Below are 115343 nucleotides of genomic sequence, written 5' to 3'. Positions count from 1 at the left end.
AAAGAATTGGAAGCCGTGAAATTATCCAACGGAGAAAACTTTCCTACTTTAAAAGATTATTTGAAACAGGGAAAAAAAGACAAATCTCTGAAACTGATCGTTGAAATCAAACCTGCTAAAACTCCTGAAATTGAAAATGAGATCACCCAAAAGACGATCAAAATGATCAAAGACATGAAGCTGGAGTCTCAAAGTGAGTTTATTTCATTCAGTCTTAATATCTGTAAAGAGATCAAAAAACTGGCTCCTGCCTTTAAAGTACAGTATCTGAACGGTGAGCTGTCTCCAGAACAGATCAAAAAAGAAGGATTAGACGGGATGGATTACCACTACAGCGTTTTCCAGAAAAATCCTACCTGGATTGCTGAAGCTAAAGCATTAGGACTAATCACCAATGCATGGACAGTAAATGATGTTGGCGTATACGATGAACTGAAAAAGCAGGGAATCGGGTTTGTAACCACGAATATTCCTGATCAGTTAAAAAATAAATAACGATTCAATATCCTTCACCAATATAATAACCGAAGGACGAAATATTCCCCTCCCAATAATAAACAATTTACAAAGTCTGCCCAATTTAAAGGGCAGACTTTTCATTTTTAAGAGTTTACCCATTCGCTCTTTTAAATATCGAAAAAATATTGAAATTTTAAATCTTTTATACTGTTGTAAATCAATTGAATATGTGTTTTGTGTGGTATTATCCCAAGGCAAGACAATAAAGATACATAAATACGACTGTGAAACGGTATTAATAATACTTAATTACTCAAGTGTTTGTTAATTAATTATTTATGCAATGTTATTAAGGATAGATTAATATACCGTTTAATAAATTTTTAAGAAACGTTAAAATTGTGTTAAGGAGATCCTTGTTATGTCGGTCTAATTTTGCGCAAACAAAAAGGAATGCGTAAAGAGACACAGAAACTGTTGGTTTTGTCGCTGTTAGGATTCGTCAGCGTCAATCTGGCAGCTCAGCAGAAAGTTAAAAAAGACACCATTAAAGGAATTGATGAAGTAGTGGTTACTGCTTTGGGAATCAAGAGGCATGACAGGGCTTTGGGGTATGTAGCAGAAAAAGTAGATGCCAAAACATTTGAAGAAACCCAAAACAACAACTGGGCACAATCAATGGAAGGGAAAGTAGCAGGTCTTAAAATTCAGACGGCAGGAGCAGGACCGCTTGGAACTTCCAGAATTACTTTAAGAGGAGAAAAATCCATCATGATGGATCATAACTACGCCCTGATTGTGGTAGATGGGGTGCCATTGGGAAATTCTACCACAGGTTCCGGTACTGCAGCTTATGGAGCAGGTTCCGGAGGTGATGTTCCCATTGACCTTGGAAATGGACTAAACAGCATCAACCCGGATGATATTGAATCTGTAACTGTATTAAAAGGAGCTTCTGCTGCAGCATTATATGGTTCCCGCGCTGCTAACGGTGCCTTAATGATCACAACAAAATCCGGTAAAACAAAAAACGGAAAACTGAGAGTAACGTTTAATTCTTCCTCAAGTTTTGATTCCGTCTTGAAATGGCCGGACTGGCAATATGAGTACGGGCAGGGAACGCAGGCAAAAAATACTGCCGGAGACTTTTATTACTCTTATGGGCTTTCCGTAGATGGACCGAGCACGGGAGGTACAAGCAGTGCTTTCGGACCTAAATTTGCCGGACAGTATTACTTCCAATATGATCCTAACTTACAGGGACAAAGTAAAGACAGACAGTTGTGGAGACCTTACGAAAATAATATCAAAGGTTTCTGGAGAACGGGTTCTACCTATTCCAACAGCATTTCCGTAGAAAGTTCCAACGAGAAAACAAGTTTCAGATCATCGCTTACTTACCTTAATAATGAGTGGATGATGCCTAATACGGGTTTTGACAGGTTCAATTTCGCCTTATCATTTGCTCATCAGCTTACTAAAAAATTAAAAATTTCAACCAAATTTGCTTATAACACTACTACCAGTGATAATCTTCCTGCAACGGGATACAATAATCAATCAATCTCGTATTTCATGATTTTTCAAAATCCCAATGTGGATCTTGAATGGTATAAACCGATCTGGAAGCCGGGCCAGGAACAGGTAGATCAGATCCATCCGTTCAGTTCCTTTATCGACAATCCTTATATGATTGCTTATGAAATGCTAAACGGGGTCCGAAAGAAAACCATTACAGGAAATATCACGGCAGATTATCAATTTAATAAAAGTTTCAGTTTAATGCTGAGGTCAGGAATTGAAATTCTGAACGAAAAAAGAACAACCAAAAGACCGTGGAGTTCTGCCAACTACCTGAAAGGTTTCTACAGAGAACAGTTCATCAAAAATCAGGAGTACAACAATGATGTTTTATTCTCTTACAAAGCAGATTGGAATAAATTCAGTATTTCTGCATCAGCTGGAGGAAGTATCCGTTATAACGAATACCTGATGACTGATTATCAGGCTATCGGATTGAAAACCGCCGGTGAATATAGTTTAACTAATGCTCTTTCTATTCCGGTTAAATATCCCGCGCCACGAGATAAACATGTAGACAGTGTCTACGGATTGCTTACATTAGGATATGACAATAAAATATTCGTAGACGTTACCGGGAGAAATGACTGGAGTTCTACATTGCCAAAACAGAACAGATCCTTCTTTTATCCTTCAGTGAGTACCAGTTTTATTCTTTCGGATATTTTTAATCTGAAAAGTAATAATCTGAATCTATGGAAACTGAGAGCCTCATGGGCTAAAGTAGGAATCGATAGTGATCCTTATCTTTTGGATAACTACTATACAGCAAGTAATATTACAGGAAGCGTTATAGCACCTACTACTTTTAATAATCCTACCCTTAAACCTGAAAACAATACCAATATCGAAGCCGGTATGGATTTCAGCCTTTTTAAAAACAGATTAAACCTTAATCTTACCGCGTACCAGAATGTCAGTGAAAACCAGATTATTCCTGTTTCATTGCCTACCGAAAGCGGATATTCTAAAAGGGTAATCAATGCAGGGAAAATCCGAAACAGAGGTCTTGAACTTTCAGCAGATATCTTAGCCGTAAAAGGTAAAAACTTCTCATGGAAAGTAGGCGGAAACTGGTCTACCAACGAAAACAGAGTGATGACGTTGCCTGAAGGATTTGACGGAATTGTTTCCAATGTAGGAGATGTGGTATTCTATAAAATGGAAGTAGGAGGTTCTCTGGGAGATATGTATGGATTTAAATTATTGAGAACACCAGATGGAAGAGTAATTTACGGAGATAACGGACTTCCCGGAAGACCCGCAGACATTGAAAAAGTAGGAAATGCATTCCCAAAATGGAGAGCAGGTCTTCAGAATGACTTCAGAATTAAAAACTTTACAATAAGCTTTTCATTTGATGGTCAGTATGGTGGCATTGCTTACTCACAGTCCCATCATAAGATGTCTGAACAGGGCAAGCTAAAATCTACCCTTCCGGGAAGAGATAATCCTGGCGGAATGATTATAGGAGATGGTGTTATTCAAAACCCTGACGGATCTTACAGCCCGAATACAAAAGGAGTAACCGCTTCATCTTATTATGGAGATTATTACAGGAGAGCCAACGTAGAAACCAACAGTTTCAGCACAGATTTTATTAAGCTGAGAGATGCCAGAATTGCCTATTCTTTCCCGAAAGAAACCATTCAGTCTTTAGGGCTGGATGATCTTACGATTGCTATTTTCGGAAAGAACCTGTGGATGTGGACGAAGTTTCCAATGTTTGATCCTGAAGTAGCTACTTTGGATAATGCGACCATCACTCCGGGAGTGGAGATGGGGCAGCTGCCTACAGCAAGAACAGTTGGTTTTCAGTTAAATCTTAAATTCTAAAATCTTTAAAAATGAAAAAAATAATCATACATCTTGCATTGGCTGTTTCTGTTTTCATGCTTCAGTCCTGCGACAGAACATTCGAGGAAATCAATACAGATACCAGCAAGATCAAAGACCCATCAGTAGGAAGCCTTCTTGCTCCAATTCAATATGAAATGGGAAGTTACGGATATAACAGAGCGGATGACTTTACTTTCGATATTATGCAGATTGCTTTAGACTTTCCGAGTGAAGGAAATACCTACAGCAGATATTATATGGACGAAAAAAGCGGTAACGGCTACTGGAATACTTCCTATAAATGGCTTAAACAGGTAAGTGACCTTAAAAAATATGCCACAAAAGAACAGAATAATAATTATCTGGCCATATCATTAGTTTTAAATGCATGGATTGCCTCCAATCTTACCGATGCATTCGGAGACGTTCCTTTATCTGAAGCGGTGAAGATTGAAGAAAATATTCTGAGACCGAAATATGATAAACAGAAAGATATTTACATCCAACTTTTGAATGACCTGAAAACAGCCAATTCACTATTCAACACCAATCAGGCATTAACAGAAACAGATTTGTTTTACAATGCCAATACTAATAGTCAGACTGGGATTTTAGGATGGAAAAAATTCTGTAATTCCCTTTCATTAAGATTGCTGACCAGAATTCTAAGCAGAAACGGAGAAGTAAATGTATATGAAAGAATTCAGGAAATTGTCAACAATCCGGCTCAATATCCCATTTTCCAGAATAATACGGATAGTGCTGTATTGCCGCTTTCGGGAGTATCTCCATACTTACCACCAATTGCCCGTCCACAGGATTTTACGGCTTACAGAGCAGCAGGGGAGTTCTTTGTTAATGCCATGAAAGATAATAATGATCCAAGGATGAGCATGTTCTTTACTAAAGCTAAAGCCACCACAGGAGAAGACCTTGGTTATAAAGGTGCTCCTTCGGGATATGCGTTGGGAACAGCTTTCAACTATCAGCCTTCCAATTTTAATCAGAACCTTGCCAAAGCACCTTTAAAAATATTAATCATGACCTATTCTGAAGTTCAGTTTATTCTGGCAGAATTGGTCAACAGGGGAATTGTAGCAGGAAATCAGCAGGTTTATTACGAAACAGGCGTGAAATCTATCATTGAACAATGGGGAGCAACGGTTCCTGCTAATTATTTCAGCAATACAAAAGTTGCGTATGACGGTTCTCTTGAAAAAATTATGCTTCAAAAATACATTTCCCTGTTTTTTGTAGATCATCAGCAGTGGTATGAATTCAGACGTACAAAACTTCCGGTACTGCCTAATAATGGCGGACTTCAGAATGGCGGACAGATGCCTGTAAGATTTATGTATCCTACCACAACAAAAGTGATGAATGCTGATAATTACAACGCAGCTGTACAATTCATGGGAGGAGATAATATCAACGTCAAAATGTGGTGGAATAAATAATAACCTCAATTGAAAAATTTAAAAATAATTTAAAGATTTAAAAATGATGAGTATCAATATAAAATTTTTAATGCCTTGTGTGCTGGTTTCAGCAATGGCATTCTCGCAAACGTCAGTTTCAGGATATGTCTACGAAGACAACAACAAAAATCAAAAGAAAGAAAACCGTGAAAAAGGAGTAGAAGGGGTATCTGTTTCCAATGGTGTTCAGGTAGTTCTCACCGATAAAAACGGAAGATACAGCCTGCCGGTTCAGGAAGACCAGACTATTTTTGTGATTAAACCTTCAGGTTATCAAACGGCTTTAAACGCAAATAACCTTCCACAATTCTATTATCATCACAAACCAAAAGGTTCTCCGGTAGATTTTAAATACAAAGGAGTTGTACCCACAGGAGACCTTCCCAAAGAGCTGAACTTCCCACTTTATCCACAAAAAGAAGACAAAAACTTTGATATCCTTGTTTTTGGAGATCCACAGCCCTACACAGAAAAAGAGCTGGATTATTTCAAAAGAGGAATTGTAAATGAAGTGAAAAATACCAAAAAAAATGCAGTCTTGGGAATCAGTTTAGGAGATTTGGTGGGAGATAATTTAAGCCTTCAGAAACCTTATGCAGATGTCATGAAAGATGTTGGGCTGCCTTGGTACAATGTAATGGGAAATCACGACATGAACTATGATGCAAAAGAAGACAAGCTTTCCGATGAAACATTTGAATCCAATTTCGGCCCTGCCAATTACTCTTTCAATTATGGGAACGTACACTTCATCATTTTGGACGATATTCTTTATCCCGATCCGAGAGATGGTAAAGGATATTGGGGAGGTTTCCGTGAAGATCAGCTTCAGTTTATCGAAAACGATCTGAAACTGGTTGATAAAAATAAACTGATCGTTATTTCTTTCCATATCCCATTAGAACATAAAAACGAAGACAACTTTAGAAATGCAGACCGTCAGAAATTATTTGATTTCTTAAATCCATTTCAGAATGTATTGCTTTTATCGGCACATACACATATCCAACAGCAGATTTTCTATGGCAAAAAAGCAGGTTGGAATGGAATTAAAGAACTACACGAATATAACGTAGGAACTACGTGTGGCGACTGGTATTCAGGGACTCCTGATGATGCCGGGCTTCCTACTTCCACCATGAGAGATGGAACCGCAAAAGGATATTCTTTCATCAGTTTTGCAGACAATCAGTATAAAGTAAAATACAGAACGGCCGGAAAACCGGAAGACTATCAGATCAAATTATATGTTCCGAAAGTAATCCCATCCTCAAGAACTTCTGCAAAAGTATTGGCCAACTTCTTCATGGGAAGCAAAAAAGACAAAGTAGAATACAGAATAGACGGAGGAAAATGGGAAGAAATGGAATACGATGAAACCATAGATCCGAATTTTGCTCTTTCCGTTTTCAAATGGGACACCACAGAGAAAATTCTTCCGGGGAGAAGGCCTTCCAACCCCGAAATGTCAAAACACATCTGGGAAGCAGATTTTCCTAAGAAATTATCATTAGGAAAACATAAAGTTGAGGTGAAAGCGATCGACATGTATGGCAATGAATTTTCTGCTTCAGAAGAATTTGAAGTTCAAAATTCTATCCAGATTCCTTAAGCATTTTATTTTTTTACTATACCTTTTTTTAGATTTTGAAACCGGTTCTTATGAGCCGGTTTTAATTTTTATTATTCACCCAGATCATGGTTCATGAAAACCATTAAAAAACTATTAAATCCATGTTTTCACCCCCTCATAAAAATGTTCTTTCGTAACTTTGTAGTAAGAAAAGTATCATTACTATGAATATAAACGGAAAAAATGCCATCATAACAGGTGGTGGAAGAGGATTAGGAAAAGCTGTGGCATTAGCTTTAGCCAATGAAGGAGTAAACGTTGCCATTACAGGAAGAAACGAGGAAAACCTTAAAATGACGGTTGAAGAAATTAAAAAACTGGGCGTGAACTCAGCCTACGCAGTTTTTTCTGTAGACAATGAAATTCAGGTAAAAGCTGGAATAGAATCTTTAGCAGAGCAACTGGGAGGAATTGACATTCTGATCAACAATGCAGGAATCGGAGATTTTGGTTCCATTGAAGAAATGCCTTCTGAAACTTGGGAGCAGGTGATTAAAACCAATTTATTCGGAGTATATTATGCAGCGAAAGCAGCCCATCCATTCATGAAAGCTAAAGGTGAAGGTGATATCGTAAATGTAGCATCCACAGCAGGTCTTAAAGGTGGTCCGAATATGTCAGCATATGCCGCTTCAAAAGCAGCAGTAGTATCTTTATCTCAATCTATGATGGCAGAATGGAGAAAACAAAATATCCGTGTGATTACACTGACTCCTAGTACCATTGCTTCCGATATGAGTATTCAGGGAGGACTTACAGACGGAAATCCTGACAAAGTATTACAGCCGGAAGACTTCGCAGAATGGGTAAGAGATATCCTGAAAATGAACAGAAGAGCATTAATTGCAAACGGTTCTATCTTCTCTACAAATCCATAATAAGGTTTACAATTTAAAGTTCAAGGTTTAGAGTTTAATGTTTAGAGTTTTTGGCAAAGGACATTTTAATCTAGCTTGAATGATAAAAATTTAATAGGAGCGGGCTTTAGCCCGCTTTCTCTTTTAACGTGTTTCTGGGGCTTTAGCCAAAACTTACAGTTCCTTGTATTTCAATAGAATAACCAGAGGTTGTAATAAGTTTTGGCTAAAGCCAATGGAATTTGTCTTAATTTTGAAGATGGGCTAAAGCCCATCCCTATTGAATATAGTATACGCAATCATCTGTGATATCCGTGCAATCTGTGGGAAAAAACACACAAATAAACTTTTCCATAGCATCCATTCAAAAAAAATCAAAAAAATCCCCGGTTTCAGCCAAAAATCTCTTCATCATTTTTTTAACCGTAATAACATTAGTATTTTTGCAGCAAATTAGTCACATGCAAAATTATTTAGAATTCAATTTTAAGATTTCTCCATTGCAGCCTTGGAATGAGATATTAATGGCAGAGCTTATAGAAATAGGTTTTGACAGCTTTACAGAAGAAATTGACGGAATTTTAGGATATATCCAGACAGAATTGTTTCACGAAGATCAGTTGAAAGCACTTCCGATCTTTGAAAACGAAAATGTAAAAATTGAATATTCTTTCGAAGAAATGCCGAACATCAACTGGAATGAGGAATGGGAAAAGAATTTCTCTCCCATCAATATTGATGATAAAGTATTGATCAGAGCAGAGTTCCACGAATCTGTACCAGGAATGCATGAAATTATCATTCAGCCTAAAATGTCTTTCGGAACAGGACATCACCCAACTACCCATTTGATGATTCAGCAGATGATGGATATTGATTTCAATGGTAAAAAAGTCCTTGATATGGGATGCGGAACTTCTGTATTGGCCATTTATGCAAAACAGCAGGGTGCAGGAGATACCAAAGCGATCGATATTGATGAATGGTCAGTAGAAAATTCAAAAGAAAATGCAGTAAGAAATAGTGTAGAACTTGATATTGAACAGGGAACTGCTGAAAACTTAGGAAAAGAAAATTATGATATCATTTTAGCTAATATCAACAGAAATATCCTGATTTCAGATATCCCCACTTATGTTTCAGTACTGAATAAAGGTGGAAAACTGTTGCTTTCCGGATTATGTTTCTTTGATGTGGATGATATTCTGGAAGTATGCAAAGAAAGTGGACTGGAGCTGAAAAAACAGTTACAGCGTGAAGAATGGGTAAGCCTTCTTCTTGAAAAATAACACACAAAAAACAAAATATAACTATGAAAACTTTATGGACAGCTTTATTTTTACTAATGCTGCAGTTTTTTACAGCACAGGAAAATGAAGTATATGCAGACGGAGTCTTTGGTTTTGAAGAGAATAAAGCTCAGAAGATTTTTACCGACTGGACTCGTGTGAGACAGGAACCCGGAGTGAATGCTCAGATTACGGATTCACTGCAAACCAATCAACAGGTCATGATTCTTAAAAAAGAAAATACAGTCCTGAAGCTGGGGGAAAGAAATGCCAACTGGTATAAAATCTCTTATCAGAAAGGAGAAAATACATTGGAAGGCTATATCTGGGGTGGTAATCTTTGTGTAGGATATCGTAACAAAAGCGGGTATGATTTCCTTTTTGGACTATCTAAAACTATTGACAGGAAGAATAAAGAATTCAATGAGATCGAAAAACAGAACATTGCAGGAATAAAGGTAATGGAAGGAAATACACTCATTGATGAGGTGTATTTTGATACAGGAAGAGGAGAAGAACTGAGTTCTGCATCTTTCAATATTGAAAGTGGCCATAAGCTGCAAAATGTGGAATTTACTCTCAAAGCAATGGTTTCCGGAGAAGCCTGTGGAATAGCAAGCTATGATCAGTATGTTCTTTTCAAGGATAAAAAACTGGTTGCCCTTCCGCAATTAACAAATGTAGGAGATGCCGGAGCTTATTATCACAGCGAAGAATACGTTTTTCCTAATGATAAAGGAGGTGTTCCCAATGCATTTATCCTGAAAGTAGAAGATATGGAAGTGGATGAAAAAGACAGGGAGAAGAAGAAAAACTCTTCCAAAACCTATCTTTGGAACGGAAGTTCTTACAAACTGAAATAATAAGTATTCTCAATATATTAAACCGCTGTATTTACAGCGGTTTTTTTATATAAAGATCTTTTACAGTTGAAAAAAATCAAATACATTTAGAAGATAAAAAAACAAATGGATATACTTGAAGATTTACTTCCCATTCTATTCTCAGTATTTGTAGGCGGCATCATCGGAATTGAAAGAGAATACCAGCTGAAGTCAGCAGGATTAAGAACCATGATTCTTGTGACACTCGGAGCCTGTATTTTTACCATGCTTTCTATGAGTCTGGGCGGACCGGGAAGTCCTGACCGTATTGCAGCCAATATTATTACAGGAATTGGATTTGTAGGAGCTGGAGTAATTTTTAAAGAAGAAAACAGGGTTTCAGGTCTTACAACAGCTGTCACAATCTGGATTTGTGCTTCTCTTGGCATGACTATAGGAGCCGGATATTATCAGGAAGCAATTATAGGCTCGCTGGTGGTATTTCTGTTGCTTATCATGTTCAAATATGTCCAGGATATTATTGATAAAATAAGTGTGCGTTACACCTATCAGATCACACTTCCTTATGAAGATGGAGTAGTGGAGAAATACGAGACCCTTTTCACAGAGCATGGTTTAAAATCAATCAGAGGAAAGCAACTCAGAATCGGAGAAAAATACACCATTATCTGGCGCGTTCAGGGAGCTGCAAAAAAACATGAAATCTGCACGAAAACCCTGCTTAATGATCTGTCCATCGAAGAATTCCGATTTTAATTAAAACTTAAATAAATCTCATCCTATCTACAAACATCTGCGTAAATCTGTGGGAAAAATAAATGACTGTTATGATTTAAAAACAAAAAATAAGACTGGAAAAACCAATCCTACCCAAACATGATTAAGTGTATAGTTCAGCCATTAATGGCTGCAAGGAATTAAAGCACAAAAAGATTTTTATTGATTCTTAATCAATGTTTCCTTAATACTAATTAAAACTAACTAAGTGACCTTTCGGTTGCATTTACCATGTAAAAGTAATACGTCCTCCTATCTCCCGGAAAAAAGATAAGCTGATTCAGCAAAAAAGATAAGTGAAACGGAATTTTCATCCAGTGAAACGAATTGCTGAAGATTCGTATTGTTTCCTGTTCTGTTATATCCAGTCATTTATTTTAATAACATCAGCCTGTCTTGGGAAAACCTTTCTCATCAGTACATTATGTACTTCTTCATCTCCATCTTTACAACAGTCTTCTATCACAGTAAGATTATAATCCTTATCTGCAGCCTCTCTCACTGTAGATAAAACAACTCCGCTGGTAGATACTCCTGTCAGTACCAAATGCTGAATGTCCAGTCCGCGGAGAACAACTTCCAGATCACTTCCCGTAAAAGCACTGATTCTTCTTTTGGTAATCACGATATCCTGTTCTTCTGGGATGAGTTCAGGATGGATAGCAACCCATTCTTTCATATCTAGATTTACCATATGCTGCTTAAGTCCTGAAAATATTTTGTTTTTAGGACTTATTTCCGGCATTCCCTGTCTGAACCCTACTGTAATATAAATAACCGGAATTTGGCGGTTTCTGGCAGTTTTAATAGCCTCCTTGACATTAGATACCAGTTCTTGTGTATCAGGCAAGTTACTTAGTATTGATGACTGCATATCCATCACCAGTAATGCTGTTTTTTTGTTTTCCATTTTTAATTATACTTTATTTATGAATTGTTCTTCTGATTCTTCTAAAAGTTGATTATTGACAGCTTTGGTCTTATTCTTTTTGAATAATAAGCGTCTGAAAACAACAGCAATTAAAATACCTGCAATTCCTTCTATCAAAAGGGTTTTTGGTGCTCCTATTTTCTCCGAAATAAATCCGATAAGTACACTTCCCAAAGGCAGCATTCCAAATATGGCGGTCAGCAAAATACTTATTGCTCTTGAACGCATTTCGGGAATCACTTCAGACTGTACAATAATATTGCAGGTCGTAAACTGTGCAACACCACCCAATCCCGTTAATGCAGCGAAGAACATAGACCAGTAGAAATTAGTTGCATAGGAAAAACAGATGAGCCCAATACTCAGAATGGCTGTACTCAGGATAAGAATATTCCTCATAGAAGCTCCTTTCTTCATCGAAGCCAGAAATACCGTTCCGAGAACCGCTCCAATTCCAATAAAACTTGAAATATAGCCGAATGTTTTAGCATCTCCTTTAAAAATTTCCTTCGCATAGACTGGAATTAAAGTATCGTACGGTAAAATCAGCAGACCTGTAATACTCAGCATAATGATGACCAGACTAATGGAAGGTTCTTTTCTCAGATACCTAAAGCCTTCAGCCAATTCTGTAAAAGTTCCCTTTTTGGGTGGCTTTTTGGTTGTGATCTTTATTTTCATCAGGGAAATGGAAACCATCACCGCTGCAAAGCTGGCTGCATTGATCAGGAAACAGGTTCCCGCTCCGAATTTTTGAAGGATAATTCCGGAAAGGGCAGGGCCTGCTAATTTTGCAATACTTGCCATTGCCGCACTCAGAGAAAGAGCACTTGGAAGGTCTTCATCATCGGTTACCACTTCATTAATCATAGCCTGTCGGGCCGGAATATCATAAGCATTGATAATCCCGAGAAAAATACTGAGTACAATGAAGCTCCATATATTCTGATGCCCTGTCATGACCAGAAAAGCTAATAGAGATGCCTGTATTAATGATAAAATTTGAGTGATCTGTATAATTTTATACCGGTTATACCGATCTGCAGCAACCCCGCCAAATGCTGAAAATAAAAAAGAGGGGAATTGTTCTGCAAAAATGGTGAGTCCCAGCATAAATGCAGACTGGGTCATGCTGTATACAACCCATACTACCGCTGTACGCTGCATCCATGTTCCAAATTGAGAGACAGAACGCCCGAAAAAATACAACGTGTAATTGGTGCTTCTGAAAGCCCGGAATGTACTGATATTACTTAATTTGTTCATCTTTTTTGAAATGACTTTTTGACAAATAATGTAAAAATGTCAAAATTTGAATAAAAAATTTTTACCCGATATGTTTGATAACCATAGAGGTCAGTGTGTTCACTGTATTGTTTAAATTTTTAAAATTGTTTTTTAAACCCATCTCGCGCCTTATTCCCCTGATACTGCTCTGGAGAATAAAGATGATCGTTTCCTGTTCTTTAATGGTAACTTTAGGAATTGCACCATTGCTAATACTCGTTGAGAATAAATTGAGCAGAAGGTTTCTCTCCGCTTCCATCATTCGGTTGTGGGCATCAGTAATATGTTTTGATTTTTCTTCATTATCCATCCCAGCCTCTATCGCTCTGAAAAATGAAGATCTCTCTTCCGATGTTTTTACTTTAGCCAAACAAAACTCCTGGATTTTTCCTTCAAAAGTATTTTTCTTCTTCATCTTGGAATCAATCTCAGTAATAACTTCTTTGATCAGATTCTCCAAAACTGCCTGAAAAACTTCCTCCCGATTTTTATAGTAATAATAAATGGATGTTCTGCTTTTGCCAACTGCTTTTGAAATGTCATCCATGGTTACCTTCTTCAAACCATATTTTAAATACAGTCCTGAAGCGGTCTCAAGGATTTGTTGTGAAAGCTGATCTTGTTCTGTATGAGATGACATTGTCTGAAAATTGTCTGAAAACTGAATGCAAAAATAAAACTTTTTTGACAAAAAAACAAATTTTGTCAAATTGTACAAAACAGATAATTTATTCTTCAGATCCATAAAATAAAACTTCCACCTATGGCATGTTTAGAAAAATCAATGGAATTGATTATATCTTCACCCCCTTTAGATAGATTAGCGCAAAAGGATTCGAACCTTTTTCGTCCCGATTGAAATCGGGATGCTCTATTTCATCATACAAAGTTTTAGATAGGTATAAAAACAAAAAAGACTTACTAAAAATAGTAAGTCTTTAAGTGAGCGCGAAAGGATTCGAACCTTTGACCGTCTGCTTAGAAGGCAGATGCTCTATCCAGCTGAGCTACGCACCCATTAAATAGTTTTGAGAAAACTATTAAAACAGTCGGGGCGGCAGGATTCGAACCTGCGACCTCCTGGTCCCAAACCAGGCGCGATGACCGGACTACGCTACGCCCCGAGGGTGTCATCAGTAACGATATTTACTTCGTTTTTGCGGTTGCAAAGGTACAATACTTTTTCAAATAAAAAAATAAAATGAAGAATAATTTTTAATTAATTTTTCGTGAAAACTTTTTTAATACCTTTACCCTATTAATAACCATTGATTTAGCCTATTGAAAAAATGATGAAAAAATTTTCAGTTTTTTTGCTCACATTACGCATTATTATTCCAAAAAATAAAAAAATAGCCTTGAGGAGGGGAGGGCATTTTCTTTTGTTCAGCTGTTTTTTGATGCTGCTAAATTCCTGTTGTAAGGATGAAAAATTGGTAACACATAAAATATCCAACATATCCTTCAGCTTACCGAACTCTTTTATAGTTAAAAAAGAACCTGCTGAAGTTTAGTATCAATACCGGAAATAAGCGTATCGGATACATTTTATGGTGATTATAAACCTTTTGAAGAAGAGCATTATATGGTGGCTTCAGAACCTGAAATTTTTGAGAAATTGAAGAGTAATATTGAGCTAAATATTTACCTGTTCAATAATTAATGTTGATAAGAAAAAGTAAAAAAAAATGAAAGACATATTAGAATTTAAGATGGTAAGTAATGAAAAAATAGAAGCTTTTACAATCGATAGTTTTATTTTTTTTATTGAAAATCATTCGATGTATTGGGGAGGTGGTTTCTCAAATCATGATATCAAAGGAAGTATATACTCTGAAGATGATTTGATCATTAATATCAATAGTTTTATGAAAGAATTGGCTGCTTTTTTTATCAATCTTAAAATTGAAATACATAAAATTGAAATAAAGATTGAAAGTTTTTATTTCAATTCTTTTGAATATGATAATTTTATAGAAAAGTTTTCTTCATTGCCAATAAGTATTGGTTGCTGGGAAATTAACTTGTGAAATTAAATTCAGGTTAGCGTAAAAATTTGTTTCTGATGATTAAGGTTTTACCTGTTGAACACAATGTTTGATGCATTTTTATGTTTTATAAGTACTATCTTTACTCCATGAAACGATTAATGCTGCTGTACGTACTTCTCCCTGTATTTCTATTCTCACAGACTACCGGAAAAGTGATCAAAATTTCAGACGGAGATACCATTACTTTACTGTTAAAAGGAAATCAGCAAAAGAAACTCAGACTTGCTGAAGTTGATTGTCCGGAAAGCGGGCAGGCATTCGGTAAAAATGCAAAACAGTTCACTTCTTCTCAGATATTTGGGAAAACGGTAAGCTTTGTAGAAACCACTACAGACCGCTATGGAAGATCTATTGCGAAAGTGTATTATGATGATGGAAAATACCTCTCCAGAGAGCTTATCAAAGCAGGAATGGGCTGGTGGTATTTTTCTTATTCGAAAGATGCTTCTTTGGGTAAAATTCAGGAAAATGCCAAAAGTAAAAAAGTGGGTTTATGGCAGGATATTAATGCTATGGCTCCCTGGGATTACCGTAAAATGAAACGTGAGCTTAGAAATAATAAGAAAATAGAAGCGGCTAAGAACGGTACAAAAGTAAAAGAAGTAGCTTAAATACTTTGGTAAGGAAGCCTGAAGATGGGAAACGAAAGTTAATTGAAATCATTTATTGATATAATACTTTCATCATCCACCTTCCAGCATTTTTCTAACCTCCTTTCTTTTTTATAAAAATATAAAAGCTTGTGGCCATAAAAATAAATATAGCTGCAATGTTACAGTAATCAAGTCTTTCAAAAACGATATTTTCATTCATAAAATTCAACATGGATTTGTAGCCTCCTGTATAAATCAGGAAATCAGAAAATTCTCTTTCATTAACGATCGTGGAAAATAGCAGCATAAATACCCCAAAGCCAATAGGGTAAATGAAATTTTTGAAGAAAAGACTCAACGTCATCTGTACCATAGCAATCGCAGAAAGTGTAATAAAAAACTTTAAAAAGGTATAAAATATTACTTCTCTGAAATCATAATTCTGGAAACCCAGCTGCGGGAATGCAATGCTTAGTAAATAGCCGCTTAACAGTAATGCCAGGTATGAAAGAAGAACAGAAAGGAAAACCGTAATTTGAATAAACAGAGCCTTCGAGAAAAATATTTTAGTCTTCGAAACTGGAAGTGTAAACAGAATTTTATAATTATTATTCCGATATTCTACATCACAGCAGGCCTGTACAAAAAGTGAAACAAGGATAGGAAACAGCAGATAAAAGAACATAAATACGGTTCTTCCCAATGAAGCTTTCCATGGATTCACAGTTCCTTCTGACGCCTCTATTCCGGAACGGATTACATCATAAGAAATATAAAGATCAACAGCGAAAATAATCAAAACAGGAATCAGCAAAATTCCGAAAATCTCTTTGTTTTTGGACAGCTTGTACTGCTCCGATGAAAATGCCTTAAAAAAAGTATTGGTATTAGTCATGGTTTTTAGCAATTAAATTAATGAAGATCTGTTCAAGATTAGTACTTTCAGACTCTATGTCATAGATCTCAATTCCGTTTTGGATCAGCGTTGTGAGTAGTTCGTTGAATTCCTTGTCATCATTGATTTTCACAGAAATTTTGTTGGGACTGTTCAAGGTTGCTGTATAGCTTTCCTGTAGGAGAGATAAAGCTTTCTCAGGATTATTAATTTTTAAGACAATATCTTTTTCTACTTTGCTTAAAAGTTCATTTTTAGTTCCCTGGAAAATCATTTGTCCGCCCTCAATAATTCCGATATGAGTGGCGGTTTTCTCCAGCTCACTCAAAATATGACTCGAAAGGAAAATAGTTTTTCCCTGTTCATTCAAATGTTGGAAAAGTTTTCTCATCTCAAAAATCCCCTGAGGATCAAGTCCGTTGAGAGGTTCATCCAGTATCAGAAGTTTCGGATCATGGAAAATGGCCATGGCGATTCCTAAACGTTGTTTCATTCCCATAGACAGGGCGCTTGCCTTCTTTTTCTTCTCATTATGCAGATCTACAAGTTCCAGAACCTCATCAATCCTTTTATTTCCTTTGCCATAAATGATATCCAGATATTTTAAATTCTCATAAACGGTAAGTTTGGTATAAAAACAAGGGGATTCAATCAGGTTTCCGGTGTTGGCAAGAATCTCTGTCCGGTTTTGTTTTAAACTTTTATTCTGAATAAAAATGTTGTCATCTGATGATTCCAAAAGACCCAAAAGAAGTTTTATGGTAGTAGATTTTCCTGCTCCGTTTCTTCCCAGATAGCCATATATGCTGCCTTCAGGAATATTGAGGTTGATGTTGTCCAGAATAGTTTTAGAACCTATTGTATAGCTGAGATTTTGTGTCTTAATGCTTTCCATTATTCGATGGGTGTTAAAAAAGTATTGGTGTCTATATAAAATATTCCGTCAAAAAACGCACTCCAGTTTTTTTTCTGATCTACTCCCTGGTTGATGGTAGAAACAAACTCTTTCTTTAAAACAGAGCTTTGCGGAATGTTTCTCAGATTGATAAAAAAGTAAGGTGTTTTCGTTGCATGAAACCTATTCTCAATGGCAAGTTTTCCGGGTTTATCCATTAATGTTCCGGTTTTATTGTATTTGGCGTAGGATGAAAAATCAATCATATAAGAAGCTTTTCCATACTTGTTTTTGATAGGGGCTCCCAGAGGCAGATAATCTTTGTTGTAACGACTTGCGAAAGTATGAATGTTCGCACACCATACAATAATTTTTTGTCCCTGATAAATGGAATCAATCTGATGAATAAGGTTTTTCGCCATCAGAGAATCTCTGAATTGCATACTCTGCATAGATCCGGGTTTGTATTTCCATATTTTATCAAAATTGTTTCTCATATCATGTAAATACCGTGCATACATGATGTTTTCAGGATTTTTTTTCAACTTTAAAACGGTTTGTTCCAGTCGGCTGATTTCATTGAGAATGTCTTTTTGCTGATTTCCGGGTAAGCTTTTACTGGCAAACCCTTTGTAGATAAAATTAGAAATCCGGTCAATATGTTTATTTAAAAGAGGAAAAGGTTTGAGATCAATCTTATTTTTGCTTAAAAAATCTTTCAGAAATTTACTACGTTTGTCATACAGCTCAGCCCCGGAAAATTGAATATCAAAACCTCCCAATTCAATCGGATGAACCGAAGTTTTAGTTTTTTGATAGTAGTTGATCAGAGGCTGGGTTTCCTTATTATTCCACCAAAAATCGAAAAGTCCAGTTCCTCCTATAGAATCGGAAGAAATTTTCAGGTTATGGTTTTTCATTTCCTCATTCATCATCCAGGTATCATATTGTCCGGCTTCATACAGAACTACATTGTATCCCAGGTTTTCGTGTAGATATTTAATCAGTCTGCTTTTGGCCTGCATTGTAGCTCCGTCGTAATGGGTATTTTCCCCCAACATTACAATTCTGTTGTCTTTAAGCGCAGCATCCAGTACCTTCAGGTCACTGTTGTCCTTAGAATCCATTGAAATACTTTTTATAGGATGCTTGTACCGCTTAATATCGTTCATGAATTCCTGTTTTTCTTTTTCCGGAATATCTTTAAAAACAATTGTATTCAGAAGTAAAACTGCAATAACTGAAGCTATAAAAGTGTAAAGTATTTTTTTCATCCATTCAAATTTATACAGTTGTTAAATGTATATTCAATTTCTTATTTAGCTTTAAATTTAATAAAAAATAAAGGGTTTGTGTTGAAACTAATTATATTTAAGTCGAAAATAATACCATAAGAGAAATGGTGTCAATTCGTCATGTTTTTCCTGTTGTTGGGAAATATTGGAGTATATTATTCCTCTGAAAATAAAAAATGTCTCAAAAAAATGAGACAATTCATGAGAGTAGAGAAACGTTTTGTAAAAACAACTTAAAACCTCTCAACAAAATTGAGAGGTTTTAAGTTGGTATCTAAAGTTTAGACTTTATTTAAGGATTAGATTTCACAGCATCATACATCATTGAGTTTTTCTGCTGATCGGTGTAATCGTATTTGTAGTTATAAAATGAAGATTCCCAGTCTCCATACCCTACATTCGGAATGATAATGAATTTCTTACCAAAATCATCGGCGGAATTTTTCACGGCTGAAGAACGTTCTGTCTCTGATTTTTTATCAAACAGATCGGAGAAGTCGGCAAGATTATCACCCAAAAGTAAAACGATATTATAATTTTTAGCAATATCTTTTCTACGGGTTTCTTTACTGCTTTCTTTTGATCTTAAAATAAGGTTGGCGTCGCTTTGAACAGGGAAATTATATTTTTTTAAATTCTTTAAAGTTCCCTCACGTTCCTGCTCAACACGGTTGGTCACATAGAAAACCTGGATTCCTTTGCTTGCAGCATACTGATAGAATTTTTGAGAACCCGTAAGTGGAGTAGCAACGCCTTTCGCAGTCCATTCTTCCCATGTTTTCTGATCGTAATTTTTTCCCATTTTTGAGCGTTCCACAGCGTAATAGGAATTATCTAAAAAAGTTTCATCAATATCTGAAACGATGGCTAAAGGTTTTTCAGACTTCTGAGCTAAAGCCTGATCAAGGCGGAGTGTTGCAATATTGTAAGCCTGAAGGCACAGTGCTTCATATTCTGCTGCTCTTTGCTGATAAAACGCGGCGTATATTTTTCCGTCACGTCCAAGGTTTTGATAAGGAGTATCCTCAGTGGAAGTCTTTGCAACCGGAGCTGCTGTTGTGCACGATATAACCGAAACGAAAAAGCAACTTGCGATAATGAGATTAAAATTTTTCATTGAATTTGAATAGGAAAGACAAAATTATGACAATTTGATTGTATGGCAAATATTTTATGGAAGTAAAAAAAGGAGACTGGCCATAAGAATATGCCAGCCTCCTAAAAATCAAATATTTCTTTAAAAACTATTTTCTCTTTTATTCTCCTTTAAAATCCGGATTTCTTTTTTCTATAAAGGCACCGATGCCTTCATTGTGATCTTTCGTATCAAATAATTCCCCGAATAAAACAGCTTCCTGTTGTAAACCATCAGTAATATGTAATTCGACACCTGTGTTCAATGACTGCTTTGCCTTCGATATGGCTACGGGGCCTCTTGATGCTATTGTTGATGCCAATTTCTGGGCTTCATTCAATAATTCTTCAGGAGCAATCACCCGATTTACAAAACCTAATTCTTTACAAACTTCTGCTGAGTAAAATTCACCAGAGAATACCATCTCTCTTGCTTTGTATAATCCGATTGCTCTTGGTAAACGCTGTGTTCCTCCAAAGCAAGGCAATAATCCAAGGGTTACTTCTGGTAATCCAAATTTCGCTTTTTCACTGGCCAGAATAATATCACAGGACAAAGCCAGCTCGCATCCTCCACCTAACGCAAAACCGTTGACTGCCGCTATCACGGCAAATGGTAATGCTTCAATGGAATTGAAAGCGGTTTGAGCCATGATAGAAAAATTTGTCGCTTCCTTTGGTGTCATACTCTGCATTGCTTTGATATCAGCACCTGCAACGAAGGCTTTTTCCCCAGATCCGGTAATGATTAAAACCCGGATGTTTTTATTGGATTGGATTTGATCAGCAAATGATTTCAGCTCTTTTAAAACTGTTTCATTCAAAGCATTTAAAGCCTGCGGGCGGTTAATGGTCAAGGTACCGATATGTCCTTCCTGGTGGTATAGTAATGTTTCAAAATTCATGATTACTGATGTTTGTTTAAGAATTGAATAATGCTTGAAAAATCGCTCGTGCCATTTCCGGCTTCACTCCAGATTCTGTAAAGGTTTAAAGCTGCATTTCCCAATGGGGTAGAGGTTCTGGTTTCCAATCCTGCTTCCGCTGCCAATCCTAAATCTTTTGTCATCAGATCCACTGCGAATCCTCCTGAATATGCTCTTGATGAAGGTGCATTTTCCATTACTCCGGGATATGGATTATAGACTTCCAATGACCAGTTTCTACCGGAACTTTTCTGCATAATTTCACTTAATATTTTAGGCTCCAATCCGTGACGGACTCCTAAATTGATCGCTTCAGATGTCCCGATCATGTGTATGGCTAAAAGCATATTGTTACAGATTTTTGCTACCTGTCCCGCCCCGGAATCTCCGGCATGGAAGATATTCTGTCCCATACATTTTAGTATCGGTCTTGCCTTTTCATAGTCTTTGGTTTTACCGCCAACAATAAAGGTTAATGTTCCTGCCTGTGCGCCTGCAGTACCGCCAGAAACGGGAGCATCAATCATTTTACACCCCTTTGAAGCGGCCAGTTCAGCAACAGAACGGGCGGTTACGGCATCAATGGTACTGCTGTCAATGATGAGTGTATCTGGTTTCAGCTGACTGATAAATTCGTCAGAATAGAGTTCCGCAACGTGTTTGCCGGATGGAAGCATTGATATGATCACATCAGCGTCCTTTGCAGCTGCTATAGCTGAATCCGAAATTTGTCCGCCTGCAGAAACCAGTGCTTCTAAAGCTGACTTGGAAAGATCAAACCCAATAACGTTATGACCTTTGTTTACAAGGTTGATGGCCATCGGACCACCCATATTTCCTAATCCTATAAATGCTATATTTGACATAATTAATCTTTTTTACCTAAGTTTTTTAATGGATGTTCTTCATGCGACCAAAGCGGAGTAAAATAGCTGTCTACCCATTCTTTGGTTATATCATTTAATGTTGCAGGCTGCCATTTTGGAGACTGGTCTTTATCTACCAATAAAGCTCTTACACCTTCTGCAAAATCTGGGTGAATGCAGCATTGGCAGGATAAGTTTAATTCGGATTGAAAGACTTCTTCCATGCTTAAGTTTTCACCCTCTTTCAATTGCCTGAAGATGATATGTGCTGAGCTTGGTGAGCCTGCTTCAAAGCTTTTGATTCCTGTATTAATCCATTCATCTTTATCAGGATATTGCAGTAAAATTTCTTTAAACTGTTCTAAAGAATCTATTCCTTCAAATTTTTTAATAAATGTATGATGGCTCTGTGCCTGTGATTCGGGAGTATCTGTTTCTTTGGAGATATTTTCCAGAATTGCGGAAACGGTTTGATGGTTATTTCCATTCCATTGAGTCTTGTCAAGAGCATTTAACAGAGCTTCTTTTGAAGTAGATGAAACATAGTAATCTGCTAATCCTAAGAATTTGCAGTCGGCTCCATCTAATCTTGCCCCTGTTAATCCCAGATAAATTCCGTAAGCGGAAGGCATTTTATTCAAAAACCAGGTACCGCCAACATCAGGATATAAACCGATGGTGATTTCCGGCATTGCCAGTTTACTTCTTTCTGTAACAATACGATGAGAAGCTCCTACCATAATTCCGATGCCGCCGCCCATCACAATTCCGTGTCCCCAGACGATAATAGGTTTCGGATATGTGTGAATAGCATAATCTACCTGATATTCCTTTAAAAAGAAATCGAAACAGGGCTGAGGTATTTGTGTTCCATCGATGCTTTGTTGTTCAATAATAGCATCGTGCAGTTTTCTCACATCTCCTCCGGCACAGAGGGCTTTTTCACCTGCTCCCTGAATGAATAAACAAACTATTTCATCAACTGTTTTCCAACCTTCCAAAACAGCTTTCAATTCTTCAATCATTTCAAGTGAAAGAGAATTGAGTGTCTTTTCGGAATTCAGGGTGATGATCCCGACTTTATTTTTTATTTCTGTTAGTACTAAACTCATTTTTAATCTTTTGAATTAACGGATTTGTATCATGGCTCCTTCCTCTAAAATCTTTCTTGAGATCACCAGTTTCATAATTTCATTGGTTCCTTCTACCACTTGGTGTACCCTGGCATCACGCATAAGACGTTCCACTGGAAAATCCTGTGTACATCCATATCCACCCAATATTTGTAATGCTTCATTACAGATGTTGAAGCACATATCGGTAGCCAGACGTTTTGCCATGGCACAGTAAGTAGTAGCATTCGTGTCTTTAGAATCTAATTTAAAAGCAGCTAAATGTACCATCTGGCGGGCTGCTACAAGCTCTGTAGCCATATCAGCAATTTTAAACTGCAAAGATTGAAACTGAGCTAGTGATTTTCCGAACTGTAGTCTTTCATGCATATATTTTCTGGCCTGGTTAATGGCTCCCTGTGCTGCTCCTACAGAACACGTTCCGATATTGATGCGGCCACCATCCAGACCTTTTAATGCTATTTTAAAGCCTTGTCCCAATTCACCTAAGAGGTATTTTTCATCTACTTCTACCTGATCAAAGAAAACAAAGCGTGTCGGCTGGGTATTCCAACCTAATTTTTTCTCTTTTTCCCCGAAACTGATTCCTTTCGAATTTGCGGGTACCACAAAAGCACTGATTCCTTTGGGACCGGAATCTCCTGTACGGGCCATTACAATGAGTATATCACTTTCGCCTGCCCCGGAGATGAATGCTTTTGTTCCGTTAATGATGTATTTGTTCCCATTTTTTACTGCCGTTGTTTTTAAAGCTGCTGCATCTGAACCGGAGCCCGGTTCAGTAAGACAATAGGATCCTAATAATATTCCTGATGACAAATCCGGACATAATTGTTTTCTGATCTCTTCATTCCCAAATTCATCAATCATCCATGAAACCATATTGTGTATGGTAATGTAGGCGGTAGTGGAAGGACAGGCTGCAGCGAGTTCTTCAAATATAATGGTGGCATCTAATCGCGATAATCCCAGACCTCCGGCATCTTCACTGGTATATACTCCGCAAAAACCCAGTTCTCCGGCTTTCGCGATAGCTTCTCTCGGAAATATCTTCTGAGCATCCCATTCCGAAGCATAAGGTGCCAGTTCTTTATGTGTGAATCTTCTTGCGGCATCCTGAAACGCCAGCTGATCTTGATTTAGGTTGAATTCCATAGAAAACTTATTTTAAACTGATGGTCATATTCAGATCACCTGCAGGGATATCTTCTTCAAACCAACGGGCTGTAATCGTTTTGGTTTCTGTATAAAAACGAACACCTTGTTTTCCGTAAGAATGCAGGTCGCCAAAGAATGATTTTCTCCATCCTGTAAAAGAGAAAAACGGTAATGGAACAGGAATCGGAAGGTTTACCCCAATTTGTCCCACTTCAATTTCGTGCTGAAATTTTCTTGCTGCTGCTCCTGAATTGGTAAAGATTGAAGTTCCGTTTCCATAAGGGTTTTCATTGATGATTTTAATAGCTTCATCCAGTGTTTCTGCTTTCAGCAATAATAGAGCTGGCCCAAAAATTTCTTCTTTATAAATATCCATATCCGTAGATACGTTATTGAATAACGTGGCACCTACAAAATATCCGTTTTCATAACCTTCTACTTTACAGTGGCTGCCATCCAGCAATACTTCGGCTCCCTGGTCATAAGCGCTTTTAATCAATCTTAAAACCTTGTCTTTTGATTGTTTGTTGATCAGAGGACCAAATGCTGCTGAATTATCAGACCAAACTCCAGGTTTAATGGTACTTAAAGCTTTTTTGATATCATCTGCCCAATTTTGAGCTTCACCTACCAAAACAGCTACACTGATTGCCATACAACGTTGTCCGGCTGCTCCGCAGGAAGCTCCTACAAGATTGTTAATGACCTGTTCTTTATTGGCATCCGGCATTACTACCATATGGTTTTTTGCACCGCCAAAAGCCTGAACTCTTTTTAAATTATCAGTTCCTGTGCGGTAAACATGTTCCGCAACGGGAACTGAGCCTACAAATGAAATGGCTTTTATTTCCGGATGGTTCAGAATGTGATTGACCTGATCTTTGGAACCATGAACAATATTCAGAACTCCTTTAGGAAAACCTGCTTCTAAAAATAGTTCAGCCATTTTCATAGAAGTCATAGGGGTTTGTTCAGAAGGTTTTAAAATAAAGGTATTTCCACAGGCAATCGCCATTGGGAACATCCATAGAGGAATCATTGCGGGAAAATTGAAAGGAGTAATTCCTGCACAGACTCCAAGGGGCTGAATATAGCTGTAGGTATCAACACCTCTTGCTACGTTTTCTACCGTTTCTCCCATCATGAGTGTCGGAATGTTGCAGGCGTGCTCTACTACTTCAATTCCACGCCATACATCTCCCATGGCATCAGGAAATGTTTTTCCGTTTTCTTTGGAAAGGATTTCGGCAATTTCTTTTTGATTTTCTTTTAAAAGCTGCTGGTATTTTAGAAAAAATCTTGCTCTTTCCGGGGTGGCTACTTCTTTCCAGGCTTTGAAGGCTTCTTTAGCAGCTTCTATGGCTTGATCTATTTCAGACAATTCGGTTAAAGGAACTTCTGCAAGAATTTCTTGTGTGGCAGGATTTTCTACGGGAAGATGCTCTGTAGCTTTACTTTCTATAAAATTTCCGTTGATTAATATTTTTATTTTTTGTGACATGATTTTTAGATTGAGAGTGAAAAGCTGAGAGTGAATTTCCACTCTCAACTTTTTAATTACATTATATTACCAGAAGATCAACAAACTTGTTGACATCCAGATTGATAAGAGTGTCGTATTCTAAAGAATTTTCTAATACAATTCTCTGTTGTTTTTCCGGGAATATTCTGGCAAGGTTTACTTTGTATTTTTTGATCAGTTCAGGAATTCCTTCGTCTCTTCTGCGTTTGTGCCCGATTGGATATTCTACAACGATTTCTTCCAAAACAGTTCCATCGTTTAATTCTACCGTTAAAGCATTGGCAATGGAACGTTTTTCAGGATCATGATAATCTGTGGTGAACTGTACATCTTCCACACATTCAATTTTATCACGAAGAATGTCGATTCTTGGATCTGATGCCACATTATCTTCATAATCTGCAGCAGTCAGCCTTCCGAAGATCAAAGGAACTGCTACCATGTACTGAATGGCGTGGTCACGATCGGCAGGGTTGTTCAGTGGGCCTTTTTTATCAATGATACGGATACAAGCTTCGTGGGTACGGATGGTTATTTTCTTGATATCTTCAGCAGATTTTCCTGATGCTTTTAGCTGATGGTGTAAAGTCATGGCTGCTTCTACAGCGGTCTGGGAATGGAACTCTGCAGGGAAAGAAATTTTGAAGAGTACATTTTCCATGACATAAGAACCATACTCTCTCTGGAATTTGAATTCATTTCCTTTGAAAGATACGTCATAGAATCCCCATGTTTTTGCCGTTAGTACAGATGGATAACCCATTTCGCCTGTTTGCGCAATTAATGCAAGACGCACAGCTCTTGAAGTAGCATCTCCTGCAGCCCATGATTTGCGGCTTCCTGCATTGGGAGCATGACGGTAGGTTCTTAAAGACTGTCCGTCAACAAATGCTAATGAAACGGCATTGATTAATTCATCACGGGTCAAACCGATCAGTTTTCCTACAACGGCTGTGGAGGCTAGTTTCACCAATAAAACATGGTCTAGGCCTACTTTGTTGAATGAATTTTCCAAAGCGATAACTCCCTGGATTTCATGTGCTATGATCATTGCTTCCAGAACCTGTTTCATTTTTAGCGGAGCTTTTCCTTCTGCAATATTTGTTCTTGAAAGCCAGTCTGCTGTTGCTAAAATTCCTCCCAGATTGTCTGAAGGATGTCCCCATTCAGCGGCTAACCAGGTGTCATTGAAATCCAGCCAACGAATAATTGCTCCAATGTTGAAAGCAGCCTGCACCGGATCTAACTGAAATTGCGTCCCCGGAACTTTAGCCCCGTTCGGAACTACAGTACCTTTTACGATAGGTCCTAGAAGTTTGGTACATGCAGGGTAAGTCAGTGCTTCTAATCCGCATCCGATAGTGTCTAATAAACAGTAGTGTGCTGTTTTCCAGGCTAAATCGTTTTTGATTTCATAGTTTAATACATAATCTGCAATATCTGTTAATACCTGATCTGGTTGTGGTCTTTCGTTTGAAATGTGTGATGACATCTTTATTTTTTAATTTAATTATGAATTGATTTTTTATTTTCTATTTTCGATGGATACAAAGTCTTTATTTTCAGGACCTGTATAATTGGCACTCGGGCGGATAATTTTTCCATCCTGTCTTTGTTCGATAATGTGCGCGCTCCATCCTGTGACTCTTGAGATAACAAATAATGGGGTGAACATTAAAGTAGGAACTCCCATCAGGTGGTAAGATACTGCGGAGAACCAGTCCAGATTAGGGAACATCTTCTTTTCTTCCCACATTACAGTTTCCAGTCTTTCGGCAATATTATACAGCAGCATATCTCCTGCTTCTTCGGAAAGTTCTTTGGCTACTTTTTTTATCACCACGTTTCGTGGATCCGATATGGTGTAAACAGGATGCCCAAATCCGATGATTACTTCTTTGTTAGCAATACGTTTTCTAATGTCCTCTTCTGCTTCATCAGGCGAATTGTAACGGCTTTGTATTTCAAAAGCCACTTCATTGGCTCCTCCATGTTTTGGACCTCTCAAAGCACCGATAGCTCCTGTGATGCAGGAATAAAAGTCTGATGAGGTTCCGGCAATAACACGCGCGGTGAACGTAGAAGCATTAAACTCATGTTCAGCATACAGATTAAGGGATATTTCCATTGCTTTTACCCATGAATCGGGTGCTTTTTTACCATGTAAAAGACGAAGGAAATGCCCGCCGATAGTATCATCATCCGTTTCTACGTTGATTTCTTTGCCATTATGCGTATAGTGATACCAGTATAAAAGCCCGGAACTGAATGATGCCAGTAATTTGTCTGCAATATCTCTTGCCCCAGCCACATTGTGATCGTCTTTTTCAGGCTGGATACTTCCAATTGCTGAAACCATAGAACGCATAACATCCATTGGATGCGCCGCTGCCGGAATACTTTTTAAAATATTTCTTACAGAGTGGGGAAGTCCTCTCAGGGATTTTAATTTTGCTTTATAATTTTTTAATTGAGCTTCAGTAGGCAGCTGACCATAGATAAGCAGGTAAGCTACTTCTTCGAATTGTGCTCTCTCTGCAAGATCCAAAATATCATAACCTCTGTAATGAAGATCATTTCCACTTTTTCCTACACTGCAAAGAGCGGTATTACCTGCTGTTACTCCGGAAAGAGCTACACTTTTTTTAGGTTTAAATGTTGGTTCGCTATTCGTTGACATGAGTATTTTGTTTAAAAAGGTTATCTAATTTTTGTTCATAATCGTGGTATCCAATACTTTGATAGAGTTCTTCTCTTGTCTGCATTGTATCCAGCACATTAGCTTGCGTCCCGTCTTTACGGATATGCTGGTATACATTCTGTGCTGCTTTATTGGCTGCTCTGAAGGCAGAAAGAGGGTAGAGGACGAGCCCTACGCCAGCATTTTTTAATTCTTCTACAGTGTACATTTTGATCATCCCAAATTCTGTGATATTAGCCAGTACAGGGATCCCAGTAGCATCAACAAATTTTTGATAAAAGCTTAAATCAGGCACGGCTTCGGCAAAAATGAAATCTGCACCAGCTTCTTTATAAGCAATGGCTCTTTCTAATGTTTTTTCCAGACCTTCATTCGCAAAAGCATCTGTTCTTGCTCCAATCACAAAATTTTCATCGGTGCGGGCATCTGCAGCGGCTTTAAGTCGGTCTACCATCTCTTCTTTGCTTACGATTTCTTTGCCGGGACGGTGTCCGCAGCGTTTTGCACCCACCTGATCTTCAATGTGAATGGCTGCTGCTCCTGCTTTAATTAATGATTTTATAGTTCGGGCAACATTAAAGGCAGAAGGCCCAAATCCTGTATCAATATCTACCAAAAGGGGTAGATCACAAATATTAGTAATACGCTGAACATCGATGAGTACATCATCCAGAGTAGTGATTCCTAAATCAGGAATTCCTAAAGACCCTGCAGCAACACCTCCTCCTGAAAGATAAATAGCATTAAAACCAGCCTGCTGCGCCAATAATGCATGGTTTGCATTGATGGCTCCTACAATCTGGAGGGGATTTTCTTTTTCCATGGCCTCCCGGAATTTTAAGCCGGGGGACTTCCAGTTTTCATTTTTGATCATTTTAATATGTATTGTTGAGTTGAAATTTGTTTGTTAGTGAAGAAACAGAAAATCTGTTAAGACTTAGCTTTTGAGTAAAAAAGAAAAGGAGGTAAATGAATTGAGAAAGCATACAGTCGTGCAGATGTTGAGAATTTTGAAAAATTCTGATTGTCCGGGTCTGTAAAATAAACCTGTTGTGACTCCACGAATAATTAAGATTGCTTTGGTACACCATCACTTTTTACATTGATTAAATTCAATAAAAAGTTCTCTGTAAACTTCGCGGTGCTTTATGAAAAAAGAAAAATTACGGAAAGGGGGATACGAATGAGCTAAAAAATCATGAGAAGCACCTAATGTACACTCATATTCATCTCAAAAAAATAACACAGTTTGATAAAAAAGTTATCGCACTATATCCATATCGCATCATACCTGACTGTAAGCTTCAAATCGCGAAAGCATCGTCAATACGAAATAGGCAGGTCTCCTGACTTGTAACGGTTTTTATCATCCTTCCCGTATGAAAGATATACAGTGGATATCAATGGATAAAAACTTTTTGTTTGTTACTTACAGTTGCGCGACAGTTCGTGATTTGCACACGATTCCCTTTTAATACACAGCTAAGTGTAACCAGTTTCGGTTGATAAAGAAGGTTTTAAGAACTCCTTGGTGGTAAATATAAGTATTTTATAATAACGGAAAAGATATTTTATGTAATCAATAGTTTTTTTTAATGTAATCTATTGAAAATGCGTAAGTTGTGATGTGTATTTTAGAAGAGAAAGGGATGAATTGTGTTGTTAAATTAATATAAAAGATAACCGGAAAATTAAAGATAGTTAATAAATTTACTGTTCTTCTTTCATTTTATAAATTTTATTAATCATATATAATTGATCATGGTAGACATTGTAGAATTTAAACAAAACTTGGGTTTGAGTGACATTCCGGTAGAGCTGGAAAAACTGATCTATTTCCAGAATACTGTTTCCTCGTTTGAAAACTATTCACAAGGTTTTGGTGTTTTAATCGATAGTAAGTCTGGATTGAAAAGCTGGAGTGATGACGAAAATTTTTTGAATAGCATGCTGCCTTTTGCTCAGGCCAATGGTTCCGGTTCATTCTATGCCATCTGGAATAATGGAACGGATCAGCCTTTACATAAAATGCCTGTTGTAGTTTTTGGAGATGAAGGAGGTGTTCATATTGTTGCTGAAAATATTGTACAGCTTTTACATTTACTCACTTTTGACACTGAAATTTCAGTAGATTTCGATGAGGCTTATTTTTATAAAGAGGAAGACGATTATGAAGAGAGTGAAGATTTAAACAAATACTTGACGTGGATGAAAGGAGATTATGGTTTAAATCAAATTGAAGAACCTGACTTACTGATTAAAAATGCTCAGGCTCAATATAAAGAAAGTTTTGATCAATGGTTTGGGCAATACTTTACAGATAATTAATCTTGTATTAATAGTTTCTCTGTTTAAGATTTTTATTTTTGATCAATGAAAACCATGAAAAACAAAAAAGACTTACTAAAAATAGTAAGTCTTTAAGTGAGCGCGAAAGGATTCGAACCTTTGACCGTCTGCTTAGAAGGCAGATGCTCTATCCAGCTGAGCTACGCACCCATTGAGTAGTTTTGAGAAAACTACTAAAACAGTCGGGGCGGCAGGATTCGAACCTGCGACCTCCTGGTCCCAAACCAGGCGCGATGACCGGACTACGCTACGCCCCGAGTATATAAATGAGCGGAGGGTAAGGGATTCGAACCCTTGCGACACTTTCGCGTCGACAGTTTAGCAAACTGCTCCATTAACCACTCTGGCAACCCTCCTTTTTGTTTATTTTTTAATGATCGTTGTTCCGTTATTGCGAGTGCAAATATAGAATAGATTTCTTTATTTACCAAATAAAATTCAAGAAAATTTTGTGTATTTTTGAGGTAATAAATCATCCAAAAACCAAACTGATGCGTAAGACATTATATATCATCGGATTAAGCACATTCGTTTTTTCCTGTACTTCCCAACAAAATGTAAAAAAAAATATTTACAAACCGAAAACCCCGGTAACACAGGCTAAACCGACCGTTCAACCAACAACTCCGGTGGCTCCAAAACCAAAAGTAGTATCTGATCATGGAGTAGACTTTTTTACTACTAATATAGCAGACCCTACAAAAAATGATAATACGGCAAGTTATGGTTCTATTGTATCTGCAAAACCAGCCGGATATAAAGTAGTGAAGACTTATTTCCCTGCTGTTGCCCAAAATTTCAGACAGCGTTATCTTATATTACATTATACAGCTATTCCGGACGATAAATCAATTACTGTTCTTACCCAGCAGGCGGTGAGTGCCCATTATCTTGTAAATAATACTGGAGATAATGAGATCTATCAATTGGTGGACGAAAATAAACGTGCCTACCACGCAGGAGTAAGCGCCTGGAGAAATGATAAGAATCTTAATGATAATTCTATCGGTATTGAAATTGTAAATATGGGTTATACCACAGATGCCACGGGTAAAAGAACATTTGCTCCTTTTAGTGATGATCAGGTGAAAAAAGTAGCCGCTTTGGTTAAAGATATTGTGACAAGATATCAGATTCAGGCTACCAATGTCTTGGCTCACTCAGATATTGCTCCTACAAGAAAGCAGGATCCGGGACCTATGTTCCCATGGAAAAAGCTTTATGACGAATATCAGGTTGGAATGTGGTATGATGAAACTGCTAAGCAAACGTATCTTGAACCGGCACAAGCTGACATTACTGCAAGATACAATGATGCGAGTTTTATCTTCCTTATACAGACAGGATTGCAGAAATTCGGATATGCATTAGACTTGAGCGGAAAATGGGATGATGCTACCAAGAAAACAATCGAAGCATTTCAGTACCATTTCCGTCCACAGAATTATGACGGAATTATGGATGCCGAAACATGGGCAATACTTCAAGCTTTAAATCAAAAATATCCAACAAAATAATTCAAATTAAAACGCATCGGTTAGATGCGTTTTTGCTATCTTTAAACGATCAAAAACAGTAAAATATCTGTAATGGAAAATTTCAGGAAAGAAAGTGATCTATTAGGCGAACTGAATGTGCCTTTAGATGCTTATTATGGGGTTCAGACACAAAGAGCTATCGACAATTTTAAAATTTCAGGACAGCTTTTGTCTTCATATCCGGATTTCATAAAAGGATTGGCTTTTGTAAAAAAAGCAGCAGCCAAAACCAATTATGAACTAGGACTTCTAGACGAAAATCTGTATTTTAAAATAGCAGAAGCGTGTGATGAAATTGTAGAAGGGAAATATCATGACCAGTTTCCGGTAGATATGATTCAGGGAGGAGCAGGAACTTCCATCAACATGAATGCGAATGAAGTGATCGCCAATATCGTGTTAGAGAAATTAGGAAAAAATAAAGGAGAATATGAATTCTGTTCACCTAATGATCATATCAACCTTTCACAGTCTACCAATGATGCTTATCCTACAGCGATCAAAATGGGATTGCTTCAGATGAATATCGGACTGGTTGAAAAATTAGAAAGAATTATCACTGCTTTCCGTGCAAAAGGACAGGAATTTCATGATGTGATCAAAATGGGACGTACACAGCTTCAGGATGCCGTTCCAATGACTTTGGGTCAGGAATTTGAAGCTTATGCCGCTACGTTGGAAGAAGATATTTCTAAGTTGAATAACAATGCCAACCTTTTTGTAGAAGTGAATATGGGAGCAACAGCTATCGGAACAGGATTAAATGCTCCGGTTGGGTATGCTACGCTTTGTGCTAAAAACTTAGCTCAGATTACAGGATTTCCGATTGTTTCGGCACCAGATTTAGTAGAAGCAACGCCTGATACAGGTTCTTATGTAATTTACTCTTCAGCTACAAAACGTCTTGCAGTGAAGTTATCCAAAATCTGTAACGATTTAAGATTGCTTTCATCAGGTCCAAGAGCGGGTCTTTTTGAAATCAACCTTCCACCAATGCAGCCGGGATCTTCTATCATGCCAGGGAAAGTAAATCCGGTAATTCCGGAAGTGGTCAACCAGGTTTGTTTCAAAGTGTTCGGAAATGATCTTACCGTAACTTTTGCCGCAGAAGCAGGTCAATTACAGCTGAATGTAATGGAGCCGGTACTTTCTCATGCCATCATGGAAAATATCAACTTTCTTTGCAATGCATTAGATACTCTTCGTGACAAATGTGTAGTTGGAATTACTGCCAATAAAGAAATTTGCCTGAATATGGTAAAACACAGCATCGGTATTGTAACAGCATTGAACCCTTATATCGGTTACAAACAATCTACACAGATTGCTAAAGAAGCATTGGAAACAGGAAAAAGTGTTTATAACCTTGTTCTTGAAAAAGGTATTCTTTCTCAGGAGAAACTGGACGAAATCCTTGATCCGAAAAACATGCTGAAACCGCATAACAAATAAATTCTATCAACGATGAATGATCAATGATAATTGAAATTATAAAAGTTTCTTATCATTGATCGCTCATCATTAATCACTTATAATTCGTGAGGTTTTTAATCATAATTCCTGCCCATAACGAAGAAGACAATCTCCCCTTTACCCTTGATTCTTTACAAAAACAAAGCAGTAAAGATTTTAAGGTAGTGGTAGTGAATGACGGTTCTACAGACAGAACACCTGAAGTTATCAAAAAATATACTGAAACTGATTCCCGTTTCGAAACAATCAACCTTCAGAAATCTGAACATCAGCCAGGATCTAAAGTGGTTCATGCTTTTAAAAACGGACTTCAGACTCAATCTATGGATGAATTTGATAGCATCTGTAAATTTGATGCCGATATTATCCTTCCGGAAAACTATCTGACAACAGTAGAGGCAGCATTTTATAATAATCCTAGATTTGGACTTGTAGGAGGTCTTCTGTATATAGAAAAAGACGGAAATTGGGTGTATGAAGGAAATTCTAACAAACATCATGTAAGAGGTCCTATGAAGGCTTACCGTAAAGAATGTTTTGTTCAGATCGGAGGCCTAAGGGAAACGCTGGGCTGGGATAATATTGATTCCATATTACTGGAAAATCTGGGCTGGAAAGAAGTGGTACTTCCTGAACTTCACGTGAAACTGATCAAAGTAAAAGGAGCTGATTACACCATTCGCCCCGCTGATTATTACGGGAGGTATTTTTATTTCTTAGGACTGAACAGATTTCTGGCTTATATTGCCTCTTCAAAAGAAGCGATGAAAAGCAAGTCTGCTGGTTTTTTCTTTGATATTATTAAATCTTATGAAAGCTGCAGATCACAGAAATTAGAACTGAAAATTACTAAAGAGGAACAGAAAGCCGTCAATAATCAACGTTGGAGAATGTTGAAAAAGAAATGGTTGAAAATGTAATTTTTTTATACGCTGTAAATGTTCATCAATAGAAACGGGTTTTAACCCATTTGAATAAAAACAAAAAATCAATTGGCTTTAGCCAAAACTTAAGATATAACTCCCGCTAACCTGTGAAAAAAATAGCTTACATAGAAATAGATACTCACGCAGAAGTTGCTCAGGCTTTCATAGATATTATGGAAGACTCTCAGGATTTTTCGGTAGACTATTATTTTTCAAAAAGAGTCAAAGATCAGGTAAATCATAGCGATGAAGCTGTGTTTTTGTCGGATAGTTCTATGATTCTGGATCAGTTAAAAGGAAAAGGATATGATCTGGTTGTTATAGGGACTGTGCATCGTTATTTTAATACATTTTTAGCGATAACAAAAAAATATAATACAGCAATCATTACCCATAATCTTAATTTCATAAAAGCTTCAAAGCTGGATCTGATGAAAAGTATTTTCAAAGGAGATATTATTTTCAGATTAAAGCTATGGCTGAAAGAAGGATTATTCTACAAATCCAAAGTTTATCAGTCCTCCAGGTCTCTTTTTGTGCTGGATGAGGCATTGATGTCAGAGAGATATCAGTTTTTGCCATTATTTTATACAAGAGATTTTGACAGAGCAAAAAATGAAGATTTTGTAGTGGTGATTCCCGGTGGCGTTTCGCAGAAAAGAAGAGATTATACCTATATTTTTGAAACCATTCAGGATCTAAAGATTGATAAGTCATATAAATTTATTTTCCTTGGAAAAGCAAGCGGATATGAGTTAAAACAAATTGAAAACCTGTCTGAAAAACTCCCTGAAAATATTAAAATCATCTATTTTTCTGAAAGAGTTTCTTCCGAAGAATTTGAAAAATGGATGCAGAAAGCAGATGTTTTATGGTGTCCGATTCAGCAGGATACAGAATTTTTCAGTATGAAAGAAACCTATGGAGTGACTAAAATGACAGGAAACCTGGGTGATGCCATTAAGTACGGAAAACTGGCTGTTTTTCCAACGAATTATCCTTCCGGACTGGATTTCATTATTCCTGAAAGAGAAAATATTCTTGAGCAGCTAAAAATCATTTCGGAAACTCTATTTGACTTTTATGCAACATACAATAAAAAAGATGTTCAGAAAAAACTGGAGCAGTTTTTAATGAGCTTAATTTAAAACTTATCTATTCAAGATGACTATTCTCTTAGTCTTAAAAATACCTATTTAATCTTAAAAACGCTTTTAAGGAACCTTATATTGAGATATTCTTCAACCGGGAAAATCTTGGTGAAGTAATTTCCGATGTAGATTAGGATCAAAACAACTGCCGGTTTGTAAATAAGGTTAAGCAGATTGCTGTTGAAGTTCGGAAGAACAATAGCAACTGTAATAGCCAGAGTACAGATGATAGAGACAAAAATCATTTCAATAGTCAAAGGCGAAACTTTAAAGACAATATAATTGAAAACGATTTTCACAACATTGTAAATGGTAAGGGAAATAGCTGTAGATAAAGCAATTCCGATCAGTTTAAGGTCTGTATTTTTAATGAAATAATAGTTGAGCCCAATAGTAAGCCCTGCCAGTAAAAGCATGACCAGAATATTGAATCTGTAATATTTTGAAAGCGAAATAATATTCCCATTAAATCCGGTGGCAAGATCTATCAATACTGCAGAACCCCAGATCCAGACTACCGGCTCATATTCTCTGAGCATGGTTCCATTCTTTGGCATAAACTGCGTAAGGTATGGGAATCCGACCATAATACATGAGAATAAAACAGCTCCAAGGAAATACAACGTCAAAGAGGTTTTCTTGTGGAATCTGTCAAGCTCTTCCATATCTCCGTCTGCCAGCGTTTTGTTGATGATAGGGGCGGAAATATTAAATAATCCAAGCTGTGGAATAGAAATCAATGAGATTAAGGCATACAGAACAGAGTAGATTCCTACTTCTTCCATTCCCATAAATTCCCCAATCATAAAGCTGTTGATCGCCAGATAATTTCCAAAGGTCCCCAAAAATCCGAAGAAACTGTAATTGAAAAACTCTTTCCAGAAATTGTTCTTTTTAAAATAATCCGTATTAAAATCCAGCTGAATTTTTTCCAGTTTATTTGTATAATAGATGTAGCCCAAAAGCATTAAAAAGAAGATTCCAAAAAAGAAAGCAAATGCTATGTTCTGTGATGCAGCTGTTGTAATATTTTGTGATAAAGCAAAGAAAAAGAGACAGAATGCCCCCAGATTGGCTATTTTCGGAAATAAATTATCGAAAATATTGGAAACCACAATCCTTTTATAATTGGACGTATATTTATTGAAAATAGCACACAGTGAGAGAATTAGAATCAGTGGAAGAATCATCTCCTTAATTTTCCATGCTTCTGAATGCCTGAACTTCGGATAAAAATAGGGAAGTATAAAGAATACAACCGTGAAAATAAGAAAGTTGATAAAAACAGTCAGTAATGATAAGGACAGCATATTCTGCTTTTTACCGTCCCTTTCTACCCTGTGAAAAAACTTTACATTCGAATAGGAGATACCTAAAACGACGAAAGGAACCAGCATTTCCGCTGTTGGAAGAACGTAACGCAGTTTTCCGTAAAATTCAAAATCATTCGGAAATATGAATATTGCGGAAACGGTGCCCAGCAAAAAACCAATATAACCGATAATGGAATATTTGAAGCCTTGTCTCGCTACTACACTCATAAGTCGTTTTAAATGTTTTTAGGTATAAAAATAATATTGTTGATGTACTGAGTTTTATTTTTTTCGTCGTTTGTATTTTGTGTTATAATATCTTCTGTAAGGTTTTCCAGCGTAAAGCTGTTTCTGTTCAGATATTTGGCGTCATATCCCCAGTTTATCACTTCGGATATTTCATTCCATATTGGTGTTTGGTGGTGTCTTTGTTCCATTTCGACCATTAAAGTCGGCTTGAATTGTCTGATGGTTTCTCGGGCTCCGGAAAGAGTTTTTATTTCATTTCCTTCCACGTCTATTTTGATGAAATCAAGTCTGTTGAAATGTTCCAGTGCAGCCCATTCATCAAGCTTGATAACCTTCACTTGTTCCGTGTAGCTTTTCTCTTCTCCCTTCTCCTTATAAGAAGTGTTTAGAGTACCTCGGGAAGCTATTGTTTTTCCATTAATCACAGGTACTTTAAACTCAGCAATTCTGTTTTCGTCAGAAAGTGCCAGAGGAAAGATACGCATAGCAGGAAACAGTCTCTTCAATCGTCGGTATAGCTTTTTATTGGGTTCGAAGCCATAAATATGTTCGTGATCCAATGCATTTTCCAGCTGGTATAGGAAAGTTCCTACATTCGCACCAATGTCCAGTATTACAGCATTTTTCGGAAGGTATTCTTTGATCCATACCAGTTCCGGTTCTACATTACGTTCCGAAAAATTGTTTTTATTAAGATTATTTAAAGTTTTAAAATATCTTTTTTTGTAGAAATTCGGGGTTATGTATTGTAGTTTCTCTGCGATTTTTTGGTATAAAGACATCGTAAGCTTTTTGGCGAACAGCAAAGATAAGGAAAAATGTAAAACTTTTCTTAAAAAATGTTAATTATAATGTATTGGTTTTCAGGATGAATCTTTAAAGTTTGTTTTTGTAACCCACTGAATATTACTCTATTTTGAATTTGTCACAGAGACATCTGTATACCACAAGCATCTCTGTTAAAAGTAGATAAAGTATTATTCTACCCAAATAACTCCAATCATCTGTGGTGAAAAAATCAGTAGACCCTAAAAATAAAGGTATTAAAGGAAAGGGGTATTCAGAAAATCATTGAAAGGCTTTATCAGCTTGAAAACTTTGGTCATATTTTTCACTGCATTTTTATCCAGCACTTCTTCGTCTTTCAGAGAATATACCACAATGAAGTTCTTTAATTTCAGATATTCTCCCATAGGATCTTCTTTTTCAAAACCTTGAGGGATTTTTTTCAGCTTGTCATCCTGATCAAGTTCAGGGAAATGTTTTTTGAAATCTTTATTATTGAGAATTTTAAGAAAATCGTCTCCGTACAAGGAAATTTCTTTACGTACTTCTTTCAGAACAGAAGATTCAGGCATGTAGATTCCTCCGGCTAGAAAAGATTTTCCAGGTTCCATATGAAGATAGTAACCTCCTTTCTGGTTTCCTTTTCCCATTCCAAGAGAAGCTCCGAAATTGGTTTTATAAGGAACTTTATCTTTTGAAAAACGGGTATCTCTGTAAATTCTGAACAATGCTTTTTTACTGTCAATTTTCGCAAGTTCTTCATCAAAACCGGACATTTCTTTAATCAGCTCATCCAGAAATGAAACCACATTTTGCTGAGATTCTGTGTAAAGATCTTTGTTTTCATTAAACCAGTCGCGGTTATTATTTTTATTTAATTTTTTTAAAAAATCGAATGTATTGGAAGAAATGCTTGCAGACATATTGTGTTGGGTATTTGTTGTTAAGTAAGATTTATAAAGGCATCTCAACCCCGAATCCCGAAACCTCGCAACCCGAATCTCACAACTCAAATGTACAAAAACTATTCATATCTCAATGCCTCAATAGGATCAAGTTTTGAAGCTTTCAATGCAGGATAATATCCGAAAAATACTCCAGTGACAGCACAGACGATGAATGAAATGATAATGGAAGATTCCGTTATAAACGTAGGCCACGAAAGGAAAAAAGTAACGAGTTCCGAAGACAGAACCCCTAAAAGTACCCCAAGAATTCCACCCGTGATACTGATCAGTACGGCTTCAATCAGAAACTGATAAAGGATATCTTTTCCTCTGGCCCCGATAGACATTCTCAGTCCGATTTCCTTGGTTCTTTCTGTTACAGAGACGTACATGATATTCATGATTCCAATTCCTCCTACAATAAGAGAAATACCAGCAATAGCTGATAAAAGTACAGTTAGAAGCTGGCTGGTAGAGCTCATGGTAGAGATAAGTTCTGCCTGGGTTCTCACACTGAAGTCATCATTGCTTCCGTCAACAGGTAGTTTATGTTGCTTTCTCAAAATTTCTGAAACCTGATCAGTAGCCTGTTGTGAAGTGTTTTCATTCGAAGAAGCGGCATAAATGGTCTGAACATAAGTAATTCCTAAAAACCTTCTCTGAACCGTATTGAATGGTGCAATAATCACATCATCCTGATCCTGTCCAAATGCATTGGAGCCTTTTGGAGCCAGAATTCCGATAACTTTCATGGGAACTTTATTGAATCTGATGATACTTCCTACAGCATCTTCACCATTTGGAAATAGATTTGTATAAACTGTTTGCCCTAAAAGACATACTTTATTGGACGAAGTGACATCTTTTTTGGTGAAAAGATTACCCTCTGCGATACTCCAGTCTCTGATGCTGAAATACTCTTCATTCACACCTTGTAGTTGAGTAGGCCAGTTATTGGGTCCGTTGATAGACTGTCCATTGGTTTGTACAGCAGGGGAGACATACGAAACATCAGGTGCTCCCTTTGAAATAGCATCTGCATCCTGAGGTCTCAGCGTTTGTAATCCCGAAGCTCCGATTCTTGCCCCTCCGGAAACATTCACATTACTTGAAGGACGTATGGTGATCATATTGGAACCCATGGAAGAAAGCTGGTCGCTGATGCTTTTTTTTGAACCTTCTCCAATAGCGGTCATTGCAATCACTGAAGCCACCCCAATAATAATACCGAGCATGGTTAAAAATGCACGAAGCTTGTTTCGTAACAGGGCTTTCCAGGCAATTCTGAAGAGGTTTGAGAGGTTCATTGCAATAGATTTTTAGTTGAAACTAGTTATAATCATCATTTACAGGAAGATTTTCCAGGGCTTCTTTGGCTGATTTTATATTGTCATTTTTTATATCTTTAATGACTTTTCCATCCCGAAGGGTTACTGTTCTGCTGCTGAAAGTAGCGATATCTGGCTCATGGGTCACGAAGACAATAGTTCGTCCCTGTTTATGCAGATCCTGCATTAAAGCCATAATCTCGTAAGATGTTCTGGTATCCAGGTTTCCCGTGGCTTCGTCTGCGAGAATCATGACAGGTTCATTCACTAAAGCTCTGGCAATTGCTACTCTTTGCTGTTGTCCTCCGGACATCTGGTTGGGAAGGTGATCAATTCTGCTTTCGAGTTTTACAGCTGTTAAAGCTTGTATAGCTCTTTTGTGGCGTTCTTCTGTAGATACTTTTGCGTTGTAGAGAAGAGGTAATTCTACATTTTCTTTTGCGGTAGTTCTGGGAAGAAGATTATAAGCCTGAAATACGAAACCTATTTTTTGATTTCTGAGAACAGCAAGCTCATCACGATCAAGGTTTTTGATGTTAACTCCGTCCAGAATGTAATCCCCGCCAGATGGCTTATCCAGACAGCCAATTATATTCAGTAACGTAGATTTTCCTGAGCCACTGCTTCCCATGATGGTCACAAATTCACCTCTCTCCACCGTAAATGTTACGCCTTTCAGTGCATGGACAATTTCTTCGCCCATTTTGAATTCTCTTTTCAGATCCATGATCTCCAGAATTTTTTCTGCCATGACATTTGTTTTAGGTTTGCTAGTTGTTTTGTAGATGGAAACTGTAAGATTAATATTTAGACCTCTGTTATCTTGGCCCACTGCCACCGCCGCCACTACCTCTATTGTTTCCGCCGCCTCTTCTTTGAGGCATGAATGGGCTTTTAGCTTGGCCGCCGGACGATTTTTTCGATAGAACTTTATAGCCTGTGATGATGTTATCATTTTTATTTAATCCTGAAACAACCTGTATTTCGGTGTCATTATCCATTCCTGTTTTTATTTTTTTGCGAGAAATGGTGCTGTCCTTTGCAATGACCCAGACTGCGGATTCATCTTTATTTTCAGTGCCTTTATTTTGTTTTTTCCATTGCCCTTTTTCATGTTTTTTACCATTGGCAAACGGAGAATTTACTTTATATTTTTTGATCACCAGGCTGTCTGGTCTGAAACTGGTAGCAGCCACAGGAATTTTCATGATATTGTTTAAAACCTGCGTGTAAATTGTGATATTGGCCGTCATTCCCGGTTTCAGTTTTAAACTGGAATTATCTGCATTGATGATAGTAGTATAGTTTACCACATTCGATGAAACGGTAGGATGAAGACGAACTTCCGAAACTTCGCCGTCAAAAGTCTCATCCGGAAAAGCATCCACGGTAAAAGTGGCTTTCTGTCCTACCTTTACGTTTCCGATATCTGCTTCATCTACGGAGGCACGTACCCGCATTTTGGTAAGATCCTTAGCAATACTGAAAAGAGTAGGAGTACTGAAGCTTGAAGCCACTGTTTGTCCTTCACTTACATTCCTGTTGAGCACCGTTCCGTCAATCGGAGAATAAATATTGGTTAGGGACAGGTTTTTGTTGGCTGTGGAAAGCTGAGCTGTTACAGAACCTACCTGTGCTTTTGCAGCATTGTATTGATTCGTAGCAATGTCATAATCAGCTTTACTGATAGCGCCCACTTTGTACAGCTGCGACTGTCTGTTGATATTAATTTCGTTGTAAGCCAGATTGCTTTTTGCATTCTGTAGGTTGGCTTTGATCTGCTGTGACTGGTATTGAAGCAGATCCGGATCCAAAGTAGCCAGCAATTCTCCTTTTTTTACGGTAGAATTGAAATCCACATAAATATTTTTAATGATTCCTGATACCTGGGTACCCACTGCAACGGTATCCACAGGCTGAATGGTTCCGGTAGCGGTAATGGAATTTGAAATTTCTCCCATTTCAGGCTTTACGGTTTCCAGCTGGATTTTTATTTCTTTTTCTCTGATGAAGAAAAACCAAGCTGCACCTATTGCAATGATGCCGCCCACAACCCAGTACAACCATTTTTTATTCTTTGTTTTCATAACTTACTTTAGATTTATAGGGTTACCTGCGTAAAATTCGTAGATCTGTTTATTGAGAACTGCAGTGTATTTGGCCTGAAGATAATTCTGAACAGACTGTATATAAAGCAATCGCTGTTGTTGAAGCTGTACAAAATCAATACTTCCGAGTTTCATCTGAGCATTTACGATATCATAACTCTGCTTGCTGATATTCATTTGCTGGGAAGCTGAATCGTATTGGGACAACGCATTCTGAAGGTTAATGTAAGACTGCTCTACCTGTTGATTCAAAACTGTTTTGGTGTTTTGTAAATCGAGATTGGCTTGTTCTATGGCAATTTTTGATTTCTCAATTTGTGTTTTATAGATTCTGTTGTTGTAAATCGGAATTCCAAGGCTTAATCCGATAGGCATATAGAAATTGTTTCCCAGCTGATTAAAATAATTTCCATTTCCGTTGGAATAATTGGTGGAGATATTTCCTACCACGCTTAATGTGGGTTGAATGGATGCTTTCGCCATTTTCAGATTTGTGTTGGAGTTTTCTACATTCAGTTCACTGTATTTTACTTCCGGACGTTGATTTTGTGCCAGATTTTGAACATCCTGTAAAGGTTTCAACTGGTCATCTACAGTAATGCTGTCAGGCTTTACAATTTGAAAATCGTAACCGGTAGGAAGCTGCAGGATTTGTTTTAAATTCACCGTATTGGTTCGAAGATTGTTCTGAGCAGCAACCAGATTGTACTGATCCTGGGCAACCTGCGACTGAATCTGAAGATAGTTTAATTTGGAAAGGCTTCCCGCTTTGTATAGCTGATCTCCCTGTTTTAATTGAGTTTGGGTTGTTTTCAAAACATTTTCAAGGGAAATGATATTTTCCTGATTCATCAGAATATTCAGATAAGCCTGGGTGATATTCAGCGTGATATTGTTTTCGGATTCCTGTACAGACAGATCGGCCATCTGTACGAGAAGATTCTTTGAAGCCTCATTATTTTTAATATAGTTGGCATGATAAAGCGTCATGGAGGAATTGGCTCCTATACTTTGAGATTGTGCGCCGGTCATATGAAGCCCGTCATTGCCATTAAGTGCAAAAAGACCTTGTGAAACGGTTCCACTTAAGTTGGGGTATTTTGCATCTTTTGCTTGAAGAAGATCCTGTTGGGCAGAATTTTTTGAAAGCCGGAGAGAATTAATAGAAATATTATTCTCTTTTGCATATTCGATACAATTTTCCAGAGTCCAAACAGACGGATAATTCGGAGTTTGGGCAAATATTTCAACGACGATGCATGAGAATATCAAAAAGAAAAATTTGCTTTTCATGGCTTTATTTTTGAAAATTCATAAATAACACAGAAAAAATCAATCCAATTTAATAAAAAAAAACAATGTTTAACAACTTTTTAACCTAAGGTCCGTTTTTTTGGATTTAATTTTCCAAAAATTAAAAAAATATTAAAGGATTGTGAATTTAAGTTTGGATATTTAAAAATTTATTCAAAAACAAATCAAATATTTATTGTATCTTTGCAGAAATTTTAAAATAGTTAATGAATTTATTTACGGAAACCAATTTAAGTCCTGATATCCTTAAGGCAATTGGCGAACTGGGCTACGAAAGCCCAACAGAAATCCAAAAACAGACTATCCCTTTTATTCTTTCAGATATTCGCGACTTGATCGCACTTGCGCAGACAGGGACAGGCAAAACAGCAGCGTTTTCGCTTCCGATTTTGGATATGATTGACGATACGAGTCGCAAAATCCAATTATTGGTGCTTTGTCCGACACGGGAATTATGTCTTCAGATTTCGAAGGACATAAAGAATTACTCTAAGTACATGAAAGACATCAAAACTACTGCGGTTTATGGTGGAAGTAGTATTGTAGAGCAGATGAGATCTTTGAAGGATAAACCACAGATTATTGTGGGAACTCCAGGTAGAGTAATTGATCTTATCAACAGAAAAGCATTAGATTTTTCTGCTATTCATTGGTTAGTATTAGACGAAGCTGATGAAATGCTTTCAATGGGATTCAAAGATGAATTAGAAACCATTCTAAGCGAAACACCGGAAACTAAACAAACTTTCTTATTCTCTGCAACGATGAATAAAGAAGTGGAAAGAATTTCCAAAAATTACCTTACAAAGCCACACCGTATTTCAGTAGGTTCTATCAACGAAGTGAAGAAGAACATTGCTCACGAATACTATGTAGTTGGGTACCGCCAGAAAAAAGAGGCGTTGAAGAGATTAATCGATGCAAATCCTAATCAGTATTCTATTATCTTCTGTAGAACGAGAATGGAAACTCAGGAAGTTGCTGATTTCCTGATGCAGAACGGATATGCTGCTGATGCTCTTCACGGTGATCTTTCTCAGGCGCAGAGAGATACGGTAATGAAGAAGTTCAGATTGAAAAATATTGATATTCTTGTAGCAACAGACGTTGCAGCAAGAGGATTGGATGTAAACTCTCTGACTCACGTTATTCACTTCTCTTTACCAGATGATCCTGAAGTATTTGTTCACAGAAGTGGAAGAACAGGTAGAGCTGGAAAAGATGGTATTTCTATGGCTTTGATTAAGCCTGAAGAAAGCAGAAAGCTGAAGCAGATTAAATCTACAACAAAAATTGAAATTAACGAAAAATTCATTCCTACAGGTGAAGATATTATCAAAGCTCAGGTAGGAGGTGTATTCGAAAAATTATTGACGGAGCACGAAGATCTTTTCGAGTTTGATGATAGCTTAATTCCTGATCTAAGCAAATTTACCAAAGAAGAATTGGTACATCAGTTGCTTCAGTTCCAATTGAAAGACCTTGCTCTTTATTATAAAGATAAGCATGATCTTACTGACATGAAACTGAGCAATAGAGATGATGATTACTCCAGAAGAGATCGTGGACGTGATAGAGATAGCAGAGACCGCGGACGTGACAGAGACAGAGGAGATCGTGGAAGAGACAGAGATCGTGGAGGAAAACCAAGAAGAAAAGATGAAAACATGGTAAGATTCTTCTTTAATCTTGGAAAAAAAGACCAATTGAAGAAGCTTGATGTTTTGGATATTATCAATAAAGCAACTGCTGGCGGAAAAAGCAAGAAAAGAGCTGAAATTGGTGATATTGAAATTCTAGAGAAATTCTCTTTCTTCGAAGTTGAAAAATCTTTTAAAGACAATGTCTTAAGCAGTATTCAATCAATGAAATTTAAAGGAAAAGATATGAGGGCTGAAGTAGCTAACTAATCTCTTCTTATACCATACAAAACCGGCATTAATGCCGGTTTTTTTATTTGATAATCAGTAGTTAAGCTAATGTTAACAAAACTTAATGTCATATAGTTTCACGTGCGATCCTTTTTTAGGAAATTTGCACTCGAATTATAAATACTAAATAATGGGAATTGGTAATATTTTCCACGCTTTTCAACCAAAAGATAAAATCTTCTTTGTACTTTTCGAGAAAGTAACTGAAAATCTAGTTGCAATGTCAGAAGAATTCAACACAGGAATCAAGGATTTCGATCTTAATGACGATTCAATGTTGAAGAAAATGAGCGACTTCGAACACAAGAATGATGAACTTACTCACGAAATTTTCGTAGAATTAGGAAAAAACTTCATTACACCTTTTGACCGTGAGGATATCCACACATTGGCAACAGGATTGGATGATATCGCTGATTATATCTACGCTTCCACAAAATATATTTTCCTGTACAAATCACCTGAGATGAAGGCTTATTCAGACTTCTCTTTATTAATCCACAAAGCATGTCTTGAAATTCAGAATGCCATGAAAAACCTTAAGGGGTTCAAAAATATGGAACAGGTGAAAGAAGCTTGTATTAAGGTGAACTCTATTGAAAATATTGCTGACGATTTGCTTTCCAATTCAATGGTAGAATTATTTGAAACCAATGATGCTATTAACATTATTAAAGTTTCATCTGTATTGAACTACCTTGAAATTGTAACGGACAAAGCAGAAGACGTTGCCAATACAATTGAGAACATCATGATTAAATACGCCTAATACATAGCAAAAAATGGAATTTCCTATTTTACTTGTAGTTATTATTGCGCTGGCCCTGATCTTCGATTATATCAATGGTTTCCATGATGCAGCCAACTCAATTGCAACTATAGTTTCTACAAAAGTTTTAACTCCATTCCAGGCTGTACTTTGGGCGGCGCTTTGGAACTTTGCAGCTTTCTTTATTGCTGCTTACATCATTGGAGAATTCAAAATTGGTAATACAATTGCCAAAACAGTTAATGAGAATTTTATTACTCTTGAAGTTATATTTTCCGGCCTTATTGCTGCTATTGCCTGGAACCTTTTGACATGGTGGTTCGGGATCCCTTCATCATCTTCACATACGCTGATCGGAGGTTTCTTAGGAGCAGCTCTTATGCATGCTTTCATGATGGATTATAATGCTGTAGCTGCAGCACAGCCAGAGCTTGGGATGTGGGAAACCATTAAAGAAGCTTTCAGTCAGGTAACACATCAGGGTGTAGTAAAGTTTGATAAAGTAATTCCTATCTTCCTGTTCATTTTCATGGCACCGATCATAGGGATGATTATTTCGATCATCATTACACTGATTATTGTACACCTTTATAAAAAATCAAATCCTCATAAAGCAGACCAGTCTTTCAAAAGATTACAGCTGGCATCTTCAGCCTTATTCAGTTTAGGGCATGGTTTGAATGATGCACAGAAAGTAATGGGGATCATTGGTGCAGCAGTAATTTATTATCACGTTAATATGCTTCAGGATGTACAGTATCTGAATATTCCTTCTGCAGAACGTTTTGATTATTTTGCACAGCATTATATCTGGGTTCCTTTGGTTTCTTTCCTTGCCATTGGTTTAGGTACCATGAGTGGTGGTTGGAAGATCATCAAAACAATGGGAACCAAAATTACGAAAGTAACTTCATTAGAAGGAGTAAGTGCAGAAACAGCAGGAGCTATTACGTTATTCATCACAGACCACTTTGGTATTCCTGTATCTACTACACATACCATTACAGGTTCTATTATCGGGGTAGGATTAACGAAAAGAATTTCAGCGGTAAGATGGGGGATCACGGTAAGCTTACTTTGGGCTTGGGTTCTAACCATTCCAATCTCTGCAATAGTAGCAGCAATTACCTATCTTCTGGTAACCTTCGTTTTCTAAAAAACAAATCATATAATTATATAAACTTTGTCCGTTTGGGCAAAGTTTTTTGTTTTATAAAGCCTTGAAAAATCGTATTTTTGTTCAAATTATAAGATTTTATGGAATTTTTAGACAGATACCAGCAGATTGTTGCAGATGCCATCACTAAATATACTTTTAAAGATAAACCTTCGGAGCTGTATGACCCGATGAATTATATTATTTCCCATGGTGGAAAACGTCTTCGTCCTATCATGGTACTTATGGCATGTGAGATGTTCGGGGGGGATCTTAAGCAGGCAATCAAACCGGCATTGGCTATCGAGTTTTTCCATAATTTTACGCTGATCCATGATGATATTATGGATGAAGCTCCATTGAGAAGAAACAAACCTACGATTCATACTTTACACGGTCTAAACGTAGGTATTCTTTCCGGAGATGGACTGATGCTGAAGGCCTATAAGTTTTTTGAAGATCTTGAACCCGAAATCTTCAAAGCATGTATCAGAATATTTACTCATACAGGGCTTTTGCTTTGTGAAGGACAGCAGTATGATATCAATTTTGAAACTCAGAAGGACGTTACTTTTGATGATTATATCAGAATGATTACTTATAAAACCGGAGTTTTAAGTGCTTCCTCTTTTGAAATCGGGGCTTTGATTGCAAGAGCTGATTTTAAAGATGCAAAAGCTATTTTCAATTTCGGAAAACATATTGGAATTGCATTCCAGATTATGGATGATTATCTTGATGTTTTCGGAGATCAGGCGCAGTTTGGAAAAAAGCATGCCGGAGATATTTACGAAAACAAGAAAACCGTTCTGTATCTGTTAGCAAGAGAACATGCAACAGATGAAGAAAGAAAAGAGCTGGATTACTGGTATTCTAAGAAGACTGAAAATGTTGACAAAGTATACGGCGTAGAAAAGATTTTCAGAAGAACAAAAGTGGATGAAAAAGCATTACGTTTGATTGAAAAACATAATGAAATTGGACAAAGCTATCTTCAGAAAATAGACGTTCCGGAAGAAAAGAAAAAACCTTTTATCGAACTGGCAAATTATTTGTTGAGAAGAGAAAGTTAATATAGGTAGCAGAGGGTAGGTGGCAGGCAGCAATTTACCTGCAACCTATTTCCTGCAACCTAACCCCTATACAATGAAATTCAGAACAGAAGTTGATATTCCTGCATCAGAAAAGAAGATTGAAATTGAAGATAAAATATTTTCAATAGGTTCATGTTTTGCTTCTGAGATGACGGATTTACTGCAAGACGGACAACTTCAGACCCTTAATAATCCTTTTGGAACTATTTTTAACCCTTTTTCCATCAATCATGCGATAAACAGATTGCATGATTCTGCATTTTATGAGGAAGAGGAGTTGATCACTTACAACGAAGAATATATTTCTCTGGATCACCACACAAGTTTTGATACCCGATATATTCACCAGACCTTAGATAAGATTAATGGAGCTATTGAAGCCGGAAATGCCTTTCTTCAGGAAGCTGACTGGATCATTATTACTTACGGATCTTCATTTATCTATGAATTCCTTCCCAAGAAAAAGTTGGTGGCCAACTGTCATAAAATTCCGCAGAAATTTTTTGAAAAAAGATTGCTTTCCCATCAGGAATTAACGAGCTCAATTTATCAGACTATTCTGGATCTTAAAGATATTTGTAAAGAAGGAGTACAAATCCTGTTTACCGTTTCACCTGTTAGACACACAAAAGATGGGATGGTGGAAAATCAGTTAAGCAAATCCAAACTGATCACAGCTATTCATGAATCTATCTCCATGTTTGAAGACTGTCATTATCTGCCTGTTTATGAGATATTAATGGATGATCTTCGGGATTACCGTTTTTACAAAGAAGATATGATTCATCCTAGCACGCAGGCGGTTAATTATATTTTTGAGAAGTTTGGAAAATCTTATTTTTCAGAAGAGACCCAGAATTTTATCAAAGAAAATTTTAAGATCGTTAAAGCTCTGGAACATAAGACCAGTGATAAGAAAGATCCGAAATTTATAGAATTTAGAGAAAAACTGGATCAAAAAATTGAAATGCAGCGAAAAAAAGTAAAACATAAAATATTTTAAATGTTCGATTTTACCGGGATTGATTATCTGAAGGATGGAAATGAAAGGCAGAAAAAGGCCTACGAAATTTTGACAAAGTATCACGTTTTTGAGAAAATGAAGGACTATTCTCCCATTTTAGCAGGAACTGTTCCTATAGAAATTGACATCAAAGGAAGCGATCTGGATATTATTTTCGAAGTGGATTTAAAATATGAACAAGACTTTCTGGATGATTTACTATTTTGTCAGCTCATTTCTCACGATGTAGAAGCAGAGTATCCCATTGTAAACGGAGAGAAATGTATTACATTAAATTTTATGCTTGAAGGTTTTCCCATCGAGATTTTCGGACAGAATAAACCTACAACACAGCAGAATGCATACCTTCATATGGTTGCCGAATACAAAATATTACAGGAAAAAGGAGAAAAATTTAAACAGGAAATAATAGAACTTAAAAAACAGGGAATAAAGACAGAACCCGCTTTCGGAATGTTGCTGGGACTTGAAAATCCCTATGAAGATCTATTGAAATTTTAAATAAAATGATTGATACACATACACATCTGTACGCAGAAGAATTTGATGAAGACAGAAAAGAAGCTATTCAGAGAGCTTTAGATAAAGGAATTACTGAATTTTATCTTCCTGCCATTGATTCAGAATCTCATGAGAAAATGCTGCAGCTGGAAACAGAATATCCGGGACAGATTTTTTCAATGATGGGGCTGCATCCTTGTTATGTAAAACCAGAATCCTGGGAAAAAGAGCTTGAAATTGTAAAAAATTACCTTGATCAAAGACACTTTCCTGCAATAGGGGAGATCGGAATAGACCTATATTGGGATAAAACGACACTTGATATTCAGGTGAAAGCTTTTGAACAACAGATTGACTGGGCGATAGAAAAAGACCTTCCCATTGTAATTCATACAAGAGAAAGCTTTGATGAGACATTCGAGGTGCTGGAAAGAAAAAAACATCCGAAACTAAGAGGAATTTTCCATTGTTTTTCAGGAAATCTGGAACAGGCACAGCATGCTATCGACCTTAATTTTATTTTAGGAATCGGTGGAGTAGTAACCTTTAAAAATGGGAAAATAGATCAGTTTCTGAACGAAATTCCTTTGGATAAAATTGTTCTGGAAACAGATTCTCCTTATTTAGCTCCGGTTCCCCACAGAGGAAAAAGAAATGAAAGCTCGTATCTTGATCTGGTAGGCGGAAAGCTTGTGAATATCTACGGAAAAGATTTTTCTGAGATAGACCGCATTACAACAGAAAATGCAAAGAATCTTTTTAGGTAATAAAACTTTAATTTTAAAATAAATAAAAACCCCTTTCCAAATTTTGAAAAGGGGTTTGTTTTTTATTTCTTTCTTGTGAAGTTCTTATTTTTAGGCTTTTTAAATCCTACCGAAGCTCCTGCAGAAGGCTTTTTACGGTTGTTATTTGGCCTTGAATTATTACTGTTGCCAGTTTTAGGCTTCTCACCACCTGCATTAAAAGGTTTGTTATTAGAATCCCTTTTCTGGGCAACAAGATCATCAGTATGGAACGGATGGTCTTTGATTACCGGGATTTTCTTCCCAATAAGCTTTTCTGTATTCTTTAAGTTCAAAAGATCAAGTCCATCTACAAAAGAGATAGAATTACCTTCAGCTCCCGCTCTTCCTGTTCTTCCAATTCTGTGTACATACGTTTCAGAAACATCGGAAAGCTCAAAATTGATCACAAATTTCAATTCATCAATGTCAATTCCTCTGGCTGCAATATCAGTAGCTACAAGAACTCTTGTTTTCCCGGATTTAAAGTTATTCAGAGCATTTTGTCTTGCATTCTGAGACTTATTACCATGAATGGCCTCAGCAGAGATACTATCCTTCTGAAGTTTTCTGGAAATTTTATCCGCACCATGTTTTGTTCTTGCAAAAACCAATACAGAATCTGAAATATCATTCTGAAGAATATGAGAAAGCAAATTCAGCTTGTTATCTTTTTCTACAAAATAGACAGATTGTTTGATGGTATCTGCGGTAGAAGAAACAGGAGTTACCTCTACTTTTACAGGATTATTAAGGATAGAATTAGCCAGCTTCTGAATCTCAGTCGGCATTGTTGCTGAGAAAAATAAAGTCTGTCTTCTCTGAGGTAAAAGTTTAATGATTCTTTTTACATCATGCACAAAACCCATATCCAGCATTCTGTCTGCTTCATCAAGAACAAAAATCTCAAGGTTTTTCAGGCTGATGATTCCCTGAGCAATAAAGTCCAGAAGTCTTCCAGGTGTTGCTACCAGAATATCAACTCCTTTTCTCAAAGCAGCCTCTTGGTTTCCTTGTTTTACCCCTCCGAAAATAACAAGTTGTTTTAATGGAAGATATTTACCGTATGCATTAATGTTTTCCTCAATCTGGATAGCCAGCTCTCTGGTTGGAGTAAGGATTAATGCTTTTATATGTTTATTGGGAATTTTATTTTTGGATAAATTCTGTAGAATAGGGATGGAAAAAGCTGCTGTTTTCCCAGTTCCTGTCTGCGCACAACCTAAAAAGTCTCTGCCTTCCAGAATATCAGGAATAGATCTTTCCTGGATAGGAGTAGGAGTCGTGTATCCCTGCTCCTGGATTGCTTTTGCAATAGGTTCTATTAAGTTTAAGTCTGTAAAATTCAAATGAATTATTTTAAAATTTAAATAAAAATTCCTTCGGTCTGAAAGAATTACATTTTGCAAAGGTAGTTTAAAAAAAATTAAGAATTTTTTATCTCTTTTTCAGGTATGTTTGTCACCAAAAATAAATAGCTGTCCAAATATGAGCAGCCATCTTTTATTGTAAAAATTTATTCGAATGAAAAGCTAATTAACAGCTATTTCACTTTAGTCCACTGTTGATTCTTTCTTAAATTCTCAAAAAACTGATACACTTCAGAAAGCTTTTCGCTTCCATGTTTTCCGTAGTCTTCCACATTTTTTGAAGTTCCGTCAGCTAATTTTATTCTTAGATAAGAGGTAGGAAGATCCGTGATATTATGTTCTCCATATTTATCATGTAAGCTTTTTACATTTAACCCATCAAGCAAACTGATCAGTTTATTATAATCCTCTTCTTTAATCGTTCCTTTGAAAGTTCCTTCACGAGGCTTTGAAAACTCATCTTTAGAAGGTTTATCATTAAAATTAAAGTGCTCTGCTTCAAAAACGGCTGTTCTGTCCGGATTGATTGTCATTTTAAATACAGGGCAGAATCCAAAACACGGAGTCGCTTCATACTCAATTTTAGTATATTTTGAATTTACCTTTTGAGAAGTTGTACAGGAAGTTAAAAATACAAATGCACAAATGGCTAGCAAATATTTCATAGTTTTTTTCAATTTCGGAGAGTCTCCCAATAATTGTTCCAAAAGATAAAACCTTTCTTTGTTTTTATGTTAAATATAAAATGGCAAACCTATTTAAACCTTTATTTTTTGAACCATTAAGATTTAATAAGAGTTTAAGAGTATTAAGGTAAGCTTTATCTCTTAAATCTTAAGCGTTTAAATATTATGTAGAAAAATAGGAGAATTGTATAAAGAAAAACAGCCTCAGAAAAAATCTAAGGCTGTTTTTTATGATGCAGTTCTATTTCTAAAATAAAACTGATGAATCAATGTTTTCTATCCATGCAATTGTTTCCAGATAGCATCTTTCAGTTCCATAAGGCCCTCTCCGGTAACACCTGAGAAGAACAGAGGCTGTTTGTTTTCCGGAAATTCTGCTGCGATTTCCTTTTTCAGTTCATCATCCAAAAGATCAGATTTTGAAACGGAAACAATGAAATCTTTATCCAACAATTCAGGATTGTATTCTTTTAATTCATTCTCAAGAATTTTAAACTCCTGGAAATGATTTTCAGAATCAGCAGGAATTAAAAATAAAAGGATAGAGTTTCTTTCAATATGTCTAAGGAATCTGTGTCCTAAGCCTTTTCCTTCTGCGGCTCCTTCAATAATCCCAGGAATATCAGCCATTACGAAAGATTTGTAATTTCTGTAATCCACGATTCCAAGGTTAGGAGTCAAAGTGGTAAAAGCGTAATTGGCAATTTTTGGTTTTGCCGCGGAAACAGACGCTAAAAGTGTAGATTTTCCAGCATTTGGAAACCCAACAAGTCCTACATCCGCCAAAATTTTAAGTTCGAAGACCACATAGCCTTCCTCACCATCCATTCCGGGTTGTGCATATCTTGGAGTCTGGTTAGTAGAGGATTTGAAATGTTCGTTTCCTTTTCCACCTTTTCCTCCCTGCATCAAAATGATTTCCTGTTTGTCTTCAAGGATTTCTCCGATAATTTCACCATCTTCATTTTTAGCGATAGTCCCAATAGGAACATCGATATAAATATCAGAACCGTCAGCTCCGGTCAGCTGGTTTTTCGCTCCGTTTTCACCTCGTTCTGCTTTTATGTGACGGGTGTATCGAAGGGGAAGCAAAGTCCATTCGTTAGCATTTCCTCTCATAATGACGTGTCCGCCACGACCTCCGTCACCTCCGTCAGGACCGCCTTTAGGAATATACTTTTCACGGCGAAGGTGGGCAGAACCAGCACCTCCGTGTCCGCTTTTACAATGGATCTTTACGTAATCTACAAAGTTAGACATATAGTTTGTGTTGCAAGTTACAGGCTACGGGACGAAATTTTATCCCGTGCCCATATCCCGATTATTTAATTTTCTCTACCTCAGCGAAAAGTTTTTGGGAAATCTCATCAATTTCTCCAACACCGTTTACCTCTACATATTTACCCTGCTGCTTATAAAGCTCGGCAACTTCTGCTGTTTTAGTATAATATTCTTTAATTCTGTTTTCGATGATCTCTACATTGCTGTCGTCTGATCTTCCGCTGGTTTCTCCTCTTTTCAGAAGTCTTTCAACCAAAATTTTGTCCTCTACTACCAATGAAAGACAGATATCAATATCGTCATTCAATACTTCTTTAACGATCGTTTCCAAAGCTTCTGTCTGAGCAGTTGTTCTTGGATATCCGTCAAAAATAAAACCGTTGGTATCAGTAGGTTTTTTGATCTCATCGATCAGCATATCTGTTGTTACCTGATCCGGAACCAATTCTCCCTTATCGATGTATGACTTAGCCAGTTTTCCAAGTTCAGTGTCATTTTTCATATTGTATCTGAAAAGATCACCTGTTGAAACCTGTTTTAAATTGAATTTCTCGATTAGATTCTGAGCTTGTGTTCCTTTTCCACTTCCTGGAGGGCCGAACAGAACAATGTTTATCATAATGTTGATACGCTTCCAGCAATGGGCATTTTTGCTTCTGGCTCGTGGCTTTTGGCGGCTTGCTTTTTTGCTTTCAGCTTTTTTAAGTTATTATTAAATTTATTTCTTTATATAATTTTTAAGCTAAAAGCTATCAGCTAATAGCCAACAGCGTTTAATGGTTGATTTGTCCGTCTTCCAACTGGTATAAATTCGGTAGGTTTCTTCCTAATTCATCATAATCCAGTCCGTATCCAAGTACAAATTTGTTTGGAATTTCTTTTCCAATGTAATCCAGTTTAAAATCTTTCTTGTAAATCTCAGGTTTCAATAAGAAACTTGCCAGTTTTACAGATTTAGGACGTTGTGTTTCTTTAAAATATTTGAAAAGACTTTCAACAGTATTTCCTGTATCTACAATATCTTCTACAAGAATAATGTGACGGTCTTTCACTTCTTTAGTAAGCTCCATTTTCTGATAAACAATCCCTGTAGATTCTGTCCCTACATAAGAACTCATTTGAATGAAGGCAATTTCGCATTCCCCCGGGTAATATTTTAAAAGATCTGAGAAGAACATCACCACTCCATTTAATACACCAATGAAAACAGGAACCTCATCCTTGTAATCTTCATAAATTCTTAACGCTGTCTCTTTTACAATTTCCTGAATTTCGGCATCCTTTAAATAAGGAACGAAAGTTTTGTCGTGAACTTTAATGCTTTCCATAAAATTTTTAGTAGTTGGCAAAGTTACGGATTTTTGATTAAAATACTTTCCTGTTTTTATCAGTTTGAAAGTTTATTGGTTTTGTAGCGGTAGAATTGAATAGGATGATGAAGCCTGTTTAAATAATAATAAGTAGAGGCTCTTTACCAGATAGAATGATATAGCCTCAAAATAGAATTCCGAAAATGATTAAAAATAAACAGGTGTTTGAAATGGGACTGAAGAAAAGGATGATAAATGTCTTGATCATTGATGAAAAATGAATATTCCGAAAAATGAGTATCTTTGTTCCTTCAAAACCCAACAATACAGATATGTAGAATATAATTTCTTTCAGATTCAATAAAACGGTAACAAAGATGTTGCTGGTGTTCAACTATTATTAAGAAAGAAATCATGATTTTACTGCAAAATATATCCTTTGGGTTTCCGGGAGGAAATCTTCTATTTAATTATATCAATTTAACAATACAGCCTTCCATCAAATCTGCTTTGGTGGGATGCAACGGCATGGGAAAATCTACCCTGCTGAAAATGATCGCTGGCGAAATACAGCCTCTCAACGGCAATATTACGATCCATGATGATATTTTTTATGTGCCTCAAATGTTCGGAAATTATAATCACCTTACCATCGCAGAATGTCTGGAAATAGATAAGAAACTACTTTCTCTTCAAAAAATAACGAATGGAGAGGTGGATGAAATTTATTTTGAAACGCTTAATGACGACTGGGATATTGAAGAGCGATGCCAGCAAGCGCTGGAACATTGGGGACTCGAGAATTTTGAATTAACCCAAAAACTGGAAGGCTTGAGCGGCGGTCAAAAGACTAAAGTTTTTCTTGCCGGAATTCAGATTAACCAGCCTGATATTATCATCCTGGATGAACCTACCAATCATCTGGATCTTGATGGAAGGAAGCTGCTGTATGATCTTATTGATAAAACAAATGCAACAGTGGTTATCGTAAGTCATGACCGTGCTTTGCTCAATCTTGTGGATACAATATTCGAGTTAAGTAATCAGGGAATTGCAGCCTATGGTGGAAATTACGATTTCTATGCAGCACAGAAGGAAGTGGAAGAGGAAGCCTTACAGAATGACATTCATTCAAAAGAACGTACCCTGAAAAAAGCAAAAGAAAAGGAAAGGGAAACACTGGAAAGAAAGCAAAAGCTGGATTCAAGAGGAAAAGGAAAGCAGGAAAAATCCGGTGTAGCGAGAATTATGATGAATACCCTTCGGAATAATGCTGAGAAAAATACTTCAAAACTGAAAAGTGTACACGCTGAGAAAATCAGTGGAATTTCAGACGATTTAAGAGATTTGCGTTCCTCTTTAAAGAATTCTGATCAGATGAAAGTCAATTTTAATGATTCCAATCTGCATTCAGGGAAAATTCTTGTTGCTGCAGAGAATATTAACTTCAATTATGGAAAGGGAAGTCTCTGGAAAGAAAATCTTAATCTTGAGTTGCGGAGCGGAGATAGAATTTGTATTAAGGGGTCAAATGGTTCCGGAAAAACTACGTTGATAAAGCTTCTGCTGGGAAATATTGAATCTTCAGAAGGAGAAATAAACAGGGCAGAATTCAACAGTATCTATATTGATCAGGAATATTCTTTGATTGATCATGAATCAACGCTTTATGATTTTGTACAGACCTTCAATGACAGTGCATTACAGGAATCCGAAGTGAAAACATTACTATCCAGATTTCTGTTTGGAAAAGATACATGGGACAAGAAATGTGGTATGCTGAGTGGTGGTGAACGTTTGCGCTTACTTCTCTGCGGACTTTCCGTCAGCAATAAAGCTCCGGATATAATCATTCTCGATGAACCAACTAATAACTTAGATCTTCAGAATGTAGAAATTCTCACCAATTCTATCAAAGATTATCAGGGAACTCTTTTAGTTATTTCCCATGATGAAGTTTTCCTGAACGAGATTGGGGTGAGCAGTGAGGTTTTGTTGGATTAAGAACGATATTCATACTTTGTTATTCAGTAGAAATCTAAATATGATGAGGTTTCTGCGAATGTATAATGTGGGTGTATTCAATAGGGGTGGGCTTTAGCCCGCCTTCAATATCAAAACAGTTCCATTGGCTTTAGCCAAAACTTATCATAAAAAAACCTGGAAATCAATTTCCAGGTTTTTATTTTCTATGAATTAAAAAACATTATTTTTTCGTTTTCTTAATTGCATCCAGATAAATCTTTTTGATACTGTTTTTCTCTTCCTTCTCACAAATGTCTTCAACAGTAGGAAACAGAGAAGAATTATGACTGGTTTTCAATTTTAAAATTTCACCCAATGCAAATGCTGCACTCCATCGTACTACAGTTCCTTCATGATCTGTATTGCCAAGAAGGTTGGTAATAGCCTGATCCAGATTTTCAGTGAATAAATGAGCTGTATTGCCTATTACTTTGGCGCTTTCCCATTTTATTCTGGGTGCTTTTTCAGTAAGGGTTTGGATAACAAATGAAAATACGGTTTCATCTGCAAGACTGGGATTCTGTTTTGTAGTATATTCCAGGGCTTCAATGCAGGTTGCTTTTACAGGATCTTTTGATTTTTCAGCGAAAGCAATCAGCTCATCGGTAGGTAAGGATTTGTCAATAATCCATTTACTGATGATGTCTACCTTTTCCTTTGATTTTACAGCCTTGTCTTTTATAAGTTCTTCTATAGTCACAGTGATTGATTTTGTTTTTTCAGTGTTCTAAAATAGTAATTCCTTTTGAAAGTACTAATCATTGCGAGCAAAGCGAAGCAATCTCTATTGAATCTGCAGATTTGCCTGTTTTATTCTATCCAAAATGATGTCCATCTTTTGAGATAGCTCATAATTACCCGAAAGCTCAATCAGAGGGGTGTCTATATCACATAGCCATTCAAGGTGGGCTTTTAAAGTTCTGTTGGCAATGCCTGTATTATGGTCATAATCTTTAGCCCAATCCATAAACTCCTGAAACTTTTTGGCTCTTTCCGGATTGGTGATAATTTCGTCACCATATCTTTCATATTCCCTTTTTCTCAATCTTTCCATTCTAAGTTCAGAAGGCAGATAGAGAAATATAATCAGGTCAAATGTCGGAAACACATTTTCACCCCAATGAATAACCGAACCTCCAAAAATCCAGTTTTTAGTAGCATGAAGCTGTTCTGAAATACGCGCATTTCTGATGTCAGGATTTTGTCTTTCTGTAAAGGGATTTTGGGTTGTAAGTCAGAAAAAATCATCACTGTCGAGGTACTCAATATTAAGTTTTTCAGACAGTGCTTTTCCTAAAGTGGTAACCCCGGAACCGGAAGCTCCGAAAATATGTATTCTCATGATTTTTAAGTGTATTAAATCAACGAAATCTGTATAATCTGAAAGATTTTTTATTTTAAAATCCAATTATAGATTCCATTCAAAACCTCTTCTCTTATTTCCTCATTCAAAATCTCATGGCGCATATTAGGATAGATCTTTACGTCTACATTTTGAAAACCGTCAGCTTTTAAATGTTCAACAGTATGCATCACCCCTTTTCCAAAATCGCCAATCGGATCATTTTGTCCACTTACGAACAAAAACGGAAATGATTGGGGAATTGAGGAAGCCCAGTTTCTTGCTGTCGCTTTTTTATAAATAGTAAATAAAGTATAAAAAGCATTATGAGTAAAAGGAATTCCACAAAGTTCATCCTGCTCAAAAGCCTTTCTGTTGTTAGGGTTTACACTCAGCCAGCTGGTATCACTGAAATCTTTATCCTTTTTAAAATGTTTGTTATTAACGCTTGTGAAAACAGAATTCAAAAAAGTACGGTGACGAGGCGCAATGGCAGTAGCTAATGACAAATAACCTCTTAACAAGTCTATTCCCGGTAAAGGTCCGCCGGTTCCTGTAATAATAGCTCCTGCAAACTTACTGCTTGCCTTTTGAAGAAGACAACGGGTAATAAAAGATCCCATCGAATGCCCCAAAATAAAATGCGGAACATCCGGAAACTGCTCTGCAAGATAATCAGCCATCATTTCTGCATCGGCAACAAGCCTTTCATCCGGTTTTTTAAGCTGGAAGAAACCAATATCTTTTTTCTCTTCTACAGATTTTCCGTGTCCCAAATGATCATACGTCAATACAGCTATTCCATGAACTGCAAAATATTCTGCAATTTCTGCATATCTTCCGCTATGTTCCTGCATGCCATGAACAATGAGTAGCGTAGCTTTTGCTGTTTCCGGAGAAAATAAGGTGTAGAAAAGCTGGGACTCATTGTTTATTTTTGATGGGAGGTATGATGTTTGGTATACTGGCATAATAAGTGGGATTTTGCTTTATTTTATCTTAATGTCAGGGATCTTGTAATTTCCGACAGTTTCAATTAATTGAGAAGAATTGTTTTTTAAATTAGTAAAGAATGCATCAATATTTTTATCATATCCTCTTTCACTTACAGCAAAAAGAAGAATACCTTTATTTTTACCATCATTAATAAGCTTATAACGGTAAACATTTCTTTCTGCAATCAATATCTCCTTACCATCCTTTGAATTTTTGCTGATAAGAAAATCTAAGATATATTCTTCATCTTTTTCAAGAATTTTATAATTAATAACCGGATTCGTTTTTTTCATCTGCTGAAGTTCTCCTACTTTTTGATCAATAACGTCTTTCAAAGTAAAATCTCCTTTTACAAACTCAATTAAAATCATACTGTTGTATTGGTTGATGTCTTCTTTTGGAGTTAGATATTCCTGCTTGAAATAATTTTCATTGGGATGAGAGCTCCAGGCTAAATTATATTCTTTTTGGTTTAAATTAATAGGTTCCGGAACATTCAGATAATCATTTACTTTATCCTGAGCTTTTAGATAAAACAAAGGAACAATTAAAAATAGAAATAGAATTTTAAATTTCATTTTGCGTAATTTTTAGAGTAAATATAATCCATTTTATATAGGTATAAAAGTAAAAATATCAGAAATAAGATGATATTCAGCCTCATGATTTTCATTCCAACTAAAAATAAATATCCTCTATAATTTGGTCGTCAGTTTTTTTAAAAGTAATTTTGCACGAATCTAAAAACAAAAGTAAAATATGTCAACTTATGTAGTTGTAGGTCTTCAGTACGGAGATGAAGGCAAAGGAAAAATAACGGATGTTTTATCAGCAAAATCAGACTATGTAGTACGTTTCCAAGGGGGAGACAACGCTGGTCACACGGTTTATGTAGGTGAAGAAAAATTCGTTTTGCACCTTCTTCCTTCAGGAGTTCTTCAATGCAAAGGGAAATGTATCATTGCGAACGGAGTAGTGGTAAACCCTAAGTCTTTTATTAGAGAAGTTGGTCAGATCGAAAGCAAAGGCTTAAGAACAGATCATATCTTTATCAGCAGAAGAGCGCATGTAATCATGCCTTACCACATCCTTTTGGATACTTACCGTGAAGAGGAACACGGAGGGACTCAGATTGGAACTACCAAAAAAGGAATCGGACCTTGTTATGAAGATAAAATTGCAAGAGTTGGAATCAGAATGGTAGATCTTTTAAATCCTGAGATTTTAAGAGACAAAATTGAGAAAAACTTAAAAGTTAAGAACTCTCTTTTTGAAAAATATTACGGAAAGCCAACTTTAGACGTTGAAGAAATCTACAACGAATATTTAGCAATCGGAAAACAGCTTCAGGACAGAATCGTTGATACTGAATTAGAGCTGAACGAGGCGATCAGAGACGGTAAAAATGTATTGTTCGAAGGTGCTCAGGCATTAATGCTTGACATCGACTTCGGAACATATCCATACGTAACTTCATCTTCTCCATCTACAGGAGGTGTTTGTTCAGGAGCTGGTGTGCCGCCAACTTCGCTTCAAAACCTTATCGGAGTAGCAAAAGCTTACTGTACAAGAGTAGGAAACGGACCTTTCCCTTCTGAATTAGATAACGAACTGGGTGAAAAAATCAGACAGATCGGTGGTGAGTTCGGAGCAACTACAGGAAGACCAAGAAGAACAGGTTGGTTAGACCTTGTTTCTTTAAAGCATGCTTGTATGATCAACGGAATCAATAACCTTGTGATCACTAAGCTTGACGTTCTTACAGGAATTGAAAACCTTAAAGTAGTAACACATTACAAAACTGAAGACGGAAAAGTTATTGATTATTTCACTTCTTCAACAGAAAAATTGTACAACTACGAACCAATCTATCAGGATTTACCAGGTTGGAGCGAAGATATTACAAAAGCAAGAAGCTATGATGAACTTCCTGACACTGCTCAGAAATACATCGAGTTTATTGAGAAATACTTAGGAATCAACGTATACTTAGTTTCTGTAGGTCCTGAAAGAAGTCAGAACATCATCAGAAAAGAATTATTCTAATATTCTTAAACATAAAATAACAGAGAGGCTATCATTGGATAGTCTCTTTTTTTGTTTAAAAATTTTCTTCTACAGACTTGTCAAGGAGGTTAGGGAGCTCATCAATTAAGAGGTGATTCCAGTTTTGAATTTTTGTATACTTTTGTTTTGGTAGAAAAATATAAATAAGAAAAATAATGGAAGAGAATAAAATACCCCAGCGTTTTCTGAACAATATAGTGATCAGTTTATATCTTACAATGGCATATTCTGTTTTAATTATTGTTTATTTAGGATTACCATTCAATGTGAGTTCGAATTTTTTGCTGATCCTTTTTATTGTCTGCAGTTTGATTTTTAGTACAGGTGCGATTTATTTTGCTGCTAAAAGCTATTCGAAAACAAAGATCAGTTCTATTATTTTGATTATTATTAATACACTCGGATTACTAATACCGCTTGCTCTTCTTTTGATGCTTATATAACCTTTGTATTCAGCTAAGGTTCTTCTATTTATGTTTATTTGTTTTTATGAAAAATAGTGTTGTTTTTCTATATAAACTTTCTATTTATAAATGTTAAAATTTAAACATTATCATAAAATTTTCTAATATTATGTTGTTTTGCTAAAATTTTGGCAGATGTTTTGATATTACAACATTGCTTATCGATAAGAGCTAACAAAACTAATAATCACAATTTTTAACAGTTTAAATAGTAGTAGTGATGAAACAACATAACCAAAACCAGGAATTTCGTTTTAACGAAGTCCTGTTCGAGCACCGCAATAAAGAATATGGTGCCTATGCATTAAGAAACGAATCAGATAGAATATTAACCAAAGCACTTTTTATCGGAGCAAGTTTAATGGCTGCAGTATCTCTTACACCATTTGTAATTTCTGCATTCAAAACTCCGGAAGTGATTACTGATGGTGGATTTGTACTTCCTCCTCAGATGATCATTCCAGAGGAGAATAAACCGAAAGATCCTCCTGCGCAGATTGTAAAACCCACTCCGCCAGCTCCTGCTGTAAAAGCATATGACGACAGATTGCCGGAGCCTAAAGCAATTGTTACTAATGAAAAACAAGTGGAGGATAAAACAAATGCGATAGCAAGTACACAAACATCGGAGGGTAAAGAAATACCAAATACAACCTATATTCCGATTGTTCCACGTGTTATCGGAGGGGATGGTCCGCCTGCTGTAAAGGCTGATCCCGTAGTTGAAAAAGCTGATCCTAAAAAGATTGAAACAGAATTAAGTGTAGAAGCTAATTTCACGGGAGGAATAGACTCCTTCAGAAATAAAGTAATGAACAACTTCGATGGTTCAGGATTTGAATCAGAAGATGTTGTAAAAACGACAGTTACCTTTATTGTAGAAATGGACGGAACGATCTCAGGGGTAAAAGCTAATGGAACCAACGCCGATTTTAATAGTGAGGCAATGAGAACAATCAAAAACATCTCAAGCAAAGGGAAATGGATTCCTGCCAAAAACAAAAAAGGAGAATTCGTAAGAAGTTATTTCAAATTTCCAATCTCAATGAAATTTGATAATTAACACGAAAAGACAAATTTTAAATAGTTATCCACAAAGATTTTTTTTTGTGGATAATTTTTTTTATCGTTAAATTGCTTATTAACAATATTTTAACTCAATTTTGGTTTTCCCCACTCACCGAGAGCAAAGAAAAAAGTGTATTTTTGAAACTTAAAGTTCTAATAATGGCAAAAATCATAGGTATTGCTAATCAAAAAGGAGGCGTTGGTAAAACTACCACCGCTGTTAACCTGGCGGCAGCATTAGGAGTATTGGAAAAGAAAATATTAATCATTGATGCTGATCCTCAGGCGAATGCTACATCCGGTCTGGGGGTGGAAGATGTTCAGTATTCTACATATAATCTACTGGAGCATAGTGCAGAAACAAGAGTTTGTATCAAAAGAACTGCGACTCCAAACCTTGATATCATTCCGTCACATATCGACCTGGTAGCTGCGGAAATTGAATTGGTAGACAAGGAAGATCGTGAATATATGCTGAAAAAAGCATTAGCCAGTGTAAGAGATGATTATGACTATATTATCATTGATTGTGCACCGAGTTTAGGTCTTATTACCGTAAATGCTCTTACAGCAGCAGACTCTGTAATCATTCCAATCCAGTGTGAGTACTTTGCATTAGAAGGACTTGGAAAACTTTTGAATACCGTTAAAAATGTTCAGAAGATCCACAACAAAGATCTTGGAATTGAAGGACTTCTTCTTACCATGTATGACAGCAGATTGAGATTATCCAATCAGGTAGTGGAAGAAGTGAATCTACACTTCCCGGAAATGGTCTTTGAAACCATTATCAGCAGAAACGTAAGACTAAGTGAAGCACCAAGTTTTGGAGAAAGTATCCTGAACTATGATGCAGAAAGTAAAGGAGCTGTTCAGTATATTCAGTTAGCTGAAGAAGTTCTTTTAAAGAATGAAAACTTAATAAAGAATTAAATTAATAATAAATGGCCATGAAGTGAATGCCAGCCATCACTTATCAAACATCATTTATCAATTATATCTATGAAGGACAAAAAAAGAGCTATGGGACGTGGTTTGGGCGCCATTTTAAGCGCAGAATCTAAAGCAACTATCAATTCAGCTACTGATGAAGGAGCAGATAAGTTTGTGGGAAATATTGTAGAAGTTTCGCTTGAAGATATCTATCCGAACCCGACGCAGCCGAGAACTTATTTTGATGAAAAAGCATTAAACGAACTTGCACAGTCAATCAAAAACTTAGGCGTAATCCAGCCGATTACCCTTAGAAAAGACGGTGAGAAGTTTGAAATCATTTCCGGGGAAAGACGTTACAGAGCAACTAAAATTGCAGGGTTAACAACAATTCCTGCCTATATCCGTTTAGTGAATGATCAGGAACTTCTTGAGATGGCTCTTGTTGAAAACATCCAGAGAGAAGACCTTGATGCTATCGAAATTGCATTAACTTATCATAGGCTTTTAGAGGAAATCGGTCTTACTCAGGAAAATCTGAGCCAGAGAATTGGAAAGGATAGAAGTACCATTACCAATTCTATCAGACTCTTAAGATTGAATCCGGATATTCAGAATGCTATCAGAAGTGGTGAGATTTCTGCAGGACACGGAAGAGCGATTATCAGTCTTGAAAGTGAAGAAGATCAGCAGGTTTTGTTTGATCTTATCATCAAAGAAAAATTAAACGTTCGTCAGGCAGAGCAAGCTGCTGCTGCACTAAAGAACCCGAAGTCTCCTGCTGCCAAAAAAGCAAAAGTGGAGCTTTCTAATAATTATAAAAAAGCCCAGAAGACAATTGCTGATATCTTAGACGTAAAAGTAGAGATCAAATCTTCTGGAAATGGTAAAAAAGGTAAAATTGTTCTGGACTTCAAAAATGAAGAAGAGCTGGAATACATTTTGTCTCATATTAAATAATGAAGAAAATATTTTTCACATTTTTCTTGTGTTTTGCCGCACTGGCCTACTCACAAGTAAAACCCATTGATACTGTTCGGGTGCAGACACTTCCGAAACAAGAATCTCGTGTAATAAAGCCGGGCAAAACAGAAGCAAAGATTATCGAAGATCTTGAAAAAGCTAATGGCCCTACAGTAAAAACCATAAAGCTGAATCCTACCAGAGCAGGTTTATATTCTGCAGTTTTACCCGGATTAGGACAGTTTTACAACAAAAAATACTGGAAGATTCCCATTGTTTGGGGAGCGGTAGGAGCCGGAGTAGGTATTGCTGTGTGGAACGACAACCAGTACAAAAAGTACCGTGAATATTATGTAGCAAAGCTGAATGGTACCCCTAATGAATTTGTAGACAGCCACCCGTGGCTGGACAAAAGAGCTTTAGGAAATGCCCAGGACAGAGCCAAAAGACAAAGGGATTATGCCATTGCCATTACAGGATTAATCTATATTCTGAATATTGTAGATGCCGTAGTAGATGCACACCTTTACGAAAGCCGCCATGATCCGGATCTGGTTTTTAAACCATCGGTTATTCAAGATCAGTATGGATACAGCGCTCCGAAAACAGGCTTTAGTTTAAGTTACAGATTTTAAAAGACAATAAATCTGCAGAAAGATCTGAAGATTACATGCAGTATTAAAAAATAAAAAGATTATATGAAAATAGCATTAGTTGGTTACGGAAAAATGGGTAAGATCATTGATGAGATCGCACAGAAGAGAGGTCATGAAGTAGTTGCCCGTCTGAAGGAAACCCCCACTGCTGAGAATCTTAATAATCCGGACGTTGTGATTGAATTCTCATTACCGGAAGTTGCATTTGAAAACATCAAAGCTTGTCTTGAAAATAAAATTCCGGTGATCTGCGGAACAACTGGCTGGCTGGATCAAAAATCTGAAATAGAAAAATTAGCTGTAGACAACGAAACAGCATTCCTATATGGTTCCAACTTTAGTTTAGGAGTCAATTTATTCTTTGCTTTAAACGAAAAACTGGCGGATCTGATGAAGAATGTTGATGAATACTCTTGTCAACTGGAAGAAATTCACCACATCCATAAAAAGGATGCTCCAAGTGGAACTGCTATTTCCATTGCAGAAGGGATTATTCAAAATAACCCGAAATTCGATGCATGGAAGCTGGAAGAAACAGAAGGTAAGCAGCTTGGTATTTTTGCAGTGCGTGAAGATGAAGTACCGGGAACTCACAGCGTGTATTATAGAAGTGAAGTAGACGAAATCGAAATCAAACATACCGCTTTCAACAGAAACGGTTTTGCACTGGGAGCTGTAGTAGCTGCAGAATGGATTAAAGATAAAAAAGGAAACTTCGCAATGAAAGACGTTTTGGGACTTTAATTTGTAACAAATTCTGTAAATTGCAGACCAATAAGCAGAGAATGATGAATAGTGAATTGTAAACAGCAGAGTGCTTTTATCATTTATTACTCATCATTTTATCATTTATATCATAAGAATAGGCACAAAAATTTATGAATTATTTTTTAACTTATACAGTATATGTCCTCGTACTATCCGTATTGATGGGGATTTCATCTTGGAAACTGTTCAAGAAAATGGGCTATAGCCCCTTATTTGCTTTTATCCCTTTTTACAACTATTTCATCATTCTTAAAGAAACAAAACATCCGAAATGGTGGGCAATCCTTTCTTATCTTCCGATTGTAGGGCCAATCATGATGTCTGTTTTTCATCTTTATTTAGTGAAAAAGTTCGGGAAAACACTTTTCAAAGATCAGATTCTTACAGTGATTCTGCCGTTTATTTATATGGCAGTAATCAACTATTCTAAAGATGTAGAGTTAGAAGATGAGAATGCAAACGACCTGTTCCTTACAGACGAAGAGAAAAATGATAAGAAGAAAGATACATTCGTTGGTTCCATTACCTTCGCGGTAGTTTTTGCTACCATTATTCACGTTTTTGTAACGCAGCCTTTCGGGATTCCTACAGGATCCATGGAAAGAACATTATTGGTGGGTGACTTCCTTTTTGTAAACAAATGGAGCTATGGATACAGACTTCCAATGCGTCCGGTAGCAATACCTTTCCTTCAGGGAACGATTATGGATACAGGACAGAAAGGTAACCCTAAAGATGATCCAAAATCTTATGTAGATGCTGTAAAATTACCTTATACAAGAATTTTACAATTCAACAAACCACAGAAAAATGATGTAGTTGTTTTCAACTATCCTCAGGATTCTGTACATACAGCCATCGACAGAAAAGATCCTTACGTAAAAAGATGTGTAGCTACAGCAGGTGATACTTTTGAAATGAGAGCCGGAAGACTTTTCGTTAACGGAAAGCCGGAAATCGTTTTAGGAGATCAGGAAGTACAACACGGATATATGGTAACCACAGATGCTCAATTGGATATTCCAACTTTATATAAAGTGTACGGATTTTTACCGGTTCGTGAATTTCAACAGGATAGTGGAGGGTATGTTTATGCTTTTCAGGGTTTAACAGATAAGGTTGCTAAAGAAATTAAAGAACTTCCTCATGTTACAGACATAAAAGAACAAGTTTTTGCAAAAGAAGAATCAGCAGTTGCTTATAAAGATGAGGCGAGAACGAAAATTGATACGACTCAATCCATCTTCCCAATTAATAAACCTTGGAATGCTGATTGGTATGGACCATTAAGAATTCCTAAAAAAGGAGATGTAGTGGCTATCAACCAGGAAACACTTCCAACCTATCAGTGGGTTATTTCTGAGTATGAGCACAATAGTTTAGAAAAGAAAAACGGAAAAATCTTAATTAACGGAAAAGAAGCTACTCAGTATACTATTCAGCAGGATTATTATATGATGGTGGGGGACAACAGAGATGCTTCATTAGATGCAAGATTCTTTGGTTTCGTTCCGGAAGAGAATATTGTCGGAAAACCGATGTTCACATGGATGAGCCTTCAGGGAGCATTTGCGGACAGCAGCTCTACTTACCAGGCACCATTCAAAATCCGTTGGGAAAGAATGTTCAAAGCAACCAATACAGGAGAAGCTAATAAAACCTCTTACTGGTGGATTGCGGCAATGATCCTTATATTGTTCTTCGGATGGGAGTATTTTGTGAAACTGTTCAGAAAGAAAAAAACTGAAGACGATTAATAGAAAAATTAAACTTAAAATAGAATGAAGTATTTGAAAAAATACTTCATTTTTGCATTATGAATATGACGAATGTATTATTACCAGCATTTTATATGCCCCCAATTTCATGGTTTTCAGTGTTTTTGAACCCTGAGAATGAAATTGTATTGGAACAATTTGAAAACTTTCCAAAGCAGACCTATAGAAACAGAACAAACATCTATGGTGCCAACGGAAAACTGTCGTTAATAATTCCTATCAATCATAACGGAAAAAGAGAATTTAAAGATATAGAAATCTCTTACCGTGAGGATTGGAGAACCCTTCATTGGAAATCAATCAAGACAGCATACCAAAGCTCTCCTTATTTTGAATATTATGAAGATAAGTTCAGAAAGATTTTTGACCTTAAAGAAAAATTTCTTTTGGATTTTAACCTTAAAGGGATAGAAGTGATCCAACAGATATTGAAAACAGAAAAGGCACACTCTTTGAATGAAGAATATATCAAAAACCCTGAAAGTATCAACTTCAGAGAAAAATTTTCGGCAAAGCTTCCTTCAGAATTTCAAATGGAAGAATATTACCAGACTTTTTCTGACAAGTTCGGATTTTTGGAAGACCTGTCGGTTCTTGACCTTATTTGTAATAAAGGCCCGGAATCTATGGTATATATAAAAAATATAAAACAACCGTATTAGCATACAGTCGCTATTCATAGAATTCTCAATATAAAAACAGATAAAAGTAGCGATTGGCATATGTCTTAAAATAAAATTAAATATCAACATATGAAAAAGGTATTATTAGCTGCAGTTTTTCTAGCAGGTTTTAGTTTCTCTTTTGCACAGGAATCTAAAGCTAAAAGTAAAAACCCCAACGAAGATAAAGATCTGATGACATGGTATCATAAAGATTTTGCTACTTCAAAGGTATATGGGGTAAATACGGCAAATGCTTATAAATACTTAGAATCTAAAGGACTGAAGCCTAAAACAGTTGTGGTGGGAGTTTTGGATAGTGGAGTACAGGTAGATCACCCGGGATTGGTAAAAAATCTTTGGTCAAACCCTAACGAAGTTCCTGGAAATGGTAAAGATGATGACGGAAACGGATACATTGATGATGTACACGGGTGGAACTTCATAGGAGGTAAAAACGGTGATGTTGATATCGATAATATGGAAGTGACAAGAGTAGTTGCCAAATACAAACCTATTTTTGAAGGTGACAATTCTACAAAGAACAAAGCTAATCAGGCTCAGATGAAGGACGAGTTTGATATGTATATGAAAGCCAAAGATATGTTTAATTCAAAAAGTATCGAGGCTATACAGAATTTCAAGACCTATTCTATGCTCTATGAGTTGGTTCCTAATATGGTAAAATTATTGGGAGGTAAGCCGTTGACAACAGAAACTATTTCAGTGATCAAAGCTCCAACAGATCAGGAAAATGCAATCGCATTGGATTTCTTAAGCCAAATTTCACAAAGTCCCGTTTTTAAAGGAAAATCAGGCACTGATTTCGAAGAGAGTGTGAAGAAGGAATTGAAAGAGGCTATCGATCACTTTGCTCCTGCAGCAAAACAATATGATCTTTCATATGATACAAGAAAAGAAATTGTAGGAGATAATTATGATGACTATTCTGAAAAAAATTATGGGAACAACCATTATGAAGGGCCCGATGCAGAGCACGGAACCCATGTAGCAGGAATTATTGCCGGACTTCCTCAAGGAAAAGAAGTTCAGTACGGAGTAGCCTCAAAAGTTGCTAAAATCATGTCTGTAAGAACAGTTCCAAACGGGGATGAAAGAGATAAAGATGTTGCTAACGCAATCAGATATGCAGTAGATAACGGGGCAAAAGTATTGAACATGAGCTTCGGAAAACCTGTTTCTCCGGGTAAGAACGTAGTTTGGGATGCTTTTAAATATGCTGAAGATAAAGGTGTTCTTTTAGTAAAAGCTGCCGGAAATGAAAATGAAGATGTAGCCGAGCATTTGGCTTATCCTACCAATTTTAAAAATATTACAGATGAAAAACCATTTGTAAGCAATGTTCTTGTGGTAGGAGCAAGTACTAATAAAAATGATGCTTTGAGAGCAGATTTTTCTAATTACAATAAAAAAATGGTGAACGTTTTCGCACCGGGAGAAGAAATTTATTCTACCGTTCCTAAAAACGAATACAAATACCTTCAGGGAACTTCTATGGCTTCTCCTGTGGTAGCCGGAGGAGCCGCTGTTTTATTAGCTTATATGCCGGATCTGAAGCCTTATCAGATCATTGAAGCACTTGTGAAAAGCAGCAATCCAAGCACTGCAAACGGCTTTACAGACCAGTCGCAGGCAGGTGGAGTTATAGACCTGAAAAAAGCAGCAGAATATGCCTATACGAATTTCTATAAAGGAAAGGTATCAACACCTTCTAAGCCTTCGAAATCCGTAAAAAAGGCTGTTAAAAAATAATATATCTCCCTGTATTTAAGGAGAAACGATAAAGAGTCCGAATTTTTTTCGGACTTTTTATTTTTATTTTAAATTTTGGCACGGTTTTTTGTAACTTTATAGTAACAAAATAATAAACAACAAAATGAAAAAGTTACTACTTGCAGGGATGTTGGGAACATCACTTTTTGCAGTGTCGTGTTCCTCTGTTAACAAAGCAGCTACGTCTCAAAATCAAAGAGCAGACTTTCTGAAAATGAAAGGAGATTGGCAAATCGTAAGTATAGATTACGAAAAAGGATATAAAATCAAGCCTTTTGATGAAGGTGCAGACGCACAATGTTTTGTAGGAAGCCACTGGAGATTAATTCCTAACAACTGGACAGGAGCATATACTTTAAATGGCGGTGGAGATTGCCCTGCAATTACACAACCTATCAAATTTGAAGTAAAAGACGGTAACACGTTTATGTTTAAAAAAATTGCTGCAGGTACAAAAGCAAAACAAAACTCTGTAGGGTATAGCCTTACCCTGATCAATCAGACAACAGATCAGTTTTCACTTCAGCAAGATGTTCCTTTTGAAGGAGGTAATGTAAAAGTAGTTTACAACTTCCAGAGAGCAGGAATGAAATAATTTATCAACATAAAAGATCAAAAAAAAATGAAATTTACAAAAACATACGTAGGAGCTCTTTTCTTGTCATCAGCATTATTATTGACAAGCTGTGAAGCGGTTCAAAATTCAAATCACCAACAAAGAGGTACAGCAGTAGGTGTTGCTTCAGGAGCAGTACTTGGAGGTATCCTTGGGAACAATGTAGGAAAAGGAGGAAACGGAGCTATCGGTGCTGTATTAGGAGGTATTATCGGAGGTGTTGCTGGTAACGTTATCGGTAACAAAATGGATAAGCAGGCTAGAGATATCAAAGAAACATTACCTGGAGCTCAGGTAGAAAGAGTAGGAGACGGTATTAAAGTTACAATGAATGAAAGTATTGTTAACTTTGCATTCGACTCTTCAAACCTTACTTCTGTTGCACAGGCTAACCTGGATAAACTAGGTGACGTATTGGTTAAAAACCCAGATACAAATATTAATATCTATGGGTATACAGACAGTGTAGGTAAAGATGCTTACAACTTAGCACTTTCTCAAAGAAGAGCAGACGCTGTAAAAGCTTATTTAGTAGGAAAAGGAATTGCATCAAGCAGAATGTTCACAAAAGGTGAAGGTAAAAATATGCCGGTTGCAAGCAATGATACTGATGAAGGAAGAGCTAAAAACAGAAGAGTAGAGTTTGCTATTACTGCAAATGAAAAAATGATTAACGATGCCAAACAAGGGCAATAGTTAATTTATTATATAAATATTTTCGTAAAAGACCGCCCCGGCGGTTTTTTTTGTATTTTTAGGCTAAGAATTTTAATTTTATTATTTTTGCATTCGAAACAACATAAATGAAGAAATATTTAAAACTACTCCGTGTGGAGCAATGGGTTAAAAACCTGTTTGTATTTGTCCCATTGTTTTTTTCAGGTAATATTACAAATGTAGAATTACTTGTCAAAAGCATTTTTGCGTTCATTATATTCTCACTTGCTGCAAGTGTAGTTTATATTTTGAATGATTATAATGATATTGAGGCAGATAGGAAACATCCTGAAAAAAGAAGAAGACCTCTGGCTAGTGGAGCCATTTCAAAGTCAACAGCTATAGGAATTCTTATCGGCTTGGTCATTACAGATATTACTCTTGTATTTTTCTCACAACTTTATTTCCACGAGTATCTTTGGAAATTTGCAACCATTATAGGTTTCTATGTGGTGATGAATCTTGCTTATACCTTTAGGCTTAAACATGTTCCCATCATCGATATTTTCATTATCGCTATAGGATTTGTTCTTCGAGTACTGGCGGGAGGTTATATTACCGGAATCAGTATTTCACAATGGGCTATTCTGTTAACTTTTGTACTGGCACTTGTACTGGCAATCGGAAAAAGAAGAGGAGAGCTTATTAATGCGCAGGTTTCTGGAAAGACAAGAAAGGCTTTGGATGGATATAACGTTCAGTTTGCAGACATTGCATTGTCTATTTCTATTACGTTAGCCATCATTTGCTATCTGATGTTTACGCTTTCTCCGGAAGTTCAGGAAAGATTCCACGCAAGAGTATTCTACACCGTTATTTTTGTAGTGTTTGCCTTGTTGAGGTATCTTCAGCAGACATTAGTGTACAACAGAACAGAGTCTCCCACTAAAATTGTTTACAGAGATCGCTATATTCAGGTTACCCTTTTACTTTGGGTAGTTGCATTTTTAATTCAAATTTATTTTAAGAAATGAAACCTAATTTCACGCAGAAAGTTACCAACTGGGGCAATTTCCCGGTAGTGGAGAAAGAAATGAGATCTGAGGACAATTTCAAAAAAATAAAAGAATTTGTACTCAATCACAACGAAGTTATAGCAAGAGGAAATGGAAGATGCTATGGTGATGCTTCGTTGGGAGAATCTATATTTTCAACAAAGAAATTAAATAAGTTCATCAATTTTGACCGTTTAAACGGAATAATGGAATGTGAATCCGGAGTTCTTCTTTCCGAAGTTCTGGAGATTTCCGTTCCGCAGGGATATTTCCTATATGTTACTCCCGGAACAAAATTTGTATCCATAGGAGGGGCTATCGCTTCCGATGTTCACGGTAAAAATCATCATGCAGAAGGATGTTTTTCGGAATATGTGATTGAATTTAAGCTAATGACTGAAAACGGGGAAATTATTACCTGTTCAAGAGAAGAAAATCCAGAGAAATTCTGGGCTACTATTGGAGGAATGGGCCTTACAGGAATTATTCTTACTGCAAAGTTTAAGCTTAAAAATATTGAATCCGCCTACATCCGTCAGGAAAGCATCAAAGCAGAAAATCTGGATGAAATTTTTAAACTGTTTGACGAAAGTGAAAGCTGGACGTACACTGTTGCCTGGATAGACTGTCTTCAAAAAGGAAAAGACATTGGAAGAAGTATTCTGATGAGAGGCGAGCATGCTTTTCAACATGAGCTTCCTCAGAATTTTTTGAAAACTCCTTTAAGATTAAAGAAAAAATTATCTCCTACAGTTCCGTTTTATTTTCCCGGATTTGTATTGAATGCACTTACGGTAAAAATATTCAACTGGCTGTATTATAAAAAGCAGGCTAAAAAAGAAGTGAAAAACTTTATCGACTACGAGACGTTTTTCTATCCTTTGGATGCTGTTAATGACTGGAATAAAATCTACGGCAAATCCGGATTTATACAGTATCAAATGGTAATTCCTAAAGAAACAGGAAAAGAAGGAATGAGAAGAATCCTTGAAACGATCGCGAATAGCGGAAACGGGTCATTCCTGGCTGTTCTTAAACTTTTTGGAAAGAACAATACTGCTGCTTACAACTCTTTCCCTGTGGAAGGGTATACGCTGGCATTGGATTTTAAAGTGAATTCAAAACTGAAAAGTCTGGTAGATCAGCTTGATGCCATTGTTCAGGAATTCGGAGGAAGAATTTATCTTACCAAAGACAGCATGAGCAGATCATCGCTTACCAATTACCTTAAAAATATTCAAAATCCTAAATTTGTGTCTTTACAGCACAAAAGAATCATAAATAATAACTCATAATGATAGTTCTGGGAAGCACATCTGAAGTGGCACAGGCTTTTGTGGAAAAGGCACTTCAGGAAGGAGAAAAATTTGAAAAAATATATCTTTTTACCTCAAATAAAGAAACTACAGAGCGGTTTGCAAGACATATTGATGTGAAATTTCTGCAGCAGGCGGAAGTCATCGAACTGGATCTGACAAAAGAAATTGATTACAACAGATTTGAAAATATCAATTCAGATGTATTATTTTGCGCCGTAGGATATTTAGGAGAAGGAACCGAAGAAGGATTATATGACAACAGGAATACAGAACGTATCATAGATATCAACTATTCAAAACTGGTTCCTGTGATGAACTATTTTGCTCAGAAATTTGAAAGCAGAAGATCGGGAACAATTATTGGACTTTCATCAGTAGCAGGAGACAGAGGAAGACAGAGTAACTTTATTTATGGAAGTGCAAAAGCTGCATTTACAGCCTATTTGAGTGGTCTTCGAAACTATCTTTTTGATAAAAAAGTACATGTTCTTACAATAAAACCAGGGTTTATGGCAACTAAAATGACAGAAGGTCTGCCTTTAAACCCAAAACTGACGGCCACTCCGAAACAAGCCGCAGACTGTATTTATAAAACCTTCAAAAAGGAGAAAAATGTGGCATATGTTTTGCCGGTTTGGAGTATTATTATGATGATTATCAGGAATATCCCTGAATTTATATTTAAAAAATTAAAGCTTTAAGAGAAATGAAAAAATTGTATTGTTTTGATTTTGACGGGACCCTGACGTATAAAGATACCATGTTTATGTATCTCAAATTCTACGATTCTACAAAATACCGTATACAATTTTTAAGACACGTTCCTCTCTTTATTCTGCTGAAATTAAAGCTGGCTGAAACCGAAAAGGTGAAAAAAAGCTTTATTGGTTCTATTTTAAAAGGGCAGACTCAGGAAAAGATAGAACAGAAGTCCAAATTGTTTTTTGAACAGCATTATCCTAAAATTGTTCGTGAAAATGCACTTGACTTTATTAATAATATAGATCATAACAATACACAAAGTTTATTGGTTACTGCTTCATTGGATATCTGGGTAAAGCCATTCGCTCAGGCACTTAAAATGGAGCTTGTTTCTACGCGTGCAGAGTTTAAGAACGGGGTTTTCACAGGAAATTTTGTGGGGAAAAACTGCAACGGGAAAGAAAAACTGGTAAGAATAAAAGAAGAAATAAACGATTCTAAATACGATAAAATTATTGCATTTGGCGATACTTCCGGAGATCGACCAATGTTGAAATGGGCAAATGAAGGACATTATCAATTTTTTCACTAATTTTGGGAGATAAAATTGTAAAAAATGAAAAGTCTGTTAATTGCATGTACGGTAATCTTCATGAGCTGTGCAAGCACTTCATCCCAGAAGTCTTCTGCTGTGCAGGAAAATGCTGAACTTCTTGTCTCTGAATCCCAGGGAGGAGCAGATAGACCCGGCTTTACAATCATTAAAGACGAAAAAGATTTTCGAAACAGAATCAGAGGAAGTTTTGGTGTTGTAGATCTTGATAAAGAATCTTATATCAAATATCCTTCATTTCCGAAAAATAAAAAAGTCGTTTTATACAATTTGGGAACTTTCAGATCCGGAAGTCACAAAATTGATGAAATTAAGAGTGCATCTGTAAAAAATCAGATTCTTTATGTAGAAGTTCCGGCCGGAGAGCCTTCCGGTGGAATGGAAATTCAGGTGATCTCCAGTCCCTGGATTATTTTCACTGTTCCCGCCAATTACCAGTTTACCTCTGTAGAATTAAAATATTCAAAATAATAATGGATAAAGTATATTTAGATAATGCCGCAACCACTCCGCTTGCAGAAGAAGTTATAGATGCAATGGTGGGCACTATGAAGATGAATTTCGGAAACCCGTCTTCAACGCACAGCTTTGGTCAGGAAGCAAAAATCCTTATTGAAAATGTAAGAAGACAGGTTGCAGACTATCTTCATGTAACTCCTGCTGAAATTATTTTCACTTCCTGTGGTACCGAATCAAATAATATGATCATCAAATCCTCGGTAGAACACCTGGGAGTAGAAAGAATCATCAGCTCTCCTCTGGAACACAAATGTGTTTCTGAAAGCATTCTGGATATGAAAAGCAGAAAAGGAGTAGAAGTAAACTACATCCGCCCGAATGAAAAAGGAGATATTGATCTTGTAAAATTAAAAGAGCTGTTAAAAGCTTCAGATAAAAAAACATTAGTAAGCTTAATGCATGCTAACAACGAAATCGGAAACATAATTGACCTTAAAAAAGTTGCCCAGCTATGCAAAGAGCATAATGCGCTTTTCCATTCGGACACTGTACAGACCATGGCTCATATGAACCTTGATTTCTCCGATATTCCTGTAGACTTTGCTTCATGCAGTGCCCACAAGTTTCATGGACCAAAAGGAGCAGGATTTGCATTTATCAGAAAGGCAACAGGCTTAAAAGGGATTATCACCGGAGGACCTCAGGAAAGAAGTCTTAGAGCCGGAACAGAAAATGTTTGTGGTATCGTAGGATTAGGTAAAGCCTTAGAACTTTCTTTAAATCATATGGATGAATATACCAACCATATGCAGGATATCAAAAATTATGCAATTGAAAGACTTTCTGCCGAAATTGAAGGAATTAAATTCAACGGAAGAAGTGCTGAAAAGGAAAACAGTCTTTATACGGTTTTAAGTGCATTATTACCTTATAAAAACCCATTGATAGGACTTCAGCTGGATATGAAAGGAATTGCAATCTCTCAGGGAAGTGCATGCTCATCAGGAGCTTCAAAACCTTCAATGGTAATGATGATGGTACTTTCTGAGGACGAAATGGATCATTGTACCCCATTACGTATCTCTTTCAGCCATATGACGACTAAAGCAGAAATTGACACATTAGTAAGTGCCTTGAAGGAAATTTCAAGTGATTATACTATAGAAAAAACTAATGTTGAGCATAGATAGGCTTATGCTTTAAAAATCGTAATTTTGAACATCCAATAAAGGATTAAAAAGAAAATAATATTAATTAAAATAAAAGAAACAAAATGGCTTTAGAAATTACAGACAGCTCATTTCAGGATACGGTTTTAAAATCAGACAAACCGGTATTAGTAGACTTCTGGGCAGTATGGTGTGGACCTTGCAGAACGTTAGGACCAATCATCGAAGAAGTAGCATCAGATTTTGAAGGTAAAGCAGTAGTTGGGAAAGTAGATGTAGACAACAACCAGGAAATCTCTATGCAGTATGGTATCAGAAATATCCCTACAGTTCTTATTTTTAAGAATGGAGAAGTGGTAGACAAATTAGTAGGTGTAGCTCCAAAAGAGGTAATCGCTGAAAAATTAAGCGCTCACTTATAAAAAAACAACTTTGGTAATGAATGCCTTCCATGATTGGGAGGCATTTTTTTTGAAAATAATTTGCAGGTAACGAAAAAAGGTGTAATTTTGCAACCACGAAAAAGAAACGAAGTTCTTTAATAATTTGATCCGGTAGTTCAGTTGGTTAGAATGCCGCCCTGTCACGGCGGAGGTCGCGGGTTCGAGTCCCGTCCGGATCGCAGAAGTTTTCTCAATTTCTTTTTAAAAAAATTGATCCGGTAGTTCAGCTGGTTAGAATGCCGCCCTGTCACGGCGGAGGTCGCGGGTTCGAGTCCCGTCCGGATCGCAGAAGTTTTCTCAATTTCTTTTAAAAAAATTGATCCGGTAGTTCAGCTGGTTAGAATGCCGCCCTGTCACGGCGGAGGTCGCGGGTTCGAGTCCCGTCCGGATCGCAAAAAGTCTTCTAGAAATAGAAGACTTTTTTTGTTTATAGACTTTGATAAAGTCTGGATGCTCAATCACAAGGATGGAGCATATATATTTTAATTTAATGCAAAGATTGAGTTTCTGATGTTAAAAATTATTAAGAAAGCAAAGGTGGAATTAATGAGATTGATCCTTTCTAAGCGTACTTAGATCTATATATTTCGATGAGTGGTTGTATCGCTTTTACATAAGATGACTTGATGAGATATTTAAAATAAAAATGGCCGGAAGAAATTCCGGCCATCATTGCTTTTAAGATGTGTTATTGTAATTTACTTTTTAATGATTTTTACAATAGTCTCAGAGTTGTTGATTCTTACCAGATAAGCTCCGGTTAACAATGAAGTAACATCTGTTTGTTTGTTGTTAAACTTGCCTTCTTTCATCAGCTGTCCAGACATGTTATAAATCTGATAATAATAATCTTTATCATCTTTTGCATCAATATACAGGATATCTTTTACCGGATTAGGATAAAGAACCAGTTTATCATCTTGTACCTTTTCCTCGATAACCGTTTTGCTTAAAGCAGTTCTAGCCTGAGTTCCTGAGTTTGGTGTTACAGGAATACCTGGCAGTGGACCTCTTGGAGTACCGTTGTCTTCCTGTTTTACACATCTGCAGCTTAGAGAAGCAAAAGGATCTATATCTACATTTTTCACATTATTTCTGCTGTAAATATCGAAATACATATAAGTAGCTCTTCCTGTCATTTCCCCATTTAGATTAGCATACCATACTCCTCCTGATGCACCAACAGCAGTGCTTATCGCACCTGCATACATTACGCTTCTACTTCCTCTGCTAACCGCCTTTGGATAATTTCCTACGTTATACAAACTGTTTGTGAATGCATATCCTACTGTTTTGCCCCAGAAACTAGGTGCAGTTACGCTATAGATAGGAGCTCCATAATAACCGGCTTCTGTACCGTCAATGGTTCTGAGTGCTTCAGGATTACCCTTAAGACTCCATGGAGAAGTTTTATTGGTACCTTTACCAAGAACTTCAGGAATTCTCCATCCATTCGGACAAGGGTCAAATACAGATTTTTTACCTCCTAAGCCCCATCTTTCATCATATAATCCCTGATATTGGGTGTCAAACAACCAGTCTGAAGCAAGAGTATAATGAGGGGTATTGTCTCCACGATATGGGTATGCAGTTACCGGCATCATTAGTTTTAATGGGTTGGCCACAGAATATCCCAGAATCTTTTCTATTCTCACATCTATTTTATCAGCGGCAGTTATGCTGCTTTTATAGGTATTATAATTCACAATATTGCTTGAGTTATAATTCGCTTCTGTGAATGTAGAATAGGCTACAGCGCCACTGCTATTGGTAGTACCAAGGAAAATATTGTACTTAGATCCGTTGATATTATTGAATATTGGCAGAGGATCTTTTCTTCCCCATTGGTAATGTAATCCCTGTGAGCTGTTCAGTTGGGTTACCTGAGCAGCAACCGTTGGGTTGTAAGCACTTGGCATTGCTTCCGTAGCTCCCAGGTTTCTATCCATGGTAGCTGTTTTCATTAGGGTTCCATATTGGGTATAATTCACGTAATTATCTGTGGTAATAGGGGTGTCGTTTACATGAGTAAAAGAATTTACAGATGTATTGGTTACCCAGATGTGCCAGCTCCAATAGATAGGGTTAGTGATTGAACCATTGTGTAAAGTAACAACAGCATTACCGGATTGGTTAGCATTTACTTTTACGTTGATGTTTCCATCTTTGGAAGAGGTATTATCTATGGTTAATTGTGTCACTAAAGCAGGGTTATCCGTCCAAAGTACATTCGCTTTTAAATCATTAAAGCTTGTTGTATTCAGAATTTGGGTATTTCCTAAATAATTACTCTGTACAGAGAAGGCTTTACTTACAGGTACTGAGATAATTTGATCTGCAGTAGATCTTGTAACCATATAAGTATTAGGATTATCTAATCCTGTTTTATAGGTTTCAGTTTCAGTGAAGTAAGTGGTGTCAAAATTATAGTTATTTTTTACAAATAACGGATCTTTGATACATCTGCATGCTTGTGCATTATTGGTTGGATAATCTTCAGCTGGTTTATAATTGTATAGACCATATACATTAGGATAATTGGCAGCATCCGGTCTGTAATTATTGACAATCTGGTCAGCAGACGGAATTAATCTTAATGCACTTGCTATTGATGAATATCCACCAAAATTGGTCATAGTAGATGTCCATAGGTAGGTTTCAAGCTGATCTGTAAAGGTTGCTTTCGTGTGATATCTTCCATCACTGGTAGCACCTCTCCCAATCCATCCTGTTCCTGGAAATATTCCGATATTGTTACCTCCAACATTGGTCATATCAAAACCGTATTGAGGATATATTTTTATACCAGCCAGATACGGTTTTAAGTTTGATAATCCCGGAGGAATATTAGACTGAACACCATTCAGTGCAGATAACGGACTGTTTACTTTAGCTCCAAAAGGAGTAAAATCCATTCTCATATTTTTTGTGGATGATGCTACCAATAAGGAAGGTAATCTCCATCCATTCGGACAAGGGTCATAAGAGGACTTATCTCTGTATGGTTGCGGAACAGAAATATCTGTTGCCTGTACTCCCTGAGAGTTATCTGACCATAAATTAACTTTACTTAACTCACTGGTCTGTAATCCTGGTACCTGCCCAAACCAATTGTAGTAGTAGGGAACACCACTCACAGTACCATAGGTAGATGGAGTAGCAGTGCCATCATCGTTCACATACATCAGGCTTAAAGGATTTTTAACCGATGCTCTGATGTTATCCGTAATATTTGCTGCTGATTTATTGACAAACAGTCTTAGATCATTAAAGTTTTTATAATCGTTGAAAGGACTATTGGTAAATTTCAATCTCGGTATTGCATCATCATAGATCACTTTTCCTACACTTCCGGTTACCTGATAAAAAGTAGCATCACTATACGTTAAAGATGGAAAAGGATCTTTTCTTCCCCACTGGTATAAAAGACCTCCGTTTCTGTGCCATCCATCTCCATTAAGAGAGTTCCCCAGTGCACCAAGGTTTCTGTCCATCCATCCCCATTCGGAGTTAGGAATAGTTTCTACAGTACCGTCACTTAGCTGTCTTTTTACATCGTCATAGCTTTTATAGGTAGAACCATTTCTAGGATCATCTGTTACCCAAACATGCCATGACCAGAAAACCTGTCCATCTACTTTATAAGCAACAACTGCATTTCCTTTTTTTACCTTGTTTACAGGTACTTTTATTTTTGCTGTTTCACCAGAACCTATAATATCCAAAGTATAATTTTCCTTAGATTTTATCAATCCCATCGTATCTTCCCATAATACATCAGCGGTAATTACTCCGGAAGGAACGTCAACTCCTTTCATATAATTTCCGTTTCGCCACATTTCGTAGGCTTTTTTTACAGGAATATACAACCCGTCTGCATTATTCCCGTTGTTATCTTTCCCTGTGAAAATATAACTGTTAGGAGCTTTTGTCCAGTCTGATATTGTATTATCCGGCAGTGCTCCGGAATTAATTGTAAAACAGTTATTGGCACAATCTGCAGAATCAAATGCTGTTGAATTTCCAAAAATACCTACATATTTGATAAATTTTTTGATTTCAGCTTCCACCTCAGAAAGAGGTCTCATTGGTCCATTCCAGTTAGCTATTACTTTTCTGTTTCTGATGGCTCCGATACCATATAAAGAAGCTTTAGGAGTATTGCTCAGAAAGAAATTTTCAGATCCGGGACCTCTTTGTTTGTCATATAATGGAGGGTAACCGAAATCATTCACTGTATTATAATTGCTTAATGCATTGACAGTGATATACTGTCCGGTAGATTTGTATACCCTGAAACCGGTTATTTTGCTTACAACAATAACTACAGGTTCCTGATCCGAAATAATGTCGGTCAGTTTCTCGTTGATGTAATTGTAAAGGTTGTAATACCTGTTCACTAAAGCATTAGGGTTTGTAAAATCTAAATATCCTCTACCCCAAGGTTCTCCACCCTCCTCAGGAGGTAAAAACCAGTTACTGAAGTTAATAAAGAAACCCGAACTTGAAAACTTACCGGCAAATACATAAACAGGATCATGATAAGAAAACTCAAAAGGGCTTGTGTCACTGCCTTGGTAGATGTATTTTTGTGAGCTGGCAATCGTAGCGATATTATTAGGATTGTCAATATTGATCACAGGTGCATTTGGGTTGCTGCTATCCAGAGTACCACTGGCGTTAACGGATAATACAATATCATCCAGTTTCTTAGTCAGATGCTGTGATTTTACCCTGTCTTTCACACCGGAAACACTTCCGTTAGGATTAAATAATACTGTACCGTTTTTTTTCGGAGTGAAAAGTATCGTGTACTCATTTTCATCCAATTCACACGTGGCCGCAGTATAATCTCCGAATTTGTAATGGCTTACCGCTTTATTCCATGTAATTCCGGAGAAGTTATCTGTTTCTGAACTCAGCACAACTTTTAAATTATACGTACCGCTGCTTGCAGAAGCTGGTAATTCAAAGGTAGCATTAAGGTTTTCATTATACAGATTGCTGGCATATAATGTTTTGCACCACGCAGTAACCCATTCTCCCAAGGTATTCTGATATTTAACGGAAATCAGAACATCGCTGGTGGTAACAGGTTTGTTGAGTTGTCCACTCATAACTACCGCTCCTTTTTCATTAAGGTTTTGTGAAATAGACATCACAGGCCCCAAATCATAAGTGAGAGTGGTTACTGGAAGGCGACTTTCCAATATAAACCGATCATTAGAAAAGCGCCGGTCCGTATCGCCTCGTGACGAAGCATAAACGGATGCAACTGAGCAGAATACAGCCCAGACTGATAGCATTGATTTTTTTCTCATACGCATGTTTTTTTAGGTTATTAGATTCTATTTGAATACCTTTTATTCAAATTTTATAGCTTATCAACAACAGTATAGGAAGGAATAGAATACAATAAAGCAGATGTACTTTTTGTAGAGTAACCGCTAGACAGAAATCCGATATTATCAGTTGTGGCAGATTTTTGAAAACCAACTGTTTCTTACAATCGTTCATTTTCTATTACTAACCATGATAAATAATCCGAATTGTGCTTGTATTAAAGCCTTCCAATATAATTATTGCAGGTTTTCGGGCTTCATGTTGTGTTGTGAAGAAAAATAGGCAGGTAAATAATAGGGTATATTATAGCCTAAATCGAGAGTAAAGTTCTTTTTTTTCATGTTTGTGTTTCAGGTTTTAGTTTTTATAAAAAATAATTGATAATCAATTATACAATTATGCAAATTTACAATCAGAACAAATTAGAGAGAAATATCATAAAAAGATGTGTTTTTTAATGAAAATTTTCTACTGAGTTTTTTGTGCTTTTTGTAACTTTTTTTGTTAAATGTGTGGATAATATTATGTTAATTTATTATTAACCACTATGTTTGCAAAGTTACGATATTAAAAAAAACACACAATGAGTCAAAAAAATCTGACTAATAACAGCTCTGCTGAAGGGGCAGAAATATGCCCTGTACAGAAGCTTTTAAAAACACTTTCAGGTAAATTAAAATTAGAAATTTTTATTCTTGCCTCCAAATCTACTTTACGTTTCAGCAGCTTGCTGCGCGACATAGAAGGATCTAATAAACAGACATTATCAACAGCTCTTAGAGAACTGGAAGAAATGGATTTGTTGGAGAGGGTGGTCATCAGGCAAAAGCCTCTGCACATAGAATATAATCTTACTCAAAAAGGAAAATCCCTGATTCCTATTTTACAGCAATTAGAGGGATTGGTATAGCAATAGAATGATGAGGTTTGAGGAGAGATTATGAATTATGAATTTCAGATTTTCGAGATCCGGGTTTTTGGGTATAAGTTTAGATATTCAATTGGGTCGGGCTTTAACCCGGTTTCCGTTTAATAAAAATGTTTTTCATCTGGCTTTAGCTAAGAATTTGAGGTTTGATTAGTCATAAAAAAACCGGTTCTGTTCAGAACCGGCTTAGTAGTTATTTGCACGAAGAATTTAAAGGATTATTAAGATAGTCTTTCCCCTGCGGTGGCTGCACAAAGTAAGGTGTTCCATAAGTATTCCCGGAACGGAAAAAGTCGGTGGAAACAACCTGGGCACCACTGCTGAAAGCGGCTTTAGATCTTGTAAAATCATTGGTTTTAGCTTCATAGGTTTCAATATCAGATCTGGTTCTGACCATAAATCCCTGCTTTACCAGATCCTGTATCTCTTTCTGTCTTACTATAGCGTTGTCTCTTAGGATAAATCCAGCAAAAGAATCATCTGGTTCACTATTCAGAAACATGATTCTTTCTTTTAGTGATCCATTTACAAGATAAGGATTGTCTTTGGACGAAAGGGTTCCGGCACTTCCGGGAAGAAGCATAAAGATAAATTTGCCTTTACTGTCACTAATTTTTGGCCAGTTATTGTGTGTTACAGCCTCTTTGAGTGTTTTATATTTACCCTGAACATCTTTTGGAGTGATAATTTTATCTTTTCCAAGATATTTTATAATCTCTCCGTCCAGTTCATCATAGGCTTTTTTATCAAAGGAAAGAACTTTCGTACTGTTTTCAAGAATTGGGAAACCGGAATCTTTAGCTTCAATCATCATGAAGATAGGAGTGTGTCCGGGATGTTGATCAGACCATAATTTAAGAGCAGTCAGCGCATCTTTTAAAGTAGGATAATGAGTTCTGAAATCTATATCTGCCATATGCAGGACTTTAAAACCTGGCTGATCCAGCCCTTTTGTATTAAAAGGTGCCAGATCAGTGACTCCCTTTGCCTTTAGCACCTCATAGGTAGCAGGATGGCTGAATCTACCGCCTTCAGGATCGTAGTAAACATCTATTTCCAGCCCTCTGAGATTGGCGTTGAGCTGTTCTGTGAAATCAGGGTGGTTATAATTCAGGCCTTCTTTCAGATCCATGCCGTAAGGATGATATTCTTTAAATTTAGCCTTTTGCTCTTCAGACATCATACTGCTGTATTTCTGCATCATTCCGTTGATGATCGGGGTTACCAGATCCAGTACTTTGGGATCTACAGGTTGAGCGTAAGAATTATGAGTTCCCACAATCTGCAGCTGATTGATTCTTATATTCTGGCATTTATCCTGTGCCTGTATCAGTGCTGTCATACACAATGCAGCTCCATATATATACTTTTTCATATGAATAAAATTTTTGATTAAAAATTGAAAGTGAATCCGAGTTGTCCACGTATTCCTGAATAAGAAATATTTTCTACGCGGTCCTTGGTTCCCATGTAATACCGGTTCGGTTCATTAAAAATATTGTTCAGTTCTACAAACAGACGAACTTTCTTTGTGAGACTGTAAGAAGTGGAAAGGTCTACGGTAAAGTTTTTATCAAAATACTGATAATGATCTGCTCCGGCCGCTGCTCTGATCTCGCTTACATAATTTCCTTTATAATTTCCTGCAAGACGGATCATGAGCTTGCTGGTTTCATAGAACAGGATGGTATTGAAAATATGTTTGGCCTGGTTCGGAATTGTGGTGGACATTGTTCCTGTTTGTTGACCGTTTTCGTAGACAGGCATATTCATTTTGGAAGAAATATAGGTGTAGTTTCCTTCAAAACCGATGTTTTTCAAAAATCCGGGTAGGTTTTCAAAACGTTTTGATATCCCGAATTCAAAACCGAAAAGTTGAGCTCCTTCCAAATTTTTAGGAGCTGTGAAAGTATAGGTTCTGCCTGCTAAATCTATCACAGACTGATCTTTGTAAATAAGATTGCTAATGTCTTTATAGAACACTCCGGCAGTGATCAAATCCAGCTTTCCGAAGTAGTTCTCAAACATAAGGTCAAAATTGTTTGAAAATGTAGGATTCAGCTTGGTATTTCCCTGAGTGATGGTATTGGTAATGTCATTAACGATGGTTCCGGGATTCAGATCATTGAAATCCGGTCTGGCAAAAGAACGGGTATAGGCCAATCTCAGGATACGGTCACTGGTGATATTCCATTTCATATTGACCATCGGAAGGACTACATTGTATGTTTTATTGTCCTTAATATCTTCCGTTATATTGCTTTTATCTGATACTACTTTTTTGCCCCAGAAGGTAACATCATTGTATTCATTTCTGAAACCTCCCAATACCTGCAGCTGATCTGAAATCTTCCACGTACCCATTACATAAGCTGCCCATACGTTTTCAGTACCACGGTACGAACTTGTAATGTTCGAATTGCTGTCCTTGCCGCTTACCTGCATCAATCCTAAGCTGTTTTGTGTAGCAGGATTGTACATCTGATCAATTTGCGCATTGGTAATTTGGTTGATGATAACGGGATTATAAGGATTAACCAAAGGATTCATGAAACCTCCTTTATAGGGAAAGCCTTCTTGCTCAAGCTGACTTAAATAGGTTACCGGAGATCCAGGAATTCCCAATGATGACTTAGGCATCCAAACCAACACAGAGCTGTCTACAATTTTGTTTTTATTGTTGTATTTGGTTCCGAATTTAATTTCAAAATTATCGGCCGCTTTATATTTAATATCAATCTGTCCTCTTAGATCCGTCTCACTGTTGTGGTTCTGACTCAGAATAATTTGATTGAGCTTAAGTTTGTCTGCTGCTATTGCCTGCTGGTTGTATGGCAAAGTGTATTTTTCGGTATCTCCAATGCCGTCCGGAGCATCCATTGCCATATATTTTCTTCCATCTGCAGACAGATTTCCATAGGTCATAGGTTGCATGAAATTAATAATAGGATAGCCTCTTTGATCTTTTTCAAGCTGATCTGGTGAATTGAACTTAAATTCGGAACGTGCTTTGGATGCAGACCAATTTACTTCCATACGCTGTCCTACCTGATGATTACCACCTATCTGCATAGAGTACAGATCCGTAAGATAATCCGCATGACGAGCCTGCAGCATAACATTTTTGCTGTCAAAATTAAAATAGGTTTCCCTTACAGACTGCCCGTCTTTGTATTGGCTGTATAGGGCTTTTGCATATAATTTATTCCTGCTGTCTATTTCATAATCCAATCCCAGGTTGAATCCCAAAGTTCTGCGGTTCGCCAGATAATCCCGAAGCTGAAGCTGGTTGATTGAATAAGAAGCTGTTTTATCTTTCAGTCCGTAATTATAAATATTTCTCATCTGATCTATAGCGGTAGAGCGCTCCCAGATCACAGCAGAGGTAATGAATTTAAGCTTATCCGTAATTTTATTTCCATAGACGATGGATGTGTTGTAAGAAGGGGATTTGGACATGTTAACATACCCCGAAGCCATACTTATCGCTAATGTTTCTTTATTGGGAGAGGTTTTCGTAATAAAATCTACATTTCCACCAATAGCATCACCATCCAGATCCGGAGTAAGAGCTTTAGACAAACGTACATTCTGAATAAGCTCCGAAGGGAAGATATCCATCTGAACCCCCCGATTGGCATTGTCGCCACTGGCACTTGGCATTCTGTTGCCATTCAGGGTAGAAGCAGTCCATTGTATAGGCGTTCCTCTTACTGCTACAAAACGTCCTTCCCCCATATCCCTTTCAATAGAAACTCCCTGCATACGTTGTACGGCATCGGCAGCATTACGGTCCGGCAGTTTCCCAATGGCATCGGCAGAAAGTACTTCAGTGATTGTATTGGAGTTTTTTTTCATGGTAATCGCTCTGGCCTGTGATGCTTTATACACGCTGGTAACGACTACTTCCTGAAGATTGTTTTCTTTAAATTTAGTTCCAAATTTAATTAATCCAAGATCTATTTCCTTTTTATCTTCAACAGTGAAGGGAATATAAACACTGTCATATCCTTTATATTCTACAACAAGCTTATAACTTCCGTCATAAACATTATTAAGAACAAAAGAACCATCAGTATCAGAAGTTACCTTCTGCCCGCTGTTTTCGATATATACCAATGCATTGGGAAGATTTCCCTGACTGTCTACTACAGTTCCGTGAACGGTGGTTTGAGCAAAGGCCAAAGGCCCAAGAAGAAAAAATGCTGCTTTTGTTAAAAAAAGTCTTTCTCGTGACATCCTTATAAAGTTTGGTGCAAAGATGTCAGCTCATTCAAAAGTTTTAGTTCATTTAAATTTTATACAACTTCTTATCTTGAGTTCGAGGTGAACTGTATTGTAAATCAATAAGTTGCTAATATTAAATAATTGTAACTAATGAACAAGCTGAGAGGGAAGGCAGTGGAATTCTTTTTTAAAATATTTATAAAAAGTAGATTTGGATTTAAAACCGCATTGAAATGCAAGATCTGTAACACTGGCTGACGGATCTTCCTGCAAGATCTGTTTAAAGTGCTGAATACGGCTCCTGTTGGTATATTCGTGAAAATTGGAATGAAGATGCTTATTAAAAGTGATACTTAAGTCGGCTTTGCTTATTTTCAGATGACTGGAAAGCTGGTCTAAAGTAAATTCTTCATCCAGATAATCATGGCTTTCCTTATAGAAAGAGGTAATGGCATTTTGTACAGCCTCAAAATCTATTTTTGAAAGGTCTTTATACTGATACGTTTCTTTAGGAATAGAAAACGATGATGTATTCTGAAGTTTGTGCTGGTACGTTAAAATATAAACGTACAAAATCCACCCGAACTGGAACAGAAATAAGAGACTGTAGATCTTCTGATAGACCAAAGTATCCCAACCCAATTGATAGACTGCCCAGAAAAGTAATACCCCCGTCAATACATAATAAACCAGATAACGGAAATTACCGGCTACAGGATGTGTAATCTTTTTTCTGTATTTTGTCAGTAAATAAATACACAAAACAAGACAGGCGATCCAATAATAACTGTAATAAACGAAATAGGACTTATAAGAGGTAATCGCCAGATCTGCCCATGGAAGATCAAGCATTTTGGCGGACGTTGCAATCGCATGGTGAACGACCACCAGAGTCAACGGAGCAATAAGGTATTTAAGCTTGTCCCGCCATTTTGCATGGATTAAATACGTAGTGATATATAAGAAAATAAGTCCTTTGAATACACGAAGACTCCCCGGAATTTCATATAGAACAGATTCATAACCAGACCTTTGGATGATGAAATATTCATAGCCCATATCCAGAGCAACCACTCCAATGTACAGGAGCAGCATATTCAGTACAGATTCCCTGTTTTTGATCAGGGATATCAGAAGAGTAAGGGTGATAAGTGCCTGTAGTACAACTACCATAATGATATATAACATGATAACTGATATTTTGCCAAAATTATAGATAATATGTGCACAGCTTCTTTAACAAATTATTAAATATTAACCCAGTAATATAATGATGAGTAAGAGGTTAATTCTGAACGGGTTTTCGTGGGTTTTCCGGTTTTGTATATTAAGTAGTTATTGTTATTTTAGCTAATAAGTATAAGTCGGATGGCTGTCTTTTGGGATATTTTGTAGTTACAGATTAATAGCCGTTTCATTATAACTCATCAATGATATTTGATATTCATGAAAAAACAATTTCAAAACTGGACCCTCTTTTTTATTGCAGGAATCATCGCCATGATTGTCGGATCGATTGCTGCTGTTGTTCTGATGACAGGCTCGTCAGCACCTGATGCTCTATTCGGCATGTATATTCTGTTCGGTTTAGTTCCTTTATTGCTGGTGATTATCATAGACCGGATTCTGGTATGGAAATTCGGGAGCAAAAATGTTAATAAAGTTCAGATTTTTATACTTCTGTTGATTATATTTTTATGGATTGTAAGATTTATGTTGGATCTTTTTATATAAACTGCTGATGATGAAAAACTTGTTTTTATTCTATTTAATTATGATTTCTGCGCTGGTCTCAGCACAGCCTTTTACCCTAAAATCTGTGGGAGAGGTAAAAGAATTCAGACTGAAAATATATTACGGAGCGCAGGGTAAAGGAGCATTTGTGCAATATTCCGGGAAGAAAGAAATCATCCCTTTACAGATAAAAAGTTTTAAAGTAGATACAGACAGGAGAAGAGACGGGGAGCCGGACATTAATTATTATGTCTGGAATGAAATGATCGGAGGGAAAATCAACGGGGTATATACATTAGAAATGATAGATGATAGTGCTTCAAACATTACCTATACCAGAGCAAAAGATGGCAGAAAGTTTACACTGGAAATGGTAGAGGGCGAAAAGTATGACGGAAGCGATAAATATCTTCTGCATGATGCTGTATTGGCGTTTAATCATTCTTATAATAATCATTTTACCATTGCTTATCCTGATGGTAAGAAAACTGCAATAGAACTTCCGTCTCCGGATAAACCTTCTTTTGCCAGGCAAAGCATCATTGAGGATTACAATTTTGATGGTTACGATGACATTGCATTCTCTGTTCCTGATGAGGGAATGGGTGTTTACAGAACGTTTGATATATATCTGTATAATCCGCAAAGTAAACACTTTGAAAAGCTTAAGGAACCGGATTACTCCCACTCAAGTTGTTCGTGTCTATGCGATGTAACTGTTGACAAAAAGAAAAAACTTTTAACAATGGGATGCAGAGGGGGAGCTCGTTGGCATCTGGACATCTACCGTTATGGTAAAAACGGGAATTTAGAATGGATTTCTACAAAAGAACAGACCGAAGAATAATGTTTCTGTTGGCATCTGAAAACACCTTTAAAATCTATGAAATTTTAAATATTGTATACTATAACTCCTCATTTACAGTGATAAAGCCTCCGTTTTTTTACGGTATTTTTAACAATCTCTTTTATGATTCGATTTTAGGTCTGATATTTGTACTGGGTAGCCAAACTAAACGGCCAATTTATTTATGAAAAACATATCTGTGAAAAAATCCTTTATTTATGTCTGTTTATGCGCTTTGTTCCCTGTTTCCTGTAAAAAGGAAATAGAGAAAATAAGTGATACTTTTAAAGATACTGTTTCTTCTTCCGAAGTTCAGGAGGCAGAAAAGGATTCTATAAAGAAAGATTCTGTTCCTGTGGTAAAAAAAGAATCTGTTCCGCCTGTGATGCAGGAAAATGGTTTTTATAATGCTTTTGTTCTTCCAAAGGATAAAAAGATGAGAGATTCTATCTACGCAGAATACAGTAAAAAATACAGTGTAGGAGAGCGTACCGCTATTTTAGCATTGAACAGATTGGATTCTAAAAGTAAATGGAATGCCGATACATTGGTCGTTCCGGCCAAAATAGATACAACATTAATGGCATATTCACCATTTCCGATGCAGCTGGATGTATTGAGCGGGGTGAAAAAATTTGTTATATTCTCATATCCTATTCAGGCTTTTGGAGTTTATTCCAATGGTAGCCTTGTGAAATGGGGACCAACCAGTATGGGTAAAAAAGCAGCTCAGACAACAAGAGGACTTACTTTTGCCAACTGGAAAAAAGAGCTGGCTATTTCTACGGTGAGCAGCGAATGGAAACTTCCTTATAACTTTAATATTCATAATTTAGGAGGTATCGGATGGCATGAATATACGCTTCCCGGATATCCTGCTTCACACTCTTGTCTGCGATTGCTGAGAAAAGATGCGAAATGGCTGTATTCTTATGCAGATACCTGGATCCTGAATCCCGGAGGTGCTACTACAAAAGCCAGAGGTACGGCAGTAATGGTATTCGGAGATTATAAATGGGGTGGAAGAAAACCATGGAGAAAGCTTCTGGATGATCCTAATGCCAATAATATTTCTGTTGAAGAATTAACTAAGCTTCTTGAACCTGAGGTTCCGAAAATGCTGAAAGAACAAAGCAATAGAGAAAAAGTAGCAGATTCTATCAAAGCGGCTAGAGCAGCAGCAACACCTATTCAGAATGAAAAGCCGGTAGAACCTCAGTCTAACTAATTTTCTTTTCAAACTGAAGAGTAGATTCTTCAGCAAACTGTCTCAATTTAAGCATTTCTTCTTTTCCTTTATGCTGCCCGAATCTGGCGGCGATATAAGTAAGAAGAATAAAAAATAACATGATAAAAGAAGCGCTTAGTGCCCACGGGTATTCGGCGCTTTTTATTTGTTTTTCCACATAATACATGGTGAAGAAAGTCATCCAGAGAATAGAAAAGGAAAAATACAGGAACATAAAGAATGTCCACACCGCTGAACTTGGTCCAAATACTCCGCGTATTGCTGTATGTTCATCTTCCATCTCAACCCGTAAAGCAAGGCGGGGCTTCCAGTAATTGTCATATGCTGTTTTCACCCAGATGGTAGCAACTTCTTTATTGATATTGCCTGAAAATTCGCCTTTATGCTCTTCCATATATTTTTTCAAACTTTCAGCATACTCTTCTTTGGTAAGATGAGTAAACATTTTAAATCTGGGTCTGGTTCTTATTCTGTCTAAGGTGCTTTCTTCAGTATTCATATTTTTATTCTTGATAAGGAATGGGATCTTCCAAAGCGAAACTCAGAGTAAGTTTTTGAGTTTTTCTTTGAATGACCATGTTGATATTTCTACCTTCATTGGATTTCATAAGTTCTACTATTTTTTCCAGAGTCATATCCGAGGTTTGCTCTCCATTGATGGTTAGAATTCTGTCATCTTTTTGGAGACCTGCTTGATAAGCGGGAGAATCTTTTCTTACCCCGGCAATGGAAAAAATTGGTTTTAATTTAAATTTATATTGAAAAGCATCTTTATATACTTCAGTGGTAGACATATTAGATTTTTGGGTTTCAATTTTTACCCTGTCCTCCTGCCATTCCAGTCCGTCCTGCTTGAAATCGAGTCCGCTCATGTTAAAATGAAAAGGATCATCGAAATATCTGTTTTTCTTTAAATAAAGCTTCTTATTAGCATAATCAAAAACTACGGTAAACCTCCGCATAAGCTCACTGCCTATTGAGCCTTTTCTGTTTTCTACCATATTAACATGCTGAATAGAAAATTCATCCGGCATAGCGGTAAGAGGTTTTTCAAACTTGAATTTTCCAAGATAGAAATTATGAATCCGGCTTCTTTTGCCATAAATATCTCCATTGAAACCACGGCCTAGAAAATCATCAATATTAGGTCTGTTGTAAACAAAATTCTTGATAAGGGTAGGAAAGAGCCATATAGCATCACTGTTTCCGAGATCAACCAGCAGTTTTGAGTCTTTCTTCTCATTTGTCATTTCTACACCGCCGTACAGATAAGGCTTATCTTTCTCAATGGTGATCGGAAATTCTTCAAACCTTTTGATTTTCTTTTGCAGAGCATCTGCATTTTCATACACGGTAATTTTCTTAGCGCTGTAATCTATATAAATAGGGTGGTCTTTGAAAAAATGATACCCGATAACTCCATTTACAGGAATTCCTACGTGGGGAGAAATATTAAATTCTTCATCAATAATAATATAAAGAGACATGGAGGTATTTACAATTCCGTCTCCTATTTTGCCAATATTGCGGTCAGATTTTAAACCATCAATACTTATACTGCCTCCAAGACCGGAAAATTTTACTTTTTCCACATTGCTCAGTTTGAGTTCCTTATTTTCCAGACTGAAAAGGATCGTTTCCGAAACGCCGGTATCCAGCAAAAAGGTAAGCTCCGCACCATTGACATTGATGGGAATAAAGATAAGATTATTGATAAACTGAAAAGGGATAACCGCTTTTTTAGTATTAATCAACTCAAAAGAATTCTGGGCATTTATAAAAATGCTTAGAAATAATCCTAGTAAAAGCAATTTAAATTTCATTTACTGAATTTACTGAAATTATCTTTATGATAAAAAAAAACATTCCAAAAGCTGGAATGTTTATATAAACTACAATGAAGTAGTGTCTTTTATTGAATTTGTTTTAAATTGGTATCTGTTTATTTGGAAAAGAATTCCATCAGATCCATATAATTCTTCTGATTGACGCCATGTCCGCTCATATATTCTCTGAAAGTGAAGTAACAACTAAGATCGTAAAGAAGATCCGCAGCTTTTCTTCCCCATTCAAGTGGAATCACAGCATCATCAGTACCATGCGAAATGAAGAAGCGAAGTCCCTCCAGTTTCTTTTTATCTTTTACAATACCATCCAGAATTTTCTCTTCAGGATAGCTGCTTAGGCAGGCAATACGATTAAAAAGTTCAGGATGTTTTAACGCTAAAGCATAACACAGTATTCCTCCCTGGCTGAAGCCGCAAAGGTGAGCTTTGCTTTCCATAAGACCATAGTGGTTGACGATTTTTAATATATTTTCCAGAACTGAATCTAAAGATTCCTTTGCCTGGGGAACATCAATAAAGTTTTCAGGATCATTGAAATTAATATCATACCAGGAGTATCCTTCAAATTGAGTATCACGTGGAGCTCTGAAACTTACGATAATCCAGTCATCGGGAAGAGTTTCCCTAAAACTGAAAAGATCCTGCTCGTTACTGCCATAGCCATGAAGCATAAAAAGAATGGGAGTTTGGGAAGTAATATTTTCCGGTTCTCTTACTAGATAATCTAAATTCATACAGCAAAGATAATTAAATTACCTGCAGAATCTTACTTTTTATTATTCATACAATGAACTTCGGGACAAGGTACCGTATGTTTAAAGATTGATTCTTCGGAGTGTATTTTTGGATTTTTGAGATGTGTTTTTATTTTTATTGATTTGATATTATTTGGAAATCTTTATTGGAAAATTTTCATAAAAGTTATTTTTATATTAATAAAAAACTTATATTTGAAACATTAAAAAATCTATTTGGAGAAATGAAGCAATTTTACAATTCAAAAAGTTTACTTAGACTTTCTTTTTTATTCGTTTTATTATTTTCTGTAATTACCGTTGTTAATTCTTGTAAAAAAGATGACGATGAAGAATTCAAGGATCATGTTGTTCAATTCGAAGTGAAGACAACAGCCGGAGGAAATATTATAAGTGTTGTAACACAAGTAGGTACAGCTCAGAATACTATCTACAATACTCCACAATCACCTGTAACTTCACCATGGACAAGTGGGGAATTCTTTGTAAATTCCAGCCAGGCACAGTTGAATCTTGATGCTAATGCATCAATGCCGGATGATAATTCTGAATTGACAATCAATCTTTACATAGATGGAGAAATTGCCAGAACAGTTAAGAAAAAAGGTAAAGGGGTATTAGTAGCCTCTATCGATTACAGTTTCTTAGAGCCATAAAATTATTTTAATTATTGATAAAAAAAAACCGCTTCGAAAGCGGTTTTTTTATTCATCAATCATGCGTTGCTGTACTGCTCTGTTGATCAATTCTGTTGAATTTTTTGCCTGAAATTTCTGTAAAAGATTCTTGCGGTGAGTATCTACAGTAAGAGGACTCAGAAACAACTCTTCAGCAATCACATTACTTGTTTTTCCCTGTGCTACCATCTGCAGGATCTGTTTTTCTCTTTTTGTGAGCCGGGGAATCGGCATGTCATTTTGAGAAGGACGGCTGATGATTTGCTTGGTTTCATTACAGAAAACAATATTTCCGGAAAGAGCTCCCCGGATACAGATAACAAGTTCATCAATAGAAGTATTCTTTAGAAGATAGCCACTCGCTCCATTTTGTATAGATTGCATGATAATGCTTCTTTCCGAGCGGTTACTGAACATAATCACGGAGGTATTAGGCGATATTTTTTTTATTTCTCTGCAGAGTTCTGTACCATTAGCATCGGGCAGCGTAATATCAAGGAGAATAATATCCACCATTTGAGTCCGGATATAGCTGAGTGTTTCCTCACCGGATGCAAAACTTCCGGCCAAATGAAAGAAAGGCTGGCTTTTTAGCATCATTCTTAGCCCTTCGATCACAATAGGATGATCATCAACGATGACTATATTTATTTTTTCATTCTCCATGGATGTTGAGTTCTATATTAATTGTTGTTCCTTGATGATCAGAATTGATTTCCATTTTTCCTTTCAGATAATTGACCCTGTTTTTAAGGTTATGAAGTCCCATACTTTTGGCGGTTTTTTCTATATTTTTATCAAAGCCTTTTCCGTTATCTTCAATTGTTATCAGAAAACTTTCACCGGATTGTGAGCATTGAAGTAAGATGCTGCTAGCCTCGGCATGTTTTATAGCATTGGCCAATAGTTCCTGTACGATTCTGTAGATATTAAGCTGAATATTTAAAGGTAATGTCTTGTCAATATCAATGGCCTGAAAATCAATTTCGAGGTTTTTTCTGTTGTAAAATTCACACAGGTCATGTAAAGCGGTTTCCAGACCAAAATTAAGAAGTGATTCAGGCATTAAGTTCCTGGCTACATGCCGGAGTTCACTCACAGAATTGTCCAGTTGTCCTAAAATCTTATAAAATTCCTGTTCTTTTTCTGGATTAAGGTGGCTGGAAGACCAGACGGAGAAATTAATCTTAACTCCGGCAAGCATACCGCCAAGACCATCATGAAGATCTCTGGCAATACGCTCTCTTTCTCTTTCTTCACCATCAAGAATGGCTTTGGTAAGTGATAATTCTTCTTTTTGTTTAATATCTTCTATTTTTTGCTGAAGATTGATTTCCTTTTGTTCAGATAGTTTTTTATTTTTTCTGTAAATAATATATAGAAAAATAAGAAGACCGATGAAAGATAATAAGGCAAGGCTTAATAACCATAAATACGAGTTTTTTTTGCTTACTTCCATCTGTTTCTTTGCTTTCTCGGTATACAGCCACGCAATTTTTTTCTCATCTTCAGCTTTTCTGTATTTGGCTTCCAGAAGTGCAATGTTTTTATGAATGCTGATACCATTAATGCTATCCAGGGAATTAATATATTCTGTAGCATAGAGATTGGCTTTGGCAGTGTCCTTTAATGCGGTATAATTTTTAAAAAACTCCCTCATAACCTCCTGTTTTGTTCTTTTGTATGAGGTTTTTTGATAGACTTCTTTTAAAATGGTATTAGATTGTTTGAAATTTTTAAGCTCTTGATAGATTTGGTGTTTAAACAGTTTTATCCTCTCCGTAATATTGGTGTTTTTATATTTTTCTGCATTTTGTAGACCCAAATCAAATGTTTTAAGAGCTTCAGGATAATTTTTTTGCTTCATCTGATAATAGCCCAAATTGCTTAAATACAATGAGTTAAAGTTAGATTCAGGATAGTTTTTAATGATTGAGTAGGTTTTATTCAATTCTATTTTTGCCTCCGGTAGTTTATCCTTTCTCATCAGACATTCTGCTTTCAGTAAAAGAACTTCTCCCATTATACCATTAGATTGGGGAGTTTGCTTTTTTAATTTATTTAAAAATAATTCTGCCAGATTACAGTATTCTATTGCTTTTGAAAAGTCACGGGAGTTATAAAACAGAAGGGCAACATTTTTATACAAACCACCTATAAGTTCATTATCTCCAATGGATATTGCAATAGGAATTGCCTTGTTGATAATAAGATTCATGGCTTCCGTTTCTTTGGTCTGCATTACTTTTAGCAGAGACAAATTTTGAAACATGATGATTCTTATTCTTCTAGCTTCAGTACTTCTATATTTTTTTAGTGCAGCTTCAGCGGTGACAAAATCTTTTTCAAGAAGAGTAGCAAAATCAGGTTTTGTAAAGTGGATGAGAGCCTGGTAATATAATCCAATATCTTTGTATATCTGACTTTTGGAGGAACTTTCTAAACCTTGTTTTACATATTTATTATAATTCTCTAAATCCTGCCTTGTAAAATAAGTAGCAGCTATCTGGTAGGATTTTAGAGCTTTTACGGTATCTATAGTTTCGTGATTAGCAGCTGTAACCAGACTATCGAAGTTACTGTTCTTTTTTTCAAGATAATAAAAATATGAGCTTTGAGCATATACATACGGTGCTCCCAAAGTAAATAGAAGTAAAAGCAAATATTTATTTATCATGTTTTTTTTACAATATAATTGTTGATAATTCAAAAATAAAAAAGCCACATAAAATTATAAAATTAAAATTATCAATTATATTATAAACCTGGAAATTATGATTTTAGGTCTGTATTTTCAAATATACAGGGTATGAGATCCCTAAAAATCAGTAGAAAAAAATACACCTTTTTAAGGGTTGTGTTCTATGGAATTCACTGATAGTTTTGCAGAACAGACAATAACAAAAAAAACTATTAAGAATGAAAAAGAGAATCTTTATCCTGGGAATGATTTCCCTGTTCGGGAGTATGCATGCACAGAGAATACAGAAAGGAGAAGCTCAGATCAATGTGGATATAGGAGTAGCAAACGGATGGGGACTTCCTATATCAGTAGGAGTAGACTACGCTATACATAATGATATCACAGTGGGAATAGAAGGAAGTTATGCTACTGAAAAGTATTCAGAAGACATTAAAGGAAGCTGGTTTGGAGTAGGAGCTAACGGAAATTATCACTTCAATACTTTGCTTAAAATTCCAAATAAATGGGACGTATATGCAGGAGCTACCTTAGCCTACAATTCTTTTTCCTATAAATATAACGGATCAGATTTCGATTATTTTGACGGGAAGTCTTCAGGAGTTGGTTTTGCAGGACAAATCGGGGGTAGATATTTTTTCACCAAAAATCTTGCAGCTCATATAGAATTGGGTGGAGGATCTGTAGCTTCAGGAGGGAAAGCCGGGCTTACTTATAAATTTTAAACTCCATATTATTTTCAATACAAATCAGTTTTTTCATAGCCTATATGATGTCAGCAGTGACAGCAAGTTTTTAAAAAATGGTAACTTTCTCAACAGAGCCGTGGATCTATTTCACGGCTTTAGTTTTATAAAATATGATTATAATCATGTTTAATGTTTTTTTAATATTCTATAAAATTTTATAATAATATGTATGTTTTTTAATAAAATATGTTTTTAATGATTTTTATAAATAACACAAAGTTTATTTCAGGTTTCTAATCTATAATTATGTATTTTTCAAAAAAGGTCGTCTGTAATAAAATTATAAAAAGGCTGTTTTGTAGGTACCAACTTAAATATAATTAAAAAAATGACAAAACAGAAAAAAGTATTTCAGAGATTCACAACCGTATGTTTGGCATTAGTAGGCTTGTTAGCTGTACTAACATCTTGTAAGGGTAATGATGATGATGTTCAACGGGAAATCACACATAAGTGGTATTATAAAGTAGAAGCATCTTCAGGCTCTACTATCAATAATATTATTTATCCTAATCATTATGAACCTATGAGTCCGAATGTCTCTCTTACATCAATTAATGGTACAACCTGGAAGAGTCCTGAATTTGAGAGAAAAACATGGATATGGTCTTCAGGAAAAGGTGGAGAAGGCCTTTTTACTGCGATTAAAGCAAAAGCAACAGGTGTTGATGCTTCTTCAACTTTAAAGGTGCAAATTTATGTAAATGATATCTTGGTAAAAGAAATGAAAGATGTTGGACAAACTCTTACTGCTGAGGCTAATTATCAACGTTAGTTTAAAAAACAAAACAAAAAGTATTTCAAAATATCATAGCAGTATTTCTTCCTTTATTACTAGGAAGTTTATTTGTTTCAGTAACTTCTTGTAAGAATAACGAAGATGAAATTGAACAGAAAAGTATTATAATGTAGAAGCATCTGAGGGAGCTACCATAACTAATATTAGCCATGCAAATCATATTTGGGAGAAACAAAGAATATATCAATTGGAATTAGTGGCTCTATGTGGACGAGTGGTGAATTCTCTGAAACAAGTATAACGGTTCCGAGTAAGCATAAATGGGTTGTGCCTATGTATAATTAAGGCAAAAGCAAATGATACAAATATTTCTTCTACATTAAAAGTGCAAATTTATGTAGATGGCGCTTTGAAAAAAGAAGTAAAAGATGTAGGGCTGGTTCCTAGCGCTGAAGCTCGTTATGGGTTTATTACTAATTCTAAAAAAAGAAAGGAATAAATTCTTTTTCCTATAAATATAACGGATTAGATTTCGATTATTTTGATGGGAAGTCTTCAGGAGTTGGTTTTGCAGGACAAATCGGGGGTAGATATTTTTTCACCAAAAATCTTGCAGTTCATATAGAATTGGGTGGAGGATCTGTAGTTTCAGGAGGGAAAGCCGGACTTATTTATAAATTTTAAACTCCATATTATTTTCAATACAAATCAGTTTTTTCATAGCCTATACGATGTCAGAAGTGATAGCAAGTTTTAAAAAAATGGTAACTTTCTCAACGGAGCCGTGAATCTATTTCACGGCTTTAGTTTTACAAAACATGATTATAATCATGTTTTATGTTTTTAATATTATTTTAATTTTCTATAAAATTTCATAATAATATGTGTGTTTTTTTTAATAAAATATGTTTTTGATGAATTTTATAAATAATGCGGAGTTTATTTTAGATTTCTAACCTATAATTATAAGTGTTTTTCAAAAAAGGTCGTCTGTAATAAAATTATAAAAAGGCTGTTTTGTAGGTACCAACTTAAATATAATTAAAAAATGACAAAACAGAGAAATGTATTTCAAAGGTTCACAACGGTATGTTTAACACTCATAGGTTTGTTAACTGTACTAACATCTTGTAATAATGATGATGAAAAGTTTTATGATGTAACACATAAAGTAGTTTATAAAGCAGAAGGGTCTGCAGGAGTTAATATTACAAGTGTTAAGTATAATAGTTCGCCACCAGGGGTAATAATTAAGTCTGCTACAAATGTTAGTGGTACTACCTGGGTGAGCCCAGAATTGGGAGGTATAGAAAGACTACCTGTGGGAAGAGTTTCATCGTCTCGAGCATTAGCTATAGTAGAGGCAACTGGAGCTAATGCATCTTCTACCTTGAAAGTTCAGATTTATGTAGACGGAGTTTTGAAAAAAGAAGAAATGGCTACAGGCCAAAACCTTAAAGTTGACTTAGGATACGATGTTGAGTACAAGGTAAACTAATCACAATTCAATATTTTTAATATGAAAACTTAAGGTGTCTAATAACACCTGCATACTTTTAATTAAAATCTACACCACTAATTTAAAATATAAATGACAAAACAAAAAGTATTTCAAAAAATCGCAGCAATATTTCTTCCTTTATTATTGATAGGTTTATTTACTGTAGTAACTTCTTGCCATGGCGAAGAAGAAAAATATGAAGTAACACATAAAATAGTGTTTAAAGCAGAAGCATCTGCAGGAGCTAATATTACACATATAACTCACAATGGAGAAGGGTTTCATGAAATAAATGTCAGTGGTACTACATGGACAAGTTCTGAAATTACGGAAAAAGATCGATTACGTGTAGGAGATGCTGTTAATCGGACCAAAACTGTTGTTGCAAAAGCAACCGGTGCAAATGCTTCATCTACACTTAAAGTCCAGATTTATGTAGATGGTGTTTTGAAAAAGGAAGTGATAACAACCGGACAAGATCTTAAATCTAGGGCAGATTATGATGTTGAGTTTAAGGTTAATTAAACTATATTCCTATTAAAATAATTTAACATAAGAGTCTTATTTATAGGGCTCTTATGCTATAAAAATAAAATGTGATAGTATATAATGTACTTATTGAATAGTATTACATTGTTTTTGATTAATACCATAAACTACATAAAAATGAAATGATAACACAGAAAAAAGTATTTCAAAATATCATAACAGTATTTCTTCCTTTATTACTAGGAAGTTTATTTGTTTTAGTAACTTCTTGTAAGCATGATGAAGATGAAGATGAAATTGAGCAGAAAATAACACATAAATGGTATTATAAAGTAGAAGCATCTGAGGGAGCTACCATAACTAATATTAGCCATGCAAATCATATTTCGGGAGAAACAAAGAATATATCAATTAATGGAATTACTGGCACAATGTGGATGAGTAGTGAATTCTCTGAAACAAGTATAGCGGTTCCGAGAAAGCATAAATGGATTATACCTATGTATATTAAGGCAAAAGCAAATGGTACAAACATTTCCTCTGCATTAAAAGTGCAAATTTATGTAGATGGTGTTTTGATAAAAGAAGTAAAAGATGTAGGGCTGACTCCTAACGCTGAAGCTCGTTATGAATTTAATACTAATTTAAAAAAAATGAAAGGAATTCAAACCTTAGGAAAACGATTGAAGAAAATTAAATTAAATAATACATCTATAATAAAAAAATAATCCTGATTCCAGGATTATTTTTTTGCTTTCTTATATATTTTAAGATGTTAATTTACCTTCACAATGAAGTAGCTTTTCTTGCCCTTTTGTAACAATAGGAATTTACCATCAATAAGGTCTGTTTCATTGGCTGTAAAAGTATCATTTACTTTTTGCTTGTTTATAGAGATAGAGTTTCCTTTGATCTCTCTTTGGGCCTCACTCTTAGATTTTAAAAATCCTGATTTTTCAGAAAGAAGATCAACAATATTCACTCCCAAAACATCATCTTTTGCAATTTCTTTCTGAGGAACTCCGTCAAACACTTCAAGGAATGTTTCTTCATCAAGACTTACCAAATCTTCAGCTGTAGAACGTCCGAAAAGGATTTCAGAAGCTTTCAGTGCTTTTTCATATTCTTCTCTTCCATGTACCCAAACTGTTACTTCTTCTGCCAGTCTCTTTTGCAGTTTTCTTTCGTGTGCGGCTGTTTTGTGCTCTTCAATTAAAGCCTCAATTTCTTCTTTTCCTAAGAAAGTATAGAACTTGATGAATCTTTCAGCATCTTCATCAGTAGCATTCAGCCAGAACTGATAGAATTTGTATGGTGATGTTTTCTTTTTATCTAACCAATAATTTTCTCCGCTTTCAGACTTTCCGAATTTGGAACCGTCAGCTTTCGTAATTAAAGGAACTGTTAAAGCAAAAGCTTCACCCTGTGCTTTTCTACGGATCAATTCTGTTCCTGTAGTGATATTTCCCCACTGGTCAGAACCTCCCATCTGCAGCTTTACATTGTTGTTCTGGTATAAGTGAAGGAAATCATATCCCTGAATTAACTGGTAAGTGAATTCTGTAAAACTCATTCCATCTGCACCTGATTCTCCAGAGAATCTTTTCTTCACAGAATCTTTAGCCATCATATAGTTGACCGTGATATTCTTCCCTACATTTTTAGCAAAATCAAGGAAAGAAATATTTTTCATCCAGTCGTAGTTGTTCACTAATTCAGCTTTGTTAGGCTCATTTCCTTCAAAGTTTAAGAATTTTGAAAGCTGATTTTTTAAACAGTCAACATAATGTAAAAGAGTTTCCTCATCCAAAAGGTTTCTTTCAGCCGATTTTCCGGACGGGTCTCCGATCATTCCTGTAGCACCTCCTACCAAAGCAATTGGCTTGTGGCCATGCAGCTGGAAGTGCGCTAAAATTTTTATCTGGATAAGACTTCCGATATGTAAAGAATCGGCAGTAGGATCAAAACCAATATATGCAGTAGTTACCTCTTTATTCAGTTGTTCATCGGTTCCAGGCATCATATCGGCAAATAGACCACGCCATTTCAGTTCTTCTATAAAGGAATTCATTGATTTTTAACTTTAAAATTTTAAGATGCAAAGATAGTAAATTCAGAAGTATTAAGCGTAAAAAAGCAAAAGGACGAAAGGGTAGGAATACAAAATAAGAATATCTCAAAAACTTTTATCCGGTCACTTTACCAATAGAACAGATTAACCTTTTTACCCCTTTGTTTTTTCACCTCAAATAATCTATATTTGTTATTAATGAACGACGAACAGCTATTCCTGCTCATACAGAAGGCCAAGGATAAAGATCAGAAGGCCCAGACTAAACTCATTAATGTTTTTTGGGTGGACGTTTTCTCTTTTGTCATGAAAAAGGTAAGGGATGAAAATGATGCAGATGAAATCACCGTGAATGTTTTTTCAAAAGTATTGTCGAAGCTGGATATGTTCGATCCTCATTTTCAGTTCAAGACCTGGATTCTTACCATTGCTCAAAATACGGTTATTGATTTTTGGCGAAAAAAGAACCGCGAGAATGAAGACACTGTTGAAAATCTGGATGAAGTCAAAAATCAATATGCCAAATCTCCGGAGGAACTTCTGATTTCCGAAGAAGAGCAAAAGAAAATCATCAAAGCCATAGAATCTCTGGATGCCAACTATCAGGATATTATCAAGCTGAGATTTTTTGAAGAAAAAAGCATCAAAGAAATTGCCGATGAACTGGGGATTTCAGTTGCCAACACCAAAGTACGGGTAATGCGTGCCAAAAAAGTCTTAGCCGAACTGTTGAAAAATAATGAGTTTGATGATAATTAAGCTCAATAATTCAATACATACTATTCAATAGAAACGGGTTTTAACCCGTTTACTAAAAATGCAAATTCAAAATTGGCTTTAGCCAAAACTTAAAAATAAACCTCTTCTTTTGTTTTTGGAAGAATTATTTTTTGCTGTTTTTCCTGATTTCTGTTTTGCAGAGTAATCTTTAATCCTTTTTTAATGTAGCTTTCCTTTAAAGATTTACCATATTCAGCTGTATTTTCCACCTCTTTTGAATAGTTTAATTGCCCTGTTGAAAGATTGAAGTCTACTTCTTTCCAGTAATCACCGGGTCTTCCTGAAGTGGAGGAGGTTCCTATAAGTTCAAAATGTCCGTTCTGAAATCTATACTTATCTGTAACATCCCATTTCCAGCTGCTTCCGCCGTTTTGTGAAATGATCAGAATACCTTTTTCTATTTTTGTTTCTCCATAAGGATCACCCATCATGCCTCCACCATTGCTTTCCATAACTGCATTTCTGGATTTTTCAAGAATTGTCCATGCTCCGCTAACTTTTTTCAAAATCTGAATTTCACGGATGTTTCCCATATCAGTAGTATCCTTTGTATTGTAAATAATTATTTTTTCAGGAATTTTATCACCATCAAGATCTCCGTCTACCGTTTCAATGATCGAAGAACCTGCAGGCTGAAATTGTTTTTGGGCAAAGCAAAATGTTCCGTATATAACAGATAAAAGCAAGAATATTTTTCTCATAAGAATATTTTGAAGAGATAAATATACAAATGAAATTTGAATGATAAGTTTCATCAATATATCCGGTTGATGGTTTCCATTAAAAAATCCTTAACTTTGAACTTCAATTTTAGAAATGGAAAATTCAGTTCAAGACACTACCGTTCAAAAACCAAAATGGATCCGCGTAAAACTTCCTACCGGAAAGAATTACAGAGAGCTGAGAACATTGGTTGATAAATATAAATTAAATACAATTTGCCAAAGCGGAAGCTGCCCGAACATGGGAGAATGTTGGGGTGAAGGTACAGCTACTTTCATGATTTTAGGAAATATCTGTACTAGAAGCTGTGGATTCTGTGGCGTAAAAACAGGAAAACCACTGGACGTAAACTGGGACGAACCTGAAAAAGTGGCAAGATCCATCAAATTAATGAAGATCAAACATGCCGTTCTTACTTCTGTAGACCGTGATGATCTGAAAGATATGGGATCTATCCTTTGGGGAGAAACAGTGAATGCTGTAAGAAGAATTTCTCCGGGAACTACGATGGAAACTCTGATACCAGATTTTCAAGGGCTTACAAAACACCTTGACAGATTGGTAGATGTGGCTCCTGAAGTGATCTCTCACAATATGGAAACGGTAAAACGTTTGACCAGGGAAGTGAGAATCCAGGCAAAATATGAAAGAAGCCTTGAAGTATTAAGATATTTGAAAGAAGCCGGACAAAGAAGAACCAAAACAGGTGTTATGCTTGGATTAGGGGAAACGAGAGATGAGGTTTTCCAGACTATCGAAGATATCAGAAATGCCAACGTAGATGTGATCACACTTGGGCAATATCTGCAACCGACTAAAAAACATCTTCCGGTAAAGAAATTTATCACTCCTGAAGAATTTGATGAATTCGGAGATTTTGCAAGAAGTTTAGGTTTTAGACACGTTGAGAGTTCTCCACTCGTAAGAAGTTCTTACCATGCAGAAAAACATATTCACTAAAAATACAGACCGTTCAGCAATGAACGGTTTTTTTGTTTTTAGGTGACAGGTGAAAGATGACAGGTTGCAGGTTATAGGGATTAGGGACTGAAGGGAATAGCTTTATAATAGCGGCTGCCATCATTCCCATCCTTTGGAGGGGTGGCAAAAATTCTTTGAATTTTTGACGGGGTGGTTAATAAAACACTCACCAAAGTCTACTTAGCAAGTCGTATCCTTCGTAATCACCCCAATTCTTCCATTAATTTCAATCGGTCTGAAATGTTTCTTCTTGAATTCAGAAGGCGTTTCTCCCGTATGCTGCTTGAATAATTTATTAAAATAAGAAAGACTTTCAAAACCTACCTGAAAACATACTTCTGTCACAGACTGATCTTTCAGCAGGAATATTTTAGCCTGATTGATTCTGTAATTGTTGACAAAATCTGTAAAGGTCATATTCGTCTGCTTTTTAAAATACCGGCAGAAAGCAGGTGTACTAAGGCTCACCACTTTAGCCACTTCATTTACATTGGGTTTTCTGTCATAATTTTCGTGAATATAATCGTAGATGGTTCCCATTCTGATTTTATCATTCAGAAACCATTTAATTCGGGTATCTTCCTTGTTGAGTTCTTTTACTTCCGTAGAATCGGCGAGGATTTGCAGAATTTCAATCAATCCCATCAAAGATTCAAAGGAATTTTTATCTTTAACGGCCTGCAACTTTTTTACCACTATATTTTTGGTCTCTCCGGAAAATGAAAGCCCAAGATAGGAACGTTCCAGAAGATATTTAATATTTTCAAATTCAGGAACGGGAAGAATGATATCCTGAAGGAAACTTTCCCGCATCTGCAATACAAGTTGTTTGCATTCAGTCTGAATCCTATAATCAAAATTAAGATGAGGTACATTGGAACCAATCAGTAAAAGATCACTGTCTGTAAACCCTGAAATATTTTTTCCAACATGCCGGATTCCATTCACCGCTTCTACATATACAAGTTCAATTTCCGGATGATAATGCCAGAAAAAACAGTTTTTCAGAGAAGGGGCAAACAGCTTAAATGATTTCCCTTTTTCAAATTCAATAATTTCTTTCTGGATTTTCATTTTGTTCTGATTTGATTGTTTCTGAATTTAAAATTAAATAAAAAGGTTAATACGGAGCAAATTTTTATCATTCAAAGAGGTGTGAAATTCAAACTTTCTTTCGATTTTTGCACTTTCAAATTAAAGATACTCAGTGAGTCCTTTAATTTGAACGAAATTAATTCAGAAAAAAGATTTAGATACAATGAAGATTGATAAAAGAATAATACCACTGGCTATCGGTGGTTTAGGAATAGGAACTACGGAATTTACCGTTATGGGACTGTTGCCGGATATTGCCAAAACACTACAGATTACCATTCCGCAAGCCGGACATTTGATTTCTGCTTATGCAATGGGAGTAGTTATCGGAGCTCCAATTTTGATTGGATATTCCGTAAAATTTCCGCCGAAAAAAGTCCTGATGGCTTTTATGATCCTTTTTACGTTATTTAATGGCCTTTCTGCTATTGCTCCCGGGTACAACAGTATGCTGGCTATCCGTTTTATGTCCGGGCTTCCTCATGGAGCGTTCTTCGGAGTAGGAACGGTGGTAGCTTCAAGAATGGCTGGAAAAGGAAAAGAAGCCTTTTATATATCCATGATGTTTACAGGGCTCACGGTTGCCAACCTTGCAATGGTACCTCTGGTCACCTACATTGGGCATACCTTCCATTGGAGATTTTACTTCGCTATTGTAGCCGTTATTGGGCTTTTTGCTATCTTATTTTTAAAACTGTGGCTTCCACCGATGGAATCTAATCAGAATACCCATTTCATGGAAGAACTGAAATTCCTTAAAAATAAACAGTCGTGGCTGGTATTGGCTATAACTGCAATTGGATTTGGAGGATTGTTCACTTGGTTAAGCTATATTACACCTTTAATGACCGTTGTTGCAGGAATTAAAAGCAGTCAAATGGCTTATGTGATGGTTCTTGCGGGAGCCGGAATGGTAGTTGGAAATTTGGTTGGAGGAATTGTTTCAGATAAATTAGGTCCTGAAAAAACCTGCGCACTTTTGATTTTTCTGATGATGATTTCTCTTGGAGGTGTTTTTTTCCTTGCCGAACACCAGAATATGGCACTTATCCTGACTTTTATGTGTGGCGCTTTATCAATGTCTATCGCTTCACCCATCAATATCATGATGATGAAAGCTGCCCCGAAAAGCGAAATGATGGCTGCTGCTTTTATGCAGGCTGGTTTTAATATTGCTAATGCAATGGGAGCTTTCTTGGGCGGAATTCCTTTAGAATATGGTTACTCGTTCAATTATCCTTCACTGGTAGGGGTTGGGATGACCTTTATTGGAGTGATTATAAGTGTAAGATACATGTATCTGTACGGCTCTAAAACTCAAAATGAAGAAGAAGTGGCTGCAGAATGTGTTTCATGTGATAAATAAAAATGGGATTGATTCTATTTTAAACATAAAAAAGAGCCTGTTTCGGTAAGAAACAGGCTCTTTTTTTATAAAATAAGTTTTTTATGCTTCTACTTCGTCTCCATTTTTGCACCAGTAGAGCGCATTGTATAAATTTTCTTTAGGAAAAGACTTAAATTCTCCCGGCATCAGAACACTAAAAATACTGGTGAAATCACGTATGCCCTCCCTGTCTGTAACAATGGCTGAACGATTCCAGTTGGTAAGATTTTTTAATCCTAACAGCAAATCTTCAAGCCATGCTCCCACGGTAAAATTATCCAGATCGGTATCCAAATACAATAAATAATTCAGTTCACCGAATTGCTCTACCTTCTCTTTCACACGCGGAATGACCAATCTTTCAAAATCCTCTTTCGTTACCTCTCCCGTTGCATTAAATGCTGCAACATTCTCCGGAGCTTCTGGAATAATTGTTATCATAATAAATTTTTTTGGTGGTTTGAATTTAATATAACAACAATAATTACACCACAATTTGGGGAATAATTGTTAAAAAAGGTATAAATATTGTTATTTTGAATGTAAAATATTAATATGAATCTTAAATCTAATGAACCTTTTTGGCTTTTGAAAAACGGATTAATGGCATCGTATCCCTCTTTGAAATCAAATGAAGAATGTGATGTTCTCATCATAGGTGGCGGTATTACAGGAAGCCTGATTGCCCATCAGATGATAGAAGACGGACACAAAACAATTATTATTGATAAAAGAGAACTTTGTAATGGAAGTACTTCTGCAACTACCTCAATGCTCCAATACGAAATAGATGTTCCTTTATATAAACTGAAAGAAAAGATAGGTGAAAAAGGAGCTGTTCTGAGCTATAAAGCCTGCAGCGAAGCAATTGATACACTGGAAAAACTTTCACAACTGACTAAGTCCAGAGCAGGTTTCAAACGGAAAAAATCACTGTATTTTGCTTCAAAAAAGAAAGATGCAGAATGGCTGAAGAAAGAATACGAAGCCAGAAAGCAAAACGGATTCAATGTAGAATGGCTGGAAGCAAAGGATATTTTGGAAAAGTTTGAATTTGAGAATACCCATGGCGGAATTTTATCAAAACAGGGTGCCAGTATTGATGCCTTTCAGTTTGCCCATGAGCTGTTCATGCATAATGTAAAAAAAGGATTGAAAATATTTGATAAGACTGAAATGATAAAAGTTGAAGAACGTAAAGGTTTTAATCTGGTTACTGTAGACAATGGGTTTGAGATTAAGGCAAAAAAAATCATCTACTGTATTGGGTACGAAAGTAAAAACTTACTGAAAGAAAATTTTGTGAATCTGAAAAGCACTTATGCGGTTGTTTCTGAAATAGATAATGACAAGTTTAAAAATATCAGCAGTACATTAGTCTGGAATACTGATGATCCTTACCTCTACATGCGCACTACGGATGATGGAAGGCTTCTTATCGGAGGAGGAGATGAAGATTTTTATGATGCAGAAAAGCGGGATGCTATTTTGCATAAAAAAGAAAAAGAGATTCTGAAAAACCTTAACAAAATTAAACCTGATTATCATTTTTACACAGATTTTATCTGGGCAGGAACTTTCGGTGAAACTAAAGACGGACTTCCTTATATTGGCGAACATCAAAAATTTAAAAATTCTTTTTTTGTGCTGGGCTTTGGAGGCAATGGGATCACCTTTTCAGCAATTGGAATGGAAATGGCTTCCTTGTTTATGAAGAATAAAAAACATCCATTATCAAGGTATTTTAAATTTGGAAGATAAGTAATTGAATCTCTTTTTCTTTTGTATAAATACTATTTGTTTTGGATAAAATATCTTTTTTTCAATCTGCTCAATGATACCGGATGCATTCCCAGATAAGTTGCCAGATCTTTGGATTTTACCCGTAAAATTAATTTAGCGTCCTGATCAAGCAATTGTAAATATCTTTCTTCGGGAGTTAAGCTTACAAAAGAATAAAAGTTCTTGTACATGTCCATTGCTGTACTTTTCCAATACATTAAAAGAAGTCTTCCTATATTAGGATAGTCTTTAATTGCCTGCTCTAGCTTAAAATAATCAAGTAAAAACATGGTAGTTTCTTCTAATGTTTCATGGGTTAGTGTAGCAGGAGCCTGATGAGCCAGCACATCTATTGAACCATAAGGTTGGTTTTCATAAATAAACCAAACAGTTTTATCATTTTTATCATAAACCCGTATCAAACCAGTGATCACAATTCCCACATGGCCTATCTGTTCTCCCCGATGCAATACAATTTTATTTATTGGGAAGGTTACAAATTGAACCATTTCAAGTAACTTTTCTCGATCTCTGTCATCGAGAAAATCATTTTGCTCGAAATAGGCTGTAGTAAATTCATTAGATTTTATCATTTGTTGTTTTTTTGTAGAGCTAATATAAAATAGAAAAATGGATAGTGCCTCATTTAGGTAAGGGAAAATATAAATTTCCTAGTATATTAAACTTATTGAATGTATTTCTATTTACCTTAAATCAATTAAAAAACAGATTGTTTGAAAGAGCTTTTCTTTAAAGAGGAAGTAAGCTTGATTGCTTCTTAGAAAACTAAAAGTTTAAGCAGGTTTTATATAAATTATAGCTTTTAGCTCCAAATTTTATTCCTCTTCTTATCCGAATTCAGAATGAAGGATCAATTATCTGCAAACTGTTTTTGCACACAGATGGACTCAAGACAAAACGTCTTACAAAGCACATAAAACAAACATTCCCGATATAGAAACACTATTTTTTTCATAATTTAAGAAAACGGCTTGTGGATGAGAAACCGGATTTACTCTGTTATATTCAAAAAAAAAAACAATAACTGTTTGAAAATAAGATGGTAAAAAAATAAATTCTCAAAATAAAGTAAACAAATAACTGTCCTTTTGAAACGTATTTTGTTTGCCACTAGTTAAAAGTGGTTAAAAAAAAATATTATATTATTTTGTATATTATCTTTGAAAAATCAAAAAAAAAAATGAAAAAAATATTCGCTGCAGTCTTTCTTAGCTTAACATGTGCTTCATTTGCACAAACGGTGAATGATGTACCAATTAAAAATATTGATGTAGAATATATACAAATTGTTGGTATAGATCGCTTGTTTAGTAACAAAAAAACGGTAGACATAGATTTTGGACAAAATTCAAGATTCCTTTCCACTAAAGATGTAAGAATACTTGATGAAAAAGGGGAGACCGTAAAATTTAATTCGATGATTGATGCGCTTAATTTCATGTCTGCAAACGGATATGCTTTTCAGTTTGCCTATACTTCTTTTAAAAAAGACATTGAAGAAACACATTACATTTTAAAGAAAAAATAAGTAAAAAATTCCCAATGAAATTTCATTGGGAATTTTTAATATAATTAGAATTTATCTTGGAATTCCAGAAAACAATATTATCTAAAGTTTGAGGATTCTCCCTTCTGGAGAAATGATTATTATGGTTATTTTACTGCTGTCTCAAAATTTATATTAAATTCATAATTTCCAAAAACATTTCCTATAAGAATGACTAAAGACCCTTACTGTTCGTTTACAGAAGGATGTCTGTCATATATCAATTTCATCTATGATAGCTAAATCTGTAGAAATCTTCTGTATAGTAGATTTGGTCTGACCCTAAAGTGGAACTTCATTTTCCAAACTGTGTGATCCTGTATGCCAAAGTATGAGAAAAATGTCATGCTTTTATACTAAGGAATGTATTGCTCCAGAATCGAATCTATAATTTTTTTTTGCAGGAGCACACTGGATAGTGTTGCTAAGATTGATATTGTTGCATTATAATCAATCCTTTTTCTTCAGCCTCAGTGCTAGTAAATGTTGTTTCGCGATTACTAAATAAAGGATAAATGTGAAGGATGATATTAAAATCTTTCTTCATATCATGTATAAGAAATCCAGCTATTAATAGACTTATCATAAAAAAATATCATAATCTTTGAAATACTTTATTTATTAACACGTGTTAAAAATTAATTATCCTTTGTTAATAAATGCTTGATATTTCATTTTATGTGTTTTTTTATTGATAGGTTTAAATATATTTGGTAACGTATTTGACAAAAATATAATTGATAAGTTATTAAAAATTAAATATTTTTTTTCATTAGTTGTCTGGCGTTTTCATCATAGTCAGATATAATAAATGTGTTTGACCGCTTCGTAAGAGGCGGTTTTTAATACGTGTGATATGATTTTAGAGAGAGTATATTATTTCGCGAATAATCCGGCAAATAGCCGGATTATTCGTTGTTAAAAATTAATTTCTAATGAAATGTTCTTTTGCATTATCTGCTGTAATATTGAATCTGCATATCTTTTGGATATTTCACTTCGTAAGAGAAAATAATCTTCTCTGAACTTCCTGATCCAATGTTTTTATTCCATAAAATACTTCCGGTTTTTTCATCGGGAATTCCACCGGAAAGGTTGATTGTTTTTACCAAAATCTTAGAGTTTTCACTAATTGGAAGCTGATCAAGAACTTCAAGCTCAACATTTTCCTTCGTATTATTTCTGATGCTGATCTGGTAAGATTCTGTTTCCCATTTGTTAGAATTCATTGCTTTTTGAGAAGTTTTATCTTCAAGCTTGATTCTTTTTACCGTGATTCTTTCATCCACTCCAAGAGAAATCGGAAACTCATCTTTTACATAATTGCTTGTAATATTGGTTTTTCCGATATAATTATCTTCAAAATAGATATTGGCTTCTCCATTGATAAGGTTGAGATTCTGCCAGTTTTTCACAAAAGCCATCAGGAATACCTGATTATTAAGTTTCGGAACCGTATGGTATTTATAGGTAGCATCAACCTGTTTTTTATCCAGGATTACATATTGTTCCTTTTCCTGGCTTACAATGGTCTGATTGTAATTCAATTCATAAATCACATTCATCTGGCTGTCAGAAACTGTAGCTACCGGAATCTGGCTTGGTTTTGCAGCAACATCTTCTCTCATCTGATACGCATTAGCTGCTGAAATTTCCTTTTTAGATTTATAACCTGCAATTTCCATCTGAGAGTTATATGGCGTGTATTCTGCTACATAAAGCGGAGACAAAATCGGTCTGTCCTGATTGTATGAAGGTCTGTAAGTAGAGACAAACAATTTCACATTTTTCCAATCCTGTCCGGTTTTCTGATAAATTTTACCCTTATAAACCATTTCAAGAGGCTTTTTCACAGACTCTGCACGCAGGTCGTAAGAAGGAATCCACCCTGCATCAGAAACAATATAGCTTACTCCAAGATTCAGATTCGTTTCATGATCGGCAAGAATTTCCAGCAGAAGCTCTTTACGATTGGTATTTTTATGTGTTTGCTCTTCTGCAGACTGATTGTTGAGTTTTGCGATACTTTCATCCAGAACTGTTTTCTGTTCATTCAGAAGAAATACCTGATTATCAATTTCCAGCATTCTCTTTCTGTAAAACTCAGTAAGCTTAATCAGCTGTTCCTGCGGCGTAGATTTATCATTGGTAGAAACTTTTAAATTATCATTAATGATATGCTGTTCACCTGTCAGGTTTTTGATTTGGATATTCAGCAGGCTGACTTGTCTTTGGAGCTTTTTGGTTTCCGTTTCAAGCTTTTTTTCATTCTCCGACAGTTCATCGTTTTTCAAAAAATTGCTTTGAGGAGTAATAGAAAGAAGCGTTGTATTTTTTTCAAGATTGATTTTGTAGGTATTCTCATCCAGATTGTTGGGAAGGTTGACAATCTTCACAATATTTCTTCCTTTCTGAAGATTCACATTTGTACTTCCGAAAACCTTTGCTCCCTGTAGAAATACAGTGGCCTGTTTTACTTCAATTTCTTTTCTGATTTCCTGTGCTTTGAGAAAGGAAAACGAAAAGGTGATTAATATTAAAAAATAGCGTTTCATCGTTTATTATTTTAAATTCCTGAAGTAAAATTATCCCTATTTAAGGCTGGAAATCGGGAAACTTGGTGAAAAGGCAGTTTGACTTGGTGAGGCTGAAGAAGCTAAAAAAATAAAAGGCAGCTCCCTAAGAAACTGCCCTTTTAAATCTGTTATTTTAAAGGATTTCGTATTTTGTTTTGATACTGTATTTCAGCTTGATATTTTCAATATTATCAAAGGAGAAATCTACAGGAGCATCAGCCATTTCCATTTGAATATTGCTTGCTCTTCCTTTATAAGATGCAGGCATGATCATATCGCTGGTGTAGTCTTCTATCTCTACAATTTCAAGAGCATTTCCTGTTTTTTTTCCCATGCTTTCCAACAAATAATCAGCTTTTTCTTTAGCTGCTTTCAAAGCGTTGATCTTCACTGCTTTTCTGAAATCTGCAATTTTAGTATTCTTTACCTCCGCGATGTTCAGGCTGCTTACCCATTTTTGGTTCAAATCTTCAAAGATTTTGCTGAGACTTGATTTTGTGCTGGCTTTAAAC

Annotated in this window: 104 protein-coding genes, 8 tRNA genes and 1 riboswitch (2 of these 113 cut by a window edge); of the genes, 59 read left to right on the top strand and 53 right to left on the bottom strand. The window is 36.1% G+C overall.

All coding sequences use genetic code 11. The features are described 5' to 3' along the window. The 8 genes from ACM6F9_RS19040 to ACM6F9_RS19005 all read left to right on the top strand — a co-directional run. A protein-coding gene (locus tag ACM6F9_RS19040; RefSeq protein ID WP_414847149.1) for a glycerophosphodiester phosphodiesterase family protein crosses the window boundary here: on the top strand, positions 1 to 495 show its 3' portion. It extends 252 nt beyond the left edge of the window; 495 of the gene's 747 nt are visible here — the last part of the coding sequence; the start codon falls outside the window, past its left edge; its stop codon occupies positions 493 to 495. 417 nt (positions 496 to 912) lie between these two features. Then, a complete protein-coding gene (locus ACM6F9_RS19035) occupies positions 913 to 3876 on the top strand; it encodes a SusC/RagA family TonB-linked outer membrane protein (RefSeq protein WP_414847148.1) in 2964 nt (987 codons plus the stop codon). 11 nt (positions 3877 to 3887) lie between these two features. Beyond that, a complete protein-coding gene (locus ACM6F9_RS19030) occupies positions 3888 to 5336 on the top strand; it encodes a SusD/RagB family nutrient-binding outer membrane lipoprotein (protein WP_414847147.1) in 1449 nt (482 codons plus the stop codon). A 70-nt stretch (positions 5337 to 5406) separates the two neighbouring features. Beyond that, the gene (locus tag ACM6F9_RS19025) at positions 5407 to 6969 is read left to right on the top strand and encodes a calcineurin-like phosphoesterase C-terminal domain-containing protein (RefSeq protein WP_414847168.1); all 1563 of its coding nucleotides are present in this window, start codon (positions 5407 to 5409) and stop codon (positions 6967 to 6969) included. 185 nt (positions 6970 to 7154) lie between these two features. Continuing rightward, the gene (locus ACM6F9_RS19020; protein WP_414847146.1) at positions 7155 to 7868 is read left to right on the top strand and encodes a 3-ketoacyl-ACP reductase; all 714 of its coding nucleotides are present in this window, start codon (positions 7155 to 7157) and stop codon (positions 7866 to 7868) included. Between the two features lie 440 nt (positions 7869 to 8308). Next, on the top strand, positions 8309 to 9136 hold the full coding sequence (gene prmA / locus ACM6F9_RS19015) for a 50S ribosomal protein L11 methyltransferase (RefSeq protein ID WP_414847145.1): 828 nt from the start codon (positions 8309 to 8311) through the stop codon (positions 9134 to 9136). 23 nt (positions 9137 to 9159) lie between these two features. Then, complete coding sequence (locus ACM6F9_RS19010; protein WP_414847144.1) at positions 9160 to 9999, top strand: SH3 domain-containing protein; 840 nt, start codon at positions 9160 to 9162, stop codon at positions 9997 to 9999. 105 nt (positions 10000 to 10104) lie between these two features. After that, on the top strand, positions 10105 to 10737 hold the full coding sequence (locus tag ACM6F9_RS19005) for an MgtC/SapB family protein (RefSeq protein ID WP_414847143.1): 633 nt from the start codon (positions 10105 to 10107) through the stop codon (positions 10735 to 10737). A gap of 379 nt (positions 10738 to 11116) precedes the next feature. Here ACM6F9_RS19005 and ACM6F9_RS19000 read toward each other — a convergent pair whose 3' ends face one another. The 5 genes from ACM6F9_RS19000 to ACM6F9_RS18980 form a co-directional block, all read right to left on the bottom strand. Next, positions 11117 to 11668: a cysteine hydrolase family protein gene (locus tag ACM6F9_RS19000; RefSeq protein WP_414847142.1), complete on the bottom strand. Its 552-nt coding sequence runs from the start codon at positions 11666 to 11668 to the stop codon at positions 11117 to 11119. A 6-nt stretch (positions 11669 to 11674) separates the two neighbouring features. Further along, entirely contained in the window at positions 11675 to 12955 is a 1281-nt protein-coding gene (locus ACM6F9_RS18995) for an MFS transporter (RefSeq protein ID WP_414847141.1), read from the bottom strand. A 61-nt stretch (positions 12956 to 13016) separates the two neighbouring features. Beyond that, complete coding sequence (locus ACM6F9_RS18990) at positions 13017 to 13616, bottom strand: TetR/AcrR family transcriptional regulator (RefSeq protein WP_414847140.1); 600 nt, start codon at positions 13614 to 13616, stop codon at positions 13017 to 13019. A 303-nt stretch (positions 13617 to 13919) separates the two neighbouring features. Continuing rightward, positions 13920 to 13993, bottom strand: a tRNA-Arg gene (locus tag ACM6F9_RS18985). A gap of 32 nt (positions 13994 to 14025) precedes the next feature. After that, positions 14026 to 14100 (bottom strand) — tRNA-Pro (locus tag ACM6F9_RS18980). A gap of 564 nt (positions 14101 to 14664) precedes the next feature. On the opposite strand from ACM6F9_RS18980, the gene ACM6F9_RS18975 reads away from it, so the two are divergent. Further along, a complete protein-coding gene (locus ACM6F9_RS18975; protein WP_414847139.1) occupies positions 14665 to 15006 on the top strand; it encodes a hypothetical protein in 342 nt (113 codons plus the stop codon). A gap of 107 nt (positions 15007 to 15113) precedes the next feature. Next, complete coding sequence (locus tag ACM6F9_RS18970) at positions 15114 to 15638, top strand: thermonuclease family protein (RefSeq protein WP_414847138.1); 525 nt, start codon at positions 15114 to 15116, stop codon at positions 15636 to 15638. A 94-nt stretch (positions 15639 to 15732) separates the two neighbouring features. Here ACM6F9_RS18970 and ACM6F9_RS18965 read toward each other — a convergent pair whose 3' ends face one another. From ACM6F9_RS18965 to prpB, 12 genes are all read right to left on the bottom strand, one after another. After that, entirely contained in the window at positions 15733 to 16515 is a 783-nt protein-coding gene (locus ACM6F9_RS18965) for an ABC transporter permease (protein ID WP_414847137.1), read from the bottom strand. Continuing rightward, positions 16508 to 17410 (bottom strand): ABC transporter ATP-binding protein, encoded by a 903-nt coding sequence (locus ACM6F9_RS18960; RefSeq protein WP_414847136.1) that lies wholly within the window; start codon positions 17408 to 17410, stop codon positions 16508 to 16510. Before ACM6F9_RS18960 ends, ACM6F9_RS18965 begins: the two co-directional genes overlap by 8 nt. Further along, a complete protein-coding gene (locus tag ACM6F9_RS18955) occupies positions 17410 to 18684 on the bottom strand; it encodes an erythromycin esterase family protein (RefSeq protein ID WP_414847135.1) in 1275 nt (424 codons plus the stop codon). The genes ACM6F9_RS18960 and ACM6F9_RS18955 overlap by 1 nt, the downstream gene beginning before the upstream one ends. Positions 18685 to 18997: 313 nt before the next feature. Next, positions 18998 to 19822, bottom strand: a complete 825-nt coding sequence (locus tag ACM6F9_RS18950) for a 5'-nucleotidase, lipoprotein e(P4) family (protein ID WP_414847134.1) — start codon at positions 19820 to 19822, stop codon at positions 18998 to 19000. Between the two features lie 139 nt (positions 19823 to 19961). Then, positions 19962 to 20744, bottom strand: a complete 783-nt coding sequence (locus ACM6F9_RS18945; RefSeq protein WP_414847133.1) for an enoyl-CoA hydratase/isomerase family protein — start codon at positions 20742 to 20744, stop codon at positions 19962 to 19964. Between the two features lie 2 nt (positions 20745 to 20746). Next, the gene (mmsB, locus tag ACM6F9_RS18940; RefSeq protein ID WP_414847132.1) at positions 20747 to 21631 is read right to left on the bottom strand and encodes a 3-hydroxyisobutyrate dehydrogenase; all 885 of its coding nucleotides are present in this window, start codon (positions 21629 to 21631) and stop codon (positions 20747 to 20749) included. Between the two features lie 2 nt (positions 21632 to 21633). Beyond that, positions 21634 to 22743, bottom strand: coding sequence for an enoyl-CoA hydratase/isomerase family protein (locus tag ACM6F9_RS18935; RefSeq protein ID WP_414847131.1), 1110 nt, complete (start codon positions 22741 to 22743; stop codon positions 21634 to 21636). A gap of 15 nt (positions 22744 to 22758) precedes the next feature. Further along, entirely contained in the window at positions 22759 to 23919 is a 1161-nt protein-coding gene (locus tag ACM6F9_RS18930) for an acyl-CoA dehydrogenase family protein (RefSeq protein WP_414847130.1), read from the bottom strand. A 7-nt stretch (positions 23920 to 23926) separates the two neighbouring features. Next, a complete protein-coding gene (locus tag ACM6F9_RS18925) occupies positions 23927 to 25423 on the bottom strand; it encodes a CoA-acylating methylmalonate-semialdehyde dehydrogenase (protein WP_414847129.1) in 1497 nt (498 codons plus the stop codon). Positions 25424 to 25484: 61 nt separating this feature from the next. Beyond that, positions 25485 to 26936, bottom strand: a complete 1452-nt coding sequence (locus tag ACM6F9_RS18920) for a bifunctional 2-methylcitrate dehydratase/aconitate hydratase (RefSeq protein WP_414847128.1) — start codon at positions 26934 to 26936, stop codon at positions 25485 to 25487. A 33-nt stretch (positions 26937 to 26969) separates the two neighbouring features. Beyond that, the gene (gene prpC, locus ACM6F9_RS18915; RefSeq protein ID WP_414847127.1) at positions 26970 to 28124 is read right to left on the bottom strand and encodes a 2-methylcitrate synthase; all 1155 of its coding nucleotides are present in this window, start codon (positions 28122 to 28124) and stop codon (positions 26970 to 26972) included. Next, positions 28111 to 29019, bottom strand: a complete 909-nt coding sequence (gene prpB, locus ACM6F9_RS18910; protein WP_414847126.1) for a methylisocitrate lyase — start codon at positions 29017 to 29019, stop codon at positions 28111 to 28113. Before prpB ends, prpC begins: the two co-directional genes overlap by 14 nt. A 444-nt stretch (positions 29020 to 29463) precedes the next feature. Further along, positions 29464 to 29657: riboswitch (cobalamin riboswitch) on the bottom strand. A 249-nt stretch (positions 29658 to 29906) separates the two neighbouring features. Here prpB and ACM6F9_RS18905 point away from each other — a divergent pair. Next, the gene (locus ACM6F9_RS18905; RefSeq protein WP_414847125.1) at positions 29907 to 30473 is read left to right on the top strand and encodes a hypothetical protein; all 567 of its coding nucleotides are present in this window, start codon (positions 29907 to 29909) and stop codon (positions 30471 to 30473) included. 97 nt (positions 30474 to 30570) lie between these two features. On the opposite strand, the gene ACM6F9_RS18900 is transcribed toward ACM6F9_RS18905, so the two are convergent. From ACM6F9_RS18900 to ACM6F9_RS18890, 3 genes are all read right to left on the bottom strand, one after another. After that, positions 30571 to 30644: transfer RNA gene (locus ACM6F9_RS18900), tRNA-Arg, on the bottom strand. Positions 30645 to 30676: 32 nt separating this feature from the next. Beyond that, positions 30677 to 30751 (bottom strand) — tRNA-Pro (locus ACM6F9_RS18895). Positions 30752 to 30765: 14 nt separating this feature from the next. After that, positions 30766 to 30850 (bottom strand) — tRNA-Ser (locus ACM6F9_RS18890). 135 nt (positions 30851 to 30985) lie between these two features. Between ACM6F9_RS18890 and ACM6F9_RS18885 the strand changes: the two genes are divergently transcribed. The 4 genes from ACM6F9_RS18885 to ACM6F9_RS18870 all read left to right on the top strand — a co-directional run bounded on the left by ACM6F9_RS18885 (position 30986) and on the right by ACM6F9_RS18870 (position 35579). Then, the gene (locus ACM6F9_RS18885) at positions 30986 to 32011 is read left to right on the top strand and encodes an N-acetylmuramoyl-L-alanine amidase (protein WP_414847124.1); all 1026 of its coding nucleotides are present in this window, start codon (positions 30986 to 30988) and stop codon (positions 32009 to 32011) included. A gap of 72 nt (positions 32012 to 32083) precedes the next feature. After that, positions 32084 to 33484: an aspartate ammonia-lyase gene (aspA, locus tag ACM6F9_RS18880; protein WP_105704497.1), complete on the top strand. Its 1401-nt coding sequence runs from the start codon at positions 32084 to 32086 to the stop codon at positions 33482 to 33484. Between the two features lie 86 nt (positions 33485 to 33570). Next, on the top strand, positions 33571 to 34425 hold the full coding sequence (locus ACM6F9_RS18875) for a glycosyltransferase (RefSeq protein WP_414847123.1): 855 nt from the start codon (positions 33571 to 33573) through the stop codon (positions 34423 to 34425). A 113-nt stretch (positions 34426 to 34538) separates the two neighbouring features. Then, positions 34539 to 35579, top strand: coding sequence for a hypothetical protein (locus ACM6F9_RS18870; protein WP_414847122.1), 1041 nt, complete (start codon positions 34539 to 34541; stop codon positions 35577 to 35579). Between the two features lie 44 nt (positions 35580 to 35623). Here the strand turns inward: ACM6F9_RS18870 and ACM6F9_RS18865 are convergent, their stop codons facing one another. The 7 genes from ACM6F9_RS18865 to ACM6F9_RS18835 form a co-directional block, all read right to left on the bottom strand. Further along, the gene (locus tag ACM6F9_RS18865; RefSeq protein WP_414847121.1) at positions 35624 to 37123 is read right to left on the bottom strand and encodes a lipopolysaccharide biosynthesis protein; all 1500 of its coding nucleotides are present in this window, start codon (positions 37121 to 37123) and stop codon (positions 35624 to 35626) included. Positions 37124 to 37131: 8 nt separating this feature from the next. Then, the gene (locus ACM6F9_RS18860; RefSeq protein WP_414847120.1) at positions 37132 to 37926 is read right to left on the bottom strand and encodes an FkbM family methyltransferase; all 795 of its coding nucleotides are present in this window, start codon (positions 37924 to 37926) and stop codon (positions 37132 to 37134) included. A gap of 261 nt (positions 37927 to 38187) precedes the next feature. Continuing rightward, positions 38188 to 38853 carry a DUF2461 domain-containing protein gene (locus ACM6F9_RS18855; protein WP_414847119.1) on the bottom strand — a complete coding sequence of 222 codons (666 nt, stop codon included), beginning with the start codon at positions 38851 to 38853 and terminating at the stop codon, positions 38188 to 38190. A gap of 101 nt (positions 38854 to 38954) precedes the next feature. Beyond that, complete coding sequence (locus ACM6F9_RS18850) at positions 38955 to 40184, bottom strand: ABC transporter permease (protein ID WP_414847118.1); 1230 nt, start codon at positions 40182 to 40184, stop codon at positions 38955 to 38957. A 22-nt stretch (positions 40185 to 40206) separates the two neighbouring features. Then, a complete protein-coding gene (locus ACM6F9_RS18845; RefSeq protein ID WP_414847117.1) occupies positions 40207 to 40956 on the bottom strand; it encodes an ABC transporter ATP-binding protein in 750 nt (249 codons plus the stop codon). Between the two features lie 67 nt (positions 40957 to 41023). Further along, positions 41024 to 42292, bottom strand: coding sequence for an efflux RND transporter periplasmic adaptor subunit (locus ACM6F9_RS18840; protein ID WP_414847116.1), 1269 nt, complete (start codon positions 42290 to 42292; stop codon positions 41024 to 41026). Between the two features lie 3 nt (positions 42293 to 42295). After that, positions 42296 to 43606 (bottom strand): TolC family protein, encoded by a 1311-nt coding sequence (locus tag ACM6F9_RS18835; RefSeq protein WP_414847115.1) that lies wholly within the window; start codon positions 43604 to 43606, stop codon positions 42296 to 42298. Positions 43607 to 43833: 227 nt separating this feature from the next. Between ACM6F9_RS18835 and ACM6F9_RS18830 the strand changes: the two genes are divergently transcribed. From ACM6F9_RS18830 to ACM6F9_RS18800, 7 genes are all read left to right on the top strand, one after another. Continuing rightward, positions 43834 to 45537 carry a DEAD/DEAH box helicase gene (locus ACM6F9_RS18830; RefSeq protein WP_414847114.1) on the top strand — a complete coding sequence of 568 codons (1704 nt, stop codon included), beginning with the start codon at positions 43834 to 43836 and terminating at the stop codon, positions 45535 to 45537. Positions 45538 to 45688: 151 nt separating this feature from the next. Then, entirely contained in the window at positions 45689 to 46327 is a 639-nt protein-coding gene (locus tag ACM6F9_RS18825) for a DUF47 domain-containing protein (RefSeq protein WP_027374906.1), read from the top strand. 13 nt (positions 46328 to 46340) lie between these two features. Then, on the top strand, positions 46341 to 47483 hold the full coding sequence (locus ACM6F9_RS18820) for an inorganic phosphate transporter (RefSeq protein WP_414847113.1): 1143 nt from the start codon (positions 46341 to 46343) through the stop codon (positions 47481 to 47483). 101 nt (positions 47484 to 47584) lie between these two features. Continuing rightward, positions 47585 to 48556 carry a polyprenyl synthetase family protein gene (locus ACM6F9_RS18815; RefSeq protein ID WP_047374128.1) on the top strand — a complete coding sequence of 324 codons (972 nt, stop codon included), beginning with the start codon at positions 47585 to 47587 and terminating at the stop codon, positions 48554 to 48556. A gap of 73 nt (positions 48557 to 48629) precedes the next feature. After that, positions 48630 to 49580, top strand: a complete 951-nt coding sequence (locus ACM6F9_RS18810; RefSeq protein WP_414847112.1) for a GSCFA domain-containing protein — start codon at positions 48630 to 48632, stop codon at positions 49578 to 49580. Continuing rightward, positions 49581 to 50102, top strand: a complete 522-nt coding sequence (locus ACM6F9_RS18805; RefSeq protein WP_414847111.1) for a DUF4269 domain-containing protein — start codon at positions 49581 to 49583, stop codon at positions 50100 to 50102. 5 nt (positions 50103 to 50107) lie between these two features. Continuing rightward, complete coding sequence (locus tag ACM6F9_RS18800; RefSeq protein ID WP_414847110.1) at positions 50108 to 50869, top strand: TatD family hydrolase; 762 nt, start codon at positions 50108 to 50110, stop codon at positions 50867 to 50869. Positions 50870 to 50931: 62 nt separating this feature from the next. Here ACM6F9_RS18800 and ACM6F9_RS18795 read toward each other — a convergent pair whose 3' ends face one another. The 5 genes from ACM6F9_RS18795 to ACM6F9_RS18775 all read right to left on the bottom strand — a co-directional run bounded on the left by ACM6F9_RS18795 (position 50932) and on the right by ACM6F9_RS18775 (position 55552). Continuing rightward, positions 50932 to 52236 (bottom strand): DEAD/DEAH box helicase, encoded by a 1305-nt coding sequence (locus ACM6F9_RS18795; protein ID WP_414847109.1) that lies wholly within the window; start codon positions 52234 to 52236, stop codon positions 50932 to 50934. A gap of 194 nt (positions 52237 to 52430) precedes the next feature. Next, complete coding sequence (locus ACM6F9_RS18790; protein WP_414847108.1) at positions 52431 to 52922, bottom strand: DUF6438 domain-containing protein; 492 nt, start codon at positions 52920 to 52922, stop codon at positions 52431 to 52433. Positions 52923 to 53219: 297 nt separating this feature from the next. Beyond that, positions 53220 to 54203 (bottom strand): GTPase ObgE, encoded by a 984-nt coding sequence (gene obgE / locus ACM6F9_RS18785; protein ID WP_105704320.1) that lies wholly within the window; start codon positions 54201 to 54203, stop codon positions 53220 to 53222. A 61-nt stretch (positions 54204 to 54264) separates the two neighbouring features. Next, positions 54265 to 54843 carry an adenylate kinase gene (locus ACM6F9_RS18780; RefSeq protein ID WP_047374143.1) on the bottom strand — a complete coding sequence of 193 codons (579 nt, stop codon included), beginning with the start codon at positions 54841 to 54843 and terminating at the stop codon, positions 54265 to 54267. Positions 54844 to 54997: 154 nt separating this feature from the next. Next, complete coding sequence (locus ACM6F9_RS18775; RefSeq protein WP_105704321.1) at positions 54998 to 55552, bottom strand: phosphoribosyltransferase; 555 nt, start codon at positions 55550 to 55552, stop codon at positions 54998 to 55000. A gap of 396 nt (positions 55553 to 55948) precedes the next feature. On the opposite strand from ACM6F9_RS18775, the gene ACM6F9_RS18770 reads away from it, so the two are divergent. Further along, the gene (locus tag ACM6F9_RS18770; protein WP_414847107.1) at positions 55949 to 57538 is read left to right on the top strand and encodes an ABC-F family ATP-binding cassette domain-containing protein; all 1590 of its coding nucleotides are present in this window, start codon (positions 55949 to 55951) and stop codon (positions 57536 to 57538) included. A gap of 202 nt (positions 57539 to 57740) precedes the next feature. Here the strand turns inward: ACM6F9_RS18770 and ACM6F9_RS18765 are convergent, their stop codons facing one another. From ACM6F9_RS18765 to ACM6F9_RS18745, 5 genes are all read right to left on the bottom strand, one after another. Beyond that, on the bottom strand, positions 57741 to 58259 hold the full coding sequence (locus ACM6F9_RS18765) for a HEAT repeat domain-containing protein (RefSeq protein WP_414847106.1): 519 nt from the start codon (positions 58257 to 58259) through the stop codon (positions 57741 to 57743). An 84-nt stretch (positions 58260 to 58343) separates the two neighbouring features. Then, the gene (locus ACM6F9_RS18760) at positions 58344 to 58667 is read right to left on the bottom strand and encodes a hypothetical protein (protein ID WP_414847105.1); all 324 of its coding nucleotides are present in this window, start codon (positions 58665 to 58667) and stop codon (positions 58344 to 58346) included. Positions 58668 to 58793: 126 nt separating this feature from the next. Further along, the gene (locus ACM6F9_RS18755; protein WP_414847104.1) at positions 58794 to 58901 is read right to left on the bottom strand and encodes a shikimate kinase; all 108 of its coding nucleotides are present in this window, start codon (positions 58899 to 58901) and stop codon (positions 58794 to 58796) included. Between the two features lie 50 nt (positions 58902 to 58951). After that, a complete protein-coding gene (locus ACM6F9_RS18750; protein WP_414847103.1) occupies positions 58952 to 59872 on the bottom strand; it encodes an alpha/beta fold hydrolase in 921 nt (306 codons plus the stop codon). A gap of 18 nt (positions 59873 to 59890) precedes the next feature. Then, positions 59891 to 60475 (bottom strand): hypothetical protein, encoded by a 585-nt coding sequence (locus ACM6F9_RS18745; RefSeq protein ID WP_414847102.1) that lies wholly within the window; start codon positions 60473 to 60475, stop codon positions 59891 to 59893. Positions 60476 to 60656: 181 nt separating this feature from the next. On the opposite strand from ACM6F9_RS18745, the gene ACM6F9_RS18740 reads away from it, so the two are divergent. The 21 genes from ACM6F9_RS18740 to ACM6F9_RS18640 all read left to right on the top strand — a co-directional run bounded on the left by ACM6F9_RS18740 (position 60657) and on the right by ACM6F9_RS18640 (position 78475). After that, complete coding sequence (locus ACM6F9_RS18740) at positions 60657 to 61943, top strand: adenylosuccinate synthase (protein ID WP_129042423.1); 1287 nt, start codon at positions 60657 to 60659, stop codon at positions 61941 to 61943. Between the two features lie 705 nt (positions 61944 to 62648). Further along, the gene (locus tag ACM6F9_RS18735) at positions 62649 to 63491 is read left to right on the top strand and encodes an energy transducer TonB (protein WP_414847101.1); all 843 of its coding nucleotides are present in this window, start codon (positions 62649 to 62651) and stop codon (positions 63489 to 63491) included. A 164-nt stretch (positions 63492 to 63655) separates the two neighbouring features. Further along, positions 63656 to 64429: a ParA family protein gene (locus ACM6F9_RS18730; RefSeq protein WP_089732508.1), complete on the top strand. Its 774-nt coding sequence runs from the start codon at positions 63656 to 63658 to the stop codon at positions 64427 to 64429. 69 nt (positions 64430 to 64498) lie between these two features. Next, complete coding sequence (locus ACM6F9_RS18725) at positions 64499 to 65389, top strand: ParB/RepB/Spo0J family partition protein (RefSeq protein WP_126653870.1); 891 nt, start codon at positions 64499 to 64501, stop codon at positions 65387 to 65389. Then, entirely contained in the window at positions 65389 to 66027 is a 639-nt protein-coding gene (locus ACM6F9_RS18720) for a DUF5683 domain-containing protein (RefSeq protein WP_414847100.1), read from the top strand. Before ACM6F9_RS18725 ends, ACM6F9_RS18720 begins: the two co-directional genes overlap by 1 nt. A 63-nt stretch (positions 66028 to 66090) precedes the next feature. Continuing rightward, complete coding sequence (dapB, locus tag ACM6F9_RS18715; protein ID WP_414847099.1) at positions 66091 to 66792, top strand: 4-hydroxy-tetrahydrodipicolinate reductase; 702 nt, start codon at positions 66091 to 66093, stop codon at positions 66790 to 66792. Between the two features lie 134 nt (positions 66793 to 66926). Further along, the gene (gene lepB / locus ACM6F9_RS18710; protein ID WP_414847098.1) at positions 66927 to 68573 is read left to right on the top strand and encodes a signal peptidase I; all 1647 of its coding nucleotides are present in this window, start codon (positions 66927 to 66929) and stop codon (positions 68571 to 68573) included. A gap of 59 nt (positions 68574 to 68632) precedes the next feature. Continuing rightward, positions 68633 to 69256 (top strand): WbqC family protein, encoded by a 624-nt coding sequence (locus tag ACM6F9_RS18705; RefSeq protein WP_414847097.1) that lies wholly within the window; start codon positions 68633 to 68635, stop codon positions 69254 to 69256. A gap of 90 nt (positions 69257 to 69346) precedes the next feature. Continuing rightward, positions 69347 to 71029: a S8 family serine peptidase gene (locus tag ACM6F9_RS18700; protein ID WP_414847096.1), complete on the top strand. Its 1683-nt coding sequence runs from the start codon at positions 69347 to 69349 to the stop codon at positions 71027 to 71029. A 124-nt stretch (positions 71030 to 71153) separates the two neighbouring features. Next, positions 71154 to 71645 carry a lipocalin family protein gene (locus ACM6F9_RS18695; RefSeq protein WP_129042418.1) on the top strand — a complete coding sequence of 164 codons (492 nt, stop codon included), beginning with the start codon at positions 71154 to 71156 and terminating at the stop codon, positions 71643 to 71645. Positions 71646 to 71672: 27 nt separating this feature from the next. Further along, a complete protein-coding gene (locus tag ACM6F9_RS18690) occupies positions 71673 to 72362 on the top strand; it encodes an OmpA family protein (protein ID WP_105704336.1) in 690 nt (229 codons plus the stop codon). A 107-nt stretch (positions 72363 to 72469) separates the two neighbouring features. Next, positions 72470 to 73357, top strand: a complete 888-nt coding sequence (locus ACM6F9_RS18685) for a decaprenyl-phosphate phosphoribosyltransferase (RefSeq protein ID WP_105704337.1) — start codon at positions 72470 to 72472, stop codon at positions 73355 to 73357. Next, on the top strand, positions 73354 to 74673 hold the full coding sequence (locus ACM6F9_RS18680) for an FAD-binding protein (protein ID WP_414847095.1): 1320 nt from the start codon (positions 73354 to 73356) through the stop codon (positions 74671 to 74673). Before ACM6F9_RS18685 ends, ACM6F9_RS18680 begins: the two co-directional genes overlap by 4 nt. Next, complete coding sequence (locus ACM6F9_RS18675) at positions 74673 to 75398, top strand: SDR family NAD(P)-dependent oxidoreductase (RefSeq protein WP_414847094.1); 726 nt, start codon at positions 74673 to 74675, stop codon at positions 75396 to 75398. The genes ACM6F9_RS18680 and ACM6F9_RS18675 overlap by 1 nt, the downstream gene beginning before the upstream one ends. A gap of 5 nt (positions 75399 to 75403) precedes the next feature. Further along, positions 75404 to 75991, top strand: a complete 588-nt coding sequence (locus tag ACM6F9_RS18670) for an HAD family hydrolase (RefSeq protein ID WP_105704340.1) — start codon at positions 75404 to 75406, stop codon at positions 75989 to 75991. A gap of 24 nt (positions 75992 to 76015) precedes the next feature. Beyond that, complete coding sequence (locus tag ACM6F9_RS18665) at positions 76016 to 76483, top strand: hypothetical protein (RefSeq protein WP_414847093.1); 468 nt, start codon at positions 76016 to 76018, stop codon at positions 76481 to 76483. A 2-nt stretch (positions 76484 to 76485) separates the two neighbouring features. Continuing rightward, positions 76486 to 77661 (top strand): cysteine desulfurase family protein, encoded by a 1176-nt coding sequence (locus ACM6F9_RS18660; RefSeq protein WP_414847092.1) that lies wholly within the window; start codon positions 76486 to 76488, stop codon positions 77659 to 77661. A gap of 83 nt (positions 77662 to 77744) precedes the next feature. Then, on the top strand, positions 77745 to 78062 hold the full coding sequence (trxA, locus tag ACM6F9_RS18655) for a thioredoxin (RefSeq protein ID WP_027374941.1): 318 nt from the start codon (positions 77745 to 77747) through the stop codon (positions 78060 to 78062). Positions 78063 to 78188: 126 nt separating this feature from the next. Next, positions 78189 to 78262, top strand: a tRNA-Asp gene (locus ACM6F9_RS18650). 33 nt (positions 78263 to 78295) lie between these two features. Next, positions 78296 to 78369: transfer RNA gene (locus tag ACM6F9_RS18645), tRNA-Asp, on the top strand. A 32-nt stretch (positions 78370 to 78401) separates the two neighbouring features. Further along, positions 78402 to 78475: transfer RNA gene (locus tag ACM6F9_RS18640), tRNA-Asp, on the top strand. Positions 78476 to 78781: 306 nt separating this feature from the next. Here ACM6F9_RS18640 and ACM6F9_RS18635 read toward each other — a convergent pair. Beyond that, positions 78782 to 83404 carry a T9SS type A sorting domain-containing protein gene (locus tag ACM6F9_RS18635; RefSeq protein WP_414847091.1) on the bottom strand — a complete coding sequence of 1541 codons (4623 nt, stop codon included), beginning with the start codon at positions 83402 to 83404 and terminating at the stop codon, positions 78782 to 78784. Between the two features lie 605 nt (positions 83405 to 84009). Between ACM6F9_RS18635 and ACM6F9_RS18630 the strand changes: the two genes are divergently transcribed. Then, positions 84010 to 84336: a winged helix-turn-helix transcriptional regulator gene (locus tag ACM6F9_RS18630; RefSeq protein WP_414847090.1), complete on the top strand. Its 327-nt coding sequence runs from the start codon at positions 84010 to 84012 to the stop codon at positions 84334 to 84336. 211 nt (positions 84337 to 84547) lie between these two features. Here ACM6F9_RS18630 and ACM6F9_RS18625 read toward each other — a convergent pair whose 3' ends face one another. The 3 genes from ACM6F9_RS18625 to ACM6F9_RS18615 form a co-directional block, all read right to left on the bottom strand. Further along, positions 84548 to 85729 carry a phosphatidylinositol-specific phospholipase C domain-containing protein gene (locus ACM6F9_RS18625; RefSeq protein ID WP_414847089.1) on the bottom strand — a complete coding sequence of 394 codons (1182 nt, stop codon included), beginning with the start codon at positions 85727 to 85729 and terminating at the stop codon, positions 84548 to 84550. A 17-nt stretch (positions 85730 to 85746) separates the two neighbouring features. Beyond that, positions 85747 to 88593 (bottom strand): TonB-dependent receptor, encoded by a 2847-nt coding sequence (locus ACM6F9_RS18620; protein ID WP_414847088.1) that lies wholly within the window; start codon positions 88591 to 88593, stop codon positions 85747 to 85749. 135 nt (positions 88594 to 88728) lie between these two features. Further along, on the bottom strand, positions 88729 to 89769 hold the full coding sequence (locus tag ACM6F9_RS18615) for a helix-turn-helix domain-containing protein (RefSeq protein WP_414847087.1): 1041 nt from the start codon (positions 89767 to 89769) through the stop codon (positions 88729 to 88731). A gap of 258 nt (positions 89770 to 90027) precedes the next feature. Here ACM6F9_RS18615 and ACM6F9_RS18610 point away from each other — a divergent pair, with 258 nt between their 5' ends. The 3 genes from ACM6F9_RS18610 to ACM6F9_RS18600 all read left to right on the top strand — a co-directional run bounded on the left by ACM6F9_RS18610 (position 90028) and on the right by ACM6F9_RS18600 (position 92390). Beyond that, a complete protein-coding gene (locus ACM6F9_RS18610) occupies positions 90028 to 90315 on the top strand; it encodes a hypothetical protein (RefSeq protein WP_414847086.1) in 288 nt (95 codons plus the stop codon). A 10-nt stretch (positions 90316 to 90325) separates the two neighbouring features. Further along, positions 90326 to 91162: an XAC2610-related protein gene (locus ACM6F9_RS18605; protein WP_414847085.1), complete on the top strand. Its 837-nt coding sequence runs from the start codon at positions 90326 to 90328 to the stop codon at positions 91160 to 91162. A gap of 199 nt (positions 91163 to 91361) precedes the next feature. After that, complete coding sequence (locus tag ACM6F9_RS18600; protein ID WP_414847084.1) at positions 91362 to 92390, top strand: L,D-transpeptidase; 1029 nt, start codon at positions 91362 to 91364, stop codon at positions 92388 to 92390. Here the strand turns inward: ACM6F9_RS18600 and ACM6F9_RS18595 are convergent. The 3 genes from ACM6F9_RS18595 to ACM6F9_RS18585 all read right to left on the bottom strand — a co-directional run bounded on the left by ACM6F9_RS18595 (position 92383) and on the right by ACM6F9_RS18585 (position 94992). Beyond that, a complete protein-coding gene (locus ACM6F9_RS18595; protein ID WP_414847083.1) occupies positions 92383 to 92910 on the bottom strand; it encodes a hypothetical protein in 528 nt (175 codons plus the stop codon). The two genes, ACM6F9_RS18600 and ACM6F9_RS18595, sit on opposite strands and share 8 nt — an antisense overlap. 4 nt (positions 92911 to 92914) lie before the next feature. Beyond that, positions 92915 to 94234 carry a PDZ domain-containing protein gene (locus ACM6F9_RS18590; RefSeq protein ID WP_414847082.1) on the bottom strand — a complete coding sequence of 440 codons (1320 nt, stop codon included), beginning with the start codon at positions 94232 to 94234 and terminating at the stop codon, positions 92915 to 92917. 119 nt (positions 94235 to 94353) lie between these two features. Beyond that, complete coding sequence (locus ACM6F9_RS18585) at positions 94354 to 94992, bottom strand: alpha/beta hydrolase (RefSeq protein ID WP_414847081.1); 639 nt, start codon at positions 94990 to 94992, stop codon at positions 94354 to 94356. 245 nt (positions 94993 to 95237) lie between these two features. Between ACM6F9_RS18585 and ACM6F9_RS18580 the strand changes: the two genes are divergently transcribed. After that, the gene (locus ACM6F9_RS18580) at positions 95238 to 95669 is read left to right on the top strand and encodes a hypothetical protein (protein WP_228406974.1); all 432 of its coding nucleotides are present in this window, start codon (positions 95238 to 95240) and stop codon (positions 95667 to 95669) included. A gap of 48 nt (positions 95670 to 95717) precedes the next feature. Here ACM6F9_RS18580 and ACM6F9_RS18575 read toward each other — a convergent pair whose 3' ends face one another. Beyond that, entirely contained in the window at positions 95718 to 96356 is a 639-nt protein-coding gene (locus tag ACM6F9_RS18575) for a response regulator (protein ID WP_414847080.1), read from the bottom strand. Then, a complete protein-coding gene (locus tag ACM6F9_RS18570; protein ID WP_414847079.1) occupies positions 96346 to 98367 on the bottom strand; it encodes an ATP-binding protein in 2022 nt (673 codons plus the stop codon). Before ACM6F9_RS18570 ends, ACM6F9_RS18575 begins: the two co-directional genes overlap by 11 nt. A 242-nt stretch (positions 98368 to 98609) precedes the next feature. On the opposite strand from ACM6F9_RS18570, the gene ACM6F9_RS18565 reads away from it, so the two are divergent. From ACM6F9_RS18565 to ACM6F9_RS18545, 5 genes are all read left to right on the top strand, one after another. After that, positions 98610 to 99116 carry an outer membrane protein gene (locus tag ACM6F9_RS18565; protein ID WP_414847078.1) on the top strand — a complete coding sequence of 169 codons (507 nt, stop codon included), beginning with the start codon at positions 98610 to 98612 and terminating at the stop codon, positions 99114 to 99116. A 352-nt stretch (positions 99117 to 99468) separates the two neighbouring features. After that, on the top strand, positions 99469 to 99915 hold the full coding sequence (locus ACM6F9_RS18560) for a hypothetical protein (protein WP_414847077.1): 447 nt from the start codon (positions 99469 to 99471) through the stop codon (positions 99913 to 99915). Between the two features lie 1012 nt (positions 99916 to 100927). After that, positions 100928 to 101377, top strand: coding sequence for a hypothetical protein (locus tag ACM6F9_RS18555; RefSeq protein WP_414847076.1), 450 nt, complete (start codon positions 100928 to 100930; stop codon positions 101375 to 101377). A gap of 93 nt (positions 101378 to 101470) precedes the next feature. Beyond that, entirely contained in the window at positions 101471 to 101905 is a 435-nt protein-coding gene (locus tag ACM6F9_RS18550; RefSeq protein WP_414847075.1) for a hypothetical protein, read from the top strand. A 146-nt stretch (positions 101906 to 102051) separates the two neighbouring features. Next, the gene (locus ACM6F9_RS18545; protein ID WP_414847074.1) at positions 102052 to 102597 is read left to right on the top strand and encodes a hypothetical protein; all 546 of its coding nucleotides are present in this window, start codon (positions 102052 to 102054) and stop codon (positions 102595 to 102597) included. Between the two features lie 47 nt (positions 102598 to 102644). Here ACM6F9_RS18545 and tyrS read toward each other — a convergent pair whose 3' ends face one another. After that, positions 102645 to 103940 (bottom strand): tyrosine--tRNA ligase, encoded by a 1296-nt coding sequence (gene tyrS / locus ACM6F9_RS18540; RefSeq protein WP_414847073.1) that lies wholly within the window; start codon positions 103938 to 103940, stop codon positions 102645 to 102647. A gap of 198 nt (positions 103941 to 104138) precedes the next feature. Between tyrS and ACM6F9_RS18535 the strand changes: the two genes are divergently transcribed. Then, positions 104139 to 104699 carry an RNA polymerase sigma factor gene (locus ACM6F9_RS18535; RefSeq protein ID WP_414847072.1) on the top strand — a complete coding sequence of 187 codons (561 nt, stop codon included), beginning with the start codon at positions 104139 to 104141 and terminating at the stop codon, positions 104697 to 104699. 89 nt (positions 104700 to 104788) lie between these two features. Here ACM6F9_RS18535 and ACM6F9_RS18530 read toward each other — a convergent pair whose 3' ends face one another. Then, complete coding sequence (locus ACM6F9_RS18530) at positions 104789 to 105421, bottom strand: hypothetical protein (RefSeq protein WP_414847071.1); 633 nt, start codon at positions 105419 to 105421, stop codon at positions 104789 to 104791. A 115-nt stretch (positions 105422 to 105536) separates the two neighbouring features. On the opposite strand from ACM6F9_RS18530, the gene lipA reads away from it, so the two are divergent. Continuing rightward, positions 105537 to 106403: a lipoyl synthase gene (gene lipA / locus ACM6F9_RS18525; RefSeq protein WP_103293508.1), complete on the top strand. Its 867-nt coding sequence runs from the start codon at positions 105537 to 105539 to the stop codon at positions 106401 to 106403. Positions 106404 to 106604: 201 nt separating this feature from the next. Here the strand turns inward: lipA and ACM6F9_RS18520 are convergent, their stop codons facing one another. Next, entirely contained in the window at positions 106605 to 107498 is an 894-nt protein-coding gene (locus tag ACM6F9_RS18520; RefSeq protein ID WP_414847070.1) for an AraC family transcriptional regulator, read from the bottom strand. 184 nt (positions 107499 to 107682) lie between these two features. Here ACM6F9_RS18520 and ACM6F9_RS18515 point away from each other — a divergent pair, with 184 nt between their 5' ends. Beyond that, positions 107683 to 108885: an MFS transporter gene (locus ACM6F9_RS18515; protein ID WP_414847069.1), complete on the top strand. Its 1203-nt coding sequence runs from the start codon at positions 107683 to 107685 to the stop codon at positions 108883 to 108885. Between the two features lie 81 nt (positions 108886 to 108966). On the opposite strand, the gene ACM6F9_RS18510 is transcribed toward ACM6F9_RS18515, so the two are convergent. Continuing rightward, a complete protein-coding gene (locus ACM6F9_RS18510) occupies positions 108967 to 109347 on the bottom strand; it encodes an STAS/SEC14 domain-containing protein (protein WP_414847068.1) in 381 nt (126 codons plus the stop codon). 114 nt (positions 109348 to 109461) lie between these two features. Between ACM6F9_RS18510 and ACM6F9_RS18505 the strand changes: the two genes are divergently transcribed. After that, complete coding sequence (locus ACM6F9_RS18505) at positions 109462 to 110667, top strand: NAD(P)/FAD-dependent oxidoreductase (protein ID WP_414847067.1); 1206 nt, start codon at positions 109462 to 109464, stop codon at positions 110665 to 110667. 32 nt (positions 110668 to 110699) lie between these two features. Here ACM6F9_RS18505 and ACM6F9_RS18500 read toward each other — a convergent pair whose 3' ends face one another. Next, positions 110700 to 111281 (bottom strand): Crp/Fnr family transcriptional regulator, encoded by a 582-nt coding sequence (locus tag ACM6F9_RS18500; protein ID WP_414847066.1) that lies wholly within the window; start codon positions 111279 to 111281, stop codon positions 110700 to 110702. Between the two features lie 608 nt (positions 111282 to 111889). On the opposite strand from ACM6F9_RS18500, the gene ACM6F9_RS18495 reads away from it, so the two are divergent. Next, complete coding sequence (locus ACM6F9_RS18495) at positions 111890 to 112237, top strand: hypothetical protein (RefSeq protein ID WP_414847065.1); 348 nt, start codon at positions 111890 to 111892, stop codon at positions 112235 to 112237. A 971-nt stretch (positions 112238 to 113208) separates the two neighbouring features. Here ACM6F9_RS18495 and ACM6F9_RS18490 read toward each other — a convergent pair. Both ACM6F9_RS18490 and ACM6F9_RS18485 read right to left on the bottom strand, forming a co-directional pair. Continuing rightward, entirely contained in the window at positions 113209 to 114810 is a 1602-nt protein-coding gene (locus tag ACM6F9_RS18490; protein WP_414847064.1) for a DUF4139 domain-containing protein, read from the bottom strand. A gap of 154 nt (positions 114811 to 114964) precedes the next feature. After that, on the bottom strand, positions 114965 to 115343 hold the 3' portion of the coding sequence (locus tag ACM6F9_RS18485) for an SIMPL domain-containing protein (RefSeq protein WP_414847063.1). The gene runs 296 nt beyond the window's last position; the window shows 379 of its 675 coding nt (coding positions 297-675); the start codon falls outside the window, past its right edge; it ends in the stop codon at positions 114965 to 114967.

Origin of the sequence: Chryseobacterium sp. IT-36CA2 (genome assembly GCF_949767875.1) — a bacterium.
Lineage (GTDB): Bacteria > Bacteroidota > Bacteroidia > Flavobacteriales > Weeksellaceae > Chryseobacterium.
The sequence above is the reverse complement of the archived record's forward strand: the minus strand, read 5'-3'. Positions and strand labels throughout refer to the sequence as shown.

What these genes read in the sequence shown, in the direction of transcription:
- ACM6F9_RS19035 (WP_414847148.1), top strand. Translation starts at nt 913, where the DNA reads ATGCGTAAAGAGACACAGAAACTGTTGGTTTTGTCGCTGTTAGGATTC.
- ACM6F9_RS19030 (WP_414847147.1), top strand. Translation starts at nt 3,888, where the DNA reads ATGAAAAAAATAATCATACATCTTGCATTGGCTGTTTCTGTTTTCATG.
- ACM6F9_RS19025 (WP_414847168.1), top strand. Translation starts at nt 5,407, where the DNA reads ATGCCTTGTGTGCTGGTTTCAGCAATGGCATTCTCGCAAACGTCAGTT.
- ACM6F9_RS19020 (WP_414847146.1), top strand. Translation starts at nt 7,155, where the DNA reads ATGAATATAAACGGAAAAAATGCCATCATAACAGGTGGTGGAAGAGGA.
- prmA (WP_414847145.1), top strand. Translation starts at nt 8,309, where the DNA reads ATGCAAAATTATTTAGAATTCAATTTTAAGATTTCTCCATTGCAGCCT.
- ACM6F9_RS19010 (WP_414847144.1), top strand. Translation starts at nt 9,160, where the DNA reads ATGAAAACTTTATGGACAGCTTTATTTTTACTAATGCTGCAGTTTTTT.
- ACM6F9_RS19005 (WP_414847143.1), top strand. Translation starts at nt 10,105, where the DNA reads ATGGATATACTTGAAGATTTACTTCCCATTCTATTCTCAGTATTTGTA.
- ACM6F9_RS19000 (WP_414847142.1), bottom strand. Translation starts at nt 11,668, where the DNA reads ATGGAAAACAAAAAAACAGCATTACTGGTGATGGATATGCAGTCATCA.
- ACM6F9_RS18995 (WP_414847141.1), bottom strand. Translation starts at nt 12,955, where the DNA reads ATGAACAAATTAAGTAATATCAGTACATTCCGGGCTTTCAGAAGCACC.
- ACM6F9_RS18990 (WP_414847140.1), bottom strand. Translation starts at nt 13,616, where the DNA reads ATGTCATCTCATACAGAACAAGATCAGCTTTCACAACAAATCCTTGAG.
- ACM6F9_RS18975 (WP_414847139.1), top strand. Translation starts at nt 14,665, where the DNA reads ATGAAAGACATATTAGAATTTAAGATGGTAAGTAATGAAAAAATAGAA.
- ACM6F9_RS18970 (WP_414847138.1), top strand. Translation starts at nt 15,114, where the DNA reads ATGAAACGATTAATGCTGCTGTACGTACTTCTCCCTGTATTTCTATTC.
- ACM6F9_RS18965 (WP_414847137.1), bottom strand. Translation starts at nt 16,515, where the DNA reads ATGACTAATACCAATACTTTTTTTAAGGCATTTTCATCGGAGCAGTAC.
- ACM6F9_RS18960 (WP_414847136.1), bottom strand. Translation starts at nt 17,410, where the DNA reads ATGGAAAGCATTAAGACACAAAATCTCAGCTATACAATAGGTTCTAAA.
- ACM6F9_RS18955 (WP_414847135.1), bottom strand. Translation starts at nt 18,684, where the DNA reads ATGAAAAAAATACTTTACACTTTTATAGCTTCAGTTATTGCAGTTTTA.
- ACM6F9_RS18950 (WP_414847134.1), bottom strand. Translation starts at nt 19,822, where the DNA reads ATGAAAAATTTTAATCTCATTATCGCAAGTTGCTTTTTCGTTTCGGTT.
- ACM6F9_RS18945 (WP_414847133.1), bottom strand. Translation starts at nt 20,744, where the DNA reads ATGAATTTTGAAACATTACTATACCACCAGGAAGGACATATCGGTACC.
- mmsB (WP_414847132.1), bottom strand. Translation starts at nt 21,631, where the DNA reads ATGTCAAATATAGCATTTATAGGATTAGGAAATATGGGTGGTCCGATG.
- ACM6F9_RS18935 (WP_414847131.1), bottom strand. Translation starts at nt 22,743, where the DNA reads ATGAGTTTAGTACTAACAGAAATAAAAAATAAAGTCGGGATCATCACC.
- ACM6F9_RS18930 (WP_414847130.1), bottom strand. Translation starts at nt 23,919, where the DNA reads ATGGAATTCAACCTAAATCAAGATCAGCTGGCGTTTCAGGATGCCGCA.
- ACM6F9_RS18925 (WP_414847129.1), bottom strand. Translation starts at nt 25,423, where the DNA reads ATGTCACAAAAAATAAAAATATTAATCAACGGAAATTTTATAGAAAGT.
- ACM6F9_RS18920 (WP_414847128.1), bottom strand. Translation starts at nt 26,936, where the DNA reads ATGTCATCACACATTTCAAACGAAAGACCACAACCAGATCAGGTATTA.
- prpC (WP_414847127.1), bottom strand. Translation starts at nt 28,124, where the DNA reads ATGTCAACGAATAGCGAACCAACATTTAAACCTAAAAAAAGTGTAGCT.
- prpB (WP_414847126.1), bottom strand. Translation starts at nt 29,019, where the DNA reads ATGATCAAAAATGAAAACTGGAAGTCCCCCGGCTTAAAATTCCGGGAG.
- ACM6F9_RS18905 (WP_414847125.1), top strand. Translation starts at nt 29,907, where the DNA reads ATGGTAGACATTGTAGAATTTAAACAAAACTTGGGTTTGAGTGACATT.
- ACM6F9_RS18885 (WP_414847124.1), top strand. Translation starts at nt 30,986, where the DNA reads ATGCGTAAGACATTATATATCATCGGATTAAGCACATTCGTTTTTTCC.
- aspA (WP_105704497.1), top strand. Translation starts at nt 32,084, where the DNA reads ATGGAAAATTTCAGGAAAGAAAGTGATCTATTAGGCGAACTGAATGTG.
- ACM6F9_RS18865 (WP_414847121.1), bottom strand. Translation starts at nt 37,123, where the DNA reads ATGAGTGTAGTAGCGAGACAAGGCTTCAAATATTCCATTATCGGTTAT.
- ACM6F9_RS18860 (WP_414847120.1), bottom strand. Translation starts at nt 37,926, where the DNA reads ATGTCTTTATACCAAAAAATCGCAGAGAAACTACAATACATAACCCCG.
- ACM6F9_RS18855 (WP_414847119.1), bottom strand. Translation starts at nt 38,853, where the DNA reads ATGTCTGCAAGCATTTCTTCCAATACATTCGATTTTTTAAAAAAATTA.
- ACM6F9_RS18850 (WP_414847118.1), bottom strand. Translation starts at nt 40,184, where the DNA reads ATGAACCTCTCAAACCTCTTCAGAATTGCCTGGAAAGCCCTGTTACGA.
- ACM6F9_RS18845 (WP_414847117.1), bottom strand. Translation starts at nt 40,956, where the DNA reads ATGGCAGAAAAAATTCTGGAGATCATGGATCTGAAAAGAGAATTCAAA.
- ACM6F9_RS18840 (WP_414847116.1), bottom strand. Translation starts at nt 42,292, where the DNA reads ATGAAAACAAAGAATAAAAAATGGTTGTACTGGGTTGTGGGCGGCATC.
- ACM6F9_RS18835 (WP_414847115.1), bottom strand. Translation starts at nt 43,606, where the DNA reads ATGAAAAGCAAATTTTTCTTTTTGATATTCTCATGCATCGTCGTTGAA.
- ACM6F9_RS18830 (WP_414847114.1), top strand. Translation starts at nt 43,834, where the DNA reads ATGAATTTATTTACGGAAACCAATTTAAGTCCTGATATCCTTAAGGCA.
- ACM6F9_RS18825 (WP_027374906.1), top strand. Translation starts at nt 45,689, where the DNA reads ATGGGAATTGGTAATATTTTCCACGCTTTTCAACCAAAAGATAAAATC.
- ACM6F9_RS18820 (WP_414847113.1), top strand. Translation starts at nt 46,341, where the DNA reads ATGGAATTTCCTATTTTACTTGTAGTTATTATTGCGCTGGCCCTGATC.
- ACM6F9_RS18815 (WP_047374128.1), top strand. Translation starts at nt 47,585, where the DNA reads ATGGAATTTTTAGACAGATACCAGCAGATTGTTGCAGATGCCATCACT.
- ACM6F9_RS18810 (WP_414847112.1), top strand. Translation starts at nt 48,630, where the DNA reads ATGAAATTCAGAACAGAAGTTGATATTCCTGCATCAGAAAAGAAGATT.
- ACM6F9_RS18805 (WP_414847111.1), top strand. Translation starts at nt 49,581, where the DNA reads ATGTTCGATTTTACCGGGATTGATTATCTGAAGGATGGAAATGAAAGG.
- ACM6F9_RS18800 (WP_414847110.1), top strand. Translation starts at nt 50,108, where the DNA reads ATGATTGATACACATACACATCTGTACGCAGAAGAATTTGATGAAGAC.
- ACM6F9_RS18790 (WP_414847108.1), bottom strand. Translation starts at nt 52,922, where the DNA reads ATGAAATATTTGCTAGCCATTTGTGCATTTGTATTTTTAACTTCCTGT.
- obgE (WP_105704320.1), bottom strand. Translation starts at nt 54,203, where the DNA reads ATGTCTAACTTTGTAGATTACGTAAAGATCCATTGTAAAAGCGGACAC.
- ACM6F9_RS18780 (WP_047374143.1), bottom strand. Translation starts at nt 54,843, where the DNA reads ATGATAAACATTGTTCTGTTCGGCCCTCCAGGAAGTGGAAAAGGAACA.
- ACM6F9_RS18775 (WP_105704321.1), bottom strand. Translation starts at nt 55,552, where the DNA reads ATGGAAAGCATTAAAGTTCACGACAAAACTTTCGTTCCTTATTTAAAG.
- ACM6F9_RS18770 (WP_414847107.1), top strand. Translation starts at nt 55,949, where the DNA reads ATGATTTTACTGCAAAATATATCCTTTGGGTTTCCGGGAGGAAATCTT.
- ACM6F9_RS18755 (WP_414847104.1), bottom strand. Translation starts at nt 58,901, where the DNA reads ATGAGAATACATATTTTCGGAGCTTCCGGTTCCGGGGTTACCACTTTA.
- ACM6F9_RS18750 (WP_414847103.1), bottom strand. Translation starts at nt 59,872, where the DNA reads ATGCCAGTATACCAAACATCATACCTCCCATCAAAAATAAACAATGAG.
- ACM6F9_RS18745 (WP_414847102.1), bottom strand. Translation starts at nt 60,475, where the DNA reads ATGAAATTTAAAATTCTATTTCTATTTTTAATTGTTCCTTTGTTTTAT.
- ACM6F9_RS18740 (WP_129042423.1), top strand. Translation starts at nt 60,657, where the DNA reads ATGTCAACTTATGTAGTTGTAGGTCTTCAGTACGGAGATGAAGGCAAA.
- ACM6F9_RS18735 (WP_414847101.1), top strand. Translation starts at nt 62,649, where the DNA reads ATGAAACAACATAACCAAAACCAGGAATTTCGTTTTAACGAAGTCCTG.
- ACM6F9_RS18730 (WP_089732508.1), top strand. Translation starts at nt 63,656, where the DNA reads ATGGCAAAAATCATAGGTATTGCTAATCAAAAAGGAGGCGTTGGTAAA.
- ACM6F9_RS18725 (WP_126653870.1), top strand. Translation starts at nt 64,499, where the DNA reads ATGAAGGACAAAAAAAGAGCTATGGGACGTGGTTTGGGCGCCATTTTA.
- ACM6F9_RS18720 (WP_414847100.1), top strand. Translation starts at nt 65,389, where the DNA reads ATGAAGAAAATATTTTTCACATTTTTCTTGTGTTTTGCCGCACTGGCC.
- dapB (WP_414847099.1), top strand. Translation starts at nt 66,091, where the DNA reads ATGAAAATAGCATTAGTTGGTTACGGAAAAATGGGTAAGATCATTGAT.
- lepB (WP_414847098.1), top strand. Translation starts at nt 66,927, where the DNA reads ATGAATTATTTTTTAACTTATACAGTATATGTCCTCGTACTATCCGTA.
- ACM6F9_RS18705 (WP_414847097.1), top strand. Translation starts at nt 68,633, where the DNA reads ATGAATATGACGAATGTATTATTACCAGCATTTTATATGCCCCCAATT.
- ACM6F9_RS18700 (WP_414847096.1), top strand. Translation starts at nt 69,347, where the DNA reads ATGAAAAAGGTATTATTAGCTGCAGTTTTTCTAGCAGGTTTTAGTTTC.
- ACM6F9_RS18695 (WP_129042418.1), top strand. Translation starts at nt 71,154, where the DNA reads ATGAAAAAGTTACTACTTGCAGGGATGTTGGGAACATCACTTTTTGCA.
- ACM6F9_RS18690 (WP_105704336.1), top strand. Translation starts at nt 71,673, where the DNA reads ATGAAATTTACAAAAACATACGTAGGAGCTCTTTTCTTGTCATCAGCA.
- ACM6F9_RS18685 (WP_105704337.1), top strand. Translation starts at nt 72,470, where the DNA reads ATGAAGAAATATTTAAAACTACTCCGTGTGGAGCAATGGGTTAAAAAC.
- ACM6F9_RS18680 (WP_414847095.1), top strand. Translation starts at nt 73,354, where the DNA reads ATGAAACCTAATTTCACGCAGAAAGTTACCAACTGGGGCAATTTCCCG.
- ACM6F9_RS18675 (WP_414847094.1), top strand. Translation starts at nt 74,673, where the DNA reads ATGATAGTTCTGGGAAGCACATCTGAAGTGGCACAGGCTTTTGTGGAA.
- ACM6F9_RS18670 (WP_105704340.1), top strand. Translation starts at nt 75,404, where the DNA reads ATGAAAAAATTGTATTGTTTTGATTTTGACGGGACCCTGACGTATAAA.
- ACM6F9_RS18665 (WP_414847093.1), top strand. Translation starts at nt 76,016, where the DNA reads ATGAAAAGTCTGTTAATTGCATGTACGGTAATCTTCATGAGCTGTGCA.
- ACM6F9_RS18660 (WP_414847092.1), top strand. Translation starts at nt 76,486, where the DNA reads ATGGATAAAGTATATTTAGATAATGCCGCAACCACTCCGCTTGCAGAA.
- trxA (WP_027374941.1), top strand. Translation starts at nt 77,745, where the DNA reads ATGGCTTTAGAAATTACAGACAGCTCATTTCAGGATACGGTTTTAAAA.
- ACM6F9_RS18635 (WP_414847091.1), bottom strand. Translation starts at nt 83,404, where the DNA reads ATGAGAAAAAAATCAATGCTATCAGTCTGGGCTGTATTCTGCTCAGTT.
- ACM6F9_RS18630 (WP_414847090.1), top strand. Translation starts at nt 84,010, where the DNA reads ATGAGTCAAAAAAATCTGACTAATAACAGCTCTGCTGAAGGGGCAGAA.
- ACM6F9_RS18625 (WP_414847089.1), bottom strand. Translation starts at nt 85,729, where the DNA reads ATGAAAAAGTATATATATGGAGCTGCATTGTGTATGACAGCACTGATA.
- ACM6F9_RS18620 (WP_414847088.1), bottom strand. Translation starts at nt 88,593, where the DNA reads ATGTCACGAGAAAGACTTTTTTTAACAAAAGCAGCATTTTTTCTTCTT.
- ACM6F9_RS18615 (WP_414847087.1), bottom strand. Translation starts at nt 89,769, where the DNA reads ATGTTATATATCATTATGGTAGTTGTACTACAGGCACTTATCACCCTT.
- ACM6F9_RS18610 (WP_414847086.1), top strand. Translation starts at nt 90,028, where the DNA reads ATGAAAAAACAATTTCAAAACTGGACCCTCTTTTTTATTGCAGGAATC.
- ACM6F9_RS18605 (WP_414847085.1), top strand. Translation starts at nt 90,326, where the DNA reads ATGAAAAACTTGTTTTTATTCTATTTAATTATGATTTCTGCGCTGGTC.
- ACM6F9_RS18595 (WP_414847083.1), bottom strand. Translation starts at nt 92,910, where the DNA reads ATGAATACTGAAGAAAGCACCTTAGACAGAATAAGAACCAGACCCAGA.
- ACM6F9_RS18590 (WP_414847082.1), bottom strand. Translation starts at nt 94,234, where the DNA reads ATGAAATTTAAATTGCTTTTACTAGGATTATTTCTAAGCATTTTTATA.
- ACM6F9_RS18585 (WP_414847081.1), bottom strand. Translation starts at nt 94,992, where the DNA reads ATGAATTTAGATTATCTAGTAAGAGAACCGGAAAATATTACTTCCCAA.
- ACM6F9_RS18580 (WP_228406974.1), top strand. Translation starts at nt 95,238, where the DNA reads ATGAAGCAATTTTACAATTCAAAAAGTTTACTTAGACTTTCTTTTTTA.
- ACM6F9_RS18575 (WP_414847080.1), bottom strand. Translation starts at nt 96,356, where the DNA reads ATGGAGAATGAAAAAATAAATATAGTCATCGTTGATGATCATCCTATT.
- ACM6F9_RS18570 (WP_414847079.1), bottom strand. Translation starts at nt 98,367, where the DNA reads ATGATAAATAAATATTTGCTTTTACTTCTATTTACTTTGGGAGCACCG.
- ACM6F9_RS18565 (WP_414847078.1), top strand. Translation starts at nt 98,610, where the DNA reads ATGAAAAAGAGAATCTTTATCCTGGGAATGATTTCCCTGTTCGGGAGT.
- ACM6F9_RS18560 (WP_414847077.1), top strand. Translation starts at nt 99,469, where the DNA reads ATGACAAAACAGAAAAAAGTATTTCAGAGATTCACAACCGTATGTTTG.
- ACM6F9_RS18555 (WP_414847076.1), top strand. Translation starts at nt 100,928, where the DNA reads ATGACAAAACAGAGAAATGTATTTCAAAGGTTCACAACGGTATGTTTA.
- ACM6F9_RS18550 (WP_414847075.1), top strand. Translation starts at nt 101,471, where the DNA reads ATGACAAAACAAAAAGTATTTCAAAAAATCGCAGCAATATTTCTTCCT.
- ACM6F9_RS18545 (WP_414847074.1), top strand. Translation starts at nt 102,052, where the DNA reads ATGATAACACAGAAAAAAGTATTTCAAAATATCATAACAGTATTTCTT.
- tyrS (WP_414847073.1), bottom strand. Translation starts at nt 103,940, where the DNA reads ATGAATTCCTTTATAGAAGAACTGAAATGGCGTGGTCTATTTGCCGAT.
- ACM6F9_RS18535 (WP_414847072.1), top strand. Translation starts at nt 104,139, where the DNA reads ATGAACGACGAACAGCTATTCCTGCTCATACAGAAGGCCAAGGATAAA.
- ACM6F9_RS18530 (WP_414847071.1), bottom strand. Translation starts at nt 105,421, where the DNA reads ATGAGAAAAATATTCTTGCTTTTATCTGTTATATACGGAACATTTTGC.
- lipA (WP_103293508.1), top strand. Translation starts at nt 105,537, where the DNA reads ATGGAAAATTCAGTTCAAGACACTACCGTTCAAAAACCAAAATGGATC.
- ACM6F9_RS18520 (WP_414847070.1), bottom strand. Translation starts at nt 107,498, where the DNA reads ATGAAAATCCAGAAAGAAATTATTGAATTTGAAAAAGGGAAATCATTT.
- ACM6F9_RS18515 (WP_414847069.1), top strand. Translation starts at nt 107,683, where the DNA reads ATGAAGATTGATAAAAGAATAATACCACTGGCTATCGGTGGTTTAGGA.
- ACM6F9_RS18510 (WP_414847068.1), bottom strand. Translation starts at nt 109,347, where the DNA reads ATGATAACAATTATTCCAGAAGCTCCGGAGAATGTTGCAGCATTTAAT.
- ACM6F9_RS18505 (WP_414847067.1), top strand. Translation starts at nt 109,462, where the DNA reads ATGAATCTTAAATCTAATGAACCTTTTTGGCTTTTGAAAAACGGATTA.
- ACM6F9_RS18500 (WP_414847066.1), bottom strand. Translation starts at nt 111,281, where the DNA reads ATGATAAAATCTAATGAATTTACTACAGCCTATTTCGAGCAAAATGAT.
- ACM6F9_RS18495 (WP_414847065.1), top strand. Translation starts at nt 111,890, where the DNA reads ATGAAAAAAATATTCGCTGCAGTCTTTCTTAGCTTAACATGTGCTTCA.
- ACM6F9_RS18490 (WP_414847064.1), bottom strand. Translation starts at nt 114,810, where the DNA reads ATGAAACGCTATTTTTTAATATTAATCACCTTTTCGTTTTCCTTTCTC.